General features: G+C 67.4%; 101 protein-coding genes and 1 tRNA gene (2 of these 102 running past the window's edge). 55 read left to right on the plus strand and 47 right to left on the minus strand.

The window, feature by feature from the left end; translation table 11 throughout:
* Positions 1–563: the end of a two-component regulator propeller domain-containing protein gene (locus RZA67_RS04875; RefSeq protein WP_317211495.1), read on the plus strand. 2434 nt of this gene lie to the left of the window's left edge; the window shows 563 of its 2997 coding nt (coding positions 2435–2997); its start codon lies off the left edge, out of view; it ends in the stop codon at positions 561–563.
* A 337-nt stretch (positions 564–900) separates the two neighbouring features.
* Here the strand turns inward: RZA67_RS04875 and rnt are convergent, their stop codons facing one another.
* The 4 genes from rnt to RZA67_RS04895 form a co-directional block, all read right to left on the minus strand.
* A complete protein-coding gene (gene rnt, locus RZA67_RS04880; protein ID WP_317213813.1) occupies positions 901–1485 on the minus strand; it encodes a ribonuclease T in 585 nt (194 codons plus the stop codon).
* 111 nt (positions 1486–1596) lie between these two features.
* On the minus strand, positions 1597–2331 hold the full coding sequence (locus RZA67_RS04885) for a putative DNA-binding domain-containing protein (protein WP_317211496.1): 735 nt from the start codon (positions 2329–2331) through the stop codon (positions 1597–1599).
* Positions 2324–3193, minus strand: a complete 870-nt coding sequence (locus RZA67_RS04890; protein ID WP_317211497.1) for a DUF692 domain-containing protein — start codon at positions 3191–3193, stop codon at positions 2324–2326. Before RZA67_RS04890 ends, RZA67_RS04885 begins: the two co-directional genes overlap by 8 nt.
* Before the next feature lie 787 nt (positions 3194–3980).
* Complete coding sequence (locus RZA67_RS04895; RefSeq protein WP_317211498.1) at positions 3981–6044, minus strand: 3-hydroxyacyl-CoA dehydrogenase NAD-binding domain-containing protein; 2064 nt, start codon at positions 6042–6044, stop codon at positions 3981–3983.
* Between the two features lie 237 nt (positions 6045–6281).
* On the opposite strand from RZA67_RS04895, the gene rpoE reads away from it, so the two are divergent.
* The 9 genes from rpoE (at position 6282) to recO (ending at position 15225) form a co-directional block, all read left to right on the plus strand.
* Positions 6282–6902, plus strand: coding sequence for an RNA polymerase sigma factor RpoE (rpoE, locus tag RZA67_RS04900; RefSeq protein WP_317211499.1), 621 nt, complete (start codon positions 6282–6284; stop codon positions 6900–6902).
* Positions 6899–7756, plus strand: coding sequence for a sigma-E factor negative regulatory protein (locus RZA67_RS04905; protein ID WP_317211500.1), 858 nt, complete (start codon positions 6899–6901; stop codon positions 7754–7756). The genes rpoE and RZA67_RS04905 overlap by 4 nt, the downstream gene beginning before the upstream one ends.
* A gap of 76 nt (positions 7757–7832) precedes the next feature.
* A complete protein-coding gene (locus RZA67_RS04910) occupies positions 7833–9359 on the plus strand; it encodes a Do family serine endopeptidase (protein ID WP_317211501.1) in 1527 nt (508 codons plus the stop codon).
* Between the two features lie 447 nt (positions 9360–9806).
* Positions 9807–11600, plus strand: a complete 1794-nt coding sequence (lepA, locus tag RZA67_RS04915; protein ID WP_317213814.1) for a translation elongation factor 4 — start codon at positions 9807–9809, stop codon at positions 11598–11600.
* A gap of 95 nt (positions 11601–11695) precedes the next feature.
* Positions 11696–12502 carry a signal peptidase I gene (gene lepB, locus RZA67_RS04920; RefSeq protein ID WP_317211502.1) on the plus strand — a complete coding sequence of 269 codons (807 nt, stop codon included), beginning with the start codon at positions 11696–11698 and terminating at the stop codon, positions 12500–12502.
* A 29-nt stretch (positions 12503–12531) separates the two neighbouring features.
* Positions 12532–12918 (plus strand): DUF4845 domain-containing protein, encoded by a 387-nt coding sequence (locus RZA67_RS04925; protein ID WP_317211503.1) that lies wholly within the window; start codon positions 12532–12534, stop codon positions 12916–12918.
* Complete coding sequence (rnc, locus tag RZA67_RS04930; protein ID WP_317211504.1) at positions 12908–13591, plus strand: ribonuclease III; 684 nt, start codon at positions 12908–12910, stop codon at positions 13589–13591. Before RZA67_RS04925 ends, rnc begins: the two co-directional genes overlap by 11 nt.
* Complete coding sequence (gene era, locus RZA67_RS04935) at positions 13588–14484, plus strand: GTPase Era (RefSeq protein ID WP_317211505.1); 897 nt, start codon at positions 13588–13590, stop codon at positions 14482–14484. The genes rnc and era overlap by 4 nt, the downstream gene beginning before the upstream one ends.
* 18 nt (positions 14485–14502) lie before the next feature.
* Positions 14503–15225, plus strand: coding sequence for a DNA repair protein RecO (recO, locus tag RZA67_RS04940; RefSeq protein WP_317211506.1), 723 nt, complete (start codon positions 14503–14505; stop codon positions 15223–15225).
* A 38-nt stretch (positions 15226–15263) separates the two neighbouring features.
* On the opposite strand, the gene RZA67_RS04945 is transcribed toward recO, so the two are convergent.
* A complete protein-coding gene (locus RZA67_RS04945; RefSeq protein ID WP_317211507.1) occupies positions 15264–15974 on the minus strand; it encodes a response regulator in 711 nt (236 codons plus the stop codon).
* A gap of 150 nt (positions 15975–16124) precedes the next feature.
* On the opposite strand from RZA67_RS04945, the gene rlmD reads away from it, so the two are divergent.
* The 8 genes from rlmD (at position 16125) to RZA67_RS04985 (ending at position 22015) form a co-directional block, all read left to right on the plus strand.
* Positions 16125–17456: a 23S rRNA (uracil(1939)-C(5))-methyltransferase RlmD gene (gene rlmD / locus RZA67_RS04950; RefSeq protein WP_317211508.1), complete on the plus strand. Its 1332-nt coding sequence runs from the start codon at positions 16125–16127 to the stop codon at positions 17454–17456.
* A gap of 14 nt (positions 17457–17470) precedes the next feature.
* A complete protein-coding gene (locus RZA67_RS04955) occupies positions 17471–17956 on the plus strand; it encodes a CYTH domain-containing protein (protein WP_317211509.1) in 486 nt (161 codons plus the stop codon).
* Between the two features lie 72 nt (positions 17957–18028).
* On the plus strand, positions 18029–18730 hold the full coding sequence (locus tag RZA67_RS04960; RefSeq protein WP_317211510.1) for a DsbA family oxidoreductase: 702 nt from the start codon (positions 18029–18031) through the stop codon (positions 18728–18730).
* Between the two features lie 99 nt (positions 18731–18829).
* The gene (gene nagZ / locus RZA67_RS04965) at positions 18830–19837 is read left to right on the plus strand and encodes a beta-N-acetylhexosaminidase (protein WP_317211511.1); all 1008 of its coding nucleotides are present in this window, start codon (positions 18830–18832) and stop codon (positions 19835–19837) included.
* The gene (locus RZA67_RS04970; protein WP_317211513.1) at positions 19837–20391 is read left to right on the plus strand and encodes a hypoxanthine-guanine phosphoribosyltransferase; all 555 of its coding nucleotides are present in this window, start codon (positions 19837–19839) and stop codon (positions 20389–20391) included. Before nagZ ends, RZA67_RS04970 begins: the two co-directional genes overlap by 1 nt.
* A gap of 79 nt (positions 20392–20470) precedes the next feature.
* Positions 20471–21217 carry an S-methyl-5'-thioinosine phosphorylase gene (locus RZA67_RS04975; RefSeq protein WP_317211514.1) on the plus strand — a complete coding sequence of 249 codons (747 nt, stop codon included), beginning with the start codon at positions 20471–20473 and terminating at the stop codon, positions 21215–21217.
* Between the two features lie 88 nt (positions 21218–21305).
* A complete protein-coding gene (locus RZA67_RS04980; RefSeq protein WP_311192177.1) occupies positions 21306–21512 on the plus strand; it encodes a cold-shock protein in 207 nt (68 codons plus the stop codon).
* Between the two features lie 230 nt (positions 21513–21742).
* Positions 21743–22015 (plus strand): hypothetical protein, encoded by a 273-nt coding sequence (locus tag RZA67_RS04985; protein WP_317211518.1) that lies wholly within the window; start codon positions 21743–21745, stop codon positions 22013–22015.
* 9 nt (positions 22016–22024) lie between these two features.
* Here RZA67_RS04985 and pdeM read toward each other — a convergent pair whose 3' ends face one another.
* The 7 genes from pdeM to RZA67_RS05020 all read right to left on the minus strand — a co-directional run bounded on the left by pdeM (position 22025) and on the right by RZA67_RS05020 (position 30126).
* On the minus strand, positions 22025–22681 hold the full coding sequence (pdeM, locus tag RZA67_RS04990; RefSeq protein WP_317211520.1) for a ligase-associated DNA damage response endonuclease PdeM: 657 nt from the start codon (positions 22679–22681) through the stop codon (positions 22025–22027).
* The gene (locus RZA67_RS04995; RefSeq protein ID WP_317211522.1) at positions 22671–25124 is read right to left on the minus strand and encodes a ligase-associated DNA damage response DEXH box helicase; all 2454 of its coding nucleotides are present in this window, start codon (positions 25122–25124) and stop codon (positions 22671–22673) included. The genes pdeM and RZA67_RS04995 overlap by 11 nt, the downstream gene beginning before the upstream one ends.
* Positions 25121–26725, minus strand: a complete 1605-nt coding sequence (locus RZA67_RS05000) for an ATP-dependent DNA ligase (protein WP_317211523.1) — start codon at positions 26723–26725, stop codon at positions 25121–25123. Before RZA67_RS05000 ends, RZA67_RS04995 begins: the two co-directional genes overlap by 4 nt.
* Positions 26722–27732 (minus strand): ligase-associated DNA damage response exonuclease, encoded by a 1011-nt coding sequence (locus tag RZA67_RS05005; protein ID WP_317211524.1) that lies wholly within the window; start codon positions 27730–27732, stop codon positions 26722–26724. The genes RZA67_RS05000 and RZA67_RS05005 overlap by 4 nt, the downstream gene beginning before the upstream one ends.
* 180 nt (positions 27733–27912) lie before the next feature.
* Positions 27913–28317, minus strand: a complete 405-nt coding sequence (locus tag RZA67_RS05010; protein ID WP_317211525.1) for a hypothetical protein — start codon at positions 28315–28317, stop codon at positions 27913–27915.
* Between the two features lie 169 nt (positions 28318–28486).
* Complete coding sequence (locus tag RZA67_RS05015; protein ID WP_317211526.1) at positions 28487–28828, minus strand: hypothetical protein; 342 nt, start codon at positions 28826–28828, stop codon at positions 28487–28489.
* A 122-nt stretch (positions 28829–28950) separates the two neighbouring features.
* On the minus strand, positions 28951–30126 hold the full coding sequence (locus RZA67_RS05020; protein ID WP_317211527.1) for an acetyl-CoA C-acyltransferase: 1176 nt from the start codon (positions 30124–30126) through the stop codon (positions 28951–28953).
* 180 nt (positions 30127–30306) lie between these two features.
* Here RZA67_RS05020 and RZA67_RS05025 point away from each other — a divergent pair, with 180 nt between their 5' ends.
* Positions 30307–33147: a S8 family serine peptidase gene (locus RZA67_RS05025; protein WP_317211528.1), complete on the plus strand. Its 2841-nt coding sequence runs from the start codon at positions 30307–30309 to the stop codon at positions 33145–33147.
* Positions 33148–33240: 93 nt separating this feature from the next.
* Here the strand turns inward: RZA67_RS05025 and RZA67_RS05030 are convergent, their stop codons facing one another.
* Complete coding sequence (locus RZA67_RS05030) at positions 33241–34338, minus strand: Glu/Leu/Phe/Val dehydrogenase dimerization domain-containing protein (protein WP_317211530.1); 1098 nt, start codon at positions 34336–34338, stop codon at positions 33241–33243.
* Between the two features lie 287 nt (positions 34339–34625).
* On the opposite strand from RZA67_RS05030, the gene RZA67_RS05035 reads away from it, so the two are divergent.
* A complete protein-coding gene (locus RZA67_RS05035; protein ID WP_317211531.1) occupies positions 34626–35696 on the plus strand; it encodes an HDOD domain-containing protein in 1071 nt (356 codons plus the stop codon).
* Position 35697: 1 nt separating this feature from the next.
* On the opposite strand, the gene RZA67_RS05040 is transcribed toward RZA67_RS05035, so the two are convergent.
* Genes RZA67_RS05040 through RZA67_RS05050 form a run of 3 tightly spaced genes read right to left on the minus strand, consistent with a single transcriptional unit; the run spans position 35698 to position 38589 of the window.
* Positions 35698–37266, minus strand: a complete 1569-nt coding sequence (locus RZA67_RS05040) for a phospholipase D family protein (RefSeq protein ID WP_317211532.1) — start codon at positions 37264–37266, stop codon at positions 35698–35700.
* Between the two features lie 56 nt (positions 37267–37322).
* Entirely contained in the window at positions 37323–38033 is a 711-nt protein-coding gene (locus RZA67_RS05045; RefSeq protein ID WP_317211533.1) for an RNA pseudouridine synthase, read from the minus strand.
* Positions 38034–38085: 52 nt separating this feature from the next.
* The gene (locus RZA67_RS05050) at positions 38086–38589 is read right to left on the minus strand and encodes a M48 family metallopeptidase (RefSeq protein ID WP_317211534.1); all 504 of its coding nucleotides are present in this window, start codon (positions 38587–38589) and stop codon (positions 38086–38088) included.
* A gap of 59 nt (positions 38590–38648) precedes the next feature.
* Between RZA67_RS05050 and RZA67_RS05055 the strand changes: the two genes are divergently transcribed.
* Together RZA67_RS05055 and RZA67_RS05060 are read left to right on the plus strand one after the other, a co-directional pair.
* Complete coding sequence (locus RZA67_RS05055) at positions 38649–39206, plus strand: DUF2058 domain-containing protein (protein ID WP_317211535.1); 558 nt, start codon at positions 38649–38651, stop codon at positions 39204–39206.
* A 215-nt stretch (positions 39207–39421) separates the two neighbouring features.
* The gene (locus RZA67_RS05060; protein WP_317211536.1) at positions 39422–39688 is read left to right on the plus strand and encodes a DksA/TraR family C4-type zinc finger protein; all 267 of its coding nucleotides are present in this window, start codon (positions 39422–39424) and stop codon (positions 39686–39688) included.
* Positions 39689–39760: 72 nt separating this feature from the next.
* Here the strand turns inward: RZA67_RS05060 and RZA67_RS05065 are convergent, their stop codons facing one another.
* On the minus strand, positions 39761–40342 hold the full coding sequence (locus RZA67_RS05065) for a mechanosensitive ion channel family protein (RefSeq protein ID WP_317211537.1): 582 nt from the start codon (positions 40340–40342) through the stop codon (positions 39761–39763).
* Between the two features lie 112 nt (positions 40343–40454).
* Between RZA67_RS05065 and RZA67_RS05070 the strand changes: the two genes are divergently transcribed.
* The 3 genes from RZA67_RS05070 to RZA67_RS05080 are packed head-to-tail and all read left to right on the plus strand — an operon-like array spanning position 40455 to position 42447.
* Complete coding sequence (locus RZA67_RS05070; protein ID WP_317211538.1) at positions 40455–41030, plus strand: RNA polymerase sigma factor; 576 nt, start codon at positions 40455–40457, stop codon at positions 41028–41030.
* The gene (locus RZA67_RS05075; RefSeq protein ID WP_317211539.1) at positions 41027–41557 is read left to right on the plus strand and encodes a hypothetical protein; all 531 of its coding nucleotides are present in this window, start codon (positions 41027–41029) and stop codon (positions 41555–41557) included. Before RZA67_RS05070 ends, RZA67_RS05075 begins: the two co-directional genes overlap by 4 nt.
* A gap of 11 nt (positions 41558–41568) precedes the next feature.
* A complete protein-coding gene (locus RZA67_RS05080) occupies positions 41569–42447 on the plus strand; it encodes a DUF4097 family beta strand repeat-containing protein (RefSeq protein WP_317211540.1) in 879 nt (292 codons plus the stop codon).
* Between the two features lie 51 nt (positions 42448–42498).
* On the opposite strand, the gene RZA67_RS05085 is transcribed toward RZA67_RS05080, so the two are convergent.
* The 3 genes from RZA67_RS05085 to RZA67_RS05095 all read right to left on the minus strand — a co-directional run bounded on the left by RZA67_RS05085 (position 42499) and on the right by RZA67_RS05095 (position 44575).
* Positions 42499–42678, minus strand: a complete 180-nt coding sequence (locus RZA67_RS05085; RefSeq protein WP_317211541.1) for a hypothetical protein — start codon at positions 42676–42678, stop codon at positions 42499–42501.
* An 11-nt stretch (positions 42679–42689) separates the two neighbouring features.
* Positions 42690–42986 (minus strand): YkgJ family cysteine cluster protein, encoded by a 297-nt coding sequence (locus RZA67_RS05090; protein ID WP_317213815.1) that lies wholly within the window; start codon positions 42984–42986, stop codon positions 42690–42692.
* A gap of 227 nt (positions 42987–43213) precedes the next feature.
* Positions 43214–44575 (minus strand): Hsp70 family protein, encoded by a 1362-nt coding sequence (locus RZA67_RS05095; protein WP_317213816.1) that lies wholly within the window; start codon positions 44573–44575, stop codon positions 43214–43216.
* Positions 44576–44917: 342 nt separating this feature from the next.
* On the opposite strand from RZA67_RS05095, the gene RZA67_RS05100 reads away from it, so the two are divergent.
* From RZA67_RS05100 to RZA67_RS05120, 5 genes are all read left to right on the plus strand, one after another.
* Positions 44918–45253: a zinc ribbon domain-containing protein YjdM gene (locus tag RZA67_RS05100; protein ID WP_317211542.1), complete on the plus strand. Its 336-nt coding sequence runs from the start codon at positions 44918–44920 to the stop codon at positions 45251–45253.
* Between the two features lie 166 nt (positions 45254–45419).
* Positions 45420–46022: a hypothetical protein gene (locus RZA67_RS05105; protein ID WP_317211543.1), complete on the plus strand. Its 603-nt coding sequence runs from the start codon at positions 45420–45422 to the stop codon at positions 46020–46022.
* 42 nt (positions 46023–46064) lie between these two features.
* The gene (locus RZA67_RS05110; protein ID WP_317213818.1) at positions 46065–46244 is read left to right on the plus strand and encodes an oxidoreductase-like domain-containing protein; all 180 of its coding nucleotides are present in this window, start codon (positions 46065–46067) and stop codon (positions 46242–46244) included.
* The gene (locus RZA67_RS05115) at positions 46211–46861 is read left to right on the plus strand and encodes a DUF998 domain-containing protein (RefSeq protein WP_317211544.1); all 651 of its coding nucleotides are present in this window, start codon (positions 46211–46213) and stop codon (positions 46859–46861) included. Before RZA67_RS05110 ends, RZA67_RS05115 begins: the two co-directional genes overlap by 34 nt.
* 106 nt (positions 46862–46967) lie before the next feature.
* Entirely contained in the window at positions 46968–48263 is a 1296-nt protein-coding gene (locus RZA67_RS05120) for an AcvB/VirJ family lysyl-phosphatidylglycerol hydrolase (protein ID WP_317213820.1), read from the plus strand.
* 25 nt (positions 48264–48288) lie between these two features.
* Here RZA67_RS05120 and mprF read toward each other — a convergent pair whose 3' ends face one another.
* Positions 48289–50871, minus strand: coding sequence for a bifunctional lysylphosphatidylglycerol flippase/synthetase MprF (gene mprF / locus RZA67_RS05125; protein WP_317211545.1), 2583 nt, complete (start codon positions 50869–50871; stop codon positions 48289–48291).
* A 193-nt stretch (positions 50872–51064) separates the two neighbouring features.
* Here mprF and RZA67_RS05130 point away from each other — a divergent pair, with 193 nt between their 5' ends.
* On the plus strand, positions 51065–51412 hold the full coding sequence (locus RZA67_RS05130; RefSeq protein ID WP_317211546.1) for a RidA family protein: 348 nt from the start codon (positions 51065–51067) through the stop codon (positions 51410–51412).
* Between the two features lie 99 nt (positions 51413–51511).
* On the opposite strand, the gene rnfB is transcribed toward RZA67_RS05130, so the two are convergent.
* The 7 genes from rnfB to RZA67_RS05165 all read right to left on the minus strand — a co-directional run bounded on the left by rnfB (position 51512) and on the right by RZA67_RS05165 (position 58564).
* Complete coding sequence (gene rnfB, locus RZA67_RS05135) at positions 51512–51928, minus strand: Rnf electron transport complex subunit RnfB (protein WP_317211547.1); 417 nt, start codon at positions 51926–51928, stop codon at positions 51512–51514.
* Between the two features lie 22 nt (positions 51929–51950).
* A complete protein-coding gene (locus RZA67_RS05140) occupies positions 51951–52541 on the minus strand; it encodes an HAD family hydrolase (RefSeq protein ID WP_317211548.1) in 591 nt (196 codons plus the stop codon).
* A gap of 53 nt (positions 52542–52594) precedes the next feature.
* Positions 52595–54664: a methionine--tRNA ligase gene (gene metG, locus RZA67_RS05145; RefSeq protein ID WP_317211549.1), complete on the minus strand. Its 2070-nt coding sequence runs from the start codon at positions 54662–54664 to the stop codon at positions 52595–52597.
* Positions 54665–54764: 100 nt separating this feature from the next.
* On the minus strand, positions 54765–55208 hold the full coding sequence (locus tag RZA67_RS05150) for a DUF2147 domain-containing protein (protein ID WP_317211550.1): 444 nt from the start codon (positions 55206–55208) through the stop codon (positions 54765–54767).
* Positions 55209–55435: 227 nt separating this feature from the next.
* Positions 55436–55852: a VOC family protein gene (locus RZA67_RS05155; RefSeq protein WP_317211551.1), complete on the minus strand. Its 417-nt coding sequence runs from the start codon at positions 55850–55852 to the stop codon at positions 55436–55438.
* Positions 55849–57762, minus strand: a complete 1914-nt coding sequence (locus tag RZA67_RS05160) for a DUF885 family protein (protein WP_317211552.1) — start codon at positions 57760–57762, stop codon at positions 55849–55851. Before RZA67_RS05160 ends, RZA67_RS05155 begins: the two co-directional genes overlap by 4 nt.
* A gap of 94 nt (positions 57763–57856) precedes the next feature.
* Positions 57857–58564 carry a DUF502 domain-containing protein gene (locus RZA67_RS05165; protein ID WP_317211553.1) on the minus strand — a complete coding sequence of 236 codons (708 nt, stop codon included), beginning with the start codon at positions 58562–58564 and terminating at the stop codon, positions 57857–57859.
* A 73-nt stretch (positions 58565–58637) separates the two neighbouring features.
* Here RZA67_RS05165 and RZA67_RS05170 point away from each other — a divergent pair, with 73 nt between their 5' ends.
* Complete coding sequence (locus RZA67_RS05170; protein ID WP_317211554.1) at positions 58638–59927, plus strand: hypothetical protein; 1290 nt, start codon at positions 58638–58640, stop codon at positions 59925–59927.
* 5 nt (positions 59928–59932) lie between these two features.
* Here RZA67_RS05170 and RZA67_RS05175 read toward each other — a convergent pair whose 3' ends face one another.
* The 5 genes from RZA67_RS05175 to RZA67_RS05195 all read right to left on the minus strand — a co-directional run bounded on the left by RZA67_RS05175 (position 59933) and on the right by RZA67_RS05195 (position 68150).
* Positions 59933–60385 (minus strand): DUF4442 domain-containing protein, encoded by a 453-nt coding sequence (locus tag RZA67_RS05175; RefSeq protein ID WP_317211555.1) that lies wholly within the window; start codon positions 60383–60385, stop codon positions 59933–59935.
* A gap of 164 nt (positions 60386–60549) precedes the next feature.
* The gene (locus RZA67_RS05180; RefSeq protein ID WP_317211557.1) at positions 60550–60888 is read right to left on the minus strand and encodes a hypothetical protein; all 339 of its coding nucleotides are present in this window, start codon (positions 60886–60888) and stop codon (positions 60550–60552) included.
* Positions 60885–64205 carry an Ig-like domain-containing protein gene (locus RZA67_RS05185; RefSeq protein ID WP_317211559.1) on the minus strand — a complete coding sequence of 1107 codons (3321 nt, stop codon included), beginning with the start codon at positions 64203–64205 and terminating at the stop codon, positions 60885–60887. The genes RZA67_RS05180 and RZA67_RS05185 overlap by 4 nt, the downstream gene beginning before the upstream one ends.
* On the minus strand, positions 64202–67042 hold the full coding sequence (locus tag RZA67_RS05190; RefSeq protein WP_317211561.1) for a hypothetical protein: 2841 nt from the start codon (positions 67040–67042) through the stop codon (positions 64202–64204). Before RZA67_RS05190 ends, RZA67_RS05185 begins: the two co-directional genes overlap by 4 nt.
* A gap of 127 nt (positions 67043–67169) precedes the next feature.
* A complete protein-coding gene (locus RZA67_RS05195; RefSeq protein ID WP_317211564.1) occupies positions 67170–68150 on the minus strand; it encodes a LysR family transcriptional regulator in 981 nt (326 codons plus the stop codon).
* Positions 68151–68319: 169 nt separating this feature from the next.
* On the opposite strand from RZA67_RS05195, the gene RZA67_RS05200 reads away from it, so the two are divergent.
* Complete coding sequence (locus RZA67_RS05200) at positions 68320–69450, plus strand: MFS transporter (protein ID WP_317213822.1); 1131 nt, start codon at positions 68320–68322, stop codon at positions 69448–69450.
* A 3-nt stretch (positions 69451–69453) separates the two neighbouring features.
* Here the strand turns inward: RZA67_RS05200 and RZA67_RS05205 are convergent, their stop codons facing one another.
* Both RZA67_RS05205 and trxA read right to left on the minus strand, forming a co-directional pair.
* Positions 69454–69912: a hypothetical protein gene (locus tag RZA67_RS05205; protein ID WP_317211566.1), complete on the minus strand. Its 459-nt coding sequence runs from the start codon at positions 69910–69912 to the stop codon at positions 69454–69456.
* A gap of 289 nt (positions 69913–70201) precedes the next feature.
* The gene (trxA, locus tag RZA67_RS05210) at positions 70202–71062 is read right to left on the minus strand and encodes a thioredoxin (RefSeq protein ID WP_317211568.1); all 861 of its coding nucleotides are present in this window, start codon (positions 71060–71062) and stop codon (positions 70202–70204) included.
* Between the two features lie 142 nt (positions 71063–71204).
* Between trxA and RZA67_RS05215 the strand changes: the two genes are divergently transcribed.
* From RZA67_RS05215 to nadD, 5 genes are all read left to right on the plus strand, one after another.
* Entirely contained in the window at positions 71205–71801 is a 597-nt protein-coding gene (locus RZA67_RS05215) for a DUF998 domain-containing protein (protein WP_317211569.1), read from the plus strand.
* 115 nt (positions 71802–71916) lie between these two features.
* A complete protein-coding gene (gene leuS / locus RZA67_RS05220; RefSeq protein ID WP_317211570.1) occupies positions 71917–74559 on the plus strand; it encodes a leucine--tRNA ligase in 2643 nt (880 codons plus the stop codon).
* Between the two features lie 133 nt (positions 74560–74692).
* The gene (lptE, locus tag RZA67_RS05225; protein WP_317211571.1) at positions 74693–75268 is read left to right on the plus strand and encodes an LPS assembly lipoprotein LptE; all 576 of its coding nucleotides are present in this window, start codon (positions 74693–74695) and stop codon (positions 75266–75268) included.
* Between the two features lie 10 nt (positions 75269–75278).
* Complete coding sequence (gene holA / locus RZA67_RS05230) at positions 75279–76319, plus strand: DNA polymerase III subunit delta (protein WP_317211572.1); 1041 nt, start codon at positions 75279–75281, stop codon at positions 76317–76319.
* A 3-nt stretch (positions 76320–76322) separates the two neighbouring features.
* Positions 76323–76985 (plus strand): nicotinate-nucleotide adenylyltransferase, encoded by a 663-nt coding sequence (gene nadD / locus RZA67_RS05235; protein ID WP_317211573.1) that lies wholly within the window; start codon positions 76323–76325, stop codon positions 76983–76985.
* A 144-nt stretch (positions 76986–77129) separates the two neighbouring features.
* On the opposite strand, the gene RZA67_RS05240 is transcribed toward nadD, so the two are convergent.
* A complete protein-coding gene (locus RZA67_RS05240; RefSeq protein WP_317211574.1) occupies positions 77130–77450 on the minus strand; it encodes a hypothetical protein in 321 nt (106 codons plus the stop codon).
* A 180-nt stretch (positions 77451–77630) separates the two neighbouring features.
* Here RZA67_RS05240 and rsfS point away from each other — a divergent pair, with 180 nt between their 5' ends.
* The 3 genes from rsfS (at position 77631) to RZA67_RS05255 (ending at position 78683) form a co-directional block, all read left to right on the plus strand.
* Entirely contained in the window at positions 77631–78044 is a 414-nt protein-coding gene (gene rsfS / locus RZA67_RS05245) for a ribosome silencing factor (RefSeq protein WP_317211575.1), read from the plus strand.
* 64 nt (positions 78045–78108) lie between these two features.
* Positions 78109–78579: a 23S rRNA (pseudouridine(1915)-N(3))-methyltransferase RlmH gene (rlmH, locus tag RZA67_RS05250; protein WP_317211576.1), complete on the plus strand. Its 471-nt coding sequence runs from the start codon at positions 78109–78111 to the stop codon at positions 78577–78579.
* Positions 78580–78606: 27 nt separating this feature from the next.
* Positions 78607–78683 (plus strand) — tRNA-Asn (locus RZA67_RS05255).
* Between the two features lie 73 nt (positions 78684–78756).
* On the opposite strand, the gene RZA67_RS05260 is transcribed toward RZA67_RS05255, so the two are convergent.
* Together RZA67_RS05260 and RZA67_RS05265 are read right to left on the minus strand one after the other, a co-directional pair.
* Complete coding sequence (locus RZA67_RS05260; protein ID WP_317211577.1) at positions 78757–81576, minus strand: TonB-dependent receptor; 2820 nt, start codon at positions 81574–81576, stop codon at positions 78757–78759.
* Positions 81577–81772: 196 nt separating this feature from the next.
* A complete protein-coding gene (locus RZA67_RS05265; protein WP_317211578.1) occupies positions 81773–82507 on the minus strand; it encodes an SIMPL domain-containing protein in 735 nt (244 codons plus the stop codon).
* A gap of 130 nt (positions 82508–82637) precedes the next feature.
* Here RZA67_RS05265 and RZA67_RS05270 point away from each other — a divergent pair, with 130 nt between their 5' ends.
* The 4 genes from RZA67_RS05270 to tldD all read left to right on the plus strand — a co-directional run bounded on the left by RZA67_RS05270 (position 82638) and on the right by tldD (position 90139).
* Positions 82638–83246: a Maf family nucleotide pyrophosphatase gene (locus tag RZA67_RS05270; RefSeq protein ID WP_317211579.1), complete on the plus strand. Its 609-nt coding sequence runs from the start codon at positions 82638–82640 to the stop codon at positions 83244–83246.
* On the plus strand, positions 83239–84723 hold the full coding sequence (gene rng / locus RZA67_RS05275; RefSeq protein WP_317211580.1) for a ribonuclease G: 1485 nt from the start codon (positions 83239–83241) through the stop codon (positions 84721–84723). Before RZA67_RS05270 ends, rng begins: the two co-directional genes overlap by 8 nt.
* A gap of 27 nt (positions 84724–84750) precedes the next feature.
* Positions 84751–88611, plus strand: coding sequence for a YhdP family protein (locus tag RZA67_RS05280; RefSeq protein WP_317211581.1), 3861 nt, complete (start codon positions 84751–84753; stop codon positions 88609–88611).
* An 82-nt stretch (positions 88612–88693) separates the two neighbouring features.
* A complete protein-coding gene (gene tldD / locus RZA67_RS05285) occupies positions 88694–90139 on the plus strand; it encodes a metalloprotease TldD (RefSeq protein ID WP_317211582.1) in 1446 nt (481 codons plus the stop codon).
* Between the two features lie 59 nt (positions 90140–90198).
* On the opposite strand, the gene yjgA is transcribed toward tldD, so the two are convergent.
* Complete coding sequence (gene yjgA / locus RZA67_RS05290) at positions 90199–90783, minus strand: ribosome biogenesis factor YjgA (protein WP_317211583.1); 585 nt, start codon at positions 90781–90783, stop codon at positions 90199–90201.
* Between the two features lie 68 nt (positions 90784–90851).
* On the opposite strand from yjgA, the gene pmbA reads away from it, so the two are divergent.
* Positions 90852–92222 (plus strand): metalloprotease PmbA, encoded by a 1371-nt coding sequence (gene pmbA / locus RZA67_RS05295; protein ID WP_317211584.1) that lies wholly within the window; start codon positions 90852–90854, stop codon positions 92220–92222.
* A gap of 89 nt (positions 92223–92311) precedes the next feature.
* Complete coding sequence (locus tag RZA67_RS05300) at positions 92312–92686, plus strand: DUF4870 domain-containing protein (protein WP_317211585.1); 375 nt, start codon at positions 92312–92314, stop codon at positions 92684–92686.
* A 334-nt stretch (positions 92687–93020) separates the two neighbouring features.
* Here RZA67_RS05300 and RZA67_RS05305 read toward each other — a convergent pair whose 3' ends face one another.
* From RZA67_RS05305 to RZA67_RS05320, 4 genes are all read right to left on the minus strand, one after another.
* Positions 93021–93899, minus strand: a complete 879-nt coding sequence (locus RZA67_RS05305) for a farnesyl diphosphate synthase (RefSeq protein ID WP_317211586.1) — start codon at positions 93897–93899, stop codon at positions 93021–93023.
* Entirely contained in the window at positions 93889–94149 is a 261-nt protein-coding gene (locus RZA67_RS05310) for an exodeoxyribonuclease VII small subunit (protein WP_317211587.1), read from the minus strand. Before RZA67_RS05310 ends, RZA67_RS05305 begins: the two co-directional genes overlap by 11 nt.
* A 36-nt stretch (positions 94150–94185) precedes the next feature.
* Entirely contained in the window at positions 94186–95472 is a 1287-nt protein-coding gene (gene tilS, locus RZA67_RS05315) for a tRNA lysidine(34) synthetase TilS (protein WP_317211588.1), read from the minus strand.
* Between the two features lie 103 nt (positions 95473–95575).
* A complete protein-coding gene (locus tag RZA67_RS05320) occupies positions 95576–97276 on the minus strand; it encodes an alkaline phosphatase (RefSeq protein WP_317211589.1) in 1701 nt (566 codons plus the stop codon).
* Between the two features lie 154 nt (positions 97277–97430).
* On the opposite strand from RZA67_RS05320, the gene RZA67_RS05325 reads away from it, so the two are divergent.
* A complete protein-coding gene (locus tag RZA67_RS05325) occupies positions 97431–98756 on the plus strand; it encodes a dicarboxylate/amino acid:cation symporter (RefSeq protein WP_317211590.1) in 1326 nt (441 codons plus the stop codon).
* 123 nt (positions 98757–98879) lie between these two features.
* Here RZA67_RS05325 and RZA67_RS05330 read toward each other — a convergent pair whose 3' ends face one another.
* Positions 98880–99644 carry a C40 family peptidase gene (locus RZA67_RS05330; RefSeq protein ID WP_317213824.1) on the minus strand — a complete coding sequence of 255 codons (765 nt, stop codon included), beginning with the start codon at positions 99642–99644 and terminating at the stop codon, positions 98880–98882.
* 132 nt (positions 99645–99776) lie between these two features.
* Positions 99777–100331 carry a C40 family peptidase gene (locus tag RZA67_RS05335; protein ID WP_317211591.1) on the minus strand — a complete coding sequence of 185 codons (555 nt, stop codon included), beginning with the start codon at positions 100329–100331 and terminating at the stop codon, positions 99777–99779.
* A gap of 111 nt (positions 100332–100442) precedes the next feature.
* Here RZA67_RS05335 and RZA67_RS05340 point away from each other — a divergent pair, with 111 nt between their 5' ends.
* The 7 genes from RZA67_RS05340 (at position 100443) to RZA67_RS05370 (ending at position 109398) form a co-directional block, all read left to right on the plus strand.
* A complete protein-coding gene (locus RZA67_RS05340; RefSeq protein WP_317211592.1) occupies positions 100443–100925 on the plus strand; it encodes a peptidylprolyl isomerase in 483 nt (160 codons plus the stop codon).
* A 294-nt stretch (positions 100926–101219) separates the two neighbouring features.
* Positions 101220–102461: a DUF418 domain-containing protein gene (locus RZA67_RS05345; protein ID WP_317211593.1), complete on the plus strand. Its 1242-nt coding sequence runs from the start codon at positions 101220–101222 to the stop codon at positions 102459–102461.
* 90 nt (positions 102462–102551) lie between these two features.
* Entirely contained in the window at positions 102552–103919 is a 1368-nt protein-coding gene (gorA, locus tag RZA67_RS05350; RefSeq protein WP_317211594.1) for a glutathione-disulfide reductase, read from the plus strand.
* Positions 103920–104000: 81 nt separating this feature from the next.
* Positions 104001–104924, plus strand: coding sequence for a DMT family transporter (locus RZA67_RS05355; protein ID WP_317211595.1), 924 nt, complete (start codon positions 104001–104003; stop codon positions 104922–104924).
* A complete protein-coding gene (locus RZA67_RS05360) occupies positions 104921–105286 on the plus strand; it encodes an MGMT family protein (RefSeq protein ID WP_317213826.1) in 366 nt (121 codons plus the stop codon). The genes RZA67_RS05355 and RZA67_RS05360 overlap by 4 nt, the downstream gene beginning before the upstream one ends.
* 72 nt (positions 105287–105358) lie before the next feature.
* On the plus strand, positions 105359–106030 hold the full coding sequence (locus RZA67_RS05365) for a rhomboid family intramembrane serine protease (RefSeq protein WP_317211596.1): 672 nt from the start codon (positions 105359–105361) through the stop codon (positions 106028–106030).
* Positions 106031–106365: 335 nt separating this feature from the next.
* Positions 106366–109398, plus strand: coding sequence for a TonB-dependent receptor (locus RZA67_RS05370; protein ID WP_317211597.1), 3033 nt, complete (start codon positions 106366–106368; stop codon positions 109396–109398).
* A gap of 117 nt (positions 109399–109515) precedes the next feature.
* Here RZA67_RS05370 and RZA67_RS05375 read toward each other — a convergent pair whose 3' ends face one another.
* Together RZA67_RS05375 and RZA67_RS05380 are read right to left on the minus strand one after the other, a co-directional pair.
* A complete protein-coding gene (locus RZA67_RS05375) occupies positions 109516–111525 on the minus strand; it encodes a M13 family metallopeptidase (protein WP_317211598.1) in 2010 nt (669 codons plus the stop codon).
* A 281-nt stretch (positions 111526–111806) separates the two neighbouring features.
* Positions 111807–113156: the 3' portion of a M13-type metalloendopeptidase gene (locus tag RZA67_RS05380; RefSeq protein ID WP_317211599.1), read on the minus strand. The gene runs 753 nt beyond the window's last position; 1350 of the gene's 2103 nt are visible here — the last part of the coding sequence; its start codon lies off the right edge, out of view; its stop codon occupies positions 111807–111809.

Here is a 113156-nt window from a genome sequence, read left to right on the forward strand (position 1 = left end):
TGCAGGCGCTCAATGCGGAGAAAACCGCGCTGGCCGAACGCCTGGCCGTGCAGGCCGAAGCGTTCGAGCGGCAGGCGCGCGAGGATGCCTTGACCGGCCTTGCCAACCGGCGCGCGTTCGACGAAGCACTGGCGCGTGATTTCGCCCGCTCGCAGCGCAGCGGCCACCCGCTGTGTCTGGTCGTGCTGGACGTGGACCACTTCAAGGACGTCAACGACCGCCATTCGCACAGCATCGGTGACGCCGTGCTGGTCGAGGTCGCGCAGCTGCTGGCGTCGGCGTGTCGTGACTCGGACATGCCGGCGCGCACCGGCGGTGAGGAATTCGCTCTGCTGCTCAACGACACCCGGCTGGCCGAGGCGGCCCAGGTCTGCGCGCGCCTGCGCGGGTTGTTCCATGACCATCAGGACTGGGGTGGCATCGCCGGCCTGACGGTGACCTTCAGCGCAGGGCTGGTGGAGCTGGAGCGGAACGACCGTACGCCCAAGCTGCTGTACCAGCGGGCCGACCGCGCGCTGTACCGCGCCAAGAGTGACGGCCGCGACCGCACGAGCATCGGCTGACGGCGTCACCTACCGACAGCGGAGCCTTCGCGGCGGCGCGCTCAATGCGAACGGCCGCGCTGCGCGCTCGCCGGGCAGAGCCCGGCGCTACGAACACCGCGCCCGGCCCCGGTAGGTGACGACCGTTGGTCGTCACGCTGTTGCCATGCGCACCGCATCACGGCGCGGCCGCGCCCTCATGCGCGACGACCAACGGTCGTCACCTGCCGACAGCGGAGCCTTCGCGGCGGCGCGCTTAATGCGAGCGGCCGCGCTGCGCGCTCGCCGGGCAGAGCCCGGCGCTACGAACACCGCGGCTCACTCGGGTAGGTGACGACCGTTGGTCGTAACGCGTTCCTCAGCGCGGCCAGGCGTTGGCGATGGTGCAGAACAGCTTGGCGGTCTGCTCGGTGTCATAGACCGCGCTGTGGGCTTCGTTGGCATCCCATTCCAGACCGGCGGCGGTGGCAGCACGCGCCAGCACGGTCTGGCCGTAGGCGATACCGGCCAGGGTCACAGTGTCGAACACACTGAACGGGTGGAACGGGTTGCGCTTGTGCTCCACGCGCGCCACGGCGGCATTGACGAAGCCGAGATCGAAGTGGGCGTTATGACCGACCAGGATCGCGCGCTGGCAACCGTACTTTTTCATGGCGGCGCGCACAGGAGTGAACACATGGTCCAGCGCTGCTTTCTCGTCCTTGGCCAGGCGGAACGGGTGGTCCAGCACGATGCCGGTCACCTCCAACGACTTCGGGTCGATCTCAAGACCTTCCGCGGGCACCACATGGGCGCTGGCGGTCTGGCCCGGGTACAGGCGACCCGCGTCGTCCATCTCGATGGGCACTGCGGCGATCTCAAGCAGGGCGTGCCGCCGGCAGTCGAAACCGCCGGTCTCCACATCCACCACCACCGGCAGGAAACCACGGAAACGCTGGGACATCACGCGGTGCGCCGGAGCGGCGGGCGATGGGGGAAGGGGCGCGGCGGTATCGGTCATCACCCGATTCTACCAGAGCGTCCGCGCGCGCCTCGCTGCGGCCCGCGCCGCGACTCAGTGCACCGGTGGCGGCGCGGCGCGGGTGAGGATGCCACGCTCCAGGGCGTCCCGGACAAGTGCCAGTGGCGCCTGGTGCCCGACATCGGAGACCTCGGCCAGACGCTGCAGATACTGGGCCACGCTCTGTCCTGGCTGCGCAACAATGGCCTGGAACAACAACGCCGCGTCGGCACCCAGCAGCAGAACCTGGACGTGCCCTTCGCTGTCGCGGTAAGCAAGCAGGTGGTACATCGTCTGCGGGTCAGCCGGTCCACGCAGCGGGGCGGCGTGGACCGGCCAGTGATAGCGCAGCAGCCAGGCAAGCGGGGAGAAGCGCACGGGCATGGCCTCGCTCTCCAGCAGTGTTACCGGCACGGCGGGGAGGTCCAGATGGGCCAACGCCACCGGCACCCATTCGTGATGGGCGAGCTCGGCAAGCGCCGGATGCGCCAGCCCGGAAGCGCTGCGCAGCCAGTTGACGAACTCGGCAGCCACCTCGGTGAACAAGGGGGTACGGCAACGGTGCTCAGCCAGATAACGCTGGATCAGCTGTGCCCAACGCACCGTGCCGAGCAGCGCAAGGCAGCGCGGAAAGCACTCCCCCAGCGTACCGCCGACATCGTCCAGCAACATCTGCCGCATCATCTGCAGACGCGCAGGGTCCATGCCCGGGGGCGGCGCGTGGCGTGCGTCACGCAGATGATTGGCAAATGCGGCCTGGGTGGCTTTCAGTGAAAGGCGCTCAGTCATGACGCACCCTGGCGGCTTCCGCCTGGAGTCGACGGATCATGAGCACCTCCTCGCGGAGCTCCAGGTAGGGCGGGATGTTGCAGTCGCGCTCGAGCACGGTGGCGCGCACGCCGGCCTGCGCGTAGCTGGACGCCAGCAGGTCCCAGACGGGCGTGGATACCGCGTCGCCATGGTTGTCGATCTTCATGCCCGAGGGGATGTCCTGATGGCCAGCGACATGGATGTAGGCGATCCGCTCTGCGGGCAGCGCATGGATGAACTGCTGGGCGTCATACCCGTGATTGTGCGCGTTGACATGGACGTTGTTGACGTCCAGCAGCAGATCGCAGTCGGCTTCCTCAAGCACGGCGCAGGTGAACTCCAGTTCGGTCATGTCGTTGAGGCCAGTGACATAGTAGGAGACGTTCTCCACCGCAATGCGCTGGCCGAGGATGTCCTGGGTCTGGCCGATCCTCGCTGCGACATGCCGCACGGCCTCCTCGGTGAAAGGCATGGGCAGCAGGTCGTACAACTGACCGTGGTCACTGCAGAAACTCAGGTGCTCGCTGTACAGTACCGCGCCATGGCGGCGCATGAAACGGCCGATATGCTGCAGCAGCACGGCATCGAGCGGGTCGGTGCTGCCCAGCGACAGCGAAAGTCCATGGCAGACCAGCGGGTGGTGCGCGGTCAGCTGACGCAGCCGTTCGCCGTCCAGTCCGCCGACATGGATCCAGTTCTCCGGCGTGCATTCGATGAAGTCGAAATCTCCGCGCGGGGCGGCGAGCAACGCGTTGAGCAACGCGCGCCGCAGGCCCAGGCCAGCCGCCGCTGCAGGCAGCGGCGGCTGGCAAAGCGCAGTAGCGGCGTTACTGCAGCGCACGCGTGCCGGTTCCTGCCGCCTGCACATAGCCGCAGCGGCCTTCGGCGGCCTTGATGTAGCCGCAGCGGCCTTCAGCGGCGTTGATGTAGCCGCAGCGGCCTTCAGCGGCGTTGATGTAGCCGCAGCGGCCTTCAGCGGCGTTGATGTAGCCGCAGCGGCCTTCAGGGTTGGGCTCGCGGGGGACGGCGCAAGTACATCCATGTAGCCTTGTGTCCGCCCATCCAGGGCTCCCACACCCCCGCAAGCCCAACCCGCCCGGCCTTGCATCGTTTCCGTGCGGTCCAGCCGCATGAGAAAAAAAGAAAAATCAAAAGCAGGGCCGACCAGGCCCGGCCCCCAAGCCAGAATCAACAGCGTGACGACCGACGGTCGTCACCTACCAAAGTCAAATTCCAAAACCAGAACCAAAACCAAAAACAAAAAACAAAAAACAAGATTCAAAGCCCAAAGCCCAAAGCCCAATGCTGGTTGCAGAGTCGCGGTTCCATCCGTCCATCGGGGCGTACGGGGGCGGGGCGGGGTGGGTTTGCGGGGGTGTGGGAGCCCTGGATGGGCGGACACAAGGCTCCATGGGTGAGGGCGCTTTGCTTGCGAAGCACTGCTTCGCAAGCGCCCGAACGCCCAGCCGCCCAGCGGCTGGGCTGGACCCCGGAGGGGGATTCACGCCGTCCCCCGCAAACCCACCCCGCCCCGCCAGACGCAGAACAGCGCAGAGCCGCCGCTCCACGCTGTCGCTTTACGCTGTTGCTGTCACGGGGGGGGGCGGGGGCGCAGCCCCCGCATTGCCTCACACCACCGGTTCGCGCAGTACGGCGCTATCCCAGCCCGGGCGTGGTGTGAAACGATCACCGTACCGCTGCTGCAGCACCTTCAGCCGCTCCACCAGCGCGTCGGCCCCCACCGCGCGGATATGCTGGATCGGGCCGCCACGGAACGGGGCGAAGCCGGTGCCGAAGATCACACCGGCATCGAGCAGGTCCGCATCGGCCACCACGCCCTCGTGCAGGCACGCCACCGCCTCGTTGAGCAGCGGCAGGATCAGCCGGTCTTCCAGGTCGGCCGGGGCCTGGTAGTCCTTGGGCACCTCAGACTTCTTCGCGCGGCCGTTTTCCCAGGCGTAGATGCCTTGGCCATCCTTCTTGCCGCGCTTGCCCGCTTCCACCGTCTGCAGCGCAGCCGGAATCTGCAGGCCCAGGAACGGGGCCAGCTCATGGCCCACGCCTGCCGCCACGTCCAGGCCTACCGTGTCGAGCAGCTCGATCGGCCCCATCGGCATGCCGAACTTCACCGCCGCCTTGTCGATCACCGGACCCGGAATGCCTTCGGCATAGGCCGTGGCCGCTTCGAGCATGTACGGGAACAGCACACGGTTGACCAGGAAGCCGGGGCTGCCGGCCACCGGCACCGGGAACTTGCCCAGTGCCTTGCAGAAGGCCGCCAGGCGACGCTCGGTGTCCGGCGCCATGCCATCGTGGTGGATGATCTCCACCAGCGGCATCTGCGCCACGGGGTTGAAGTAATGCAGACCGGCAAACTGGCCCGGGCGCCGGATGTGACCGCGCAGCTCGGTCAGCGGAATCGACGAGGTGTTGGTGGTCAGCAGCGCATCGGCCTTCAGCTGCGGCTCCAGCGTCTGGTACAGGCCGCGCTTGGCCTCGGCATCTTCGATGATCGCCTCGATCACCAGGTCGGCCTCGGCCACGCCCTTGCCCTCCAGGTCGCCGCGCAGCCGCGCGGCAACCGCAGGACGCTTGCTTTCATCACGCACCTTTTTGGCGAACAGCGCCTGCGCGCGTTCCAGTGCCGGGTCGATGAAACGCTGTTCGCGGTCCTGCAGCGTGACCTCGAAGCCCTTGAACGCCGACCAGGCCGCAATGTCGCCGCCCATCACGCCCGCGCCCACCACATGCACGCGCTGGATGCCGTGCTCGCCACTGCCCAGGCCCTTCAGACGCTCGGTGAGGAAGAAAATGCGGATCAGATTGCGCGCGGTCGGCGTGCTGGCCAGCTTGACCACCGCGCGGCGCTCGGCATCCAGCCGCGCCTGCACGGGCTTGCCGCCGCTGCGCTGCCAGGTGGAGATCAGCGCATAGGGCGCCGGATAGTGTTCCTTGCGCGCCTTGCGCGCGACCTGCTTGACCATCTGCGGGGCGAGCAGGGTGCGCGCCAACCAGGTGTTGGTCGCCCAGGCGGTGGCGCGTTGCTTGAACGGGCGGGTGGTGCCGCGCAGGCCGAGCTGCACCGCGTTGTCCAGCAGCAGCGCCGGCTCGACGACCTTGTCCACCAGGCCGATGCTGCGTGCGGCCGAGGCCGAGAGCGTGCGGCCGGTCAGCATCATGTCCATCGCCGCCGGTGCGCCGACCAGCTGAGGCAGGCGCGCGCTGCCGCCCCATCCGGGGAAAATGCCGAGCTGGGTTTCGGGCAGCCCGATGCGGGTACTGCTGTCGTTTGAGGCCACACGGTAGCGGCAGGCCAGCGCCAGCTCGGTGCCACCGCCAAGACAGTGGCCGTGGATGGCCGCCACGGTCGGGCAGGGCAGTTCGGCCAGACGCTGGTAGACACTCTGGCCGCGGGCGATGGCATCGTTGACCGTGCCACGGCGGTCGAATTCCTGGAACTCCTTCAGGTCGGCGCCGGCAATGAAGCCCGCTGCCTTGCCGGACTGCAGCACCACCGCCTTTGGCGGGTCCAGCGCGATCCGCTCGAGCAGGCTGCCCAGTTCCAACAGCACGTCCTGCGACATCGCATTGACAGCGGTGCCGGCGCGGTCAAGGGTCAACACCACTACGCCGTCGTCGCGGATGTCAGGGTGCCAGTGCGAGAAGCGAAGCCCGTCGAAGCCTGAAAGCATGGGACGTACCATCCGGTTGTGTATGGTGAAGGGGGCTATGATCCAGAGGTTGTTTCCTCCACGTCAAATCCCAATAGCGGGGGAAGTGCAGATGCCGGATCCAGCGTCTTGGACCCAACGCTAGCCGAACAATGGTTAAAAGCTGGTGCGGTACCGTTCATCGCGGTACTGAACTTTTCCCGGGATTGGCAGTCTCATTGCCCGACGTCGGTTGGGCTGACAGGAGTGCGGCCCCGCATGGCCGAGGTTGAAACACCACAGGAGCTGGACCTGGAACTGGTCCGGCGCGTGCAGCGCGGCGAAAGCGCGGCATTCGACGTTCTGGTGCGCAGGCACCAGCATCGGATCGTCTCGCTGGTCGGGCGCTACATCGCCGACTGGAGTGAATGTCAGGACATCGCCCAGGAAACCTTCATCCGCGCCTACCGCGCGATGGGCAGTTTCCGTGGTGATGCCCAGTTCTCAACCTGGTTGCACCGGATAGCCGTGAACACTGCCAAAAACCATCTCGCCGCCCACAACCGCCGCCCGCCCACCGACGACATCGAGATCGGCGATGCCGAGCAGTTCGACAGCGGCACGCGTCTGCGCGACACCGACACGCCCGAGCGCGAGCTGATGCGCCAGGAGCTGGAAAGCACGGTCATGCGGGCGGTAGCCAGCCTGCCCGAGGAGCTGCGTTCGGCCATCACCCTGCGCGAGGTGGAAGGCCTGAGTTACGAGGAGATCGCGCAGAAGATGGGGTGCCCGATCGGCACCGTGCGCTCGCGGATCTTCCGTGCCCGCGAAGCGATCGACACTGAACTTCGGCCGCTGCTGGACATCGGCAGCGCTACCCGTGAGAAGAACCGCGTATGAAAGAGATTCCAGATCCGCAGAGCCAGGTCGTCACCACCGACACCCGGCTTGATGCCCACCACCGTCAGCAGCTGTCGGCGTTGTACGACGGCGAGCTCGGCTCGGACCAGGCCCGTTTTCTGCTGCGACGCCTGCAGCACGACCCGGAGCTGGCCGCCTGCCAGGAACGCTGGCAGCTGCTGGGCGATGTGCTGCGTGGCCAGGCCTGTGCACCGGCGCCGGTCGATCTCAGCGCACGGGTTGCTGCCGCGGTGGCCGCCGAGCCGCTGCCTTCGGCCCAGCCTGCGCAGGGCGCCCGCCGCGGCTGGCGCAGCTGGGGCGGCGGCGCCGCGCTGGCCGCCTCGGTGGCGGCGGTGGCGCTGTTCATGGGCCGACAGGGCCTGCAGGAACCTGTGCCGGGCGCCGAAACGCCGGTCCAGGTGATCGCCAGCCAGGCCGAGCTGTCCCTTCCCGCGACGCCGTCGACGCCGGTGACCGAGGCCGGTGACGTGTTGGCCGCTGGCGCACCGGCCCTGGCCGTGGCCGCTGCCACCCGCGCCCAGCAGGCGCAGTCGGTGCGGCGCGCCAGTGCCACGCGGACCCAGCAGGCCGCACGCAGCGCCCAGCGTGACGATGAGCCGCTGCGTGCGCTCGCCGGCCAGGCGCCGTTGACCCCGACCGTGCCGTCTTCCACCCGCCGCGAGTTGCCCTTCGGCGACGTCGGCGCTCTGCAGGCGCGGCCCTGGCCGCGTTCGAGCATCGGCCCTGCAGCCGGCGGCGCGCTCAACGCCAGCGCCCCTGGTGCCGGTGGTGCCTTCTATCCGTTTGAACCGCGTCAGCAGGAGATTCTGCCGGCCCCGCGCCCGCAGGATTGAGGTGCTGTCGCGACAGCATCCCGGCCTGCCGGGGTGTGTCCCCCTTGCCCGATGATCTACCGGAGGTTGTTGTCCGATGATGCCTGTCATCCGCTCGTCCCGCCTGCACGCGCTGGCGCTTGCCATGACCCTGCCGCTGGCCGCCTGCGCGCAGTCGCCGTCGCCCGCGCCGCAGGCCGCCGCCGCCGCGCCGCGTGCACCGGCGCAGCCGCTGGTCAGTGGCCTGCCTGATTTCACCAACCTGGTCGAACAGGTCGGTCCGGGCGTGGTCAACATTGAAACCACCATCGTCCGCAACAATCGTCAGGCCCGCATGCGCGGTCCGGCCGGGCAGGACGACATTCCCGAGATCTTCCGCCGCTTCTTCGGCCCCGGCTTCGGCATGCCGCCGGGCATGGGGCCGGATGACGGGAGCGACTCCAGCCCCACGATAAAAGGCCGGGGCATGGGCTCGGGCTTCATCATTTCCGGCGACGGCTACGTGCTGACCAACCACCACGTGGTGGAGGACGCCAGCGAGGTGAAGGTGAAGCTGGCCGACCGCCGCGAGTTCACTGCCAAGGTCGTCGGCAGTGACCAGCAGTACGACGTGGCCCTGCTGAAGATCGAGGGCAGCAACCTGCCGACGGTGCGCATCGGCGACTCCAATACGCTCAAGCCGGGCCAGTGGGTGGTGGCGATCGGCTCGCCGTTCGGCCTGGACCATTCGGTCACCGCAGGCGTGGTCAGTGCGGTCGGCCGCAGCACCGGCGGCCCGGACCAGCGCTACGTACCGTTCATCCAGACCGATGTGGCGATCAACCAGGGCAACTCGGGCGGTCCGCTGCTCAACACCCGTGGCGAAGTGGTCGGCATCAACTCGCAGATCTTCTCCGCCTCCGGCGGCTTCATGGGCATCAGCTTCGCCATTCCGGTCGACCTGGCGATGAGCGCGGTCGAGCAGATCAAGAAGACCGGCAAGGTGGTCCGCGGCCAGATCGGGGTTGCGTTGGATCCGCGGCCGATCGACGCCGGGATGGCCCGCGGCCTGGGTCTGCCGGATACCAGAGGAGCGCTGGTCAACGAGGTGGTTCCGGGAAGCCCGAGCGCGCGCGCTGGATTGCAGCAGCTTGACGTGATCCGCACGGTGAATGGGAAGCCGATCGGCGATTCGTCGCAGGTGCCGCCGATGATTGGCATGATGGCGCCGGGCTCCAAGGTGACGCTTGGCATTCTCCGTGGCGGCAAGGCGCAGAACATCGATATCTCCGTGGGTTCTGAGACTGTCGCGGCTTCGGCGGGCGATTCAAGCGACAGCAACGCCGATACCGCTACCGGCAACGTCAATCGCCTTGGTCTGAAGGTTGAGAGCCTTGACGCTGCAACGGCCCGCCAGCTGGGGTTGAAGGACGGAGGCGTGCGCATCGTTGAGGCCTCTCCGGCGGCCCAGGACGAAGGTCTGCGTGCGGGCCTGCTCGTCACCCAGGTTGGGCGTACGCCGGTCAGGGACGCTGCTCAGTTCAACCGGCTGGTTGCCGACGCCCGTTCGGGCGATGCGGTCGTTCTGCTCGTGCAGTCCCCGGGCGCAGGCGCTGGCCGTTTCGTGGCCATTTCAGTCAAGTAAGCGCAGCAGGTGGCCCCGGTGGCGAGCGCTGCCGGGGCTACCCCGGCCTCAGCTCAGGAGCGAATTGGGCACGCAGTGCCCATTACCACCGCTGTCGACAAAGCAGCACTCGTGAAGGTCGCACACCTTGAAAATGCGGGCAGTCGCGCCGCCAGTGGCGATGGACGCTGAAAGCGCTGCCAGAACCACAAGTTTCGTGCGCAGGGTCATCGGTTGAATGCCTCAAGTGTGAAGGGAAGGGCGTCGCCGGCAGGGCGACGCCCGCGTAGAGGCTGGGGTTCAGTCGGCGGGGCGGCAAGCCTGCAGATCGCATGACGCGTGCGCCGGGGTCCCGGCGACGGTCTGTGACGGATTGGCATCCGCCGTTCAGGCTCCCGGCATGCGATAATCGTCAGTTAACCCTGACGACGCCGCGCGCCGCCGCCACCTCATATGTCCACTGATCCGATGCGGAACATCCGCAACTTCTCCATCATCGCCCACGTTGACCACGGCAAGTCCACGCTGGCCGACCGCATCATCCAGCTGTGTGGTGGCCTGCAGGCCCGTGAGATGGAGGCCCAGGTGCTGGACTCCAACCCGATCGAGCGCGAGCGTGGCATCACCATCAAGGCCCAGTCGGTGTCGCTGCCGTACCTGGCCAAGGATGGGCAGACCTACCACCTGAACTTCATCGACACTCCCGGCCACGTTGACTTCTCCTATGAAGTCAGCCGTTCGCTGGCCGCCTGCGAAGGCGCGCTGCTGGTGGTCGACGCCGCCCAGGGTGTGGAAGCGCAGTCGGTGGCCAACTGCTACACCGCAGTGGAGCAGGGCCTGGAAGTGGTGCCGGTGATCAACAAGATCGACCTGCCGACGGCGGACATCGACCGGGCCAAGAGCGAGATCGAGGCCGTGATCGGCATCGATGCGTCCGATGCCGTGCCGGTGAGCGCCAAGACCGGCCTGAACGTGCAGGACGTGCTGGAAGCGATCGTCCACCGCATTCCGCCGCCGCAGCCGCGCGACACCGAGAAGCTGCAGGCGCTGATCATCGATTCGTGGTTCGACAACTACCTTGGCGTGGTCTCGCTGGTGCGCGTGATGCAGGGCCAGATCAAGGCCGGCGACAAGCTGCAGGTGATGTCCACCGGCCGCACCCACCAGGTCGACAACGTCGGCGTGTTCACCCCCAAGCGCAAGGTGCTGCCTGCCCTGAAGGCCGGTGAAGTGGGCTGGGTGACCGCCAGCATCAAGGACGTGCATGGCGCGCCGGTGGGCGACACCCTGACCCTGGCCGGCGACCCGGCACCCACGCCGCTGCCGGGCTTCCAGGAAATGCAGCCGCGCGTGTTCGCCGGCCTGTTCCCGGTGGATGCGGAGGACTACCCGGACCTGCGCGAAGCGCTGGACAAGCTGCGCCTGAACGATGCCGCGCTGCGCTTCGAGCCGGAAAGCTCCGAAGCGATGGGCTTTGGTTTCCGCTGCGGCTTCCTGGGCATGCTGCACATGGAAATCGTGCAGGAGCGCCTGGAGCGCGAGTACAACCTGGACCTGATCAGCACCGCGCCGACCGTGGTCTACGAGGTACTCAAGACCGATGGCGCGGTGATCAACATGGACAACCCGGCCAAGCTGCCGCCGGTCAACCATGTCGAAGAGATCCGCGAGCCGATCATCCGTGCCAACGTGCTCACCCCCGAGGAGTACATCGGCAACATCATCAAGCTGTGCGAGGAAAAGCGTGGCAGCCAGCTCGGCATCAACTACATGGGCAGCCAGGTGCAGATCAGCTACGAGCTGCCGATGGCCGAGGTGGTGCTGGACTTCTTCGACAAGCTGAAGTCGGTCAGCCGTGGCTACGCCTCGCTCGATTACCACTTCGTGCGCTTCGATGCCGGCCCGTTCGTGCGCGTGGACGTGCTGATCAACGGTGACAAGGTCGATGCGTTGTCGTTGATCGTTCACCGCAGTCATGCCGATCGCCGGGGACGCGAACTGTGTGAAAAGATGAAGGACCTGATCCCGCGCCAGCAGTTCGATGTGGCCATCCAGGCCGCGGTCGGCTCGCAGATCATCGCCCGCACCACGGTCAAGGCGATGCGCAAGAACGTACTGGCCAAGTGCTATGGTGGCGACGTCTCGCGCAAGAAGAAGCTGCTGGAAAAGCAGAAGGAAGGCAAGAAGCGGATGAAGCAGGTCGGCCGCGTCGAGATTCCGCAGGAAGCCTTCCTGGCCGTGCTGCAGATGGACAACAAGTAAGAGGCATCATGGCGGCCCCGGTTTCGCGCCGGGCTGCCAAGGGCAGGTGGCCGCCCCCGCGGGCCACCGTAGTTCAATGTCGCAAAGGACCCTGAATGAAACTGTTTGAGTTCCTGCTGGTCGCCCTGACCCTGGTCTCCGGCCTGATTCTGCTGGCCGACAAGCTGTTCCTTGCCAAGCGCCGCGCCGCGCGCGCCAGCCTGCTGGACAGCGAGCCGTGGGCGATCGACTACTCGCGTGCCTTCTTCCCGGTGCTGGCGATCGTACTGGTCGTGCGCAGCTTCATCGCCGAGCCGTACAAGATTCCGTCCAGTTCGATGATGCCCAACCTGCTCATCGGCGATTTCATCCTGGTCAACAAGTTCGCCTACGGCCTGCGCCTGCCGCTGACCAATACCAGGATCGTGCCGCTGGGCGAGCCCAAGCGCGGCGACGTGGTGGTGTTCCACTTCCCGGGCCATAGCGAGAACGATCCGAACAAGGGTGAGAACTTCATCAAGCGGGTCATCGGCGTGCCGGGCGACAGCGTGTCCTTCGAGGGCAATGGCGTGGTGCTCAACGGCGAGCCGGTGAAGTACCTGGACAAGGGCATCTATGCCGGTCACCAGGTGGGCTCCACCCTGCAGGGCGCTGGCGCCAACCTGCTTGTGGAGGAACTGCCCGGCCGCACCCACACCGTGCTGGAGACGCCTTTCGCACGTGGCGAAGGGCAGTGGACCGTGCCGGCCGGCCAGTACCTGGTGATGGGCGACAACCGCGACAACAGCGACGATGGCCGCTTCTGGGGTCTTCTGCCCGAGCAGAACCTGCGCGGCAAGGCGTTCGTGATCTGGCTCAACTGCTCCAACTGGTTCTGCAAGGACAGCTTCGAGCCGTCGCGGATCGGTTCGGGCATCAAGTGACCTTTTGACGCGTATCTGGGGAGAACGCAATGAAGACGACGATGAACGCACAGCGTGGCATGACCCTCACCTCCTTCCTGGTGGTGCTGATGGCGGTGGGCTTTGCCCTGTATATCGCCATGAAGCTGTTCCCGATGTACCAGGAGTACTACGCGGTACGCTCGGCGATGAAGAGCCTGGCCAACGAGCCGGGCATCGGCAGCATGCAGCCGGCCAACATCCAGTCGTTGTTTTTCAAGCGTCTGTACATCAACTATTCGGAAAACGTGAAGCCGTCCAACGTGAAGTTTGACCGCAAGGACAATGGCTGGACCCTGCGGGTGAACTACGAGGTCCGTCGTCCCCTGATCGGCAACCTCGACGTCGTCGGCCGTTTCGATTCCACCCAGGACCTGTCGCGCAGCGGTGTCGAATAAGACTGTTCAACGCGGTGACCTGATCGGTCATCACTTCGCCGATCAGGACCTGCTCAAGCAGGCCCTGACGCATCGTTCTGCCGGCACGCCCAACAACGAGCGCCTTGAGTTCCTCGGTGACAGCATCGTCAACCAGATGGTGGCCGAGGCCCTCTATCGGCGCTGGCCGAAGGCCGACGAAGGCGCGCTGACCCGGGCCCGTGCCGAACTGGTGCGGGAAGGGGCGCTGGCGGTGATCGCGCGCGCGCTGCAGCTGGGCGACCGGCTGACCCTGGGGCCCGGCGAGATGAAATCCGGCGGTCATCGCCGCGATTCGATCCTGGCCGACGCGCTGGAGGCCGTGGTGGCGGCGATCTACCTCGACGCCGGCTTCCATGCCTGCCAGGCGGTGGTGATGCCCTGGTTCGCCGCCTCGATGGACGCGCTGCCGGCCACCGGCAAGCCGCAGAAAGACCCCAAGACCCGCCTGCAGGAATGGCTGCAGGCACGACAGAAAGCCCTGCCGCAGTACCTGCTGGTGTCAGAGTCGGGTGACGACCACGCCAAGATCTTCAAGGTACGCTGCAACCTGAACGATCCGGCCGTGGCGACCGAGGGCGAAGGCTCCTCGCGGCGGCTGGCTGAACAACAGGCGGCCGCGGCCGCGCTAGAGAAACTGGTGGAATCCAAGTGAGCGAAGAAACGACCCATCATTGCGGCAGCGTCGCCGTCATCGGCCGGCCCAACGTTGGCAAGTCGACCCTGACCAACGCCCTGGTAGGCGCCAAGGTCAGCATCGTCTCCAATCGGCCACAGACTACCCGGCACCGCCTGCTCGGCATCGCCACCTATCCGGAAGGCCAGCTGGTGCTGGTCGACACGCCCGGCCTGCACAAGGTGCAGAAGCGGGCGATGAACCGGGTGATGAACCGCGCCGCGCGCGGCTCGCTGGAAGGCGTGGATGCCGGCCTGCTGGTGATCGAAGCCGGCCGCTGGGACGAAGAGGACAGCCTGGCATTCAACGTGCTCAGTGACGCCGGCATTCCGGTGGTGCTGGTGGTCAACAAGGTCGACCGGCTCAAGGAAAAGGCCGCGCTGCTGCCGTTCCTGCAGCAGATCACCGAAGGCCGCTCGTTTGCCGCGGTGCATCCGATCTCGGCGCAGAAGCGCAATGGTCTGGATGCACTGGTCAAGGACGTACTGGCCCTGTTGCCGGTTGCGCCGCCGATGTTCGGCGAAGACGAGATCACCGACCGCAGCCAGCGCTTCCTCGCCGGCGAACTGGTGCGTGAGCAGCTGATGCGCCAGCTTGGCGAAGAGCTGCCGTATGCCACCACGGTGGAGATCGAGCGCTTCACCGAGGACGGCAACCTGCTGCGCATCGGCGCGGTCATCTGGGTCGAGCGCGAGGGCCAGAAGGCCATCGTCATCGGCAAGGGCGGCACCCGTCTGAAGGAGATCGGGGCCAAATCGCGCCTGCAGATGGAACGACTGTTCGGCGCCAAGGTGTTTCTGGAAACCTGGGTGCGCGTGCGTGAGGGCTGGTCGGACGACGAGGCCGCACTGAAGGCCTTCGGCTACGAGTAAGCGCCCGGACGGGCTGGCATGCAGATCGAGGCCGAACCGGGATTCGTGCTGCACGCGCGGGCGTACCGCGAGACCAGCCTGCTGGTGGAAGTGCTGAGCCTCAATCACGGACGCATCGGCGTGCTGGCGCGTGGCGTCAGCAGTGCCAAAGGGCAGGTGCTGCGTGCGGCGCTGCAGCCCCTCCAGTGGATCCGGCTGGACGCGCAGCAGCGAGGCGAGCTGGCCCAGCTGCGCGGGGCCGAGGCGCTGGATGCCGCGCCGCGACTGCACGGCCATGCCATGCTGGCCGGCTTCTACCTCAACGAACTGGTGCTGCGGCTGGCCCCGCGGCATGATCCGGTACCCGAACTCTACCGCAGCTACGGCGAGACCCGGGCGCGGATGGCGGTGGGCGCGCCGCTGGCGTGGAGCCTGCGCCGCTTCGAGCGCGACCTGCTGGACGCGCTGGGCGTGGGCTTCGACCTGGAAACCGCCAGCGATGGCCAGCCGATTGATCCGGCGGCACGCTATGAGCTGGACGCCCACGATGGGGTACGCCGGCTGTTGAGCGAACGCGATGGCCGTGGTCGTCGCGGCACCGCCACCGGTGCCGCACTGCTGGCGCTGGCCAACGACCAGGAACCGGCCACTGAGGATCTGGCCAGCCTGCGGCTGGCGATGCGCAGCGTACTGGCCCAGCACCTCGGCGTCCGCGGGCTGAAGAGCTGGGAACTGATGGACGACCTGGCCCGGCGCGGCTGAGCGACGTGGCCATGACGGGCCGGGCCCGTCACCGGGCATCAATGCAGCAGGGCCGCTACCGCGTTGCGGAAATTGACCTGTGCCTGCTGTGATGCGGGTGCCTGGTGCAGGGTGCGCACGGCGCGCGCCAGCCGCGCAGCGCCAACGAAGCCGCAACTGGCCTGAAGCCGGTGTAATTGGCTGCGCAGGGCCGGCTCATCGTGCAGTTCGACGGCCTGCTCAACGGCGTCACGCACCCCCGGCAGTTCGGCCAGGAACAGCTCGCGCAGCGCGATCAGATGGCTGCGCTGCCCATTCAGCGCGGCAAGTGCGGTGATCTCGTCCCAGTCCAAGGCGTCGCCTCCGGCCACATCGACGGCGCCGGAACGGCCACTGCCGGCGCTGCCCACCAGGGCGCGGCGCACGGTTTTAAGCAGAAGCTCCCGCCCCAGCGGCTTGACCAGGGTGTCGCTGAAGCCAGCCTGGCGCAGCTGCACGTGCAGCTCGGCGCTGCCGTCGGCGGTATGGGCGAGGGCAGGGACATCGGCATGCATGCGCCGCAACCGCTGCAGCAGGTCGCTGCCGTGGCCGTCGGGCAGGTTGGCGTCAATCAGCCACAGATCATGGCGGCGCCGCGAGGCGACCACCAGCGCAGAAGATAGTGTCTCTGCGGTATCAACGTCGGCAGGCAACCCTTCCAGCACCGCTTTCAGAAAGCCGGTGGTGATCGGGTCGTCCTCGACAAGCAGAAAGCGCGGGCGCTCGGTCATCCTGTTCCTCCGCAATGGGCGCTGCCTCCGTGTCAGCATGCGCATGGTAAACGCGCGACCGGAGTATTTACAGGGCGAAATGCGCCATTCGGACAGCCCGTGTTCCTATCTGCGACAATACGCACCCTTTTGCCCGCAGCCTGCAGCCACGTGGCCCGTCACCGTTCCCGCATCGACCGTACTCCGTTCCAGACCGATATTTCCGACCTCAGCCATGACGGCCGTGGCGTAGCGCGCCGTGAGGGCGAGGGTGGCAAGGTCACCTTCGTCAGTGGTGCGCTGCCCGGCGAGGTGGTGATGGCCGAGCAGACCGCACGCAGCCGGCATTTCGACGAGGCGCGCACCGTGGAGGTGCTGCAGCCCTCGCCCGACCGCGTCCAGCCGCGGTGCCCCCACTTCGGCGTCTGCGCCGGCTGCGTCCTGCAGCACCTGGCCGAAGACCAGCAGATCGTCGCCAAGCAGCGGGTGCTGATGGACAACCTGCAGCGCATCGGCCATGTACAGCCGCAGACCGTCCTGCCGCCGCTGGTCGGCGACAGCTGGGGCTATCGTCGCAAGGGCCGTTTCTCGGTGCGCCGGGTCGAAAAGAAGGACAAGACCTTGGTCGGTTTCCGCGAACAGGACCCGCGCTTTGTCGCCGACCTCAGCCAATGCCTCACCGTCATCCCGGAGATCGGCGGTCGTGTGGCCGACCTGTCCGCGTTTGTGGAAACGCTGGACGGAAAGCGTGACATTCCGCAGATCGAGTTCATCGCAGGCGACCAGGCCATCGCTCTGACCGTGCGTCACCTGCAGCCGCTCAGTGACGCCGACCGCGCCGCCTGGCAGGCCTTCGGCGAGCAGTACGGCTTTGTCATCTACCTGCAGCCCGGTGGGCTGGACACGGTGCATCCGCTCACCGCGGAGAAGCCGCTGTCTTTCCGGTTGGCGCCCTGGGATGTGGAACTGGCATTCCGCCCGCTGGATTTCATCCAGGTCAATGCCAACCTCAACGAGAAGATGATCGCCCTTGCGCTGGAGCTGTTGCAGCCCGGCCCCGACGAGCGTGTGCTGGACCTGTTCTGCGGCCTGGGCAACTTCACCCTGCCGCTGGCGCGCAGGGTGCGTGAGGTGGTGGGCGTGGAAGGCGATGCCGGACTGGTGGCGCGCGCGCGCGAAAACGCCGAGCGCAACCAGCTTGCCAACGCCAGTTTCCATGCCGCCGATCTCACCCAGGACCAGCGCCAGGCCAGCTGGATGCGCGAGGGCTTCGACAAGCTGCTGCTTGATCCGCCGCGCTCCGGCGCGATCGACGTGCTGCAGCAGCTGCCGCTGAAGAAGTTCAAGCGCATCGTCTATGTCAGCTGCCATCCGGGTTCACTGGCCCGTGATGCCGGCTATCTGGTCAACGAACAGGGCTTCACCCTGGTCAGTGCCGGCGCCATGGACATGTTCCCGCATACCGCGCATGTGGAAAGCATCGCCGTGTTTGAACGCCGCTGACCGGAGACGGACCCATGGCCATCGAAATCGAGCGCAAGTTCCTGGTGACCGGCGATGGCTGGCGAGACGCCGCGCATGCGGTCATTCCGATGGCCCAGGGCTACATCAATGACATGGGCGCACTCGACCGTGGCACGCAGCAGGCCTCGGTGCGTGTGCGCATCGAAGGCGAGGGCGCCGCGCTCAACCTGAAATCGCGCACCCTCGGGCGCAGCCGGCAGGAGTTCGAGTACCCGATTCCCGTGGAAGACGCGCGGGCGTTGCTGGCGCTGTGCGTGGGCGGGCTGATCGACAAACGCCGGCATCTGGTACAGCACGAGGGTCTGCTGTGGGAAGTGGACGAGTTTCTCGGTGACAACGCCGGCCTGGTGGTGGCCGAGGTCGAGCTCGAGCACCCCGACCAGACGGTGGCCCTGCCGCCGTGGGTGGGCGAGGAGGTTACCGACGACGCGCGCTACTACAACGTCGCGCTGGCCAGCAGGCCCTATTCACAGTGGTGACCGACCACCGCCGCAGCGGCGCGCAGGCGCCGCCCGGCTTGTGCCCGGCGCCGCCGCCCCCATGGTGGTGGAATGAACATCGACATCTATTCCGATGTGGTCTGCCCCTGGTGCTGGATCGGCAAGCACCGCTTTGCCCAGGCATTGCAGCTGCTGGGCGCCCAGGCGCCTGCCATGACGGTGCGCTGGCAGCCGTTCCAGCTCGACCCCGACGCCGACAGCACGCCGGTGCCGCTGCGTGAGGCATACGCGCGCAAGTTCGGTGGCGCCGAGCGCACGGCCCAGCTGCTTGCCCAGACCCAGGCCACCGCCACAGCCGAGGGCCTGCCGATGGATTTCGACCGCGGCCAGGTGCGGGTGACGACGCTGCACGCGCACCGCTTGCTGTGGCTGGCCGGACAGCACAACGTGCAGGATGCCGTCGGCGAAGCCTTGTTCCGTGCGCACTTCGAACACGGGCAGAACCTCGCCGATCCGGACGTGCTGATTGCCGCCGGTCAGGCCGGCGGGCTGGACGCGGCACAGGTGCGCGACCTGCTGGCCAGCGATGCCGGCGTGGCCGAGGTCCAGCAGGGCCTCGCTGCGGCGCAGGCACTGGGCATCAGCGCGGTGCCGACCCTCGTCATCGATGGACGCTGGGCGATCCAGGGCGCGCAGTCGCCGGAGGCCATCGCGCAGGTACTGCAGCGCATCGCAGCCGAGCGGGGCGCTGGGTCATCGGCATCGACCGCTGCGGGTGACGCGGGGTGCGATGACGGCCGCTGTGATCGCTGATCGTCCCGACCTTGCCGGCGCGCTCCCCCTGCGCTGGCGGGCCGCTTCTGCGACAATGCGGCGCTGCGCCACCATGGCGCCCCGTCGTGGAGAATCCTGATGCTGCTGATCGGCGTTGCCGGTACCGAACTGACCGCCCAGGAGCGCGCGTGGCTGCAGCACGATGCCGTGGCTGGTGTGGTGCTGTTCAAGCGTAATTTCGCCTCACGCGCGCAGGTCACCGAGCTGAGCGCGGCGATCCGCGCCGCCGCGCCGCGCCCGCAGCTGATCTGTGTGGACCAGGAGGGCGGGCGCGTACAGCGCTTCCGCGAGGGCTACAGCGACCTGCCGCCGCTGCAGCACATCGGCGCACGTCACGCCCAGGACCCGCAGGCGGCTCTCGCGCTGGCCGAGCAGCATGCCTGGCTGATGGCCAGCGAGGTGCTGGCCAGTGGCGTGGATCTGAGTTTTGCGCCGGTGGTCGATCTGGCGCGCGGCAACCGCGCCATCGGCGACCGTGCTTTCAGCGAGGACCCGCAGGTCGTGGCCGCCTTCACCGCCGCCTACGTGTGCGGCATGCACGCCGCTGGCATGGGTGCCACCCTGAAGCATTTCCCGGGCCACGGTACCGTGCTCGAAGACACCCATGTCGATGTGGCCGTGGACCCGCGCCCGCTCGAGGACCTGCGTGGCCAGGACCTGGTGCCGTTCGTGGCGGGCATCCAGGCCGGTGCCGATGCGGTGATGATGGCCCACGTGATCTACCCGCAGGTCGCACCTGAGCCAGCGGGCTACAGCCCGCGCTGGATCAAGGAGATTCTGCGCGGTGAGCTCGGTTTCCGTGGCGTGGTGTTCTCCGACGACATCGGCATGGCAGCCTCGCACAGTGCCGGTGGCGTGGGTGCACGTGTGCACGCCCATCTCGACGCCGGTTGCGATGTGGTGCTTGTGTGTCACCCTGAACTGGTCGACGACGCCCTGCACGCCGTGCAGGGGCGCAGTTTCAATACCGCCGCGCTGCTGGGCCTGATCGGCCGCGGCGGCCTTGGCTGGGACGGCCTGTTGGCCGACGCCCGCCATGGCGATTCCCGTTCCCACCTTATTGCTCCCCTTGGAAGAACCGTCTGATGCCCAACCTCACCATTTCCCAGGCCCTGGCGCAGGCTGACCTGCTGGTCGACCGCCCCACCATCGACAAGGCCATTGGTGCCATCGCCGATGCCATCGCCCGCGATTACAAGGGCGAGGTGCCGCTGTTCCTGTCCATCATGCACGGTGCGCTGCCGTTTGCCGGCCAGCTGGCGCTGGAGTTGGGCGCGCGCGGCCAGGACGTGCAGTTTGATTACCTGCATGCCACCCGCTACCGCGGTGAAACCACCGGCGGCGACCTGGTGTGGAAGCACAAGCCGGCCACCGCGCTGTTCGGCCGCCGTGTGCTGCTGGTCGATGACATCCTCGACGAGGGCTACACCCTGCAGGGCGTGCGTACCTGGTGTCTGGAGCAGGGTGCCACCGATGTGCGCATCGCCGCGCTGACCGTCAAGAAGCACGAGCGCGCACTGCCGGACGTGCAGGCCGACTATGCCGGCATCGAGCTGCCGGACCGCTACGTGTTCGGCTTCGGCATGGATGTGAACGAGACGCTGCGCTGCGTCCCGGCCATCTATGCGATGAAGGAGTAACCCACGCCCGCGTGTCCGAGTTGCCACGGCCAGGTGCGCAGGCGCGTGGCCGTCACCCTGTGTTTTCTGGAGTAGTTGCATGCAGCAGATCGCCCTGGCCGTCATTGGCGGCACCGGTGTCTACAACCTGGCCAAGCTCGATGACGTGCAGACCCACGAGGTCAGCACCCGGTTCGGCAGTCCGTCCGGTCCGGTCCGCGTGGGCACGCTGCTGGGCCAACGCGTAGCCTTCCTGGCGCGCCACGGCGAGGGCCATTCGCTGCCACCGCACAGGATCAACTACCGCGCCAACCTCGCTGCACTGCAGCAGATCGGCGCCCAGCGCGTGCTGGCCCTCAATACCGTAGGCGGCATCACCGACGCGTTCGGTCCGCGCGTCCTGGCGTGCCCGGACCAGATCATCGACTACACCTGGGGCCGGGTGTCGACGATCTGCGAGGAAGACGGCAGCGACGTGGTGCACGTCGATTTTGGACATCCCTACACACCGATGCTGCGCAGCGCCATCCTCGCCGCCGCCAGGGTGACCGGTGTCGCCGTGCATGATGGTGGATGCTACGCGGCCACGCAGGGGCCACGCCTGGAAACGGTTGCAGAAATCGCCCGTCTGCGTCGCGACGGGTGTGATCTGGTCGGCATGACCGGCATGCCGGAAGCCGCGCTGGCGCGGGAGCTGGGGCTGGATTACGCGTGCCTGGCCATCGTGGCCAACTGGGCGGCCGGCTGTGGTGGCGGTGAGGAAATCACGATGGCCGAGGTGCTGGCCAATGTGCAGGCCGCTTCGAACGGATTACCGGAACTGGTCGGCGAATTGGCGCGCGGGTGATTGTCTCACCGCGGCAAACTTTGCATACTCCGGCAGTGCGCTGGTTGAGCGTACACCACCCATTCATTGCATAAGGTCTCGCATCACCATGCCGAACGGTACCGTCAAGTGGTTCAACGACGCCAAGGGATTTGGCTTTATTTCGCCGGAGGACGGCAGCGCCGACGTGTTCGCGCACTTCTCCGCCATCAATTCCAAGGGCTTCCGCAGCCTGCAGGAAGGTCAGCGCGTAAGCTATGAAGTGTCCCAGGGCCCGAAGGGCGCCCAGGCTTCGAACATCACGCCGGTCGAGTAATTCGGCCAGGTGTCGAAAGACCCCGCCCCCCGGCGGGGTTTTTTTTGCGTGCGGGTGTATCGCTGCATGGGCACGATGGGTAGGTGACGACCGTTGGTCGTCACGCTTTCTGCGCTGACTTCACCTTTTGTTGATCGCGCTTGACGGGCGGCTCACCGGCGACATGTCACAACAGGCGTCATCCCCCACGCCTGCCGCGCTGCAGGCAACGATCCTTGCCTGGAGCTGTCATGGTGTTCACCGCTGAAGTACTGGAACTTGAAATCTACAAACTGAAGGGTCTGCTGCAGATGCTGCACGCCGATCAACCGGATGTGATGGACGAGGTCTTCCAGTTCCACGTCGGCAGCCTGCTGAGCCACGCGCCGGCCGACCAGCATGCGCATATCCATGCCTGCGCCGAGCAGATGCGCCAGGCGCTGGTCGGCCTGCCCGATCCGGCCATCACCCCGCGCGGTGCCAACTTCCGCCTGATGCCGCGCTACCTTACGCAGCCGGCCTGAGCGCGCTGCTCACGCCGCGGGCAATGCCACCGCGTGGCCTTCCACGCAGGCCACCACGCGTTCGCCCGGCAGCGGCCGTACGGGCACTCCGGCGGTGAAAGCGGAAAAGGCGGGCAGGATCGTCGCGTGCTCGCGCAGCCAGAACACCGGCCAGCGGCGCTGCAGGCCGGGTAACCGCACCAGCGGATGGATGTGACCGGCGATGACATGGGACGCGCCGGAACCGTCCGCCGTATCCGGCGCTTCATGACGCAGCTCCAGGCTGCCGAGCAGCGCTGACGTCTCGTGCAGCCGCACGTCCAATGCCTCGGCCTGCAGGGCGCGGTCGTGGTTGCCACGCACCACATGGATGTCCACATCTGCGAGCGCTGCCCGCCACTGCTGCCATTGCTGCAGCCATGGCGTGGCGTGAAGTGGCCCATGCAGCATGTCGCCGAGAATCCACAACTGGCAGGCTGCGTGTCGCTTCAGCAACGCCGTCAGCCGCTGCAGGTCCTCGGCAGTGCCACCGCGCGGCAGCGCGATGCCGGCGCGGCGGAATACATCGCCCTTGCCCAGGTGCAGGTCGGCAATGAGCAGGGCACGGTGCTGCGGCAGCCAGACGGCTCGGTCGCCGAGCAGCAAGGCCTCTTCATCGCCCAACCGGTGCCGCACATCAGCGTGCATGCTTTCGCTCCAGCTGCTGCGCCGCGCGCTGCACGCGCGTGCTCCAGTCTTCGTTGCTGAACTGTCCACGCAGGCGCTCGGCCCAGAGCGGAAACGCCAGCGGACCCAGGGTTGACGGGGTGTGCAGGGACAGCGTCCGCTGCGCCTGCCGCTGCAGCGTGGACTGAAGGCCGGCGATATCCAGACCATCGTGCAGTACCTCATGCTCGGCCAGTGCCAGCAGCATGTGCTCAGGATCATGCTCGCGCAGCACGTCGTACAGCAGGCCCGCAGAGGCCTGCAGCTGGCGCAGCGACCGTGGCATGCCGCCGGGCAGGCTCGGCACCAGCAGACCTGCAACCCGCGCGATGCCGCGGAAGCGTCGGCGCGCCAGCTCGCTGATGTTGACCGCCGCGCGCAGATCCTCGAGCAGGTTCTCCGGGGAAAGCAGGGCGCGCCATTGCGCCGCGTCGAGCTCCACCGTCTGGGCAGGCGCCAGCACCAACCCGAGGTCGTTGACGGCGTAGCCAATGCTGTTGCGCTGCAGCCGCGTGCAGCGCAGCGCCAGAAGGGCCGCCAGGGCCTCGTGCACATGCCGGCCCGCAAAGGGGTAGACGAACAGAAACTGCCCTTCGCGCCGGCGTACCTGCTCGATCAGCAGATGATCGGGGGAGGGCCGCGCCGACAGGCGCGCCTGCAGCGTCAGCAGGGGGGCAAGCCAGCGCGTTTCCGGCACCTGTGCCGGCTCGGACAGCACGGCCTCAAGCTCGCGCCCCAGCGCATGCGAGAGCGGCAGCTGGCCGCCCTGCCAGCGGGGGACGACACCGGACGCGCCGCGCGCCATGCGTACATAGGCGGTCATGTCGCGCACCTGCACCAGCTCCAGCAGCCGCCCGGCGAACTGGAAGCGGTCACCGCGACGCAGCCGACTGGCGAACTGCTCCTCCACGGCACCCAGCGAGCCACCGCGCATGAACTGCACGCGCACGCTGCCATCGCTGCTGATGGTGCCGATCGACAGACGGTGGCGCAGTGCCTGTCGACGGTCGTGCATGCGGTAGCGGCCGTCTTCATCGCGCTGCACCTTGTGGAAATCCGGATAGTGCGCCAACGCGGCGCCACCCTGCACGATGAAGTCGAGCACCTGCTGCCACTGGGCATCGGTGAGCTCAGCGAAGGCGTGCGTGCCGCGCACCTCGGCAAACAGCGGGTCCGCATCGAACCCACCAGCAAGCGCGCGGTTGCAGCAATGCTGGGCAAGCACATCCTGCGACAGCCGAGGCGCGAACCGCTGCTCCACCACGCCTTCGGCCAGCGCACGCCGGGCGGCGGCGTACTCGGCCAGTTCCAGCGCGTGGGTGGGCACGCACAGCACTTCGCCGGACGCGCCGGGGCGGTGCCGCGCGCGCCCGGCGCGTTGCCGCAGCCGCGCGATGCCCTTCGGACTGCCCAGCTGCAGCACCTGCTCCACCTCGGGGAAATCGACACCCAGTTCCAGGCTTGAGGTCGCCACCACGCAGCGCAGGCGGCCCTGCCGCAGCCCGTCCTCGACCTGCTGGCGCAGTGCCGGGTCCAGCGAGCCGTGATGCAGGGCCAGGGTGTCGGCCGATTCGGGCCACACCGAGGCCAGTGCCTGGTGCCACAGCTCGGCCTGTGCGCGGGTATTGGTGAACAACAGGCTGCTGCGTGCGGACTGCAGCGCCTCCAGTACGCGCGGCAGCTGCTGCAGGCCGAGGTGGCCTGCCCACGGGAATCGTTCGCCCTGCTCGGGCAGCAGGCTGCGCACGCGCACCGGGCGCTGCCGGGCACCTTCCACGATCGGGGCATCGGGCAGGTGCGGCAGCAGGACATCGCGCGCGTGCGACAGGTTGCCCAGCGTCGCCGACAGCCCCCACAGCTGCATCTGCGGTGCCACCGCGCGCAGCTGTGCCAGCTCCAGCTGCAGCAGCACGCCACGCTTGCTGGCAAGCAGTTCGTGCCATTCGTCGACCACCACGCAGCGCAGCTGGCGCATGCGCTCAAGCGTGTCGGGGTAGCTCATCAGCAGTGACAGCGACTCGGGCGTGGTCACCAGCACGTCCAGCTTGCCCTGCCGCGCCAACCGCTTGTCGCGGCTGCCGGCATCGCCGCTGCGCAGGCCGACGGTCCAGTCCAGCCCCAGCGCCTGCAAGGGTGCCTGCAGGGCGCGCGCGGTGTCGCTGGCCAATGCGCGCAACGGCGTCACCCACAGCACCTGCAACGGCCGCACACTGCCGCGACGGGGCGGCGGCGCATCGGCCTGCAGCGCCTGCAGCAGCGGTCCGCCGTACATCGCCAGCGTCTTGCCGCTGCCGGTGGGCGTATGCAGCAGGCCCGACTCCCCCTCCAGGTAGTGTCGCCACATCGCCCGCTGGAACGGCAGCGGGCGCCATCCCTGTGCGGTGAACCACGCGGTCAGCCGTGCCCGGGCCTGCGCTGGCGTCATCGCGCCAGCGCCTGCAGCTGGGCCAGCGCGTCCGCCTCGGCGGCGGGCTTGTCATGCCGCCAGCGCAGGATGCGAGGGAAGCGCACCGCGACGCCGGATTTGTGCCGCTTGCTCAGGTTCACCCCTTCGAAGGCGAGTTCGAAGACCTGCTCGGCCACCACGCTGCGCACGGGTCCAAAGCGCTCGCGGGTATGCGAACGGATCCACCGGTCAAGCCGGGCGATCTCCTTGTCGTCCAGTCCCGAGTACGCCTTGGCCACCGGCACCAGCGTATCGCCGTCCCAGACGCCGAAGGTGTAGTCGGTATACAGGGTGCTGCGTCGGCCGTGACCGGCCTGTGCGTACAGCAGCACCGCATCGATGGTCAGCGGATCGATCTTCCATTTCCACCAGTCGCCACGGCGGCGGCCGGCCTGGTAGGGCGAGGCCAGCCGCTTGAGCATCAGGCCTTCGACACCGCGCGCCCGCGCCTGTTCGCGCAGCGCGGCTGCGCTGTCCCAGTCATCGGCCTGCACCGCTGGCGAGAGCTGGATGCGTGGGTCATCCAGTGCGTCCAGCACGGCGGCAAGCTGGACGCGGCGCTGTTCCAGCGGCTGTGTGCGAAGGTCATGGCCGTCCCGTTCGAGCAGGTCGTAGGCGAGCATCCGTACCGGAGTCTCGCGCAGTACCGTAGCGCCGGGACGCTTGCGCTGGATGCGCGTCTGCAGCGCGGAGAACGCCCGCGGCCCGTCGCCTGGTGCGTCCCAGGCAAGCAGCTCGCCGTCAAGTACGCAGCCGTCGGGCAGCGCAGCTGCAGCCTGCTCGATCTCGGGGAAGCGGCCATCCAGCCGTTCCTCGCCGCGCGACCACAAAGCGGTTTCGCCGCGCCGGCGCAGCAGCTGCAGGCGGATGCCGTCCCACTTCCATTCCAGCAGCCAGTCCTGCACGGCGCCCAGTTCCTGTGCCGGCGCGGTCAGTGGCGAGGCGAGGTAGAACGGATAGGGCTGGGCACGGTCAGAGGCCTGTTCTTCGTGCGACAACAGACTGGCGAGCAGGCCGGGCGAGGGTACCCAGCTGCCCAGCATGCGCTGGGCGATGCGCGCGATGTCCAGACCGGAGAGTTCGGCCAGCGCCAGCTGGACGATGCGCTGCGACACGCCGACACGCAGTGCGCCGGTCAGCAGTTTGTTGAAGACCAGCCGCTGTTCGGCGGGCAGCTGCAGCCAGCCCTGCAGCACGGCCGCACGACGGATCTCCACGTCCTGGTTGGCCACGGGCAGCAGGTGGTGTTCGATCCAGTCGGCCAGGCCGCGCTCGGCGGCCGGTTGAGCCGGTGCATCGAGCAGCAGGGTCAGTGTCTCGGCGAGGTCGCCCACCTGCTCATAGCTGTCTTCGACCAGCCAGGCCGGCAGCCCGGAGGCCTCGCTGATCCACAGCCGCAGTTCGCCGCTGCTGGCGATACGCTGCCGCGCACCACCGACCTTGCCTCCGCTGAGCAGGTACAGTGCCCACGCGGCGTCGTGCGCAGGTGCCTGCGCGAAATAGCTCACCAGTGCCGAGCGCTTGTCATTGGTGGCGGTACTGCGGTCCAGCCGCTGGAACAGGTCGGCGAAGCGCTTCATTGGCCGCTCCCGTCTTCATCACCGTAGTCGGTGCGGAATGCCTCGGCGGCCACATCGCGTTCGCGCAGGTAGCGGATCAGGGCATCGGTGTTGCCATGGGTGGCAATGATGCGACGCGCACCGGTCTGGGCAATGGTCTGCAGCAGCGCAGGCCAGTCGGCGTGATCGGATACCACAAACCCACGGTCCACATTGCGGCGACGGCGGTTGCCGCGCAGCTGCATCCAGCCGGAGGCGAAGCCCAACTGGTGCCGTCCGAAGCGGCGCATCCACGTGGTGCCCGCTGCCGAAGGGGGCGCCAGGATCAGCTGGCCTGCAGCGTCGGGATGGCGCCCCTGTTCGGCCACCGTGTGCGTTTCCAGCATCGGCACGCCGGCTTCACGGTAGACCGCTACGCCGTTGGCGATGGCGCCGTGCAGCCATGCCGGCTGGTCATCGAGCCGGCCCAGCTCGGCCAGCACGCGCTGGGCTTTGCCCAGCGCGTAGCACAGCAGCACCGCTGCTTCGCCGCGTGCCGCGCACTCGTTGCGCCACTGGATGATGTCGGCCGCCACACTGGCGGTGTCCGGCCATCGGAACACCGGCGAGGCGAAGGTGGCTTCGGTGATGAACGTATCGCAGGGCACTACCTCGAACGGCGCGCAGGTGGGGTCAGGCTGCCGCTTGTAGTCGCCCGAGGCGACCCAGACCTGCCGGCCATCATCGATCCGCACCTGGGCCGAGCCAAGCACATGGCCGGCCGGATGCAGCGACACGCGGACCTTGCCCATCTGCAGGGGCGCGCCGGCATCATGGCTGTGCACGGCGACCTCGCCAAGGCGCCAGCGCAGGATCGGCACGCTCTCATGCAGGCAGTGGTACTCACCCATGCCGTTGCGCATATGGTCGCTGTGGCCGTGGGTGATGACCGCGCGCGGCACCGGTCGCCACGGGTCGATGTGGAAGTCGCCAGCGGGGCAGTAAAGGCCTTCCGGACGAAGTACCACCAGATCATAGCAAGTGCTCATGCCAGCACTCTGGCGCAGCGCTCGTGCAGGACGTGAGAATCACCCTGAACGCGCGCGATACACAGCGGTTGAAGTGATGCAGCGGTGTTGCACGGATGACGAAGGGCGGCGCACACGCGCGTGCATCGCGATGCCGGCCTGCGCCGACACCGCGATGATCGGGCTCAGGCCAGCGTGGGATCAGTGATTGTGCTCATCGGCGTTGCGCTTGGCATCGTCGGCCACTTCGCGCGCCTTGTTGGCGACGTTCTGCGCGGCATCGGCGGTGGCGTCGCTGGCGCCTGCCGCGGCATCACGTGCAGCGGCGCGCGTATCACGGGCGGCCGCTGCGCTGGCATCGGCAGCGCGGTCCAGCGCATGCTGGGTATCAGCAGCGGCCTGTCGGGACGCCACCGCGGCTTCGTCGCGCGCCTCGCGGGTGGCCGCGGCGGCCTGGTCCACGGCTTCGCGGGCCGCAACGCCGGCGCTGTCGGCGGCCTGCGCCGCATCCTGGCGCGCCTGTTGGGCTTCAGGGCCCTTGCAGGCAGCCAGGCCCAGCAGGAGCGAGGTGGCCAGCAAGGATGTAGTGATCGAACGGATAGTCATGGCGCGCTCCCAACAGTGGTGGACAGGGCGCTCAGGCTATTGGCGCCTTCGTCGAAGGCCGGTGAAGCTGCAGCGGGCAGACCGGTGCGATGCAGGGGCGGTATGCAGACAAAGAAAAAGCCGCTGGCGAACCAGCGGCTTTTTCAGAACAGCCTGAAGAAAGAAGTGATTACTTCTTGGCTTCTTCAGCAGCGTCCTTGGCCTGCTCGGCGGTGTTCTCGGCAGCCTTGGCAGCGTCGGCAGCGGCGTCAGCAGCAGCGTCGGTGGCAGCACCGGCAGCCTGGCCAGCAGCTTCAGCCGAAGCGTCAGCGGCGGTGGCGGCGGTGTCAGCAGCCTGCTGAGCGGCGTCAGCGGTCTGGGCGCCAGCAGCGGCAGCCTGGTCGGCAGCAGCCTGGGCTTCGGTGGCGGCTTCGTTGGCCGAAGCAGCGGCGTCCTGGGCAGCTTCCTGCTTCGAGCAGGCAGCCAGGGCCAGGGCCAGGGACATAGCAACCAGCAGCTTGTTGATGCTCATTAGGTGAATCCTCGTCGTTGAATTAGGCAACGCGCCAATGCGCGCCGACAACATGATGACAAGCCAGTTTCGACTGTCAAGCGATCCCGTATTCATTTTTGCGAACACGGTGTTAATCCCAATTAAATCAATTCGATGGCAATCGCCGTCGCTTCGCCGCCGCCAATGCAGAGGGTGGCAATGCCCCGCGTGCCGCCGCGGGTGCGCAGCGCGTTGACCAAGGTGACCACCAGCCGGGCACCGGAAGCACCGATCGGGTGGCCCAGCGCGCAGGCGCCGCCATTCACGTTGAGTTTGTCGTGGCTTATGCCCAGCTCGCGCATCGGGGCCATCGCCACGACAGCGAACGCTTCGTTCACTTCGAACAGATCGACCGAGTCCAGGGTCCAGCCGGTTTTCTCCAGCAGGCTGTGGATCGCACCGATCGGTGCGGTGGTGAACCACTGCGGCTCCTGCGAATGCGTGCTGTGGCCCACGATGCGCGCCAGCGGCGTGATGCCGCGCGCGCGCGCGTCGTCCTCGGCAAGCAGCACCACGGCCGCTGCGCCATCGGAAATGCTCGACGAACTGGCAGCGGTAACGCTGCCGTCCTTCTTGAACGCCGGACGCAGGGTCGGGATCTTGCCGATGTCAGCGCGGGTGGGCTGTTCGTCGGCGCTGAACTCCAGCTCGCCCTTGCGCGTGCTCACCTTGACCGCAACGATCTCATCGGCGAAAGCACCGTTGGCCTGCGCAGCCTGCGCGCGCTTGACCGACTCGATCGCATAGGCGTCCTGTTCTTCGCGGGTGAACTGGTACTTGTCCACCGCGCATTCGGCGAACTCGCCCATGGCCTTGCCGTCGTAGGCATTGGTGAGGCCATCGAAGGCCATGTGGTCCACCGCCTGGAAACTGCCATAGCGGTTGCCGGTGCGCGAGTTCGGCAGCAGGTGCGGCGCGTTGGACATCGACTCCATGCCGCCGGCGACGATGATGCTGGCCGAGCCGGCCTTGATCAGATCATGGCCGAGCATGATGGCTTTCATGCCCGAGCCGCAGACCTTGTTGAGGGTGGTCGCACCGGTCGACAACGGCAGGCCCGCAGCGATGGCGGCCTGGCGGGCCGGTGCCTGGCCCAGATTGGCCGGCAGCACGCAGCCCATGATCACTTCGGTCACGTCGCTGGCGGGCAGGCCCGACTGCTCAACGGCGGCGGCGATGGCGGCCGCGCCCAGCGTCGGCGTGGGGACGCCGTTGAACTGGCCGAGGAAGGAGCCGATGGCGGTGCGCTTGGCGGCAGCGATGACAATGTTGGGCATGGCAATCTCGTTATTGCGTGAGCAAGTTCAAGGAAGGAGACGGCGGTCGTTGGAAGCGGGCGCGTTTCCCGGCAGACTGCGTGGGGGGCTCCAGTATAGAGGTTCGGCCAGGGAGGCCGTGGCCTGCCGCGCGCGCGCGGCACGGCAGCCGCAGGTCACGTTCAATCGACGAGGACGATCATGAACTATCAGTACCGGGCAAGGACCGCGTTGGCGGCCGCGTTGGCAATGGCGCTGAGCGCCTGCGGTGGTGGCGGCGGTGGTGGCCACGTGCGCAGCGACCCTGCGCCGGTGACACCACCGCCGCCGCCACCGGTCACCCCGCCGCCCACCCAGACCCCACCGCCGTTACGGGTCGAGCCGACCCAGCCTGGCTTCGACGGGCATCTGCGCGCGATCAACGCGGTGGGCACCGGAGTGGACGGACAGGGCATACGCATCGGCGTGGTCGACAGCGGGGTCAACCGCAGCGCACCGGCACTGGCCGGACGCGTGGTCGCCAACCATGCCTATATCGACCCGACCCGCAACAATCTGGCCCAGGACGATGTGGTCGGACATGGCACCGCGGTGGCCAGCCTTGCCGCCGGCGCGCCGGTCGGCAGCTGGGCCGGCGGGGTGGCGCCGGGTGCGCGGATCGTCTCGGCGCGCATCATCGCCGACACGCGGCCGGTCGACGACGGGTCGGGCAAAGGCAACGAGGTCAGCGGTGCGTTGGGACTGGCCGGCGTGCATCAGGATCTGATCGCCGCCGGTGCGAAGATCATGAACAACTCATGGGGCGGTCTGTACTGGACCAACACGGCTGCGACCGCGCCGATTGCCGCCGAGTACCGCCCCTTCATCGCAGGCAATGGTGGGCTGGTGGTGTTTGCAACCGGCAATGAAAGCAAGGCCGATCCTTCCAGCATGGCGGCGCTGCCAAGCCAGCCGGGTGCCGGTGGCACGCGGCCGGCCGCCGATCTGGAGCGCGGCTGGCTGGCGGTGACCGCGGTCGATACCGTGCAGTCGACCGTGCTGGCCAGTTATGCCAACGCCTGTGGCGTGGCTGCCAGCTACTGTCTGGCCGCACCGGGCTCGGCGGTCTACCCCGACCCGCAGGGTGGCAGCAGCTACTACTGGAACTCGGGCACCTCGTTTGCTGCCCCGCTGGTGTCCGGCGCCGCTGCGCTGGTCTGGCAGAAGTACCCCTACCTGAGCAACGACCAGGTGCGCCAGACCCTGCTGGGCACCGCAACGGACATCGGCGCTCCGGGTGTCGATGCGGTGTTCGGCCATGGCCTGCTCAACGTGGGCAAAGCAGTGCAGGGGCCCGGACGGTTCGACTGGGGCGACATGGTGGTCACTGTCGGCCAGACCGGCCTGGATTCGGTCTGGGGCAATGCGATCAGCGGTGATGGCGGGCTGGTCAAGCGCGGTGCCGGCGCGCTGGGGCTCTCCGGCGCCAATACCTATGCCGGTGCAACGCGCATCGAGCGCGGCACCCTGGCCCTGCGCGATGGCGGTTCGATCCGTTCCAACGTGAGCATCGGCGCCAACAGCGACCCCAGCCTGGCCGCCCTGCAGTTCATGGGGGGAACGCCGCGGGTGATCGGCAACGTGGACAATGCCGGCAGTGTAGTGCTGCTCAGTGCCGCGACCACCGGCACCATCGAGGGCGACTACGTGCAGCGCGCCGGCGCCCAGCTGATGCTGGCGCTGGGCAGCAACGCGCTGCAGGTGACCGGCACCGCTACGCTTGACGGTGGCGTACACATCAACGGCCGTCTGCCCGGCTACGTGCCCGCCGACGGCCAGCGCCAGGCATTGGTGACGGCCGGCAAGGGAATCGTCGGCACGTTCGCCACGCCGGCCACCGCCGGCAACGGCGTCACCCTGCTGCAGTCGCGCTACGGCTACGACAGCAACGCCGCATGGCTGGAGCTGGAGCGGGTGAGCGTGACCGCCGCCGTGCTGCAGGCCAACGATGGCGCCCGCCTGCTCGGCAGCGCGCAGCGCGTCGAACGCGCCTTTGAAGTGCTGGATGCCGACGCGGATCTGCAGGGATCGGCATTCGGCGCGGCGGCCGGCGCACTGCAGCAGGTGGGCGGGGGCGTGGCGGGCCTGGGCACCAGCCTGGACAGCCTGTCCGGACGGGCACACGCCCTGGCCACCGCGCAGGTGCTCGATACGATCGACATGGCCCAGCGTGGCGTGGCGGCCCGCTTCGGACAGGCCGTGCAGCACGGTGGGGCATGGCAGATGCGCCTGGGTGAAGCAGGGCAGGGCGGCTTCAGTGGCGACCTGACCCGCAGCGACGGATGGCTGGCCGGGCAGGAGCAGCGCCTGGCCGATGGCACGGTGGTGGGCGTGGCCTTCGGCCAGACACGCACGCTGGGCAGTGATGGCAGCGCCGGCGACAACGGGCGCGAGCGCCAGGCCCAGGCGCAGCTGTACGCAGGCTGGCAGGCCGGTGCGCTGTACGGGCTGGTGCAGCTCGGCAGCGGGCAGTTCCAGCGCCAGCTGGACCGGCAGCTGCTGCTGGGCAGCAGCATGCTGGGCACCTCGGCGCGGTACGGCGGGCGGTTCGCCACGGCCAGCATGGAGGGCGGCTGGCGACTGGGCCGTGCGGATGCTGGGCTGACGCCGTATCTGGGGCTCTCGCATACCCGCGTGGATACTGATGCGTTTACTGAAAGCGGGGGGCTGGGCTTTGGTCTTCGCGGCCAGGCCTCCACCGTGAGTCGCAGCGTCGGGACCGCTGGACTGCGCGGGCATTGGCAGGGCGCGCGCTGGGCGCTGCGCGGCCATGCGCAGTGGCAGCAGGAGCTGGCCCAGCAGGGCAGTCAACTGGCCAGCTTCACGGCACTGCAGGACTGGGCCGCGCTGCCGCAGGAGCGACTGTCGGCAGCGGTGTTCGGCATTTCGGTGGAAGCGCTTGTCGGCCGCTACGGCCGGCTGACGCTGGGCCATGACCAGCGCTTGGGCGGCAGCCCGTACCAGACCCGTCAGACCGCCGTGCAGTACACCCACAGCTGGTAGCGGTGCCGGTGGGTGACGGCCAACCGTCCCACCGTTGGCAGGTGACGACCACGGCTCGTCACCTGCCCACAAGGCAGAAACGGACCGCGGCGATCAGGTCGCGCGCAGGTCGCCCAGCCGCGGGGTCGCGCGGCCCAGTGGCAGCTTCAGCTTGCCGATCGCGCAGATCCGCTTCTCGGCAATGCGGTCGGCGGCGCGTTGTGGGGCGATGTTTTCGCTGCGCGAGAGTTCAAAGATGCGCCCGAGGTTGTGGTAGATGCTGCGGATCAGGCGCATGGCGCGCTCACGGTTGTAGCCGTCGATCTCCAGCGAGACGTTCATCACGCCACCGGCGTTGACCGCGTAGTCGGGCGCGTAGAGGATGCCGCGCGCATGCAGTTCGTCACCCACCTCCAGACTTGCCAGCTGGTTGTTGGCGGTACCGCAGATGATGCGTGCCTTCAGCCGCGGCAGCACGTCCATGGTCAGCGCGCACTCCATCGCGCACGGTGCGAACACATCGGCGTTGACCTCGTGGATCTGGTCCGGTTTGACCGCCTCGGCGCCGTACTCGCTGGACGCGCGTTCCACCAGCGCCGGGTCCAGGTCGGTGACGTACAGCTTGGCACCGCGGTCACGCAGCAGCTTCACCAGCTCCATGCCGATATGCCCAAGCCCCTGCACGGCGATGCTGACCTTGCCCACTTCCTCATGGCCGAGCCTGGCCTGCATGGCCGCCATCAAGGCCTGCAGCGCTCCATAGGCGGTGAACGGTGCGGGGTCGCCGGAGCCGCCATGGACCTGGTGGACGCCGGTCACGTACTGGCTCTCCAGGTAGATGTTCTCCATGTCGTTCACATCGGTGCCCACGTCTTCGGCGGTGATGTAACGACCGCCCAGCGCGTCGACGTGGCGGCCGAAAGCGCGCAGCAGCACCTCGGTCTTGTCCACCTTCGGGTCGCCGATGATCACCGCCTTGCCGCCGCCGATGTTCAGACCGGCCAGTGCGTTCTTGTAGGTCATGGTGCGGCTCAGCCGCAGCACGTCATCCAGCGCCTCGTCGGTGCTGGCATAGGGCCGCATGCGCACGCCACCCAGGGCCGGGCCCAGCGTGGTGTTGTGGATGGCGATGATCGCCCTCAGGCCGGCATCCGGGTTGTTGCAGAACACGACCTGCTCGTGACCGGTGGTTGCGAGGGTTTCAAAAAGCATGTGGGCTCCGATGGCGCAAACGCCGCCTGACCGCGGCTGACAGGCCAGCAAATGGAAGGGCGCAGAAACAAAAAAAGCGACTTCGTCAGGGTGGGAGACGGGTCGCGTGGCGCCATTCTAGAGCATTCGCCCGCGTACTGCCCGCCACCGGCCGGCCAGGTGATTAAAGAACCTGAAGATCCGGCCGATGCTGCTCGCTGGGGCCAGCCTTGCGCTGGCGATGGATCTTCAACACACAGGGCGGTCCGGATGGTCACGCAGGCAGCAGCAACCCATGAGGCGCATCGATGACCCGCACGACCGCGCCGCGCGGACGCTGGTGGCACCGGCTGTGGCGGGGCGGGCGTCCGAGGCCGCGCGCGGACCGCGGGGTGGAGACACCGGCTGCCGCAGCGCCCGCCGCGCCGGACGAGGCCAGGCAGCAGGCCGCCTTGAATGCCGAGCAGCATCTGCAGGCCGCGCTCTGCGTGCTGGCCCTGCAGCCGCTGCCCGACCGGGGTGAGCCATGCAATACAGCTCTGGTTGCCGCGACCGCTGAGGCGCTGCAGGCACACCAGTGGGGCGCGCGCAACCTGCCGCGTCGGCCACAGCTGCTGCCGCAGCTGATCCAGGCGGTCAACGATCCGGAGACATCGGCGCGCCTCACCGCCGCCATCATCGGCCAGGACCCGGTGCTGACCGGTAACCTGCTGCGCATTGCCAACAGCCCGGCCTTCCGTGTCCAGGAACGGCCGGTGGACAGCCTGCAGCGCGCAGTGACCCTGGTCGGCCACGACGGCCTGCGCCAGGTCATCAGCGCGGTGCTGGTGCAGCCGGTGATGCAGCTACAGTGCGAGGTGTTCCCGCAGTTCAGCAGCATTGTCTGGGAGCATGCCCTGCTCGCGTCGCGTGCCGCCTCGGACCACGCGCGGCTGACCGGCAGCGGTGATCCGTTTGCGGCGCAATGGTTGGGCCTGACCCAGGGGCTGGGCGCCGTGCTGGTGATGAAAGAGCTGCTGCAGCGTGCCGCCGAGGCCGCGCTGCCGATCCATCACGGCACCGCAGGTACCGCGCTGACGCAGTGGACCCTGCCGGTGGCCCAGCGCGTGGCGCAGGCGTGGGAGCTGCCGCTGCCGGTGCATCAGGCCCTGGACAACAATGCACCGACGTGCGGACTGGCGCTGAGCCTGCGGGTGGCGTGCTGTCTGGCCACCGCCAGCCTGCTGTGCCGCCACGGTGTGACCGGCCAGAGCCAGGCACTGGCCCTGCTCGAGCGCCTGCCCGGCACGCCGCCGGCCGTGTTGTCCACGCTCTGGCGTCGCGTGCACGGCCGCAGCGTGGAAACCCTGGCTGACGAAGCGGCCGCCAGCCAAGGCTGAACTACAGCTGCGATTCCAGTGGCAACCAGCTGATCACCCGGGCTGTGGCGCGCAGGCGCAGGCTGCTGTCGGGCTCGCGCATGATCCACTGCGGAGGCTGGCCGCGGTCGAGCCAGCGCACCTGGCCGTCGGCATCCAACGCCAGCCACCAGCTCTGCTCCGGACTGGCCAGGCGCAGGTATTCGTCGGTCAGTCTCCGTGCCAGTAGTGGGTCGTCGAAGACCACCCCCATTTCCGTATTCAGATAGGCCGAGCGCGGGTCGAGGTTGAACGAGCCGACGAACCCGTGCCGGTCGTCGATCACGAAGGCCTTGGTGTGCAGGCTCGCGCCACTGCTGCCGAACAGGCCGCTGCTGCTGGCGTAGCCGTGTGCCTTGAGCTCGTACAGCTGCACGCCGGCCTGCAGCAGCGGGGCGCGGTAATGCATGTAGCCACCGTGTACGGCCACCACGTCATTGGCAGCCAGTGAATTGGTGACCACCCCGACCTGTACGCCGCGCTCGTGCATGGCCGCCATGGCCTCAACGCCGCGTTCGCCGGGCACGAAGTACGGCGAGATCAGCAGTGCCTTGTGCTGGCTGCCGGTCATCATCCCGGCCAGATGGGTCACCAGCCAGTTGTGCTGGTCATCGCGGCGATGTTTCATCGGGGGATCGGAGAGGATGTGCACGTCCGCGCTCCAGTGCAGCGGGGCGGCACTGGCCACGGCGCGCTTGCGCGCGGTGGCGACTTCGCGCAGGTAGGGCGCAGCGGCGTCAAGCTGGCGGCGGTTATCGGCATGTTCCACCAGCAGGCGCAGCTGTGCGGGCGTGTAGAAGGCCAGCGCCGAGATCGGCACGGCTGCCTGGCTGTTCCAGTAGTCGTCGAAGATCTGGTTGGCCTCGTCCACCGCGCCGCCGACCACCAGCAGATCAAGGTCGCGGAAGTTCACGTCCGGTCGCGCGCTGAAATACTCCTCGCCGATGTTGCGGCCACCGACAATGGCGGCGCGTCCGTCGGCGATCCAGCTCTTGTTGTGCATGCGGTGGTTGACCGAGAAAAACCGCTGCACCATCTCGATGATGCGCCAGATGCCGCTGCGGTTGCGGAAGGGGTTGTACAGGCGGATCTCGATGTTGGGGTGTGCATCGAGCGCCAGCATCAGCGCATCCTTGTCGTGACCGTTCATGTCATCGAGCAGGATGCGCACGCGCACGCCCCGTTCGGCGGCGTCGTACAGGCTGCGCGCCATCAGGTGGCCGATCAGGTCGTCGTGCCAGAGGTAGTACTGCAGGTCCAGGCTGCGCTCGGCGCGCTCGCTCAACACGGTGCGCGCGGCAAAGGCATCCAGCCCTTCGGAGAGGAACGCGACGCCGGAGCGACCGGCGTTGGCCTTCTGCAGCAGGGTCACTTCACGATCGATGCGCGTCTGCGACGGCTGCGGCGGCAGCACGTAGGAGGTTGGGCCCTTGGCGCTGGGTGTCAGGTGGTCGGCGAGCAGCAGGCCGGACAGCACCAGCAGCACCAGTGCCGCCAGCACGATGATCAGGACACGCACCAGACGGCGCCACCAGGGTTTGTTTTCGCTCATGCTGCGATGCTAACCGCAGCGATGTGTTTGCCGCAGCAGGACGCGCCGGAGCGGACTCAGAAGCGCTCGTCGCTGCCCACGTAGCGCCAGTGCCCGGGCGCCAGCGGTCCCAGCGCGACCCGGCCGATGCGCAGCCGCCGCACCGAGACCACGTCCATCGACGCGCCGACGCAGGCAGCGCGCAGGATGCGCGGGGTGAGCCCCTTGCCGGCAAAGCGCAGCCGCACCTCGTTCTGCCAGCTGATACGGCAGCCGGTGATCGGACGCGTGCCATCGACCAGGCCGCGCTGGACGCGGGCCAGGTCCCACAGCGAATGCTCACCGCTCACCTCGACCAGGAACTCCTGTTCGATGCGTGACACCTGCTGCTGCAGGTGAGCCAGGGTGCGTGTGTCCTGACTGACCACGACGATGCCGCTGTCTTCGGCGGGCAGCGAGGCGGCCAGCTGCAGGCCGTGGAAGTGACGCTGCAGCTCCCGCGTGCCGCTGGCATCGAGCGGGCTGCGCGAGGCGGGCGTGACCAGCGCGCACAGCGCGCTGGCAGCGGTGCCGGCGGGCTTGTGCAGCAGCATGCTGACCCGTTCGGCACGGCTGTCGCTGGCCTGTTCGTTGACCTGCAGCACCACGTCGGGCTCAACCTGGTACTGGGGCTGCTCGAGCACCTGCCCGTGCAGGCTGACCCAGCCACCCTCGATCAGGCGCCGCGCTTCGCCGCGCGGGCAGTCCAGCTGTTGGGCAAGGCGTTTGTCCAGTCGAACGGTGGGCATGGGAGAAGGCCGGTCAGGGGGCGCGCAGTGTACTGCGCCCGGCGACGGGCAGCTAACCGGCGCTGCCGCGGTGGGCAAGCTGAGTCAGGTAGAGGCGGGTGTCGAACTCAAGCTGCAGGTAGTCCGGCTCCATATGTCGGCACAGCTGATAGAAGGCCTTGTTGTGGTCCGCTTCCTTCAGATGCGCCAGCTCGTGCACCACGATCATGCGCAGGAACGCGGCCGGCGCCTGGCGGAACACGCTGGCGATCCGGATCTCGCGGCTGGCCTTCAGGCGGCTGCCGTGCACGCGCGAGACCGCGGTATGCGTGCCCAGCGCGTGCTTGACCACCTCCAGCCTGCTGTCATAGCAGACCTTGTTCAGCGGGACCGACTGCCGCAGGTAGCGCTCCTTGAGCTGCTGGGTGTAGTCGTACAGCTGGCGGTCGCTGCGGACGTCATGCGGCTCCGGATAGCGGGTGTCGAGCAGGGCGGCCAGCCGGTCCTCGGCCAGCAGCTGGCGTACCTGGGCAAGCAGGGGTTCGGGGTAGCCAGCAAGGTATTTCAGGGAGGACATGCGCGGTGCAGGGCTCCGGTATCATGGTGGCCCCACGATAAACCACTCCAGGCGCGACCATGGCAAAGCCCAACGCATTGCAGGAACAGTTGCTCAAGGCCGGGCTGGCCAAGAAGTCGCAGGCCAGTGCGGCGGCGCGCGAGCAGGCCAAGGCGCGCCAGGGCAAGGCCGAGTCGACGTCGGCCGAGGTGCAGCGCGAGGCCGAGCGCGCGCGGCAGGAGAAGATCGAGCGTGACCGGGCGTTGTCGGCCGAGCGCAATGCGCAGGCGCGGGCGGCGGAACTGAAGGCGCAGGCGCGGCAGATCATCAAGGCGCATGCGGTGCCGCATTCGGGTGAGAGCGAATACCGCTTCAGCGACGGGGCGGTGATCCGCACGTTGTTGATCAAGGACATGCTGCGCAAGGCATTGTCGGCCGGAGTGCTGGTGGTGGTGGCCGATGGCGAGGGCTATGCGGTGCTGCCGAGGGCGGCGGCGGAAAAGGTGCGTGAGCGCATGCCGGAGGCGATCGTGGTCGATCACGGGCAGGCGGGGCAGAGTGCGATGCCGTCTACGGGCAATGCCGAGGATGATGCGTACTACGCGCAGTTTGAGATTCCGGACGATCTGATCTGGTAAGGGTGCATCGTGCGGGGGCTGCGTCCCCGCGCCTCACGTTGGACGGCGTATGGGCCGCCGCACGGTAGGTGACGACCGTTGGTCGTCACGCTTGTGCTGGTGCGCTGGGCAATCCATCGCGGCCGCATGGCCTGGGTTCTGCCGTGCGGGCGGTGTTCACCGGGGCTGCGCGTGGGCGGCGTAAGCTGGTGGTCCATGCTTTTCGGGAGAACGCCATGGCGACGGGTTGGGCGGGAGATGGGGCGGTCCAGGACCAGATCGATGCGACCGTCGATGATGCCGTTGCGCGGGCGCGGCGCCAGCTGAAACATGGCCCGGGGCTGACGCGCTGTGAAGAGTGCGATGCGCCCATTCCGGAGGCGCGGCGCAGGGCGGTGCCCGGGGTGCGGCTGTGCGTGGCCTGCCAGCAGGCACAGGATGAGCAGGAGCAGGGCCTCAGCAGCATCAACCGCCGCGGCAGCAAGGACAGTCAGCTGCGCTGAGCGTCCTTGACTTGACGGGCATGGCCCGTCACTACCTGCCCGTGGCAGACGGCGACATCGGCCGAAACAGGCTCAGCCGTCCCCCTGGATGCCGCCGGGAGCGTGCGAGGCGTCGCGCCAGCGGCGGACGGTGCGCTGGAAGAACAGATTGTTGGGCAGCTGCAGCACGGTGCCTTCGTGGCCTTCTCCGCTTTCCTGCAGCGTGGTGTAGATCAGATTGACATCGATCACGCGGCCCTTGAGACCGGGCTTTTCACCGTTCTCCAGCACTTCGATGTAGTCGTGAAGCCGGAACGGCCGGGTGGTGAAAATCAGCAGCGTGCAGAAGATGTTCGACAGTACGCTCCATGCAGCGAAGAACGCCACGGCGCCCACGGCGGCGAAACTGGTGAACGCCGTCCACAGCACTGCACCGGACGTGCCCAGGATATGCAGGATGACCAGCAGCGCGCTGAAGTAGATGATGAAGGCACTGACCCGGCGTGCGCCGATGGCCATTTCCGGCGGCAGCGAATAATGTTCACCGAAGCGGCGGATCATGCGGCGCGCAAGCAGCCGCAGCAGCCACGCAGCCAGCAGGGTCAGCAGCACCAGGCCGATGATCTCGGCCTGGTCCAGCCAGTCATAGGTCCACGGCGGCAGGTACTTCTTCATCGGCGCTCATCCACGCGTTGGTGCTGGGGGCTGCCGATGGTACCCGGCTGCGATGCGCGGTACGACCCTGCAGGGCGTTAAACCTTTTCACCCGGCCCTGCATCCAAGGAACATGCTGACCACTTCGCTGCCTGCCTTGGCTCCCGGCCCCGCCCCTGTCGATGAACGTACGCTGGTGCAGGCGGCGGCCGCAGGCGACGTGGCGGCCTACGAGCAGCTTTACCGACGCCATTCGCCGCGTCTGTTCGCGGTGGTGTGGCGGCTGGCTGGCGGCCAGCAGGCACGCGCCGAAGATGCGCTGCAGGAGGCGTTCCTGCAGGCATGGAAGGCCTTGCCGGGGTTCCGTCACGACAGCAGCGTGGGCACCTGGCTGCACCGTCTCGCGGTCAATGCGGTGCTGATGGAGCTGCGTGGACCGCAGGGGCATTGGCATGAGCCTCTGCACGAACTTGATCTTGAACGCAGCGAACTGCAGGTGCTCGACGCGTGTGCCGGGACAGAACGGGACCTGGAACGCGCCTTGACCACGCTGCCGCCGCGCGCCCGCGCGGTGCTGGTGCTGCATGACATCGAAGGGTGGAAACACCATGAAATCGCTGAACAGCTGCAGATTGCGGTGGGCAGCTCCAAGGCCCACCTGCACCGCGCGCGCTGCCTGCTGCGTGCGCGTCTGGGAGAGACACCATGACCTCGCCTGATGACGACCTGCTGGCCCGCCTGCGCGCGCTGCCTGACGAGCGCTGCCCGCCCGCTGACAGCTGGCAGCAACTCGCCGCCCGGCTGCCGCCGCGCCAACCCCAGCAGGCCGCCGTGTTCGCTCCGCAGCCGGTCCGACGGCACCGCCGGTGGCGGCGCTGGTCGTTGCCGCTCGGCGCCGCGCTGGCCGCCAGTGCGACGCTGTACAGCGTGTTGCCCGGGCTGAGGGATGTGCCGGAGCAGGCGCCGATGTCCGCTGCCGCGCCCACCGCGTTGCAGGTGCAGGCGCATGTGCTGGCCGAGCAGTACAAGCAGGCCGTGGAAACGCTGCCGTCGGCGCAGGCGCCGCAGTGGCAGCCCGCACTGAACGAGCTGGACCGCAGTGCCCAACAGATCAACGCCGCACTGGCCGAAAGCCCGGGCTCGCGGTACCTGCTCGACCAGCTGCAGCGCACCTACGCGCTGCGGCTGGAACTCACCCGGCAGGCGGCGCAGGCCGCTTCCCGTCAACCGTCCTGAAGGAGAGTGCGATGCGTCTTGTTCCCCTGTTGGCTTTCAGCCTGTTGCCCACGCTCTGCTGGGCCGCGACCCCGGTCAACGACACCCACACCCTTGCCGCGGGCGGCCGTGTGGAGCTCACCAATGTAGCCGGCGCGATCACCGTGCGCGGCTGGGACCGCAACGAGGTCCAGCTGACCGGCATGCTCGGTGACGGCTTGACCCTCAAGCAGGAGAAGAGCGCCAACCGCGTGCGCTGGGAGGTGCAGTATCCACGCCGCCAGCAGATCAATGGCGACGCGCGGCTGGAACTTCGGGTGCCACGTCGCGCGTTGGAGGTGCAGCTGGGCTCGGTCAGCGCCGATGTCACCGTGTCGGCGGTCGACGTGCGCCGGCTGCAGATCAACACGGTCAGCGGTGCGGTCAGCGCGGCGGGACGCAGTGGAGAGAGTGCGATCATGACGGTCAGCGGCGACATCGATGCACAGCTGCGCACGCCGCGCCTGGAAGCGCGCACGGTCAGTGGCGCGGTACAGGCCAGCGGCGGGGTCGGTGGCGAGCTCACCCTGGCCTCGGTCTCGGGCCGGGTAGGGGTTGATGCCGCACAGGTGCAGCGCCTGGCGGTGGAAACTGTTTCAGGGAACGTCGACCTGGCGGCCAGCGCCCTGGCGCCGGGCGGCAGCATCACCGTGCAGGCGGTCAGCGCACCGGTCAGCCTGCGCTTGCCGAAACAGGTGTCGGCCAAGCTTTCGGTGAACAGCTTCAGCGGTGCGATCAGCAGCGATGCGGGTAGGGCGGTGCGCTCGCCGCATGGCGTCGGCAGCGCGCTGGAAACCCGTCTGGGCAGTGGAGATGGCGACATCCGGCTGGAATCGCACTCAGGCAACGTGCGGGTCCGCCTCGATCACTAAGGGCGCGATGCAGACCGCGGCGACTCCCCATCGCCGCGGTACCTGCCGTACTCAGCTGGCTTTCTTCAGGGCCCAGGTGGTGCCCAGGACTTCGATCTTGCCGCCGGCTTTGCGGAATGCGGCCAGATCGGCCGCCAGGGTGCTGCTGCTGACCGACGTGGTCGCCGCGCCCTTGCGCTCATTGCGGATGCTGTTGCTGGCCTTCGCGGGGGTCTTTGCCTTGCGGGGCATGGTGGCTCCTTTCAAGTGGAAGGTGTGGGGGTCGCCAGGTCCAAAGCCTGGCGCTGGTAGTGCTGCCGTTCACTGCGGCAGTCGTTGCCGCCCATCTCGAACTGGCGGCAGATGGCGGGGCGCTGCGGGTGGATCGTGCAGCGCAGGTGGTACGGGTCGATGGCCACGCACCAGCCTTCGTCGTTCTGGGCCATCCGGCGCCCGCCTGGACCATCCTCGTCGATCATCCATCCGGGCACCTGGTCGTCGCCGTCCATCAGCCAGACCGGTAACCGGCAACACACCGCCTCACAACGGCGGCAGTCGATGGGATCAGCGTCTTTTCGAGGTTGTGCGGCTTCGTGGGCCTTGAGGGTGCCCAATGGCGGTCTCGTTGGCGGCTCGAGGTCGTGCGCGGTCCATGGCAGAGCCAGGAAGCATGGCCGTAAGGCCGGCAGTGCCGGCCAGCCGCGCAGCGCAGCCACCGTTGCGGTGGTGGCGTGACGCGGCAATTTGTCAAGCCGGACGAGTTTAACGCAGAACGCGTCGGGATATGTTAATGGGCGCCTGCCGCGGCCAAGGCCAGACCCTGCACCACGCCGAAGGAGGCATCGCCGTGCACCTGGTGCGCCTGCGGGAAGACCTCGGCGACGGCGCTGCGCAGGTAGCCGGCACGCGACATGCCGCCGGTGAGAAAGACGGCATCGACCCGTCCGACGGTCTCGTCACGGACCTGCTCGAGCAGCGAGCGCAGTTGGTTCAGGTACCCTTCGGCCGCCGTGCCCAGACCGGCAGCGCTGCAGTGGGCCTGCAGCAACCGTTCGATGAAGGGCAGCGCTGCGGTGTGCTCGGCCTGCTCGCTCAACGCGATCTTGGCTGCTTCCACTTCACGGTAGAGCCGGGCGGTGTTGCCGGTGTCCTGCAGGGCCTGCAGACGCGGCCCCCACGGCGCGTCGACATGGTCGTAGTTGTGCTGGCGGAAGTCCCGCTGCCGGGTCATGTCCTGCACCGTGGCCGCTTCCACGTAATGGTGGGTCGGCACGCGGGTGATGCCGCGGCCGAACAGCGGCATGAAGCCGGCCAGGCTGAGCGCCAGGTCGATGTCGGTACCGCCACGGGCGATACCCCATGCACGGTGGATATGTGGAGGTGCATCGCCGCCGACCTGGGCGTGGGCGATATCGGTGGTGCCGCCTCCGATGTCGACGATGATCGCCTGGTGCGGCTGTGCGCTGCCGGCGTGATAGTGCATGGCGGCGGCGGCCGGTTCCTCAAGAAAGGCAATGTCATCGAAGCCGGCGGCCAGTGCCGCCTCGCCAAGGATGGACAGGGCCTGTTCGTTGCCGGCCTCGCCGATGGAACTGCGGAACTGCACCGGGCGGCCCAGCAGGGCCTTGCGCACCGGCTCGCCCAGCTGCGCGCTGGCAGTAAGGCGGATGTGCTCCAGGATATGGGTGGCGATACCGGTGATGGTCTGGCGGGCACGCGGGTGCAGGTTGTAGCCCAGCATCGATTTGGGGCTCTGCACCAGATTGCCTTCGTTCTCCTCGAAGTACGCATCCAGCGCGGCATCACCATAGACCGCGTTCTGCAGCAGCTGGCTGGAGCTGCGCGGTTCGCGCATGCGCTCTTCCATCCACTGCCGACGCAGCACGCGCAGGGCCTCGCGGCGCAGGGCATCGGGCGTGCGCTCACGTCCTGCCGCACGGGCATCGCGGGCGGCACTGTCGATCAGCTGCTGCAGCTGGTGTTCCTGGCCGGGATCGGGACGGAAGTCACCGGGGTCCTGGATGACGCCGGGAAAGTAGACGCTGGTCCGGAACTGCTGGGCCTGGCCGAACAGGATGGGTTCCAGGGTGCCGTTGCGGACGACGGCTGCGGCCGAGTTGCTGGTGCCGAAATCGATGCCAAGGCGCATGGAGAACCCGAGATGGTCGAAGGGCCGGGCACTCTGCGGGGTTTCCGGGCTGGCCGCAAGGGGCACGGCGGCAGTCGGTGACGCCGCGCGCTGCATTTCGGGGTGGATGACGACCGTTGGTCGTCACTTACCGGAACAGACCCTGCTCGTCGTGGCCCACCGCGCGCAGCGCGGCAGGGCCACCGTTGATCTGGCCGGAGGGCAGCGCCGTTGTGACGGTGGTAGGTGACGACCGTTGGTCGTCACGCGCCTGGTCCGGCCGCGGGTATTGATCCTGATCAGAGCTGGCAGCCGGGGCGGCGGTTACAATGGCTGCTGTCGTAGTTGCTTGAGGTCGTGACGATGTCCGCTGTACCCGCGTGCCCGCAGTGCACGCTTGAGAATACCTACGCCGACGGCGCGCTGATGATCTGCGCGGACTGCGGTTTCGAGTGGACCGCTGAAGAGTCGGCGGGTGCGGGGCTTGTCGTGCGTGACAGCAACGGCAATACGCTGCAGGCCGGCGACACGGTGACGGTGATCAAGGACCTGAAGGTCAAGGGCTCGTCGATTCCGCTCAAGCAGGGTACGGTCATCCGCAACATCCGTCTGGTGGAGGATGATGCCGAGCACATCGAAGGCAACTCGGACAAGATCAAGGGCCTGGTGCTCAAGACCTGCTTCCTGAAAAAGGCCTGATCCGCGCGCAGTGCCAACGCCTTGCGCGTCATCCACAGCCGATGTGGACCACGCATGGGCAAAGCTGTGCATAACCGGCCTAAGCCCAATGCCGGCCGGCCTTGCAGCGACATGGTGAAAGTTTGTCCAGCTTGCGCGCAGGCACGGGCGGGGCGATGCTGCGCGCATGCAGTTCGCACCGCTCACGCTTCCACCCGCGCAATGGCAGGCCCTGCAGCAGGCCTACAGCACACCACCGCGCGCCTACCACCACTTCGGCCACGTGCAGGCGGTGCTCCAGCATTGTCAGCAGGTGGCCGAGGGTCCGGGCTGGGAACACCCCCGCGAGATCTACCTGGCTGCGCTCTACCACGACGCGGTGTACGAGGCCGGGCGCAAGGACAACGAGGCGCGCTCGGCGCAGCTGGCCGCGCAGGCCATCGACCAGCATCTGCCGGATGCCGGCATTGACCGTGAGCGGGTCACCCGGCTGATCCTGCTGACCGCGCAGCACGGCGCGCTGGGCAGCGACGAGGTGGACGCGGAGGCGGCGTTGTTCCTGGATGCGGACATGGCCATTCTCGGCGCGCCGGCCGAGGTGTTCGATGCCTACGACCGTGGCGTGGCCGAAGAGTATGCGGGCGTGGCACCGGGCCTGCTCTACCGGGCCGGACGTCGACGCTTTCTGCAGGCCCTGCTGCGGCAGCCACGGATCTTCCTGAGCCCGTTCTTCCACGAGCGGCTCGATGCACCGGCACGCGCCAATCTGCGCCGGCGCCTGTCCCGCTGAGAGTGGCCCGCTACACTGCGCTCTGGTTTTCACCGCTGGTGCCTGTTCGTGTCCGCTGCTGATCCCGATCCACGTCCTGTCCCGCCGGAAGAGCCCGGGCCCAACGAGTGCTGCGGCAGCGGCTGTCCGCTGTGCGTACTGGACCTCTACGCCGAAGAGCTGCAGCGCTACCGGCAGGCGCTGGCGCAATGGCGCACGCGCCACCCGGACGCAGCGCCGTGACCCTGCCGGTACCGCCGCCGCGCTGGGCGGCGCTGGCGGCGCTGGGCGCGCTGCTGCTGTTCTGCGCGACGGCTTTGTGGACGCAGGTGGTGCGGCAGGACCTGGACTGGGTACAGGCAACCTTGAGCATGTACCTGCACGGCCCGTGGGGGCTGGGATTGCGCAGTGCGTACTGCGTGTTAGCGCTGGCCATCGCGATACTGGGCGTTTCGTTGTACCGGCACAGCTCCGGCCCCCGCCGCAGCGCGGCCGCACCGCTGTTGTTCGTGCTGGCCGCGCTGGGCCTGGCGGGGGTGGCGGTGGGTGACAGCTGGCTGCCAACGCTGGCGCCGCTGCTGGCCCCGCTGGTGCATGCTGTTGCGGCATTGACCGCGTTTGTGTGTGCCAGCGTGGCGATGTTGCTGCAGGCCTGGTACCTGATGCGGGAGCCGGGCTGGCAGCGCACCGGCCGGGTGCTGTGGGTCTGGGCGTGGTTGGCCTTCGTCCTGCTGTGGCTGCACGTGCTGTGGCGCGCTCCGCCCCGTGGTGCCGGGCAGAAGCTGGTGATCGCGGTGATCGTCGGCTGGTTGCTGTGGCTGGCAGTGGAGCTGTGGCGGCGGCGCGCGCCAGCGCGCTGAACCCTGCAGCAATCCCGCGCCTGGTGCGTGCACCGGCACCCGCGCGGCGGCGTATCGTGTGCGCATCCATCGGGGGAAAGCGGCAGTGAAAGCGAACGTCAAGGTGATGCGGTCGGTGCTGCTGGCACTGGCGCTGGTGGGAGCCGCACGGGCGATGGCCACCTCCCGGGTGGTCAGCCATGGACGTTTTGACCAGGTGACCGTGCTGCAGCCGGACACGCCGGTGCAACGGGTGGTGGTCTGGTTTGAACGCGGCGCCGGCCACAGTGCGCCGGCGCAGGCGTTGCGTGCTGACGGGGCGCTGGTAGCGCGCGTGGACATCGGTGCGGTGGCGGCTGCGCTGCGCCGCGAACACGCCGGCAGCTGCGCCTTCGGCGCAGGCGATCTGGAGAACTTCTCACGCTGGCTGCAGGCGCGTCTGCAGCTTGACGGCTATCGCCTGCCGCTGGTCGGTGGCGATGCCGAGGGGGCTGCGGTGGCGTATGCGCTGTCAGCGCAGGCTGCGCCGGGTACGGTGGCCGGGCTGCTGACCACGCGCTTCAGCACCACGGCGACGCTGCCGGACTGGCTCTGCGGCCCGGCCCATCCGCAGGGTGTGCTGCAGCCGGTGGCAGTGCCAGTGCCGTGGTTGAATGCAGGCCACCAGGCCGAAGCAAGTACGTGGCTGGCTGCTGCGGGGCAGGGGCGAGGCTTCGCGCTGGCCAACGGCAGCGATCCGGCGCCCGGACTGGTGGCGGCCGCACGCGTGCTGGGCGCCCAGCATGGCATCGCACTTGCACCGCCGCCGGCGGCGCTGCAGGGCCTGCCGGTGGTGGAAGTGCCCGCTGCCGTGCCCGGGCGGCAGCTGGCGGTGTTCTTCTCCGGCGACGGCGGCTGGGCGGGCCTGGACAAGGATGTGGCGGCCGCGCTGGCCAGGCGCGGCGTAGCGGTAGTGGGCGTGGACTCGCTGCGCTATTTCTGGAAGGCGCGTACACCGCAGGGGGTTGCAGCGGACATCGAACGCATCGTGACGCACTATCGTCAGCAGTGGCAGCGCGACCAGATCATGCTGGTGGGGTTTTCGCAGGGCGCCGATGTGTTGCCGGCCAGCATCAACGCGCTCGATCCTGCGCTGCGCGGCCAGTTACAGCGCATCGCGCTGCTGTCGGTGGGTCGCAAGGCCGAGTTCGAGTTCCATGTGACCAACTGGCTGGGCAGCAGCGGGGCGGGCGTACCGATCGCGCCGCAGATCGCGCACCTGCCTGCCGGCAAAGTGCTGTGCATCTATGGCGCTACCGACGCCGACGCACTCTGTCCGGACCTGCCAGGCGATGACCACGTGCAGGTGCTGCGGCTGCCCGGCGACCATCACTTCGGCGGCGACTACCAACGCGTGGCGGGGCTGATCCTGGACACGCCGTAGAGGTGTGTGATGCGCGGCGGCCGGGCTATGCCGGGATGCGCGGGGACCGCTGGCGCGGGTCCAGCGAGATGAGCCGGGTGGCATCGAGCAGGGCCGCCGGCAGATGCACACCACCCGGCGCGGCGAGGTAACGCGGCCGCCACTGCGGTGCGAACTTGGACTTGAAGCGCCGCAGCCCGCTGAAGCCGTAGAAGCGCTCGCCATGCCGGGCGACCAGGCCGGCAAAGCGGTTCCAGCGCCCGGCCAGCCGATGCTGGGCCAGGCCGGAAAGGGGCGCCATGCCCAGCGAAAAGCGCTGGTAACCCTGTTCGCGCCCCCACAGGAACAACTCGATGAACAGAAAGTCCATCGTGCCCTTGGGGGCATCGTCGAGGTGGCGCATCAGATCCACCGACAGCTCGCCTGCGGCAGGGGCCTGCCACAGGTTGGCGAAGGCGACCAGGCGCCCTTCGGCTTCCACCAGTGCCACCGGGAAACGGGCCAGGTAGACCGGGTCGAAGCTGCCCAGCGAGAAGCCCTTCTCGTCCCCCGATTTGTCTTCCAGCCAAGCGTTGGAGATGGCCCGCAGCTGTGGCAGCAGCGAAGGCACCTCGGCCGCCGGGGCAACCCGGAAGGAGAGGCCGCTGCGCTTGCCGCGGTTCCAGGCCTGGCGCAGGTCGGCACGCTCGCGGCCCTCCAGGCCGAAGTCCTGCAGCGCAACGATGGCTTCCTCGCCGAGCTTGACCAGACCCAGCCCCATGTCCAGATAGCTCTGCCAGTACGCTTCGCCCACCTGGTAGAACACCGGGCGCAGACCGAGACGGTCGGCTTCCTCGCGGAACTGCCAGATCAGCGCGCGGGCAACGTCCGGCGGGCCTACCGGATCGCCCATGGCGATGAGCGAGCCGCCGTAGCGCTGCATCATCACGAAGCCGCGCTGCTGGGCATCACGCAGTACGGCTTTGTCGGCAGTGAGGACCAGGCACGCTTGGGTATCCTGCGCGGCGGCAAGCACCGGCTCCAGCCCGTGCAGCGTCGCTTCGTCGGCAGCGGGCAGCGGGCTGCGCGTGCTGTGCAGCAGACGTGCCAGACCAGACACCACCACCACCATGGCCACCACCAGCAGCGCACGCAGCGCACGCGGTGCGTTGCCCGAAAGCGCGAACTGCCACCACAGTTCGTTCTGGTACTCGACGTGGCTGTAGGTGAACAGCAGCAGCCAGGTGGTAGCCACCAGTACCAGGCCGAGGTTGCGCAGCCACGGCCACGACCAGGCTTCATCAAGCAGCGCGCCTTGGCGGTAGAACTCACGCCGGGCGGCCCACAGCGCCGCAGCAGCGAGCAGGGCGGCGGCGCCGATCAGCCACTGGCCACTGCGCAGCCATAGCGCCAACGGCGCGGCCAGGCAGGCCGCCAGTGCCAGCATCCACGCTGCGTGGCTCCTCCGCGCCAGTGCCTGGCCGATCAGCAGCAGCACCACACCGGCCAGGCTTCCGAGCAGGTGCGAGGTTTCCAGCAGCGGCAGCGGTGTGCCATGCAGGTGACGGTGAGCGATCGGCAGGGTGCCGTCGATCACCAGCGCCGCTCCGACCGAGAACACCGCCAGCGCGATGATCTGCGGCAGCCATGGACGCAGGGCGGTCCAGCCGATCCGCGTGGCGCCGGCGCTGGCGCGCAGTGGCCGGCGCAGCGCCGGGGCCAGGGCAAGCAGGGTCGCCAGCAGCAGCGGCAGCACGTAGTACGTGATGCGGTAGATGAGCGCGGCAGCGAGCACCGCGCCGGGGGCGACCTGTGGCAGCAGCTTGAGCAGGCTCCACTCGAACACGCCCAGACCTGCCGGCACCGTGGAGATGAGGCCGGCCACCACCGCCACCAGATACAGCCCGACAAAGCCGGGCAGTCCGGGCGGGGCGCTGTCGGGCAGCAGCACGTAGAAGGCGGCGCTGGCCAGGACCAGTTCGACCACGCTCAGTGTGGTGACACCGAGCATGGTGCGGCGATCGGGCAGCCACAGCGGATGGCCAAGGACACGCAGGCTGCGTCCACGCGAACCCACCAGCACGAGCGTGACCGCGTAGGCGAGCAGCGCGGCAACCCCCAGCAGGCGCAGCGTGCCGGTCTGCAGCGGCAGGGCCAATGCGGCGGCACCCGGCTCCAGGCACAGCGCGGCACCCAGCAGCAGCCAGGCACCGAACACGAAGCCCAGGGTGCTCATCAGCACGACCTGGCCGACCTGGGCCAGATCCAGCCCAGCGCTGCGGTAGCCACGCAGGCGCACCGCGCCGCCGGTCAGTGCGGCGAAGCCCACCGTCTGTCCCAGTGCGTGGGCGAGGAAGGCCGTGATGCCAATGCGGGCCGGATGCACGGTGATGCCGCTGCGTCGCAGACCGATGGCATCGAAGCCGATCAGGCAGGCATAACTGGCCAGACCCAGCACCATGGTCAGTGCGATCTGGCCGCCGCCCAGCCGCTTGAATGCCTCACCGATGGCGCGGTAGCCGTGCACGTCGAATGCGCTGGCCAGCCCGTGCAGGGCCAGTGCCAGCACCAGCAAGGGAAAGGCCACGGCGAGCAGTCGCGTCCACCACGGTGTGCCGGAAGCGGGGGAAGCAGGGTCAGGCTCGGTCATTGGCGCCGGGGGCTCGAAAGGGGAGGGGCGGGGCGGCGTCAACGGGCGTCGTCGGCGCTATCGTGCGGCGCGGCGAGCGCTTTTTCCAGTGGGCAGCGTGCGCTGTTCAGGACGGCGTCGGCGAGCAGCAGCGCACAAGCAGGGTCAGCTGGGCGACAATGCAGGATCAGTCCATCCCACAGGAGCCACGCCCATGCTGGAACGTTTCGATGTTGGTCCGCGCATGTCCGAGATGACCGTGCATAACAAGGTCGCCTACCTCGCCGGGCAGATTCCCGATGACGCCACCCAGGACATCACCGGGCAGACCCGGCAGGTGCTGGCCGAGATCGACAAGCTGTTGGCGCTGGTGGCCAGCGACCGTCAGCACGTGCTGCGCGCGGAGGTGTATCTGGCTGACATCGCCGATTTCGACGGCATGAACAAGGCGTGGGACGAGTGGGTGGTGGAGGGTGCAACGCCACCGCGCGCGACCTTCGAGGCCAGGCTGGCCCATCCGGAGTGGAAGGTCGAGATCGTCGTCACTGCCGCCGTCCCCTGATCGGACGCGGCCAGATCGCGCTTGACCGGCGCTGCCCGGCTGCTCTGCGGACGGCTTGCGGTAAAGCCGCGCTGCGCGCTCGCCGGGCAGAGGCTGGCGCTACAGTGGAACCAGGTCGATGCAGTCCACCGGGCAGGGCGGAATGCACAGCTCGCAGCCGGTGCAGAGATCGGCAATGACCGTATGCATGTACTTGGCGCCGCCGACGATGGCGTCCACCGGACAGGCCTGTATGCACTTGGTGCAGCCGATGCAGTCCTGTTCCACCACGACCGCGCGCTGCGCCGGTTTGTGCTGGCCGCGGCTGCGATCATAGGGTCGCGCTGGCACCTGCAGCACGTGCGCGAGCGCGCGCGCGCCGGCGTCGCCGCCGGGCGGGCAACGCTCGACCCCGGCCTCACGGCGGGCCATCGCTTCGGCATACGGGCGGCAGCCGTCAAAACCGCACTGCCCGCACTGGGTCTGCGGCAGCAGGCGATCAAGTCGTTCAACCAGCGGCGGGGGAATCAGGCTCATACGGGGCGATGGCAACGCGTGCTCAGGATTGATGGACGCCGCGGTACCAGCGGTCGTGGGCCAGCGCCAGCATGCCTCGGTCCTCGCGGCTGTCACCGTAGGCGTGGATGCGGACAAAGCGGGACAGGTCGTAGCGCTGGCGGATCAGCTCCACCTTGCGCGGCCCGCAGTCGCCGCCGTCGTACTGACCGGTCAGGCGACCGTCCCGACTCTCCAGCCGGTTGCAGATCAGCTGCAGGCCCAGCGCATCGCACCAGGGTTTCAGGTACAGGTCCAGCGAGGCCGATACCACCACCACGGTGTGCTGCCTGCTCAGATGCCAGCGGATCTGCTCCAGCATCAGCGGACGCACCAGGGACGGCAGCACATCACGCGCGTAGCCGCCCGCCAGCGTGGCGATGTCCTCGGCATGGCGGTCATGGAAGGTCAGGCGGGTAACGCGCGCACGGATGCGCTTGGCCGGGAGCAGGCGAAGGCGGTACGCCAGCAGCCACGGACCGACCGTCCACCACGCACGGGCCAGCTGCTCGGGCGTGGCCACACGGCGCAGGAAGCGGGCGTAGCTGTCAGAGGCGGTGATCGTGTGGTCAAAATCGAACAGCGCCAGTTCCATCCTGCTCTCCATTGCGCATTGGACGGGGCGCGGCGGGGCCGCGCCCTGCGCCCTCAACGCACCGGCATGCCGGGCTGGGCGCTGCTGTCGGCGTCCAGCAGCGCCAGCGCGCCGCCGTCGAAACCGGCCGAGAGGATCATGCCTTCGCTGAGGCCAAAACGCATCTTGCGCGGCGCCAGGTTGGCGATGAATACCACGCTGCGGCCGACCAGCTTTTCCGGCTCGCCGTAGCTGGCGCGGATGCCGGAGAAGATCTGCCGCTTGCCCAGGTCGCCGGCGTCGAGTTCAAAACGCAGCAGCTTGTCCGAGCCTTCCACGAACTCGCAGACCAGCACCTTGCCGATGCGCAGGTCGACCCTGGCGAAGTCATCGATGCCGATGTACGCCGGCGTCTCGGCCTCCTTGGTCGGCGCGGGCGCGGCGGATGCGGCGGCTTCGACCTTGGCGGCGGGGGCGGCAGTGGTGGCCGGCTGCAGGGTGTCCTTGGAGGCGTCGATCATGGTGTCAATCTTCTTCGGGTCGATACGGGTGAACAGCGGGGTGTAGTCGTGGATGCGATGGCCCAGCAGCGGCTGCGCCAGCGCGGTCCAGTCGGCCACCGGTGCGGCCAGGAACGCTTCGGCCTGCGCCGAGGTGGCCGGCAGCACCGGCTTGAGCGCGGTGACCAGCACGCGGAACAGGTTCAGACCCTGCGTGCACACCGCCTGCAACTGCGCATCGGCGCCTTCCTGCTTGGCGATCACCCACGGCTTGACCTCGTCGATGTAACGGTTGGCCTCGTCGGCCAGCGTCATCGTCAGGCGGATGGCCGCAGCCGGGTCATTGCGCTCGTAAGTTTCGCGCACCGGTGCCAGTGCCTCGACAAAGCGCTGGTACTGCGTTGGGTCGGGCAGCTGGGAGGCCAGCATGCCGTCGAAACGCTTGCTGATGAAGCCGGCGCAACGGCTGGCGAGGTTGACGAACTTGCCGACCAGGTCGGCGTTCACACGGGCCACGAAGTCGCCCATGTTGAGGTCCAGGTCATCCACGCCACCACCGGACTTGGCCGCGTAGTAGTAGCGCAGCGCTTCAGGTTCCAGCCCGGCATCCAGGAAGGTGCGGGCCATCACGAAGGTGCCGCGCGACTTGCTCATCTTGGCGCCGTCCACGGTGAGATAACCATTGACGTGCAGCCGGGTCGGCGCGCGATGGCCGCTGCCGTGCAGCACCGCCGGCCAGAACAGACCATGGAAGTTGACGATGTCCTTGCCGATGAAATGGTGCAGCTCGGTGCTGGTGCCTTCGCGCAGGTGCGCCTCGAAGTCCTCGCCGAGCCTGCCGCACAGGGTCTGGAAGCTGGACAGGTAGCCGATCGGCGCGTCCAGCCAGACATAGAAGTACTTGCCGGGGTGGCCGGGAATCTGGAAGCCGAAATACGGTGCATCGCGCGAGATGTCCCATGCGCGCAGGCCGCCCTCGGCGTCCAGCCACTCCATCAACTTGGCCTTGACGCCCGGCAGGGCCACATCGCCGGCCAGCCACTGACGCAGGAAGGACTCGAAGCGGCCGACCTCGAAGAAGAAGTGCTCTGAATCGCGGATTTCCGGCGTGGCGCCGGAAATGACCGACTTCGGTTCCTTCAGATCGGTGGGGCTGTAGGTGGCACCGCAGACCTCGCAGTTGTCGCCGTACTGGTCGGCGCTGCCGCAGTTCGGGCAGATGCCCTTGATGTAGCGGTCGGGCAGGAACATGCCCTTGGCGGTGTCGTAGAACTGCGCCACCGAGCGCCGGCTGATGTGCCCGGCCGCTTCCAGCGTGAGGTAGAACTGCTCGGTCAGGGCCTTGTTGGCGGCCGAGTTGGTCGAATCGTAATGATCGAAGTCGACACCGAAGGCGGCGAAGTCCCGCTCGTGGCTGGCCTGCACGTTGGCGATGAAGGTCTCCGGGGTGACCCCGGCCTTTTCAGCAGCCAGCATGATCGGCGTGCCGTGCGTGTCATCGGCGCACACGAACCAGGTGGTCCCGCCGCTCATTCGCCGCGCGCGCACCCAGATGTCAGCCTGGATGTAGCCGACCAGATGGCCCAGATGGAGCGGGCCGTTGGCGTAGGGCAGGGCAGTGGTGACGAGCGCGGTACGGGTCATGGTCGCGGGGTGCAGCCGAGGGGACCGGGGATTATCGCACGGCTGAAACGCACTGACCCGGCCGGGGCCGGGTCAGTGGTGGTCGCAGACGCGGAGAGGCTTACTCGCGCTGCCAGGTCTGCGCACGGCAGATGAAGGCGATGCAGCCGGACACGTCCAGGCGGCGACCGCCATCCTTCAGTTCGGCCTTGGAGGTGTAGGTCTTGCCGTTGGCCGGGTCAAGAATGGTGCCGCCCTTCCACTTGTTGGCGCCGTCCGGCTTGAGGTTCCACAGGATGGTCAGGCCCTGCACCGGCTTGTTGCGGTTGGCGCCTTCGCACTTGTCGCATACCGGGTTCGGGCCGCGGTCGGACTGCAGCACCTGAGCAACGTGACCGCGCAGGGTGCCATCGGCAGCCTGGGTGATCTCCACGATCGACTTCACCGCGCCGGTCTTGTCATCGATGGTTTTCCAGCGGCCGGCGGCCGAATCGGCGGCCTGTGCCGAAAGCGCGGCCACGCACAGCGGCAGTGCCAGCAGCAGGGTCTTGAACATCTTGCGCATGGTCCCCTCCCAGGGATGTCTCAAGGACCGGTGGATCCGGTACAGCGCGACTGTATACCCATTCGGGCAGGTATGGGAGAGCGCGACCAACGGTCGTCCCCTACCGGATGCCGGGGCGTCGCGTAGAGCCGGGATCTGCCCGGCTGCGCTTCGGCCAGATCGCGCTGAAGCCGCGCTGCGCGCTCGCCGGGCAGAGCCCGGCGCTACGGGGTGACGACCAACGGTCGTCACTCGCCAGATGCGGGCGGGACCTCGTACAGCTCCAGCGGCAGGCCGTCGGGGTCGGCGAAGAAGGTAAAGCGGCGACCGGTGTACTCGTCGATGCGTACTGGTTCGCAGATCACATCGTGCGCGGCCAGGCGCTGCAGCCACGGCTCCAGTGCCGCCACGCGGAAGGCCAGGTGGCGCAGGCCCTGTGCTTCGGGGCGGCTGGGCCGGGGTGGCGGTGCGGGAAAGGAGAACAGTTCCAGCTGGCCACCGTCGGGCAGGGCCAGGTCGAGCTTCCACGAATCGCGCGCCGGGCGGTGGTTTTCCGCAAGCACGGTCAACCCCAGCACCTGCGTGTAGAACGCCCGCGAACGGGCGTAATCACTGCAGATCAGCGCGACATGGTGGATGCCCAGCAGCGGCGCGGTCCCGGTCATGGTGCTGCAGCTGCAGCGGGCTGCTGCAGCCAGCGGTCGATCTTGTGCGAGAGCACGTCCAAGGGCAGCGAGCCGTCCTTGAGCACCTCGGCGTGGAAACGGCGCAGATCGAAGGCGCTGCCCTGCGCGGCTTTCGCGCGGTCACGCAGTTCGATGATGCGGGTCATGCCCAGTACGTTGGACAGCGCCTGACCCGGCTGGGCCATCATGCGCTCCACTTCGGCGTCGGCATCGGCCGGCGCCAGCGATGCGGTTTTGACCAGATAGTCGGTTGCCTGGCGGCGGCTCCAGCCCTGTGCGTGCAGGCCGGTGTCGGCCACCACGCGCGCGGCGCGGGTCAGGGCAGTCTGCAGGTAACCAATGTGATCGTACGGGTCGGCATACAGGCCCATCGGCTCGCCCAGCGTTTCCGCATACAGGCCCCAGCCTTCAATGAAGGCCATGTCGCCGGCCTGGCGGCGGAAGCGCGGCAGTGTCTCGATTTCCTGCTGCAGGCCGAGCTGCACGTGGTGTCCCGGCACCGCTTCGTGCAGGAACTGCGTGACTGCACTCCAGCGCGGGCGGTGCGGCAGATCGCGGGTGTTGACGTACAGGATGGCCGGCTGGCCCGTGGTCGCCGGCTGGTAGAACACCGCCGCCGCGGCCGCAGCGCGCTCGGGTGGCACCGGCTGGATCTGCAGCGCGGCCTTGGGCTGGGTATCGAGCAGCGAGGGTGCGGCGGCGGCCACGCGTTGCTGCAGCTGCTGGTAATGGGTCAGCAGCGCGGCCTCGCTGGCGAACTGGAACTGGCGGTCGCTGCGCATGCTGCGCAGCAGCTTGGCCTGCGTGCCGCGCAGCCGGTTCTCCTTCATCACCGCGTCGATGCGGCCCTGCAGCTGCTGCACCTGCTGCTCGCCCCAGGCATGCAGCTGGGCCGGGCTCTGGGTGGTGGCCGTGGCCTGGGCGAGCGTCTGCGCGTACCACTGCTGGCCATCGGGCAGCGCACCCATTCCGGCCGTCGTGCGGGCGGCAGGCAGGTACTCGGTGGCAATGAAGCCGCGCAGGGCGCGGTAGGCGGGCATGATGCGGTACTCGATCATCCGCTTGTACTCGGCGCTCAGCTGCGCCTTGTCTGCGGCGGAAATGCTTTCCGGCATCGTGCGGATCGGGGCCCAGAAGATCGATTCCTCAGCGGTGGGCTTGATCACCGCGTCCAGCTGCGGCAGCACTTTCTCCATCAGCTCGCGCGGCTGCACCACGCCGGCAGCGATGCCTTGGCGCATGTTGGCGATGGCCTGCTCGAACAGCGGCGGGATGCCGAGCGAGCGGCGCGACCACGCCTGGTAGTCGGCCACCGTATTGAACGGCTGGGCACCGGTGCCCGAGCCGAGGATGGCCATGATGCTGCCAAGGTTGTAATACGGATTGATGGGCATCATCCACGCCGGATGGCGCTCGGCCTCCAGCGAGGCGCGCGCATCGCGCACGAACAGCTCATAGCTGAGCAGCTCCTGGCCCTGCAGACCCTGGCTGCCGATCTTCTCGACCTTGCCCAGCCATTCCACGGTGAAGTCATGCGACTGCTGGCGCCACGCCGGCGACAGGATGTTGGGCAGCGCGTCGTTGTAGCGCGTATCGCCCTGGAATGTGGCCTGCAACGGATTGAGCCGCATCGACGCGTCCCAGTACTCGGCATACAGACGCTCGAGCTGTGCGGCCTGGTTGCTCGACGGGGCGGCGGCAGGACGGGCAGCCGGCCGCGCTGCGGGGCGCGCTGCAGGACGGCTGGCCGCGCGCGGCGGAGCGGCCTGGCGCGATTGCGAGGCAGTGGCGCGGGTGGTTTTCTTCTTGGCGGCGTGGGCCGGCGGCACAGCGCTGAACACCATCACGGCGGCAATGGCCAGCGCCAGGGCGCGAACGGGTTGGAGCATCGGTCACTTCCGTGGAACACAGACCGTGGAGCTTGCACGATCCGGACGCGTACGGCCAGCACCGTACGCGCAGCCAGCTTTGTCTGCGCTGCCGTCAGTCAGCTGTGGTTTCGTCGCGCGACGCGCTGCGTTCGCCCGCGCGGGTGAACGGCACGGTGTCCGGTGCCACCGCACCGCCGGAGATGATGAAGCTCATCGCCTGGTCCACGGTCCAGTCGGTCGGTGTCAGCAGTTCCACCGGCACGATTTCCAGATAGCCGCTGGTCGGGTTGGGCGTGGTCGGCACGTACACGGCAGCCAGCTCACGGCCGGTGCCGTGTTCGCGGATCACCCGGGTGACCAGACCGACCGATTTCATGTCGCGGTGCGGGAAGTCGATCAGCACCACGCGCTGCGTGCTGCCCGGCTGCGTCTGCAGGATATCGAGCAGCTTCTTGGCGCTGTCGTAGATCACGCTGGCCAGCGGAATGCGCTTGATCACCGCCCCGACCCAGCGCAGCAGGCGTTGGCCCACCACGCGGCGGCTGAGCACGCCCACAGCAAGAATCACCAGCAGCGTGGCGAGCAGCGCGATGGTGGCCTGGATCCACTCGGCCTGGACCCAGCCCAGATAATGTGGGAACGAGGTGGCGATCTGCTTGGACAGCGGCTCCACCAGCGGCGTGGAGATGCCCGACAGCAGCACGAAGACAAACTTCACCACCACCCAGGTCAGCCAGATCGGCAGCAGGGTGAGCAGGCCGGTGATGAACAGACGCTGCAGCGAAGGGCGCGGAACGAGGGTGGGGGTGTGCAGGGACATGCGCGCATTGTAGCGGCGTAGTGCCAGCGTTTACGCTGGCCCGTCATGCCGGAACGGACAGGAGTCCAACGCTGTGTTGAAGAAGCTGATCAAGGGAATGGCGTGGGCGGTGCTGTTGCTGGCGCTGGGGGTCATGGCCGTGTGGGGCGCGGCGCGCCTGTGGCCGGTGCCCCAGGTTGAGCGCGACGCCTTGCGGTGGCTGCAGGTGCGTGAGGCGGGTGGCGGGCATGATGGATTTGCGCAGCTGTGGCTGCTGCGCTTCGATGGGCCGGACGAGCGCGCCCGACAGCAGCGGCTGGCCGACGATGTGCAACGCTGGTCAGCCGGTGTGCCGGTGGTGGCACCCGATGCCGTCGACGCAACGGCGTATCGCGAGGTGAGGTTGTCCGCCCGACGCTGTGGTGAGCGTGGCGAGGGATGTCTGGCCAAGGTGCGCGCTGATCCCCGGACCGTCGCTGCGGCGCACGCCGGCCACGCGGCCCTGCATGCGCGGATCGCGGCGTTGGCAGCCGCTGAGGATTTCAGCTCGCCCTTCGCACCAATGGCCGACAATCCGTTCCCGCCGATGCCGGCACTGGCGGCGCTGACCGACCCGCTCGGCGCCTGGGCACTGGCGCATGTGCACGGCGACAGCGCCCAGGCGATTGCCGGCCTGTGCAGCGGCATCGCCAGTGGCCGCGCGCTGATGACCCGCGGGGACAACCTGGCGATCGGCATGCTCGGCAGCATGCTGGTCGAACTCAATGCACGCGTGCTGGCCGATGTACTGGTCGAGCTGCCGGCGGACCTTGCCATGCCAGCCGCCTGCGACGCGGCGCTGCCGTTGCTGACCGCGCAGGAGGTGAGCCTGTGCCGGCCGATGCAGGGCGAGTTCGCATTGGCCACCGGGGTGATGGCCCAGTCCGCAGCGTCGCCCCCTTGGGCCTGGCTGGTGCTGGATACGGAACGGACCCGCCTGCGCATGGCGCCGTATTACGCGCATGCGTGCGACCCGGCCAACGCTGCATTCCATGTCGATGACATACCCGTGCCGGCGCAGGCCGATGGCAGCGTTGCCTGCCTGGCCAACCGGATCGGCTGCGCCGTTGCGGATATCGCCGCCCCGGCGATGGCCGCACAGGCCGACCGCGGGCAGGACGCGGCAGCCATGCTGCGTCTGTTGGCGGTCCAGCGCTGGCTGCGCCAGCAGCCCGTGTCGGCGGCCCAGGCGTTGGAGCATCTGCCGCCAGGACTTGCGGCACCGGGGCGGCCGGTGACGCTGACTGACGACGGCCGCCATCTACAGGTGCCGCGTCGCCACCGTGTCAGCGTGGACGAAGCGGGACAGTGGCTGCGGGTGCCGGTGCAGGCGCCGTCCCGGTAGCCGTTTCAGCGTGCGGCGGGCTTGAGCCGCACGTAGACCTGCTTGCGCACCTGCGCCACGACGTCGCCCTGCTGGTCAACCACGTCGTTGGTGAACCAGCGCAGCACCTTGGCGCCTTCGGCGGCCTCGCTGCGAAGTTCCTCCAGCAGCACATCGGTGATGTCAAAGCGGGTGCGCACCGTACCGCGGCCGGGCTTGAGAAACTCGATGGCCGCCGCGCGGTCCCACACGTAGTAATCGCGGCCCAGGGTGTGCAGCAGACCCAGCATCCAGAACGGGTCGGTCATCGCGAACAGGCTGCCACCAAAGTGCGTACCGACGTAGTTGCGGTTCCATGGGCGCATGCGCAACTCCACTTCGATCTGGCGGTAATCGGCGCTGATCGAGGTGACGTGGATGCCGGCCAGCAGGAACGGCGGCCACAGGTTGATGCCATGGCGGAACAGGTTGGCCTTCATCGCAGTCCGTGACGAGGGGGTGGGTCTGCAGTGTATCCGTGCGGATGCGTAAGGAAGTGGCGGGGAGTGTGCTATGTCACGGGGCGGTCTGGTTCTGTCCCCCGGAGAGCTCCTGGAATGTCTGGACTGCGCTTGCGGCGAGGCGACAGGGGAGGGCAATCACATCAACGAGACGGAGAGAATACCTCTACTGCCCCCCCGTCTCGTAGCAGGGACAGTGCGCGCAACAGCTCACTATGAATATCACGATCTCCATAGGCCCGCAGGTAAATAGTTTCGGCCTGGCCTTGCTCATCACGAAGCACAGTTGCTTTCGCATATTCCCCAATGAACTCCTGCATTCCAAGGCTCGTGTTGGACTCGACCAAAGCCAGTTCAGTGATTAGATTGTCGACAATCTCTTGCGCAATCCGGTTCCGGGAAAAGAACTCCCATCCCACATCGCCAAGCATCCGTTGTGCTCCCAGTGGAACAACAAATGTGGCGCGATACTTTGTATTCATTTCATTCCCTGATCCCATACCGTCACCGGAATTTTCACAATTCCGGCCTGTTTGGCGGCCGCGGTTCTGTGATGCCCATCTTGAATCTCCAAACGCCCCCTCTCGTTGCGAATCGCATCCACAGGTTTCGACTGATCGTAGCCGTTTCGCCTCATGTCGGATGCCAAGCGTCTTACTTGAGAGCCAGATATCTCAGCCTTAGTCTGAGTAGGGATCAAATTTCGAGGATTGGTTTGGATTGTTACTGATGTAACTGACGCCATTTCCGCCGCCGTCCCTGATTTGGCAGCAAGCACGCCTGCAGATTGGCCAAATCCTCTTGCACCCTGCGCGACGATCAATGCAGAGCCGAATTTGTAGCCGCCTTGTCCAACTTGGCTCGCCGGCGCACCAAAGAACGGCCCATCATTTAGCTGCCGCGTCCGGGACATGTCTACGGTGCCGTACACGCTAGGGCCAGTATTCCGGATAATACTGTAGCCGGTATCGGCAACTGCGCGCCCAATTCCCCCCCAGAACTCGCAGAAAGATGTATCACAGCGGCCATCAGGATCCGTATATCGATAAGGGTTCCCTGATGCGTATCTGTAGCGGTTGAACATACCGATAGGGCTTTCGTAAGCCGTTACTGGATCTACCGACAGGAACACGCCCAGTTGCGGATCCATATAGCGCTGCTGCATGTAGCTGAGCCCGGTCTCCGCATCCATTACGTGGCCGGTATATCCAGGCGCATCGGACACGGAGCTCATCGGATTTCCATAAGGTTCGTAATGCGTGCGCTCGACGACCTGGCCTGCCGCATCAGTGACCGCAACAGGGCTTCCCAGGGCATCCACGTGGATGTAACTGTAAGACATTGCCCCGTTGTGTGCGCTGAACTGTCTGCGCGCGAGCAGGCGGGTGCCGAGGTAGATGTGGTCGGTGCTCGCGCCTTTTCTTTCGTTCACATCGTAAACAATCCGTCCATCCTGTGCGTACTGATACAGGATGTTCCCTTTGGCCGGATCGTGCGATAGGGCCCGTCGCCCAAACGCGTCGTATCGATACATCTGCAGATCACGCACGGTCCGCAGGCGGTTGCCGAAATCAAACTGATAATGCTGGCCGTTCTTCGTCGTCAGGTTGCCCTGTGGATCGTAGGCCATCCCGACCACTGTGCCGCCACCCGCGTCACGAATGTTCGTCAGCTGGTTCCTTGCGTCATACCAGTACTGGTGATCTTTGACGCCGGGCAGCCGCCAGCTGCGCATGTTATCCAGCGCGTCATAGGTGAATCGATGCCAGAAGTCGCCGCCAAAGTAGTTGGCGCCAGCCGATATGAGCCGGTCCCTGCCGTCATAGGTCATGTGACGGTTGTAGTGTGGTCCCTGCTGAAGATCGTAGATGTCCGATACATTGCCATTGGCATCATATCGGGTGTCGTAATCCAGAACACCGGCATCAGTGCTGCGACTGATGAGCTGACGCGTGTTCTTCTGTGCTGTGTAGGTAATGCCGTTGCCATAGGTGAATTGCTTCACTGTCCCGTCTGCGGCGTACAGGACGCCCGAGGCGAAGTTGCCCACCCGGGTTGGTTGTCCAAGTGCATTGGGCGCGTAATCAAGGACAAGACCGCTGGCCGACGTCTCGCTCGCCAGATTTCCCAAGGCATCATAAGCGTATGTGATTGGCCACTCATACCACCCCGGTTGTGATATCCGCTCCGAAGTCAACTGGCGACGTGTGTTGTACTGGAGTTGGGTCAGCACAGGTGCCTGGCCACCCTCGTTGAAGGCGGTGGCCGACCGCAGCAGCCCATCGGGAGTGTAGACGTAGTCCACGTTCCCCTCACCGTTCGGGAACCGGAGGGTCAGTGGCCTGCCACGCAGGTCGTAGCTGCGGGTCACTACGCGACCACTCGCTTCGGCGACGTCACGGTTGCACTGGGTGGTGTCAGGCAGGTTCAGGCCAGCTGCCGTCCAGATAAGATTGCCGGCACCGTCATAGCTCATGACAGTGGCGCCGGTTTCAGGCTCGACGACCTTGCACAATCGCTGATTGGCGTCGTAGACATAGTGGCGGGTCAGCGTTTGGCCTCCGGGACCACCAGTGCCGCCTGTGGAGGCGATCACTGTTACCGTCGCACCTGCGCTTGTGCCGGTAAAACCATGGTTGTCGGTTGCACGAGCCTGGAAGACATAGCTGCCTGCAGCCAGATCGGTTGCCGTGGCAGCAAACGGTGCAGTGTGCGATGTAGCAACGACGTTGCCGTTCGCCAGATAGTCCACCCTTGTCACAACGCCCATGGGCTGGGAAGTCATCGCACTGAGTGCGAAGGTGCCCGGCGCGGCTCGCACACCACCATCCACGGGAGAGGTGAGGGTGACCACGGGCGGGGCAGCCACAGCGAATGGAATGCCAGCAGAACTCGCTTCCGCCCCCCGCGTGTCGACGGCCACCGCTCGTACCGTATGATGGCCAGGACTTGCGGCCCAACCCAGATCCCAAGGCGGAGCGTTACGCTGGCCTACGAGCACTTCATCAACGTAGAACCTCACCTGGGCGACGCCGTCGTCGGCATCGGAGGCGGCAGCCTGCAGAGCGACCACAGTGCCGGCCATCCACGTCGAGTTGGCCGCGGGCGCCGTGATGGACGCGTGTGGCGCGGCGTTCTGGGTCGGTATTCCAGTGACATTGATGTTCGCCAGGACCTGAGGCCCTGCAACAAGCGAGAAGCGCGATCCCGCCGCCGTCACGGCGGCAGTCACACTTCCTGACGCGCCGTGCGCGATCACCGTTCCACCGCTGCCTGCCGCATCTGCCTGTACGAGGTAGGCGCCCGCTGCGTTCGAACTCCACGATAGCGTTGTTGTGCAGGAACTCGCTCCCCATGCAATCGCGCACTGCGGAGGTAGAGCCTGTAGATGTCCGGTCGCCGCGCTGACCACAACACGGATTGTCGCTGAAACCAGTTCGCGGTAACTCTCATTGCCCATCGCGTCATAAGACACGCCGGTACCATTCACGCGGTAATCGTAGACGCCTGCAGGGACGTCAGAGGCAGAAAAGCTTTGCGGGGAGGGCTGATCCCAGTTCGCCTCAAACGCCTGCAGTTCACCGTTGCGATAAACAGCAAGGGAGTTCAGTTCGACGGACTCATGAACGCCGTTGACAATGTCATCCAGCAGTTCGATCTTCAGCGCGACATTCGCTGGGGCGACAAGGTCAGTGCTGGTCACGGATGTCAGCTTGATGGATGCGCCGCGCTGACGTTGCCCGTATACGCTCGAAGACACGGCGAGCAGCGCCAGCAGGGCCATGATCCGCAGAATCATTGGGCTCCTCCTCGGCTGATGCTTACCGGTTTGCCGTACACGTCCCTGTCGATCTCTGTGTGGATGCCTTCGGCCATATCCATGCTGACAGGCAGATCGTAGCGAGGCTCATCGTAGGCGTCGAAGCTGGTCAGGGTGATGATTCCACGCGGATCCACCACGCGCGTCTGTATGCCCGGCAGGTAATCAGTGACGGTGGTCAGCGGACCCAGCTCCGAGTCGCTTCGTTGTATGCGCGCGCGATCCAGTACGTCATAAGTGGTCCAGATGCCGAGTGCGTCCGGTATCAGGTCCTGACTCGGATAGGACTGGAACACCAGCCGACCGGAGGCGTCATAGTCTTTCAACGTGGTGCGAAGCGTTCCCACCATGTTCGCATCGTCGTACTCGTGCGTCAGAACGGGACGCCACATGGCGTCGAAGTACGTGATTTCACGACGTGCCCCCTCTGACGCCATGCGCCGCCACTGCCCTGGCGCGATGCCGGGAGGACGACCATCGGCAGCTGTTAGGGCGCGGAACTCGATGGTCGTCGGCGCCCAGGCAACACTATCTCCGGCCGGATGAATAACCTGATTGACGCGGCCCATTGCATCGTACCCGAACCGGGTCGTGAAACCATTCTCGTCGGTTTTACTGGTGATCCAACCGTTGCCGTCCACTACTGATCGCTGGAGGGTGCCATCCGGATTGACGATTTGCTGTGGATGGCCGAATTTCCAGTCGTTCAGCTGGCTGGCTGTCGAGAAAGACGCCGAGGTGCGGCCGTCTGCGATCCGGGAAATGGTTCCGTCGGCGTGGTGATCGATATACTGGTCTAGCGCGTTGAATCGCCAGGTCCGAGTGGGTAGTGCGCGATCATGTTCGTACTCCACCTCGACCATGATCTGGCCGGCGCAGTCAGCGGGCGCCGTGCATGTGCGCCGCGCCAGCTGCCCCAGCACCCACCTGCTGGTGTTGTCGAAATAGGACACGGCTTCCGAGCGCGTGTATCCGAGTGAGTTGTACCGCTTCTCGAGGATGGGCCTCGCAAATGCATCGAAAGAAACATTCTCCCGGACGAAATCGACTCCCTCCTGCGTAATGGTCCTGGTGCGGAGGGGGCGGTGGTACTCGCTCTGGAAGCCGTCACCATTCAGACGCAGACTACTTCCAAATGCGGCCATGTAACTGCCATCGGTCTGCGTCAGGTCGTACGTGTAGGTAACAGCGCGTGCAATCGACGTGCCGCTGCCGATTTCCTCGCGCAACAGCTTGCCCTCGTTGTAACGATAGGTATTGCCATGGAAGAATCGGCGCCATCTGCCGTCAGGCTCGTTTACGGTAGTGATGCTGCTTCGTGCGCACGCGTCGGAAGTGCATGGCGGGGCCGCGCATTCGGTGAACGAGCCATACGGGCATACAGGGTACTCTTCGGTAGTGCCCGGGTATCTGTAATAGCTGATGTTGGGAGCGTAGCTGTACGTCCAGTTCGCCGATGGCATTCCGGGGCCGCTCAGCGTCTTGCTGCGAAGGGTGAACGTGAACGCGGAGATGGGGAACAGAGGAATATCATCGCTGGGATCGTTGCCGTAGCCCCAATACGGCGGAGTAGAGCCCACGGTCGTTACGTTCTTGCAGGACAGCGGGACGTGACTGCGGCCATGTTCCTGCAGGTCAATTTTAAAGACACCGACCGCCCCAGAGGGATGGATGATGGTTCCGGTCAAGTGATCGACAGGGCTGCTCAGGCTGCCGATCGCCGGGCCGCTGAATGTCTCGGCGCATGAGCGGAAGACGTCGTCCGGCAGGATCACCTGCCCGCTTGGGATGTCATAAGGATGTGGTGGAAGCGAGCTGTACTGGGGAACGGGTGACTCTATGAAGGCCTGAGCGAATTCAGCCAGCTGCAATTCCCATCTGCTTCCGTCAGGGAGTGTGACGCCCCTCAGCGACTTGCTGGCAGGATCGACGGTGTAGGTCCATCTGCGCGAACCTGCGTCGACGGTCGAGATATATTGGCCCGCGTAGGCAATGGTCAGCAGGCGGCCGTCTGTGCCAGCTATGCGTGTGAGTCTAGCCGGCTCGTTCCAGGCATTCGTGTAGGTGTACTCCACACGGTTGCCGAAGCGATCTTCGACGCGTGTTGCGTAGAGTGCGTTGCGCTTTCGATCGAGCGTGGAGACAGTGGGATGTGGATTTGATGTCGTGTATAGCGGCGCTGGTCGTATCTTCTTTTCGTCATTGCGCGCCATCCAATCGAAGTAATAGGTGAGACCATCCGGGGTGCGGGCGAAAAAGCCATCGCCGGTTCCGTTCTTTATGCTGGTCAAGCACCCGATCTGTATCTGGCTGGCAGTATTCCAAGGGTAGACGTTTCCGTCGGTCGGGGCAGGACTGGCCGGGTTGCGGCGAAGAACTTCGCCGCCGTCGGGTATGTTCAACGTAAGCCCTTCCCAGAAATCGTCGTGCTTGTACGGAACGTGCACCACCGGTAGGGTGGCGGCCGTGCAGCGACCGCCGGGATGGCTTCCCGTTCCGACCCAGTCCGGCGCGAAAACTCCACTGATGTTTGGGGCCTCGATCTGCCAGTCGGCCAGCATTCCGTCCATGGCAACACCTTTGCGGTCCTTGATTTCCAAGCGCCGTATCAACTCAACGGGAATCGCGCTGTTACCCGGAAGACTGACGTCAGTCACGACAAATGAAAGTGCCCCGTTGGAAAGACTTATCCGATCTCCCATCAGGTCCGGTCCCAATGCACTCACTTCCTGGCTGGCCTTGAGTCGGGCACCCAGGTCATCCCAAGCAAAGATGGCGCCTTCGTCAGAGAGCGTGTCCGCGTAGGCGGAGGACATCGCAAGCGAGGCACCCGCTGCGACGACTACGATTGCGAAGGGCGAAAGGGCCCGAACTGCGTTGGCAGGTGTCATGACTCACGTCCGTGTGAAGGCGCCTCCAGAACATTTGTCGTTCGGCTCGCCGTTAAGTTTGTGAATCTGACGTTAACACAACCTGATCCCTGAGTGCGGCGTCTCCGAGCCCCCGAACCTGCATGCCATGCACTCCGGGCAACGCCTGCTTCATCGCCTCGATGAACGCGCGCAGGCGCGGTGGCTGGTGGCGGGTGCCGGGGAAGACGACATGCACCGGCAGCGGCGGCGCCTGCCAGGCGGGCAGCAGCTGCACCAGGTCGCCGCTGGCCATGTCTTCGGCAACAATCCAGGCCGACACCACCGCCACGCCGAGCCCGGCGCGTACGGCCTGCTGCACGACGAACAGATTGTCGCTGAGCAGGCGCGGCCGGATGTCGATCTGCCGCGCATGGCCGTGCGGGTCACGCAGCACGATGCTGTCGCGGTAGAACGTGGTCAACGACACCCAGGGCAGGGCCTGCAGTGCTTCGGGCGTGTCCACCTTCCCACCGGCAAGCAGCGAAGGCGCTGCCACGACGATGCGGGGAACCTCGGCCAGCGGCAGGGCGACCACGCGCGGTTCGTCCACCGGTCCCACCCATACGGCGCAGTCGATGCCGCCGGCAATGAAGTCGGTACGCTGGTCGTCGAGTATCCATTCGATGCTCAGCTGCGGGTGGCTGGCCAGAAAGGTCAGCATCGAGGGCAGCAGCTGGGCCTGGCCAAACGCGTGGGGCACCATCACCCGCAACCGGCCGCGCAGAACCTGCGGCTCGCCCTGCAGTGCGGCCTGCAGTTCATCCCACTCGTCCACCACGCGCTGTGCCATCTGCTGGCAACGCCGTCCGTCATCGGTCAGCTGCAGCCCGTGTGTGGAGCGCTGCAGCAGCCGCAGCCCGAACTGGCGTTCCAGCGCCTGCAGACGTCGGCTCACGGTGGGCTGGGTGGTGCCCAGCTGCGCGGCGGCCGCCGACAGACTGCCACTGTCCACGATACGCAGGAAGGTGCGCAGCAGTTCGAGGCGGTCAGCAGATACGGGGCTGTCGGTCATGCGCATGGCGTATGCGAGGTATGCCTTGGAGGCTACTACAGACGAGGGTCGAATGGGCGCAACCTTGGCCACCTCTCCGCTCTGGTCCACGCCGATGTCCGCTTCTTCCACACATGCTGCTTCCCTGACTGACAGCGACGCTTCCCCGTCCTCCGCGCTGGTGCTGGCAATGGCCGCCGGTGCCGGCTTCTCGGTCGCCTCGCTCTATTACAGCCAGCCGATGCTGGGATTGATCGCCAGCGACCTGCACGCCCAAGGGGGCGGCGCCGGGTTGGTACCCACGGTGACCCAGCTTGGCTATGCACTGGGCATCCTGCTGCTGGCGCCGTTAGGTGACCGGTTCGACCGGCGCAGCTTGATCCTGTGCAAGTCCGCGCTGCTGGCGCTCGCGCTGGGTGGTGCGGCGCTGGCCGGGCAGCTGCCGGGCCTGTTGCTGACCAGCCTGTTGATCGGGCTGGCGGCGACGCTGGCGCAGGACATCGTGCCGGCCGCCGCCGCACTGGCGCCGGAGGCCCGGCGCGGGCAGGTGGTGGGCAAGGTGATGACCGGCCTGCTGCTGGGCATCCTGCTCTCGCGCGTGGTCAGTGGCGTAGTCGCGCAGGCATGGGGCTGGCGCACCCTGTACGTGCTGGCGGCCATCGCGGTCGCGCTGATGGGCGTGGTGCTGGCACGGGCGCTGCCGCGCTTCGCGGCCACCACCACATTGCGGTATCCGGCCCTGCTTGGCTCGCTGTGGCGGCTGTGGCGCGAGCAGCCCTCGCTGCGCCGTGCCGTGCTGAGCCAGTCGCTGCTGGCAGTGGGCTTCAGTGCGTTCTGGTCCACCCTGGCACTGATGCTGCAGCAGCAGCTGGGCCTGGGCAGTGCGGTCGCCGGGGCGTTCGGTATCGCCGGTGCGGCCGGTGCGCTTGCCGCGCCGCTGGCCGGGCGCTTCGCCGACCGGCTCGGCAGCACGGTCGTGGCGCGGCTGGCCATCGGCGTGGCGCTGGTCGGCTTTGCGCTGCTGCTGCTCGGGGGCGGGCTGTCAGCCGCTGCGCTGCTCGCGCTGCTGGCCATCAGTGCGCTGCTGTTTGATTTCGGCTTCCAGTCGGCGCTGGTCGCGCACCAGACCCTGGTCTACGGGCTGCTGCCTGCTGCACGCAGCCGGCTCAATGCGCTGCTGTTCACCGGTGTTTTCATCGGCATGGCCAGCGGTGGTGCGCTCGGCACGCTGGCACTGGCACGCTGGGGCTGGCAGGGCGTGGCCGCCCTGGCCACCGGTGCGGCGGCGGCCAGCCTGCTGGTGCGGTTGCGCCGCGCGTAGTTATCACGGCGGCGGGGTGGCTGCCGGCAGCAGGGTGAGAAAACGGCCGTCCTGCCGGTCCAGTGCCTTGCCTTCGTCGGCAATGGCGTCCTGGATGAAGGTGCCGGCGCGCTGGCCGTCATCGATGAAGGTCAGCGTGTGATAGGCGGGGCGCCCGCCCCAGTCCGGCGAGGGGACGGAGATGTAATGCACCGTGTAGGTGGGATCGTCGAAGTTCCCACGCATCACATACAGTCCCAGATGGTCCTCGCCGGCCGAGGTGATGCGGTAGACACCATTGGCGTAGTAGTACAGCGTGGCGCGCGGGAACGGCTTGGCCGGGTACATCGTGCGGTAGTGCAGCTGTTGACGCGCCACCAGCGCGCCACTGTCGATGGCCGGCACCTGCAGCGGTGCGCGCTCGCTGGGGGCAGGCGCGGCGGTGAGCAGGCCGAGCAGGGTGGCCATGGAAACGGCGTGCATGTCCGGTGCGCTCCCTCGACGGCAGCAGGCTGCCACGGAGCTCCACGTTCCCGCTGCACATGCCCTGCGGCAAGAGCTGTTGGCGTCAAGCGGCGCTCAACCCGCGCCCAGCTGGCTGGCCGTCGCCGACCGTGCGTGCGCAGCTTCGATGGACCTGCATCCGGCGCAGCGCGCTGGCCAAGCGCCGGTGACAGGCCGCGCGTGCCACCGGTTCCGGTTTCCATTGCGTCAGTGACGAGGCCGGGATGGCCGCTGCTGCTCCTGCGCGGATCAGCAGCGGGCTCAGCGCCTAGAAGAGCAGGGCGGCCATGCGCCGACGATAGCGGCTGACCAGGTCTTCGTCGCTGATGACGTTGAACGCGTCGATGAGCGCCTTGCGCGGCAGTCCGTTCTCGTAGGTGCGGTCCAGTCGCAGCATTTCCAGGAACTGCTCCAGCGCCGGTTCGTCCTCGCCTGCCAGCAGCAGCTGGACACCGCGCAGATGGCGCGCCTGCAGGTCGCCCCCATCGGCGGCAATGCGCGCCTGCAGCACCTCGGCGGCCGGCGCCTCCTTCAGCGCGGCGGCAAACTCCAGCCGGGCCCGCACGCGCACCGCGCGGTCATCGGTGGAGAGGTTGGCCGGCAGGCCGTCGATCAGGCCGCGTGCCTCATCGACCTGGCCCACCTGCAACAGGGCGACGGCCAGGTCCAGCTTGAGCTCGTCCTTGTCCGGCTCGGCCACGATCTGGGCGCGCAGCACGTCCACCTTTTCCTGTGGGCTCAACGGTGCCGGCTCGACGCCTTCGGCTTCGGTGCTGGCCTCGGCCGGGGTGATGCCGTGCTGGGTCAGGAACTCGCGCAGCTGCCCCTCGGGCAGCGCGCCGGGAAAACCGTCTACCAGCTGGCCGTCCTTGACCAGATAAACGGTCGGCACCGAACGGATCTGGAAGGCGGCAGCAATCTGCTGCTCCTTGTCCACGTCGACCTTGGCCAGCTGGAAGGCACCGTTGTACTCGTTGGCGAGCTTCTCCAGCATCGGCCCCAGGGTTTTGCAGGGGCCGCACCAGGTCGCCCAGAAGTCCACCAGCACCGGCACCTGCAGTGACTTCTGCAGGACCTCGGCTTCGAAGGTCTCGGTGGTGGCGTCAAAAACGTGCGCGGTCTCGCTCATGGAAATCCCGGTCTGCGGCAGTTGTCCGATTTGATGGGGGTGTGCCGTGTCGATATCAACCGTCCGCCGATCCGGCACATGTCGTGCGTCAACTCGCGCCAGGGATCGTCGACAATGGGGGCCTTCTCTGCCGGAGTGGTCCATGCGCGCATCTGCTGTCTTTCGTCTGCCCGGTCCGCTGGCCGCCGTGTTGTTCGTGGTGTCGGTTGTCGGCTTCGGCGCGGCGCTTCCCGGCTACCTGCAGGGCCGCCATCCCGTGGCGCTGCTCGGCGCAGGGGGGATGCCGCACGCGTTGGCGTTCAATCTGCTGGCCTGGATTCTGCCGGGCCTGCTGGCGGCGATGTGGGCCCTGCACCTGCGGGCGCGGCTGCCACGAACGGCCGCCTGGAGCGGGCGGCTAGGGGCGCAGATGCTGGTGGTGGCTGCGCTGGCCTTCGCCGGCATGGGGCTGCTGCCCCTTCAGGTCGAGGACCTCGACGGTCTGGCCAGCCAGCTGCATGCCAGCGCCTGGATGGTCTGGGTGCTGGGTTTTGTGGCCGGCGCGCTGCTGCTGGCTGCCGGTGTACGTCGGCAGGCCGGCGGGCTGGCGCTGCTGTCGGCAGGATGCGCCGTGCTGGCGGCGGTGGCGGGATTCGGCCTGCAGGGGCTGGTCGCCCAGCCGCTGGCCCAACGCGTGGTGTTCGGGGCGTGGCTGCTGTGGCTGGCCGTGGCGCCACAGCTGGTGCGGCGCTGGCCTTGAGCTGGACCGGGCCCGCCCGATGGGGTGGGGGCGGGGCGGGGCGGGGCGGGGCCGATGGAGGCCGGCGACACACTGAGGTACCCTATCCAGCTTTGCCGCCGCATACGCGTGTTCCATGACCAGCGCCGACCCCATCGCCTACGACCCGCAGCAGGTTGAAAATGCCGCCCAGCAGTACTGGGACACCACCGGTGCCTTCGAGGTCAACGAGACCTCGGACAAGCCCAAGTACTACTGCCTGTCGATGCTGCCGTATCCGTCCGGTGCGCTGCACATGGGCCATGTGCGCAACTACACCATTGGCGATGTGATCAGCCGCTACAAGCGGATGACCGGCCACAACGTGCTGCAGCCGATGGGCTGGGATGCCTTCGGCCTGCCGGCCGAGAACGCGGCGATCAAGAACAGGACCGCGCCGGCGGCGTGGACCTACAAGAACATCGACCACATGCGCAGCCAGCTCAAGTCGCTGGGCTACGCCATCGACTGGTCGCGCGAGTTCGCTACCTGCCGCCCGGACTACTACGTTCACGAGCAGCGCATGTTCACCCGGCTGATGCGCAAGGGCCTGGCCTACCGCCGCAACTCGGTGGTGAACTGGGACCCGATCGACCAGACCGTGCTGGCCAACGAGCAGGTCATCGATGGCCGCGGCTGGCGTTCGGGCGCGCTGGTGGAAAAGCGCGAGATTCCGCAGTGGTTCCTGCGCATCACCGACTATGCCCAGGAGCTGCTGGACGGCCTGGACGAGCTGCCGGGCTGGCCGGAGTCGGTCAAGACCATGCAGCGTAACTGGATCGGGCGCTCGGAGGGGCTGGAAATCCAGTTCGACGTGCGCGATGTCGATGGCAGCGCACTCGATCCGCTGCGCGTGTTCACCACCCGCCCGGATACGGTGATGGGGGTGACCTTTGTTTCCATCGCTGGCGAGCACCCGCTGGCCCAGCACGCCGCCACGGGCAACCCGGCGCTGGCCGCGCTGCTGGCCGAGCTGAAGCAGGGCGGTGTCTCCGAGGCTGAACTGGAAACCCAGGAAAAGCGTGGCATGGATACCGGCCTGCGCGCCGTGCACCCGGTGACCGGCGAGCAGGTGCCGGTGTGGGTGGCCAACTTCGTGCTGATGGGCTACGGCACCGGCGCGGTGATGGCGGTGCCGGGTCACGACCAGCGCGACAACGAGTTCGCCAACAAGTATGCGCTGCCGATCCGCCAGGTCATCGCGCTGAAGGACCCGCGCAACGACGACGAGCGCAGCTGGGATGGGACCCGCTGGCAGGACTGGTACAGCGACAAGAGCCGGCAGACCGAGCTGGTGAACTCGGCCGAGTTTGATGGGCTGGATTTCCAGGGGGCGTTTGAAGCCCTGGCCGAGCGCTTCGAGCGCAAGGCGCAGGGCCAGCGCCGGGTCAACTACCGCCTGCGCGACTGGGGCGTGAGCCGCCAGCGCTACTGGGGCTGCCCGATTCCGGTGATCTACTGCGACAAGTGCGGTGCCGTGCCGGTGCCGGAAGAGCAGCTGCCGGTGGTGCTGCCGGAGGACGTGGCGTTCTCCGGCACCGGTTCGCCGATCAAGACCGATCCGGAGTGGCGCAGGACGACGTGCCCCGAGTGCGGCGGCGCGGCCGAGCGCGAGACCGATACCTTCGACACCTTCATGGAGTCGAGCTGGTATTACGCCCGCTACACCTCGCCGGGTGCCCGCGATGCGGTGGACAAGCGCGGCAACTACTGGCTGCCGGTCGACCAGTACATCGGCGGCATCGAGCATGCGATCCTGCACCTGATGTATTTCCGCTTCTACCACAAGCTGCTGCGCGACGCGCGCATGGTGGACAGCAACGAACCGGCGCAGAACCTGCTGTGCCAGGGCATGGTGATCGCCGAAACCTACTACCGTCCCAATCCGGACGGGTCCAAGGACTGGATCAACCCGGCCGACGTGGAAGTGCAGCGCGACGAGCGCGGCCGCATCACCGGCGCCACCCTGATCGCCGACGGCCAGCCGGTGGTGGTCGGTGGCACCGAGAAGATGTCCAAGTCGAAAAACAACGGCGTGGACCCGCAGGCCATGGTGGCCAAGTACGGTGCCGACACCGTGCGTCTGTTCTCGATGTTCGCTGCACCGCCGGAACAGTCGCTGGAATGGAACGAAGCCGGCGTGGACGGCATGGCCCGTTTCCTGCGCCGCCTGTGGACCCAGGTGCACCGGCATGCTGCTGACGGCGCCGCACCGGCGCTGGACGTGGCGGCGCTGGATGCCGGGCAGAAGGCACTGCGCCGCAAAACCCACGAGACCATCGACAAGGTCGGCGACGACTACGGTCGCCGCCACAGCTTCAACACCGCCATCGCCGCGGTGATGGAGCTGATGAACGCGCTGGCCAGGTTCGACGATGCCAGTGCGCAGGGACGTGCGGTCCGTCAGGAAGCCCTGCAGTCGATCGTGCTGCTGCTCAACCCGATCACCCCGCACGCCAGCCATGCTCTGTGGCAGGTGCTGGGCCTGGGCGAGACCCTGCTGGAAGACCAGCGCTTCCCCGAGGCCGACCCGGCCGCGCTGGTGCGTGATGCGGTCACCCTGGCGGTGCAGGTCAACGGCAAACTGCGTGGCACCATCGAGGTGGCCGCCGATGCCGCGCGCGAGCAGATTGAAGCGCTGGCACTGGCCGAACCGAACGCGGCGAAGTTCATGGATGGCCTGACCGTGCGCAAGATCATCATCGTGCCCGGCAAGATCGTGAACATCGTCGTCGGCTGACCGTGCCCGACACCCGGGGCGGGCAGGGCAGACCCTGTCCGCCGTCGGGCGCCGGTCTCAACCCTCGTTCACGCGGCTTCGGGCACGATGCCTGCCTGTTGCCGCTACTGCCCGGCTCCTCCAGACTGTGCCCATGACCCGATACCTGCTTGCCTTCGCCCTCGCCCTCGGTCTGACCGGTTGCGGCTTCCATCTGCGCAACAAGTTGATGTTGCCGGCCGATACATCGGCGGTGCAGGTGGTTTCCACCGCGCCGTACAGCGAACTGGCCAAGCTGCTGCGCCGCAGTCTGGCAGGCTCGGGTGCGGTGATCGCCGATGCCGACGCCACCACACCGGCCGCGCGCCTGCAGGTGGTGTCCGAGCGTTGGGGCGACCTGCCCATCGCCATCGATGCCCAGGGCCGCGCCCAGGAATACAGCCTGCGCTACGCGGTGATCTTCAAGTTCACCCGCGAAGACGGCAGCGAGCTGGTGCCGCAGCAGGTGATCGAACTGGCTCGCGACTACGTGTCGCCGCCGACCGATGCCACCGGTACCACCACCGAGCGTGAAATCCTGGCTGACGAACTGCGCCGCGAGATGTCGGCCTCGATCATCCGCCGCATCGACAGCGTGGTGCGTGCCGAGCTGGCCAAGGGCAACGACCTGACCAAGGGTGTTCCGGCCACGACCACCGACACGCCGGCCCCCGCGCCGGTGCGGGAATGAGCAGGCGCTGATGGAACAACGCCCGGAGCAGTTGGCCAGTGCGTCGGGCAGTCAACCGCTCGCGCCGGTGTACCTGATCGCCGGTCCGGAAACGCTGCGGGTGCTGGAGGCAGCCGATGCGGTGCGCGCCCGCGCGCGCGCCGAAGGGATCGGCGAGCGCGAGGTGTTCGATGCCGATGGCCGTGACTTCGACTGGCGCACGCTGCAGCAGGGCTTCAATGCGCCCAGTCTGTTCAGCGCGCGGCGCCTGATCGAGGTGCGTCTGCCCAGTGGCAAGCCGGGCAAGGAAGGGGCAGAGGTCATCAGCGATTTCTGTGCCAATCCGCCACCGGACGTGGTGCTGCTGATCACCGCCAATGAATGGAGCAAGTCCCATCAGGGCAAGTGGGCCGAGGCGGTCAACCGCGTCGGCGTACTCTCGGTGGCCTGGGCGATCAAGCCGCACGAGCTGCCCGACTGGATCGAGCGGCGGCTGCGCGCCAAGGGCCTGCGGGTCGAGCCGCAGGCAGTGCAGCGCCTTGCCGAGCGCGTGGAAGGCAACCTGCTGGCCGCCGCTCAGGAAATCGACAAGCTCGCCCTGCTGGTCGAGCCTGGCCAGCCGGTGAATGTGGAGCGGTTGGAATCGCTGGTGGCCGATGCCGCCCGCTACGACGTGTTCCGTCTGCTCGAAGCCGCCTTCTCCGGCCAGGCACCGGCGGTGCTGCGCATGCTCGGTGGCCTGCGCGGCGAGGGTGAGGCCGTTGCCGCACTGATGCCGATGGTCATCCGCGAACTGCTGGCCGGCGCCGGGCTTGCCCGCGCGCAGGCGCGTGGAGGCAATCTGGCGGCCGAAATGAAGTCGCGTGGCATCTGGGAATCACGTCAGGCGCCGTACAAGCGCGCGCTGCAACGCCATCCCGAGAGCAAGCGCTGGGAGCGCTTTGTCGCCGAGGCCGGGCTGGTCGACCGTATCGCCAAGGGGCGCGCCGATGGCGACGCCTGGCTGGCGCTGGAGCGGCTGCTGGTCGTGGTGGCCGAGCCGCGGGCCGTGCGTCTGCTGGCGCGCGCCTGAGCCATGACGCTGCGCGTGTATTACGGCGGAACGTTCGATCCCGTGCATGACGGCCATCTGGCCATTGCCCGCGCCGCCCGCGATCAGCTGCAGGTCGCTGTCCGGCTGTTGCCTGCGGCCGATCCGCCGCACCGGCAGGCGCCCGGAGCAAGCGCTGAGCAACGCTGCGCGATGCTGGAGCTGGCCATCGGCAACGAGCCGGGTCTGTTGCTGGACCGGCGCGAACTGGTGCGAGCGGCGGCCACACCGGGCGTGCCGTCCTACACCGTGGATACGCTGGCCGGGCTGCGTGCCGAACTGGGCCCGGCGCGGCCGCTGGCCTGGCTGATCGGCGCCGACAGTCTGTTGGGGCTGCCCCGATGGCACCGCTGGCAGGCGCTGCTGCCGCTGACCCATTTCATCGTGGCCGAGCGTCCTGGCAGCCGCCTGCAGGACGCAGCGGATGGGGAACTGGGCGCGGCGTTGGCCGGCAGGTTCACCGACGATCCGCAGCGGCTGTTCGCCGAGCCTGCCGGCCGTGTCCTCCGGCTGCATCATCCGCTGCGCAGCGAATCGGCCAGCCAGGTACGCGAAGCAATCCGTAGCGACGGCGCCTGGCGCGAGCTGGTGCCGCCGAAGGTGGCGGCATACGTGCAGGCCCACGGGCTGTACGGCGCCGCCTCCTGACCCCGCCGCGCCGACGCGCGGCGCGTGTAGAGCCGGGCTCTGCCCGGCTGGGCCTTCGTGGAGCAGCGGGGCAGAGCCCCGCTCTACGTGGCTGGGCTTTCGCGCGGAGCAGCGGGGCAGAGCCCCGCTCTACGTGCGCGTGGTTCAATGGAGCGTGTCGACTGCCCGGTTGCCGCCATGACTGCCGGTGTAGCGGCAGCGTATCTGCTGGGGAACCTCGCCGGTGCGTTCGATGTGGGCGCGCAGTGCCCGCAGCACCGGCTTCCGCGAACCGGAAGGCACCTCGAGCGGCGTGTGCAGCGTGCTCGAGGGGCTGCGGCTGGCGCACGTGTAGCCGTCGACGCTGTGAGCAGCGCCTGCGGTCATCGTCTGCGGCCGCGGCGGCGTGGGCATGCCGCTGGCCGCGCTGGCCAAAGCCAGGCAACCGGCAATGAGCAGGACCTTGATGAACCCTGAGGCGTTCATGCGTGCTCCCGGTGATGCGGCAGGGATGCCTGCAACGACAGCCTCGCAACCTGTCGCCTACGGCGGAATCGGGTGCGGGTGGGCAGTCAGCCCCGGAAACAACAGATGTGAAGGTAGGGGAATACCGCCGAGGCCTGACCGCCGTATAATTGCCGCCACGTTCATCGAATCGAGCCGCTTTTGAGCAACCAGACCCAACCCCAGACCATCAAGGTCGATCTGCCGAGCCCGCCGCCGTCCGTGCCGGAGCTGCTGGCCAGCGTCCGTCAGGCGACCGAAGACCTCAAGGCCAAGGATCTGGTCGAGATCGACGTGCGCGGCAGGTCCAGCGTGGCCGACTACCTGGTGGTGGTGTCGGGCACCTCGACCCGCCATGTGAAGTCCATCGCCGATGAAGTGGTGCGCTTTGCCAAAAAGATCGACGTCATGCCGCTGGGTGTGGAAGGCGAACGCGAAGCCGAGTGGGTGCTGGTCGACCTGGGCGACATCATCGTCCACGTCATGCTGCCGCGCGTACGCGAGTTCTATGCGCTGGAACGCCTGTGGACGGTGGGCGACCAGCCGCCGGCCGAGGCCGAAGACGAAGCGGTCTGACCGCCGCACACGTGGTCGTGCTGCAACGGCGCCGATGGCGCCGTTGCTGTTTGGAGGAATGCTGATGAAAGCCCGATTGATCGCCACCGGCGAACGTGCCCCGTCCTGGGTGGCGCAGGGATTTGCCGAGTATCAGAAGCGGCTTTCGCACTGGTTGCCGTTCGAGCTGGTGGAGATCGAGCCGGGCCTGCGTGGCAAAGGGCGTGACGCGCGCCGCGCCACCGAGGATGAAGGACGTCGGGTGATCGCGGCACTGCCGAAAAATGCTTACGTGGTGGCGCTGGATGTCCCCGGTCGTCAGCTCAGCTCCGAGCAGCTTGCACAGCGACTGGAGCACTGGCGCGGGCAAGGCCGCGACATGGCCTTCCTCATCGGCGGACCGGAAGGCCATTCGCCGGAGGTCTCCGCGTTGGCGGACGAGAAGTGGTCGATCGGTCCCCTGACCCTGCCACACATGCTGGTGCGGCTGGTGGTGGCCGAACAGCTGTATCGCGCTGCGGCGATGCTGGCCAATCACCCCTACCATCGCGCGTGAAGAGTCGCTATACTTGCGGTCTGCCCCGCCCGAATAGCTCAGCCGGTTAGAGCACTTGACTGTTAATCAGGGGGTCGTTGGTTCGAGTCCAACTTCGGGCGCCATTCAAGTGGCACAGAAAAAAATCCGCATCGGTCGATGCGGATTTTTTTTTTGCTGCGTGTCACCTGGAAGAACTCAGTTGAACGTGTATTTCGCCCCCAGCGTGAAGTAACGGCCGATGGCGCCGCTGAAATGCAGCGGGTTGTAGTTCACGCCGCCATAGGTGGCCGGGTCGAGCGGCGCGATGCGGTCGAACACATTGGCTACCGAGCCGAACACTTCCAGATGCTCGTTGGCCTTCCAGTTGGCCGACAGATCGAACGTGGTGAACGAGGCCACCGAACAGTCGCCGGGGGCAGGGCGGCCATCGGCATAGAAGTTCAGGCAGTCGTCCTCCTTGGTGCCCCCGGTCTCGGCCAGGTTGTCCATGCTGCTGATGTAATTGACGATGCCGCTCAGCGACCAGGCTTCATAGGTCCAGGTCGCACCGAAATTGATGCGGTCCTTCGGCGTGCCGATGCAGTTGGTCACATCGCAGTTGCCATGGGTACCGGCGTATTCGTGGGTGGTGTCACCCTCGGTGCGCTCGAACTTGTTGATGTGGCTCCACTGCAAGTCCAGCCGCAGGTCACCGGCGGTCCCGAGCGGAATGTCCTGGCGGATGTCGGTGTCGATGCCCTCCACCTTGGACGAGTTGGCATTCACGTACCCGGTGTTGACGGCCAGGATCGAGCCGGTGCCGGGAACCCCGTTGAGCAGGTCGGTGTCGCGCAGTACGTTGCCTGCGGCAATGGCATCGGCCGTAGCGCCCTGCGCGATCTCGTTGATCCGCTTGATCCGCCATGCGTCGATGGTGATCGAGGTGGTGCGGGTGGGCTGCAGCACGATGCCCAACGTATAGCTCTTGGACTCTTCAGGTTCCAGAGCCGGGTTGGGTGTGGTGATGATCGCCACCGGTTGCAGGCCACAGTCGTCCTGCGTGCCACCCGGTGCGGGGCTGCCTTCCGGACAACGCACCGGGTCGCGCGCGCTGGAGAACGCGGCCAGGCCGCCATCGCCATTCTCAGCGGGGTTCGGCGCGCGGAAGCCTTCTGCATAGGTGCCGCGCAGGGCGAACCAGGGGGCAGGCGTCCACTTGAAGCCGGCCTTCGGCTTGACCGCATCGTCGCCGCTTTCATATTTGTCATAGCGCACCGCCGCGTTGAGCTCCAGCTGCTCCATCACTGGCGCGCTCAGTTCGGCGAAGGCCGCGTAGACGTTCTGTGTGCCGTCGTAAGCCGAATAGCCCAGCCCGATGATGTCGCCGACGTCGGTATAGGTCTGCGGTGTGAGCGTGTTGCTGGTACGCCGCCATTCGGTGCCCAGCGCCAGGCCGAGCGGCCCGCCGGCCATGTCCATCAGCGAACGGTTCACCTTGAAGTCGAAGATGTCCAGACTGCTCTTGGCGTTGGCCTGGATGATCGGTGAGATGTAGTCATACAGACTCTGCGGATTGGCCGCCGAGCCCTGGCCGATGTTCCAGGTACCTGCCGCGCAGGCTGGATCACCGAGCACGCACTGCACGGCGCTGTAACGCAGGAAGCCGGTGCGCTTGCTGACCAGGTTCGTCGACGAATGCAGATAGGCGGTGTCGTAGTCCCAGTCGCCCCAGGTACCTTTGACGCCGGCCAGGAAGCGGGTGAACTCGTTGCTGTTTCGGGTTACCCGCGGGCCCACGTCCCACGCCGAGTAGCGCACGCGCACCGGCACGCCATAGGGGTTGTCGGGATGGCTGGCATGCAGCACGGTGGCGCCGGGCCCACTGTTGGCGTTGACCGGTCCACCCGGGTAGCCCCAGGTACCGGAGACGCTGGAGGGCGTATTGCTGAAGACCGTATCCTTCTTCGAGTAGCCCATTTCGACGTAGGCCTCGGCGCTGTCGCCGATGGCGAAGGTGGCGCGGCTGAAGACGTTGGCGTACTTCTCTTCCGGGCTGAGGTCGCGGAACTGGCCGACATCCCACAGACAGCCGCCACCCGGGTCCTGCGGGGTCACGTTGGAGAACGCGGCGCAGCCAGGCAGCGAGACCAGCAGGCCGGTGGCCGGGTCGAACAGGCTGCCGGTGGGTGACACGCCGCCGCCGGCACCGCCGCCGGTGATGGCCCCGCCGAGGAACTGGCTGCCGCCAGCGCTGTAGCCCCATGGACGCAGGTCGCCGGTGCCGATCCACTTGCGGTTGCGCCGGTCGCTGACCCGGATGCCGTCGGTCTTGCCCACGTCCAGGCTGAAGAAGGCGTTCCAACCGTCTTCGGCCAGGCTCCCGGTACCGGCGGTCAGCGTGGCCTTGCGGGCATCGCCGTCACTGTCGCCGGACAGACCGTACGATGCGCGCAGGATCGCCCCGGTGAAGTCCTTGCGCAGGATGATGTTGACCACGCCGGCGATGGCGTCGGAGCCGTAGATCGAGGAGGCGCCGTCCTTGAGCACTTCCACCCGTTCCACCGCATCAAGCGGAATGGTGCTCAGGTCGGTGAAGACTTTCTGCCCGTCGTCGGCCAGCCCGTAGGTGGCCATGCGTCGGCCGTTGAGCAGCACCAGGGTGGAGCCTGCGCCCAGCCCGCGCAGCGAGATGCCCGCGCCACCGCCGGCAAAACCATTGCCGAAGGTCTTGGGCACCGAGCCGGAGCCATCGGAAGTGAGGGTCTGCAGATACTCGGCCACGGTGGTCTTGCCCGTGCGGTCCAGCTCCTGGCGACTGATCACCTGGACGGGCGAAGGGGTTTCGGTATCGGTACGCGGGATGTTGGAGCCGGTGACGGTGATGCGGTCGAGGTTGGTAGCCCGCTCCTGGGCCAGCGCTGGGGCGGCCAGACCGCCTGCCAGCAGCAGGGCGCCGCCGGTGAGAGCCTGGTTGATGGAGGCAGCCAGGCGCGAGCCATGGCGGCAACGGATGATGCGCGGACGAACATGGTTCACGGCACTCTCCTGGCAGGGTGGCCTTGCGGCCTGGACGCTGCGGTCCCCCTCCCGCAACGGCGCCAATCTAGGTTTCCAGCGAGTGACGTAACAGTGAAAAATTGCTTAACCGGGGCACGGCAGCCCCCGGGTCGTGCACGATCGTGATGCATCAGGGTGACGACCCAAGGGTCGTCACCTGCCGAAGCATGAGGGATCAGCGGCCCAGTTCGAAGACCACGTCCAGGTTGACCGACACCGTGGTTTCTCCCGCGGCCACCGGCGTGGACATGTCGGCTGCCATCGGCGCGGCGGCCATGCGGGCCATCATCACCGGTCGGATGCCACCACTGCTCTCGGAGATGCTGACGATGCGGCGCACCTTCAGGCCCAGCGAGCGGGCATACGTCTCGGCACGATCCTGGGCCTTCTTCAGTGCGGCCAGACGGGCCTCGTCCTCGACCGGGCCCGGCTCGTCGATCTGGAACGTCGGACCGTTGATCTGGTTCGAGCCCTGCGCTGCCAGCGCGTCAAGCACCTTGCCGAGGTTGGCGATGTCGCGCACCTTGAGGCTGACGGTGTTGCTGGCCTGGTACCCGGTGATCTTCGGCGCCTCGTTGTCCGCGTAGCGGTACTGCGGACTGAGATTGACGCCACTGGTCTGCACATCGCGCTCGGCGATGCCGGCGGCCTTGATGGCGGCCAGCACCTGGCTCATCTGCTGGGCGTTCTGTGCCATGGCGCTCTTGCCGTCGGCGGCCTGGGTGACCACCCCGGCCGAGAGCGAGGCGATGTCGGGAACGCGGCTGGCCTCGGCGCTGGCCGAGACGTTGAGCAGCGTGCCATCGGCAGGCGCGGCAGCGTAGGCGGGCGTGGCGGCATGTGCGGTCATCGAGGTTCCCAGGGCGAGCGACAGGGCAAGCAGCAGAGGCGAAATGGACAGGCGACGCATGGAGATCTCCTTGGTGTGCAGCGAGGGTGCTGGCAGGGGAATGAACGCGTTGTGAGCCGCAGTGGGGTTGCCGGGGCTTCGGCCCCGGTTGCCGACGATTCAGGCCTGCCGCGCAGGTTATGCTTGTCAGATGCTCTATCTTGCCTCCCGCTCCCCCCGTCGTTCACAGCTGCTCGCCCGCCTTGGCCGCCCCTTCCAGACGCTCGCGCTGGAAGTGCCCGAAGTACGCGCGGAGGGCGAGTCGCCACGTGATTACGTGCTGCGCGTTGCCACCGACAAGGCGCGTGCGGGGTTGGCGCAGACCGCCGGTGGCGCACAGGCGGCCTGGGTGCTGGGCTCGGACACCGAGGTGGTGCTGGGCGATCGCGTGTTCGGCAAACCGGCCGACGCGGCTGACGCCTGCGCCATGCTGCACGCACTGTCCGGACGCACCCACGAGGTGCTGACCGCCGTGGTGCTGGCAGGCGAGCATGCGCTGCATCACACGCTGGTGGTGTCGGAGGTAACGTTTGCCACGGTGGATGCGGCGACCATCGCCGCCTACGTTGCCAGCGGCGAGCCGATGGACAAGGCCGGCGCCTACGCGATCCAGGGCGGCGCCGAGCGCTTCATCACCCATCTGGCCGGCAGCCATTCGGCGGTCATGGGCCTGCCCCTGCACCACACCGATGCGCTGCTGGCGCAGGTCGGCCTCCCGTTCTCCACCGTTTCCGCCACCGAGGCCGCTGCTGATGTCTGAGGAAATCCTGGTCAATGTGACGCCCCGCGAAACCCGCGTCGCGGTGATCGAGAACGGCATGCTGCAGGAACTGCACATCGAACGTGGCTGGCGCCGTGGGGTAGTGGGCAACATCTACAAGGGCAAGGTGCAGCGCGTGATGCCCGGCATGCAGGCCGCCTTTGTCGACGTCGGCCTGGAGCGGGCCGCGTTCCTGCACGCCAACGACGTGGTACGCCCGGCTCCGGTCGCCAATGGCGATACCGAGAACACCTCCTTGCCGCTTTCGTCGGTTCCGATCGTCGAACTGCTGCGCGATGGCCAGGACATCGTGGTGCAGGTGGTCAAGGATCCGATCGGCAGCAAGGGCGCCCGCCTGACCACCCAGATCAGCATTCCGTCGCGCTACATGGTGCTGCTGCCGCAGTCCAAGGTGGTCGGGGTGTCGGCGCGCATCGAGGACGAAGCCGAGCGCGCCCGTCTGAAGGCGCTGGTCTCCGAGCTGTCGGCCCAGCATGGCGGCTACGGCTACATCGTGCGCACCAATGCCGAAGGCCAGCCGGCCGAAGCCATCGCCGAAGACGTGGCCTACCTGTCGCGGGTCTGGAACGTGGTCGAGCGCCGGGGGCGCGAAGCTCCCTCGTGCTCGGTGATCTACGAGGACCTGAGCCTGCCGCTGCGTTCGGTGCGCGACCTGATCCGCAAGGACGTGGACAAGGTGAAGGTGGACTCGAAGGAAACCTTCGCCCAGCTGCAGGCGTTCGTGGCCAAGTACATGCCGGTGCTGGCCGAGAAGCTGGAGCTGTACGGCGGTGACCGCCCGATCTTCGACATGTTCGGGGTCGAGGATGAGATCGGGCGCGCGCTGGACAAACAGGTGCCGCTGAAATCCGGCGGCTATCTGGTGATCGACCAGACCGAGGCGATGACCACCATCGACGTCAACACCGGCTCGTTCGTCGGCCAGCGCAACCTCGAAGAAACCGTGTTCCGGACCAATCTGGAGGCGGCCCAGGCAGTGGCGCGGCAGCTGCGCCTGCGCAATCTGGGCGGCATCATCATCATCGACTTCATCGACATGGATGATCCGGAACACCGCCGCCAGGTGCTGCGCACGCTGGAAAAGGCGCTGGCCCGCGACCACGCCAAGACCACCGTGTACGAGTTCTCGCCGCTGGGGCTGGTGGAGATGACCCGCAAGCGCACCGTGGAAAGCCTGGAGCGCCAGCTCTCCGAGCCGTGCCCGGAATGCAGCGGCCGCGGTTCGATCAAGACCGCCGAAACCGTGACCTACGAGATTTTCCGCGAGATCACCCGTGCGGTGCGCCAGTTCGATGCCGCACGCCTGCTGGTGATCGCCTCGCCCAAGGTGGTGGCGCGCATCACCGACGACGAGTCCACCGCGGTCGCTGAACTGGAAGAGTTTCTGGGCAAGAGCATCCGTTTCCAGGCCGACGAGCAGTACCTGCAGGAGCAGTTCGATGTGGTCCTGCTGTAAGCGCGCTGTGGCGCGTCGCGACGGTCGATGAACGCGCCGCCGCGCCTGCGACTGCGAAGGATCCGCCGTCTTGCTGCCTGTACCGTCGCCGTGGCCCTTGTCGTCGTGGCGCTGCTGGTGGGCACCCTCAGCCAGCTGCTGCCGTTGGCCGAGCGCCATCCGCAGCAGGTGGCCGACTGGCTGAGCAGCCGTGCCGGCCAGCCGGTCCGGTTTGAACACCTCACGACCGAGTGGACCCGCCGTGGTCCGCTGCTGCAGCTGGAGGGCCTGCGCATCGGCCCCGGCGACGGGCTCCATATCGGCCAGGCGCAGGTGCAGGTGGCCATGTATGCCGGCCTGCTGCCGGGTCGCTCGTTGACCGAGCTGCGCCTGCGCGGCCTGGATCTGACCCTGCAACGTGATGACGATGGCCGCTGGCGCGTGCGTGGGCTGCCCGATGCGCAGTCCGGCGATCCGCTCGATGCCCTGCGCCGCCTCGGCGAGCTGCAGGTGGAGCGCGGCAAGCTGCATGTACTGGCGCCGGCGCTGGGGCTGGACGCGCGCGTGCCGCGCATCGATCTGCGTCTGCGCGTCAACGGCGACCGCCTGCGGGTCGGTGTGCGGGCCTGGGCCGACGAGGCTGCTCCACCACTGGCCGCGGTGCTCGACGTCGACCGTCGCAAGGGAGATGGGCAGGCCTGGCTGGGTGCGGACCCGGTCGACCTGGCGCCGTGGTCGGCCCTGCTTGCGGCGGGCGGGTTGCGCCTGCAGCAGGGTCAGGGTGAACTCAGTGCCTGGGTGGATCTGCGTGATTTCCGCCCGGTGATGGTGACCACCGATTCGGATCTGCGTGCGCTGCGGCTGACTGGAGCGCCGCTCCCGCATGATGCCTCCCCTGCGGTGGAGCTGCAGCGGGTGCAGGTCCGGGCACGCTGGCGCTACAGTCGCGGGGGCTGGCGCGCCGAAGCGCCGCGTCTGCGCATCGCGATGGACGGCAGGGAGCAGGTGCTCGATGGACTGCTGCTCGGCGGCGGCCAGCATCTGGCCCTGTTGGGGGACAACGTCGAGGCCGGTGCCGCGTTGCGCGTGCTGGCGTTGAGCGACCGTATCGCAGCCGGCACACGCGACTGGTTGTTCCGCGCGCGGCCGCAGCTGCAGGTCAAGCGGTTGGAGCTCTACGGCGAGCGCGATGGGGCACTGCGTGCACGTGGCGAGCTGGCGCAGCTTTCGTTTGCCAGCGTCGACGGCGGCCCCGGACTGCAGGGCGTGGCCGGGCGCTTCGAGGGTGACGCGCAGGGTTTCATCCTGGACATGGACGCCCAGCGTGAGCTGCAGTTCAACTGGCCGGCGGGCTTTGGCGTGCGTCACGACGTGCATCTGGCCGGCCAGGTGGTGGGCTGGCGCGACGAGGCCGGTGGCTGGCGCATCGGCACACCAGCACTGCGCGTGCAGGGCACCGACTACGCCGCTGACGTGCGCGGCGGCATGTGGTTCCAGGGCAATGGCAGCGCCCCGTGGCTGCAGCTGGCGGCCCGGCTTGATGATGTGCCGATGACCGCTGCCAAGCGGTTCTGGATTCATTCAAAGATGAGCCAGGCCGCCACCGACTGGCTGGACATGGCACTGGTGGACGGCCATGTCCGCGGCGGCATCGGGCTGGTCACCGGTGATCTGGAGGATTGGCCGTTCGACAATCACGACGGCATCTTCCAGGCCAGTGGCCATATTGATGGCGGCAGCATCCGCTTCCAGAACGACTGGCCGGTGATGGACCAGGTCGATGCGGACATCGACTTCGTCGGGCCCGGTTTCCAGCTGCGCGGACGCGGCCAGCTGGCCGGCGTGGCGGTGGAAGGGCTGCAGGCCGGCATCGACAACTTCGCCCATGCGCCGCTGTATGTGCGCGCGCGCAGCAACAGTGACGCAGCGACGCTGCTGGCCATGCTCAAACGCAGTCCGTTGCACGAGGAGTACGCTGACACGCTGGACAACCTGGTGGCCAGCGGACCGGCAGCGGTGACCTTCGACCTGCTGCAGCCGCTGCATCACGATCAGCCGGGTCATCTGCAGGGCACAGTGGAACTCTCCGGTGCCAGGCTGGTCGAGAACCGCTACGCACTGGCGTTTGATGAGGTGCGTGGTTCGGCCCGGTATGGCAGTGGCGGCTTTGCGGCCGAGCAGCTGGCCGTGCGCCATCTCGGCCAGCCAGGTCTGCTGGACCTGCGCGCTGGCAGCTACGTGCGCGACCCGCAGCACGCTTTCGAGTCGCAGCTGCAGGCCACCATGGATGCCGGGCTGCTGCTCGACCGCGCGCCGGAGCTGGCATGGCTCAAGCCCTATATCAACGGCAGCTCGCGCTGGAACATCGGCGTCACCCTGCCCAAGGTGCCGGTCGGCACGACAGTGACCGCCGCGGCGACGGCACCGGCCGCGCAACTGCACCTGCATTCGGACCTGGTCGGCACCCGGCTTGACCTGCCCGCGCCGCTGGACAAGCCGGCCGGGGAGGCGCTGGCGACCTCGGTTGATGCGCCTCTGCCGATGGGCGCCGGGCGCATCGATGTGGCCTTCGGCGAGCGGCTGGCGCTCGCCGCGCGCAGTCAGGGCAACCAGACCGGCGTACAGGTCACGCTGGGCCGCTCGCGCGTGGACCGCGAGCCGCCGGCCAGTGGACTGGCCATCAATGGCCGCAGCGGTTCGCTGGATGCACTGGAATGGATCAGCCTGGCGCGGGGCGGCGACAGCGATGGCGATGACATGCCGCTGCGCTCGGTGGACGTGCAGGTGGCCCAGCTGCTGCTGGCCGGTGGCGTGTTCGAGAACACACGCCTGAACCTGCGACCCGGTCCGCAGCAGCTGCAGGTGAACCTGCAGGGGCCGTCGCTGGAAGGGCAGCTGCAGGTACCCAACGCCAGTGGCGGCACCATCAGCGGCAGTTTGAAGCGGGTGTACTGGCGTTCGCTGCCGGCCAAGGTCAAGGTGCCGGCCGACGGCGCCCTGATCCAGCTGCCCGACGCCGCGCCGACCGTTGCACGCGTGGAAGCGACCGCCGAGGATACCGATCCGGCCGCGGTGCCGCCGCTGTCGTTGGACGTGGCGGATCTGCAGTTCGGCAACATCAAGCTCGGCCAGGCGGTGCTGCGTACCCATCCGGTAGCGGGCGGGCTGAGCGTGGACCAGCTGACGTTCCGCTCACCGCACCAGGCCATCGACGTGCATGGGCGCTGGCTGGGGAAGGGCGCGGCCGCACGTACCGAGGTGACCGCGCAGGTACGCAGCGAGGACCTGGGCGCGTTGCTGGCCGATCTGGACCAGCCTGGCCAGCTGCGCGGTGGTCAGGGCCGGATCGACCTGCAGGCGGGCTGGCCGGGCGGTCCCTCCGATTTCCAGCTGGGCGATCTGCAGGGGCAGCTGCAGCTGCAGGCACGCAATGGCCAGCTGCTCGAACTCGAGCCCGGTGCCGGGCGCGTGCTCGGCCTGCTGAGCGTGGCCCAGCTGCCGCGGCGGCTGATGTTCGACTTCCGCGATTTCTTCTCCAAGGGCCTGGCCTTCAACCAGGTCGCTGGCAGTGTGCAGTTTGGACAGGGCTCGGCCACCACCGACGGCATCACCATCGAAGGCCCGGCGGCGGACATCCGCATTCGTGGTCGCACCGACCTGCGCGCGCAGCAGTTCGACCAGATCATCGACGTCAACCCACGCTCAGGCAACCTGCTGACCGTCGTAGGCGCGGTGGCCGGTGGTCCGGTGGGTGCTGCGCTGGGCGCGGCGACCAACGCGGTGCTGGCCAAGCCGCTCGGCGAGATCGGTGCCAAGACCTACCACGTCACCGGCCCCTGGAAAGAGCCCAAGGTCGAGGTGGCCGAGCGCCAGCCATCGGCGCCGCGCAAGTCTGCACCGGCCCGCTAGACGGCCACGGCCGAGGCCGCCCGCTGTTTTCCGTTCATCCGGCGCACCTTGCATGGCCGCGCCTCGCCCCAAGATCAGGACAATGACCGACAACGCACTGACGCTTGCCCACCACCGCCTGCTGCAGCCCGCAGGGCTCGATGCGGGAACCCTGGAACAGACCTTCGGCCATCTGCTTGGCCCGGGCATCGACTTTGGCGACCTGTATTTCCAGCACGCCCGCCGCGAAAGCTGGAGCGTGGAGGACGGCATCGTCAAGGATGGCGCCCACTCGATCGAGCAGGGTGTGGGCGTACGCGCCATGGCCGGAGAGAAGACCGGGTTTGCCTATTCCGATGACATCCAGCGCGACGCGCTTACCGCAGCGGCGCAGTCGGCGCGGGCGATCTCCCGCGAGGGCGGCGCACTGGCCGGAAAGTCGCTGGTGCGGGGTCACGGCCGCGCGCTGTACCCGGCCGTTGATCCGGTCGACAGCCTTGGCAACGAGGCCAAGGTCGAGGTGCTCAAGCGCCTGGACGCCTTCCTGCGCGCGGCAGACCCCCGCGTCAAGCAGGTCATGGTGGGTCTGTCCGGTGGCGTGGATACGGTGCTGATCGCGCGCAGCGACGGTGTGCTGGCAGCCGACATCCGGCCGCTGGTGCGGCTCAACGTGCAGGTCATCGTCGAGCAGGGTGGCCGCCGTGAGTCCGGATACGCCGGCGGCGGCGGCCGTTACGACTACGCCGAGCTGTTCGCCAGCGGGCGCCCCGAAGCCTTCGCCCGCGAAGCCCTGCGCCAGGCGCTGGTGAACCTTGAAGCGGTGTCGGCACCGGCCGGCGTGATGCCGGTGGTACTGGGACCTGGCTGGCCGGGCGTGCTGCTGCACGAAGCGGTGGGCCACGGGCTGGAAGGCGATTTCAACCGGAAGGGCACCAGCGTCTACGCGGGCCGCCTCGGCCAGCGGGTAGCCGCGCCCGGCGTGACCATCGTCGATGACGGCACGCTGGAGGGGCTGCGCGGTTCGCTGAACATCGACGACGAAGGGCAGCCCACCCAGTGCACGACGCTGATCGAGGACGGCATTCTGGTGGGCTACATGCAGGACAGCCTCAACGCGCGGCTGATGGGCATGACGCCGACCGGCAACGGTCGCCGCGAGTCCTTCGCGCACCTGACCATGCCGCGCATGACCAACACCTACATGCGCGCTGGGCAGCACGACCCGGAAGAAATGATCCGCTCGGTGAAAAAGGGGCTCTACGCGGTCAACTTCGGCGGCGGGCAGGTCGACATCACCAGCGGCAAGTACGTGTTCTCGGCGACCGAGGCCTACCTGATCGAAAACGGTCGCATCACCGCGCCGGTGAAGGGCGCCACGCTGATCGGCAACGGGCCGGAAACCATGCAGAAGGTGCGCATGATCGGCAACGACCTCGCACTGGATGCGGGCGTGGGTATCTGCGGCAAGGACGGGCAGAGCGTGCCGGTGGGCGTGGGTCAGCCCTCGCTGCTGATCGACGGACTGACCATCGGCGGCACGCAGGCCTGAACGTGCGGGTGATTGCGCCGCATGCCAGCGGCGGCCCGGCGGCCGCCGCGCACCGGACCTCAGTCCTGTTCGCTTTCCCCGTCGAGGTCGCTGGCCTCGTGGGCAGCGCTGATCAGCCCCAGCGCGGCGGGCAGCATCAGCGTGCGCAGCACCTGGAAGATCTCGCGGTAGGCACGCGGCGGTTTGTTCTTCGCCTTCTCGGCCTGTGCGTTGCGGACCAGCGTACGCAGCTGCTGGCGGTCGGCCTGCGGGTATTCGTCCAGCAGCGCGGCCAGCGCGGTATCACCCTGCTCAAGCAGACGCTCGCGCCAGTCCTCGGCCCGGTGCAGCATCGCCACCTCACGCCGCGAGGTATCGCTGTTGGCATCCAGCGCATCGCGGATCGCCTCCAGCGTAGCTTCGTCTTCCCGGCGCATGTGCTTGGCCAGGAAGGCGAGCTGGCGCTTGTGCGCGATGTGCGCGGTGATGCGCTTGCACTCGGCGATGTGCGGCAGCAGGTCTTCCGGAATCGGCAGGCGCGCCAGCTGTGCCGGGGTCAGCGACACCAGTTTCTCGCCAAGGGCCAGCACTTCCAGGGCTTCGCCGCGCTTCTGCTTGCGGCTCTTGTCAAGGAATTCACCGGTTTCTTCGTCGCGTCCGCGCATCGTCTGTTCCTACTTCAAGATATCGTCGCCCGGCGTCATGCCGGGCCCAACCTGTACAGGATAAAGCATTGAACGTGATCGCCCCTGAAGTGGCCGTTGAGGACAGCCGGGCCCAGCTGGACCGCCTTGAAGGTATTGCCCGCCAGCTGCTGGACACGGCACGCCGGCTTGGCGCCAGCCAGGCCGAGGTGGCCTGCAGCGAAGACCGCGGGCTGGACGTCAACGTGCGCATGGGCCAGGTGGAAACCGTCGAGTCCACGCGTGACCGTGGTATCGCGGTGACGGTCTACTTCGGCAAGCGCAAGGGCAGCGCCAGTACCGCCGACCTGCACCCGGCCAGCCTGGCTGCCACGGTGGAGCAGGCCTGTGCGATTGCCCGCCACACCGAGGACGATGCGGCCGCCGGTCTGGCCGATGCCGAACTGATGGCGACCGCGTTCCCGGACTTTGATGGATGGCACCCGTGGGCGCTGCAGGCCGAGCAGGCCATCGACCTGGCGCTGGCCTGCGAAGCGGCGGGGCGGGACAGCGACAGCCGCATCAGCAACTCCGACGGCGCCTCGGCCTCCACCGCGCAGAGCGTATCGGTGTACGCGAACTCACACGGGTTTGTCGGCCGCGAACGCGGCACCCATCATTCGATTGGCTGTGCATTGATCGCCGGCCAGGGCGATGGCATGCAGCGCGATGGCTGGTACAGCAGCGCACTGGCACGCGACGACCTGCAGGATGTAGCCAGCATCGGCCGGCGCGCGGCCGAGCGCACGGTGGCGCGCCTGCAGCCGCGTTCACTGGCCACGGCCAGCATGCCGGTCCTGTTTGCCCCGGAAGTGGCGCGCAGTCTGATCGGACATCTGTTGTCAGCGGTCTCCGGTGGCGCGCTGTACCGCCAGTCCAGCTTCCTGCTCGACAGCGTCGGCCAGCAGCTGTTCCCGCAGTGGATGCAGATCGACGAGCGCCCGCATCTGCGCCGCGGCCTGCGCTCGGCTGCCTTCGATGGTGATGGCGTGGCCACGCGTGAGTCGGCGCTGATCCGTGATGGCGTGCTGCAACGGTACCTGCTCGGTGCCTATTCGGCGCGCAAGCTCGGCCTGCAGAGCACCGGCAACGCCGGCGGCGTGCACAACCTGCAGGTGGCGGCAAGCGCGCCGGGGCTGGACCTGCACGGCATCGCCCGGCAGATGGGCCAGGGCCTGCTGGTCACCGAACTGATGGGGCAGGGCGTCAACGGCGTGACCGGCGACTACTCGCGCGGGGCCGGTGGGTTCCGGGTGGAGAATGGCGAGATCCAGCATCCGGTCGATGGCATCACCATCGCCGGCAACCTGCGCGAGATGTTCAACGCCATCGAGGCCGTTGGCGCGGACGTCGACCCGCGCTCGCACGTGCAGGTGGGTTCGATCCTGATCGGAAAAATGACGGTCGCTGGCGACGATTGATGACGCTTATGGCGTAATCTAGGCGGGTTGCGATGGTCTGCGGGGAGCAGGCCAGCATCGTCCCCCAGATAACGACAAGGAGCTTCACGATGAGCGAGTTCGACAACGCCACCCCGCCGGTCACCCCGGGCAGCACCGTCCCCAGTGACCAGCGCACCATGGCGCTGGCCGCCCATCTGCTGGGTATCTTCACCTGGGCCATTGGTGCGCTGGTGATCTGGCTGATCAGCAAGGACGACCCGAACAAGTCCTTCGTTACCGACCAGGCCAAGGAAGCGTTGAACTTCCAGATCACCATCGGCATCGCCATGCTGATCTGCGTGGTGCTGTCCGTTGTCATCATCGGTGCCCTGCTGGCTCCGCTGGTGGGCCTGTTCGGCCTGGTGTTCGCCATCGTTGCGGCGGTGAAGTCCAACAACGGCGAAGCCTACCGCTACCCGTTCGCACTGCGCCTGATCAAGTAATCCGGCGCGCTCGCGCGACGCAGAAACGCCCGGCCTGGCCGGGCGTTTTCTATTGCAAGGGAAAAGAGCAACAGCGACAGCGTGACGACCAACGGTCGTCACCTGCCAGCAGCAGTTGCCCCCTTCAAGATCAGTGGTGAAGATGTTCTGCCGTCAGCGCTGGCCCGCCCGTACAGTCTCCGAGGTGGGGCGGGTTGGTCTTGCGGGGGTGTGGGAGCCCTGGATGGGCGGACACAAGCCCCCAGGGATGGGTTCACGGCGTCCCCCGCAAGACCAACCTGCCCAACCGTCGCGCAGACCCCGCGGCGCTGGCCCGCCCGGCCGTCGGCCAGAGCTAGTGATCGCGCTCGACGGCCAGCCGTCCCAGCGCCCGCAGGCTGTCTGCCTCCTCGCCGTAGCCGGCCAGCGCCTGCTCCATCACCTGCACCAGTCCGGACAGTTCCGCCTTGGCGCCGTCCAGACCCAGCAGGGCCGGGAAGGTCGACTTGTCCTGTGCCTGGTCCTTGCCAGCGGTCTTGCCAAGCTGCTCGGAGCTGGCTTCCACGTCGAGGATGTCATCGCGCACCTGGAACGCCAGGCCCAGCGCATCGGCAAACCGGTCCAACCGTTGCAGGTCGTCTTCCTGCGCATGGCCACACAAGGCGCCCATGCGCACCGCCGCGCGGATCAGCGCGCCGGTTTTCAGTGCATGCATGCGCGTGAGCTCGTCCATCGACTGCAGCTTGCCGGTGGCATCGATATCCAGTGCCTGGCCACCGCACATGCCCGCCGCGCCGGCCGCCTGCGCCAGCGCCTGCAGGCAGCCCACGCGCAGCGTCGCGGCCACCGGCGCATCAGCCAACAGGCTGAAGGCACGTGCCTGCAGCGCGTCGCCAGCGAGGATCGCAGTGGCTTCGTCAAACGCCACATGCGTGGTCGGCTTGCCACGGCGCAGCGCATCATCGTCCATCGCCGGAAGATCATCGTGCACCAGCGAGTAGGCGTGAATCAGCTCCACCGCCATCGCCGGGGCATCGAGATCGTCGGCGCTCGCACCGAACACCTCGCCTGCGGCCATCACCAGCAGCGGCCGCATGCGCTTGCCGCCGCCGAGCACTGCATAACGCATGGCCTGATGCAGTCCCTGCGGCGCCTGTGCCGACGACGGCAGCGCCGCGTCCAGCCGCGCCTCGATACGTGCGCGCCAGTCGGCGAAGCGCACCTCAGCCGTCATGGCGGGGCGGATCGAAAGGCTCGGCCGTTTCCGGTTGTGCCGGATCGGTGAGCAGCTTCACCCGCAGCTCGGCCTGCTGCAGCGCCTGCTGGCACTGCCGGTACAGACCGACGCCGCGCTCGTAGGCGCTCAGCGAGGCTTCCAGGCTCAGCTCACCGGTTTCCATCTGCTCGACCAGCTGCTCCAACGATTCGAGGGAGTGCTCGAACTGGGCAACAGGCGAGGCGTTTTCAGGGGTTTTTTTAGCCATGTGGCAAGTGTGGACGGGCAACGCGCAGGGGTCAATTCACCAGCCGCCCGGCCGCCACTGCAGGCGCGCGCCCTGCTGCTCCAGCCAGTCCTGGAGCGGCGCGGCCAGCAGCACGTCGGCAGCGGCAAGCAGGGTCTGCCCGGCAAACAACAACGGCAACTGCGCGCGCCGCCAAGGCGCCAGATGCTCGCGCTGCAGGCAGTCCTTCAGCGCGTGCGAGTGCGCGCGGCCGCGCAGGGTGATCCGCTCACCACCGCGGCGTGCGCGCACCTGCACCGGCTCGGGCAGCGCGTGCGCGCCGATCAGGGCGAGCTGCCCGCCGTCGGGCAGAACCAGCGGCGCGCGGCCGTCCCACGGCGCCTGCCAGTGCGCGGGCAGCTGCGGCAAGGCGGCGGGCAACAGGTAGAGGTGGTCCCGCCACTGGCGCACCGACTGGTCCTCCCAGCGCGCCTGCCAGCCGCGGTCGACCGGGGTGTGCTGCAGATCGTGCTGCAACTGGTCCAGCGCGCGTGCCGGCAGCGCCGCAGCCCCGTGCTGACGTACCCAGCGGCGCAGCACGCGCGCTGCGCGCGAAGGCGGCAGCTGGCGCAGCAGCGCTGCCGACAGCACGCGCGGGGCAACCTCCAGGTGCTCCAGCAGCTCGGCGTCCTCTGCATCCAGCAGTTGTCGGGTCTGCGCGCAGTGCGCGGCGCTGCCGGCCAGCGCCGCGGCTGCGTGCGGCCAACGCTGGCGCAGCAGCGGCAGCACCTGCAGGCGCAGGAAGTTGCGGTCCGCCTCATCGCACGCATTGCTGGGGTCTTCGATCCACTGCAGCTGGTGCTGCACCGCGTAGGCGAGGATCTGCGCGCGGTCCAGCGGCAGCAGGGGCCGCCACAGTGGGCTGGCGCCCAGCAGGGTGTGTTCCTGCATCGCTGCCAGTCCATCGATGCCCGAGCCACGCAAGGCGTGCAGCAGGAAGGTCTCGGCCTGGTCATCGCGGTGCTGGGCCAGCACCAGCTGTTCGCCCGCGCGCAGCTCGGCGGCGAATGCCGCGCGCCGTGCCTGTCGTGCCGCGCCTTCGAGGCCGAGCCCTGCCTGGCGGTCCACCGTCACCCGGTGCACCGCCAGCGTGATGCCACGCTGATGGCACTGCTGCTGGCAGTGCAGGGCCCAGTCGTCTGCCGCCGGCTGCAGGCCATGATGCACATGCACCGCGCGCAGGCGCGTGCCGCTGGCCTGGGCCGCCTGCCACAGCCAGTGCAGCAGGACCGTCGAGTCCAGTCCGCCGCTGTAACCCACCAGCAGCGGCGCATCGGGCAGGACCGGATGAGGGAGTGAGGACACAGTGCGGTTACCACGCGACGAAAAGTGCCCCAGTATCGCTGCAAACAGCCGATACGACAGTGGCCGCGCAGGGCGGCCACTGTCGGTCAACCGGGCGCAGGTGTTACTTCGCGCTGCGCTCGAACGCCTTCGGTGCGGGCAGCTCCACCGGCACGCCCTGCGCGTCGCAGCCGCCGGCCTGGCACAGGCGCTCGCGCAGGCGCGGGGTGGCCTGCACGATCATGTGGTAGATGGTGTTCTGTTCCAGCGTGCCGCGGATGGCGCTGCTGCCCGGGCCACGTGCCCAGATGCCGACATCTTCGCCACCGTGCGATTCGCTCTTGGCCGGCACCAGTGCTTCCTGCATGTAGTCCGGATGCTCGGTGTCCACCTCGCTCAGCTGGGGGCGACCGTGGCGCGGCTCGAAGCTGCTCGGGTTGTGCGGGTAACGCTTGGGACCTTCGGCCTGCTGGTTGCTGGCGCCGGTGTAGCCGGGGCCGTTGGCATAGCTCAGCGTGGTGTAAGGCTGGCCCAGACCGTCCAGCGCCAGGTCCAGCTTGCCGGTCCCGTCTTCGCCGCCCTTGTCCTTGACCTTGCCCAGGATGGGGTTGCCGCGGGCCGGATAGCCGACAAAGTTCAGCGTATGCGAGTGGTCGGCGGTGACGATGATCAGCGTGTCCTCGGCCGAGGTCGCCTCAGCCGCTGCGCGCACGGCATCGGACAGTGCCACCGTATCGCTCAATGCACGGTAGGCGTTGCCGCTGTGGTTGGCGTGATCGATGCGCGCGCCTTCCACCATCAGCACGTAGCCGTTGCCATCGCGGGACAGGTTGGCGATGGCCGCACGGGTCAGCTCGGCCAGGCTGGGCTCACCGCCACGGTCCTGGCTGCGATCGTGCTCGTACTGCATGTGGTCCGGCTCGAACAGACCCAGGATCTGCGGTGCGTTGGCCGCCTGACGCAGCTGTTCGGCGTTCCACACGTAGGCACCCTGCGGATGTGCCTGCTTCCACTCGGTGACCAGGTTGCGCCCGTCCAGGCGCTGGCCGACCTTGTCGTCATACTCGGGATCGCGCTCGTCGACCGGGGTGAACTCGCCCCGGCCGCCGCCCAGCGCCACCTGAGGGCCGCGCCCGAAGCGGGCGGTGCTCAGCAGCTGCTGGGCGATGTCCTTGCAGCCGGCCGCCTTCGCTTCCTCGGGCACATCGGTGTCGTTTTCCCAGTTGCGCTCCGGCGAATGCGCGTACGTAGCCGCCGGCGTGGCATGGGTCAGGCGCGCGGTGGACACGATGCCGGTGGCCATGCCGGCACTGTCAGCCAGCTGCAGCCAGGTCAGCAGCCCCTTGTCCAGGCTGTCGGCGCAGTCGTGGCGACTGCCGGCGCTGACACCGATGGCGCCCATGTGAGTCTTCACGCCGGTCGTGATGGCGGTCATGGTCCCGGCCGAGTCCGGCGTCTGCGAGTCGACGTTGTAGGTCTTGCTGAACGCAGTGGCCGGGAAGCGTTCCCAGGACAGCAGGTTCTCTTCACCCGGGTTGCCATTGCGCTGGCCCTCGAAGATGCGGGCAGCGGCCACGGTGGTCAGGCTCATGCCATCGCCGAGGAACAGGATGACGTTCCTGGCCTTGCCGGACATCGCCCCGTGCGCGGCCGCGGTGGCCGCGCCGCTGCGGTACCACCACTGGGGCGTCTCACCCTCCGGGTGAGTCACCGGGTCGACGTTGACATTAAGCCCGACCGGAGCGGGGGCAGGGGAGGTACTGGCGCAGGCGCCCAGCAGCAGGGTTGCTGCGCAGGCGGACAACAGGGACACGGAACGGCTCATGGACGCGGGCAGCTCACAAAGCAAAACGGGCATTCATTATGCCTGCCCCTGCAATGCACGCCGATGACACGCTGATTTTCCCTGCACATCTCGTCGGCGGCTGCCGCATCGGATATCGTGCGGTCCTCCCCCTGTATCACATGTTGGATCCCCTATGAAGCTGGTCTCTGCCTGGCTGCGCATCCCGTTCTGGCAACGCGTGGTCGGTGGCTTCGTACTTGGTGCCCTGGCCGGCTGGCTGCTGGGCCCTGCCGCGGAAACGTGGTTCGGGCCGCTCGGCGACCTCTACGTCACCCTGATCAAGATGATCGCGGTGCCGCTGGTGTTCTTCGCGGTCATCAATGCCATCTCCTCGCTGCACGGACAGAAGTCGGTGGCCGCCCTCAGTGGCCGCACCTTCCTGTGGTTCGTGGTCACTGCGGCGCTGGCGGTCTGCGTCGGTCTGGGCGTCGGCACGGTGATGCAGCCCGGCAGCGGCGGCCTGCAGCTGAGCATGGCCCACGATTACGTGCCGCGCGAAGTGCCCAGCGTGGTCCAGGTGCTGCTCGATGTCGTGCCGTCGAATGTGTTCTATGCGCTGTCGGGCATCGGCACCCGGGTCAACGAGGCGGGCGAGACCGTGCTGGCGGCGGGCCGTGGTTCGATCCTGCCGGTGATCTTCTTTGCCGGACTGGTCGGCTTTGCCATCGTCAAGCTCGGTGAGAAGGTCACCCAGGCACGGCAGCTGGTGGGCCAGATGAGCGAGATCATGATCCAGGTGACCCGCTTCGTGCTGGAAGTCACCCCGATCGGTACCTTCGGCCTGATTGCCGGACTGGTCGGCAGTTACGGGTTCGAGAAGCTGCTGCCGCTGGGCAATTTCGTACTTGCCCTGTACGTGGCCTGCGCGCTGCACATCGTGGTGGTCTACAGCGCGTTGCTGCTCTCCCACGGCCTCAACCCACTCAAATTCTTCCGCGGTGCCGCCCCGGGCATGCAGGTGGCCTTCGTCAGCTCCTCAAGCTTTGCCGCGATGCCGGTGGCGCTGCGTTCGATCACCCACAACCTGGGCGTCAACAAGGATTACGGCTCGTTCGCCGTGCCGCTCGGCGCGAGCATCAAGATGGACGGCTGCGGCGCCATCTACCCGGCGTTGTGCGCGGTGTTCATTTCGCAGTACAGCGGCGTACCGATGAGCCCCGAGCAGTACGTGGTGGTGCTGATCGCCTCGGTGCTGGGCAGCTTCGGCACCGCTGGCGTGCCGGGCACAGCCGTGATCATGGCCACCGTGGTGCTGAGTGCGGCCAACCTGCCGCTGGAGACCATCGGGTACCTGTACGCGATCGACCGCGTGCTGGACATGATGCGCACGATGACCAACGTCACCGGCCAGATGCTGGTGCCGGTGCTGGTGGCCAAGGAAACCGGCCTGCTGGACCAGCAGGTGTATGACAGCGCGACCGGCAATGTCGGCGTGGACGACCCCGACCCGCAGAGGTAGTGCCGGGCTCTGCCCGGCAATCGGTCATCAGAAGCGTGACGACCAACGGTCGTCACCTACCAGGGCGCCGCCAAAAAAAACCGCTGCAGGGCAGCGGTTTTCTCGTGATCCTGATCGACGCACTTACAGGTCGACGCGGCGGGCCTGCATGAACTTGTTGCCCCAATATCCGGTCAGCAGGGTGTCCACACGGACGTCCTTGCCAGTGCTCGGCGCATGCAGGAAGCGGCCCTCGCCGACATAGATGCCAACGTGATCGACGCGGCCCTTGCGACCGAAGAACACCAGATCACCCGCAGCGAGCGAGTTGCGATCCTGGATCAGCTCGTTGCTGCGGTCGCTGGCCATTTCGCGCGACACGCGCGGCAGTTCAATGCCCAAGGCGGTGCGGAACACATAGCCGACCAGACCACTGCAATCGAACCCGCTGTCCGGCGTGCTGCCGCCCCAGCGATAGGGGGTGCCGAGCAGGGTCATCGCGCGTCGCAGCAGCGACTGGACCTTGCCGTTGTCGGCCTCGGTCAGGGTGACCGTGCCTTGGGTGCTGGCATCGTAATTGGCGAGCAGGCGGCTCAGATCACCGGCCACCATGGCCGAACGGTCCATCAGCGGAATGGTGTCGCTGGCGGCCAGGTGCGGAAGCAGGGCGGCCAAGGTGGCGCTGGCGGCGGCATCGGCGCGGCTGCGCGGTGCGGCGGCGGCAGGCGCTGCAACGGTGGCGGCAGTGCTGGCGACAACGTCACCGGACGCGGTGGCCGGTGCGTTCTGGGCCCAGACCGAGGTGCTGGCAAAGCTTAGTGCAAGAGAGAGCAGAAGCGGTCGCGAAGTACGCTTGCGTCGCTGGGGTGAGGCAGTCTGGCCTTCATGCATCGATTCGTCGGTCGTCACGCGGCGGTCACAGGTCAAAAAGCGATGGGCCATGATGCACGCCAAAAGCGCACGGTTGGTACAAATTCCGTTAAATATTCGTTTATCGCAGCGTGATGCGCGTCACGGTTTTTGATATTTCGCCAATTCAGCTTAGTGGAGGACGCGTTTGGCCCCGGTGTAGTGGTCTTTCCAGTAGGGGCCACCGAGTGAGTCGAGCCTGACGGTACCGCCGGTACTGGGGGCATGAACGAAGCGGCCTTCACCCACGTAGATGCCAACATGGGTGACATTGCCGCGGCTGCCGAAAAACACCAGGTCGCCGGTGGCCAGCCGCTGCGGGTCGATCCTCGGGCCCTGCACCGCAGCAAGCTCGCGCGAGGTCCGTGGCAGGCGCAGGTCGAGCATCTCCTGATACACATAGGTCACCAGGCCGCTGCAGTCGAAGCCCGAGTCCGGCGTATTGCCACCGAATCGATAGGGTGTGCCAACCAGGCTGATGGCCCGCATCAGCACGGAGTTGGCGGCCTGCGGATTGGCCGGACTGACCGCAGGCCAGTGCGTAGCTGCTGCTGCGGGGGGCGCCACCGGCGGCGCTGCCCGGGTGGTCCTGCCACCACCACAGGCGCTGACCACGCAGACCATCAGGACGGCCAGCACAGGGCTGGCCGCACGGGGAAGCATCAGGGAAACTGGCGTGAGGGGCATGATCTCCGGATAATGCGCCACCTTGGGAAGGCCGACATCATGGCTGTGTCCCCGCCGGGCGACAACCCGCCCCAACCCCCTGCACGCGTGCAGACCCAGACAGAGTTGCGCATGAAGATCGAAAAAGACCGCGTTGTCCGTTTCCACTACACCGTCGCCGAAGCCGGCCAGGAGCCGATCGAATCCTCCAAGGACCGTGGCGAGCCGCTGGCCATCCTGATCGGCCACGGCAACATCATCCCCGGCCTTGAGAACGCGATGATGGACAAGGAAGCCGGCGCCACCTTCAGCGTGGACGTGGCTTCGGCCGATGCTTACGGCGAGCGCCGCGACGGCCTGAGCCAGCGCGTGCCGAAGAAGCACTTCGGCAACACCAAGCTGGCACCGGGCCAGCAGGTCGTGCTGCAGACCAATTTCGGCCCGCGTGCGGTGACCGTGCAGAAGGTCGGCATGAGCGTGGTCGACGTCGACCTGAACCACCCGATGGCCGGCAAGGACCTGCACTTCGACGTGGAAATCATCGAAGTGCGCGAAGCCAAGCAGGAAGAGATCGACCACGGTCACGTGCACGGTGACGGCGGTCACCAGCACTGAGTGAATGCAGAAACGGCCCGCTTCGGCGGGCCGTTTTTTTGCCCGCCGTCTCGCCTTTGCTTTTGAACGTCTGTTTTCCTGAAACGCATCCGGCCGTCCATGAAACCGTCGGCGGCCGGGCGGGCAAGGCGTGCGGGGGACGCCGTGAACCCATCCATGGGGGCTTGTGTCCGCCCATCCCGGGCTCCCACACCCCCGCACGCCTTGCCCGCCCGGCAGCCGACGAGTCGTTCGTCCGCCAAAAGCCCGCCGCAAGGACCATGGCCGCTGGCAGCCATCGTCCGCTGGTGGATAATGACCGCCCCTGTCGCTGGAAACCCCGTGACCTTCGCTTCCACCTCCCTGCTGCCGCTGGCAGCCAGCGACCGCATCACCGTGATGGACGTGCTGCGCGGCGCGGCCCTGCTGGGCATCCTGCTGATGAACATCGAGGCCTACACCGGCCCGCTGGACCTGTCCTTCACCGGCATCGACCCGCGCTGGCAGGGTCTGGATTACGCCGCTGACGCGCTGGTGTATGTGTTGGTGCAGGGCAAGTTCTTCCTGCTTTTCTCGCTGCTGTTCGGCGCCGGCTTTGCGGTGATGAGCGAACGCGCCGAGCGCGCCGGGCGCGCCTTCGTGCCCCTGTACCTGCGCCGCAGCCTGGGCCTGCTGGTGATCGGGCTGGCGCACGCGTTGCTGGTGTGGTCCGGCGACATCCTGCTGCCCTATGCGCTGCTCTCGTTTCTGCTGCTGGCCTTCCGCCGGTTTCCGCTCAGCGCGCTGCCGGTGGCGGCGGTACTGGTGTACGGCGTGGCGATCGGCCTGAGCGTGCTGTTTTCGCTGCTGGTGATGCTTGCAGCAGGGCATCCCGGTGTGTTGGACAGCACCGCGAGCATGGCTGCTGCGCAGCAGGCCATCGAAGCACAACGGCAGGCGTTCGGGCACGGCAGCTGGTTGCAGGCATGCGCGCAGCGCTGGGCCGACCTGCAGCGGCTGCCCGGCGGCATGCTGATCACCGGCCCGGAAATTTTCGGCATGTTCCTGCTCGGCAGCTGGTTTGCGCGCAGCGGTGCACTGGCCCAGCCGGAGCGCTTTGCCGGACTGTACCGCGCCCTGCGTTGGGGGGCGCTGCCTGCAGGAGTGGTGATGATGGCCGGTAGTGCGCTGTGGGTCCCGTACATGGCCCCGGGCCAGTTCCTGCCGGCCACCGGAGTGGCCTATGCACTGGGAGCGCTGGCCAGCCTGCTGATGTGCCTGGGGTATCTGGCCTGGATCGTGCGCGCGCGCAGCGCATTGGCGTGGCTCGCTGCGCCCGGGCGCATGGCGCTGAGCAACTATCTGCTGCAGTCGCTGGTATGCACGGGCCTGTTCTACGGCTATGGCCTTGGTTTCTTCGAGCAGATGCCGCGGCTGTGGCAGCTGCCCTTTGCGGTGCTGCTGTTTGCAGGCCAGGTGGTGCTGAGTCATCTGTGGCTGGCCCGCTTCCGCTTCGGCCCGGTCGAGTGGCTCTGGCGGGGACTTACCTACCTGGCGCTGCCGCCACTGCGCCGCTGATCAGGGGCGGCAGCGTCGGCCACCGCGTGCTCACCTGCCGCAGCGCAGCCAGCATGGCATGCTGTGCACTGATGAACGTACGGGTGCACCATGGCAACGGGCAACAATCATGATTACGACCTGATCGTGCTGGGCGGTGGCTCCGGCGGACTGGCCGCGGCCCTGCGCGCAACGCAGTACGGGCGCCGCGTGGCCATGCTCGAGCCGGGCGAACTGGGCGGGACCTGCGTCAATGTCGGTTGTGTGCCGAAGAAGGCGATGTGGCTGGCCTCTGATCTGGCTACACGCGTTGAACTGGCCCATGCAATGGGCTTCGAGGTGGCGGCGCGGGCGAAGGTGTCCTGGCAGGAACTGGTGGTACGCCGCCAGGCCTACGTGGAGAACATCCACCGCATCTACCGCACGCGCCTGGACGAACACGGCGTGGTGCGTGTGCCGCGACGCGGCCGCCTGCTGGACGCGCATACCGTCGAGTGCAGCGACGGCGTGCGGATCAGCGGCGAACACATCCTGCTCGCCACCGGCGCCCACCCGCAGCGGCCGGACATTCCCGGTGCCGAGCTGGGTCTGGTCTCCGATGATTTCTTCGCTCTGCGCCACGCGCCGGAAGAGGTCGCCATCGTTGGCGGCGGCTACATCGCGGTCGAGCTGGCGGGTCTGCTGCAGTCGCTGGGCAGCCGGGTAAGCCTGCTGGTACGCGGTCAGCGTCTGCTGGACCGGTTCGACGGTGAGCTGGCCGATCAGCTCGCGCAGAACCTGATCCAGCAGGGTGTACGTATCCACTTTGGTTACCGCCTGCGCGAGCTGAAGCGTGATGGCGACGGCCAGCGCGTGCGCGCCTATGGCCATGACGGCCCGACCGACAGCGTGTTCGATGCGCTGTTCTTCGCCACCGGCCGTCGCGGCAACTCCGCCGACCTTGGCCTGGAAGCATTGGGCGTGGAGGTCGGCGAGCGCGGCGAGGTCGTGGTGGATGCATGGCAGACCACGTCCGTCCCCAACGTGTACGCGGTGGGCGACGTCGCCGGCAAGGTCGGCCTGACCCCGGTGGCGATCGCAGCGGCGCGTCGCCTGATGGACCGGCTGTTTGGTGGGCAGCCCGCGGCGAAGATGGAGTACGACACGGTCCCCAGCGTGGTGTTCTCGCATCCGCCACTGGGCTATGTCGGCCTGAGCGAAGAACAGGCGCGGCAATGCCACGAGCAGGTAAGCGTCTATCGCAGCAGCTTCCGCCCGATGCTGCAGGTACTGGCCGGCAGCAACCAGCGCAGCCTGTTCAAGCTGGTGTGTGCCGGCCCGGACGAGCGCGTGGTCGGTGTGCATCTGCTGGGCGAGGCCGCCGACGAGATTCTGCAGGGGTTTGCCGTCGCGGTGAAAATGGGCGCCACCAAGGCGCAGTTTGATGCGACCGTGGCCATCCATCCGACCTCGGCCGAGGAAGTGGTGCTGATGCGCTAGGTGCGGCGCCGCACGCGCGTGCGACAATGGCAGCCTGCCCCCTGTTGAAGGCCGCCCTGCGCGGCCTGCCTGTCGTCGCCCATGTCCACGTCTGCATCCCCGCGCCCGGCCACCGCCTCCTCACGGCTTGCACTGGGCGGTGTCGGCCTGGCGGCGGTCGGTGCGGTGGCCGCCTCGGGCAAAGCCATCATCGTCAAGCTCGGGCTGCGCCACGGCGTGGATGCCACCACGTTGCTGGCCCTGCGCATGGCCATGGCGATGCCGCTGTTCCTGCTGCTGGCATGGTGGTCCTCGCGCCGCGCCACCCGCTTGTCCTGGCATGACCGCGCGCGCGTGGCATGGCTGGGCTTCACCGGCTACTACCTGTCCAGCTGGCTGGATTTCCAGGGCCTGCAGTACATCAGCGTGACCCTGGAACGGCTGATTCTCTATCTCAACCCGACCCTGGTGCTGCTGATCAACGTGCTGCTGGCGCGCCAGCGGCCCGGGCGCTGGCAGGTGGCGGCGCTGGGCCTGAGCTACCTTGGCGTGCTGCTGGCCTTCGGCCACGATCTGCAGCGCGAGGGCGGGCGGATCGTGCTGGGCAGTGCGCTGGTGCTCGGCAGTGCGCTCAGTTATGCGCTGTATCTGTATGGCAGCGGGCGAGTGGTCGCGCGGGTGGGAGCGGTGCGCCTGACCGCGCAGGCCAGCTGCGTGGCGTGTGTGCTGGTCCTGCTGCATTTTTCCCTGACCCATCCGTTGCCGCTGCTGTGGCAGGCGCCGGCCCCGGTGCACTGGCTGTCGCTGGTCAATGCGCTGGTGTGCACGGTGCTGCCGGTGCTGGCCATCATGCTGGCAGTCAAGCGCATCGGCTCGTCGCTGGCCGCCCAGGTCGGTATGCTCGGGCCGGTCTCCACCATCGTGATGAGTCTATGGCTGCTGGACGAACCCATGGGACCGGCGCAGGTCGCCGGCACCGTTCTGGTACTGATCGGCGTGCTGCTGGTGACCCGGCTGCGGCGCTGAACAGCGAACAGGCGCGCCAGGCCATCCTGGGGGTGATCCGGGCCATTCCGGCCGGGCAGGTCATGGGCTATGGCGAGGTGGCCCTGCATGCCGGGCTGCCCGGACGCGCCCGCATGACGGCGCAGGTGCTGGGGCGCAACGACGACCCGGACCTGCCTTGGCATCGGGTGCTGCGCGCCGACGGGCGGATTGCCATGCCGGAAGGATCGGCGGGATGGCATGCGCAGTGCCAGCGGCTGCGCAGCGAAGGGGTGGTGGTCGAGAACGGACGGGTACGCCGCGTGCGGGCCGACCCCATGCAGGCATTGGATGCGGCCGTGTGGGGTCCGACATTGCCAGGCGGCGGTCGCAGGCCGGGTTGAACGCACGCGCGCACCGACCCGGTGCTGACGGGCGGACGCTATATGATGGTGGCTGATCCAAAGGATGCGCCCATGTTCCCCCGACTGCCCCCCGTCACCAAAGCGCTGTTGATCATCAACGCCGTGCTGTTCCTGCTGCAGCAGCCGTTCCTGCTCGGCGACCGTTTCTTCGCACCGTTCATGCTGCAGCCGCTGCAGGATGATTTTGGCATGGTCTCCGTCGGCGGCGGGTTCCAGATCTGGCAGCTGCTCACCTACGGCTTCCTGCACGGCAGCTTCGGCCATCTGTTCTTCAACATGCTGGCGGTCTTCATGTTCGGCGCCGCGCTGGAGCAGACCTGGGGTGAGAAGCGTTTTCTCACCTACTACCTGGTCTGCGTGGTCGGCGCCGGCCTGTGCCAGCTGCTGGTCGGTTCGCTGCTGCAGAACCCGGCCACGGTGCTGGGCGCGTCCGGCGGTGTGTTCGGCCTGCTGCTGGCCTACGGCATGCTGTTTCCCAACCAGCGCGTGATGCTGCTGTTCCCGCCCATCCCGATGAAGGCGCGTACCTTCGTGATCCTGTTCGGCGTTGGTGAGCTGGTGCTGGGTGCCACGGGCTGGCAGCCGGGCGTTGCCCACTTCGCCCACCTTGGCGGCATGCTGTTCGGATGGCTGCTGATCCGGTACTGGCGTGGGCAGCCGCCGTTCGGACGCGGCGGCCCACGCGGCCCGCGCAAGCGTCCCAACCACCTGCGCGGGGTCTAGCGGTATCAGTCAAGGCGGCAGCAATGTGTCAGGGAATATTCATTCGTGTCGCACGTGGCGGTGCTCGATGCGCCTGACTGACGGGCGTGTCGCCACGTGCACGAATTACCGCGACGGCGGCGTGCCGGGCCCGTCAGCGTCGGCACGCTTCTGCCCTGGGTTACATGACGTGTTTGGGATGCGTTCAATAAAGGTATTTTGATCAAAGGGTTACCTGTGAGTGTCGGTTTTGTCGCTCGCCGGGAGGGGTGCTTAACCTCCCGGTCGTGACGCACGGTGCTGCCTGGGCAGCAACGGAGCGCCACACCCCCGACCACTCCTGAGAGGTAGTCCCCATGACCCATCGCGTGCAGGCCACGGGCCTGAAGCGTTCCGCTTTGACCGCTGTTCTGGTTTCCATGATCGGTGCCGCCGCCGCGCAGAGCACCACCGGCTCGCTGTACGGCACTGCCCCCGTGGCACCGGGCACCCTGGTGGTCGTGGAAAGCGATACCGGCCTGCGCCGGTCCACGGCGGTGGACGAGAAGGGGCGCTATCTGCTCGGCGCGCTGCCGGTGGGCCGCTACACCATTTCACTGCAGCGCGATGGCGTGGTGACCGAGCGACGCGACAACGTGCAGCTGCGCGTGGGCGCAGGCACCGAGGTTTCGTTCAGCAGCCGCAGCAGTGCCGATGCCACCACGCTCGGCACGGTCACGGTCACCGCCGCCAACGTGCCCAGGATCGATGTGACCAACACGGTATCGCGCTCGGTCATCACCTCTGAACAGCTCGATACGCTGCCGCTGGGTCGTAGTGCCGAGTCCATCGCGCTGCTGGCGCCGGGTGTGGTGGCCGGCAGCGGTGAGTTTGCAAACGGCTCGCGCAGCGTGGTGTCTTTCGGTGGCGCCAGCGTGACCGAGAACGCGTACTACCTCAATGGATTCAACGCCAGCAACCCGCTGAGCAATCTCGGCGGCGTCGGTCTGCCGTACGGGGCGATCGACCAGCAGGAGACCTTCACCGGCGGGTACAGTGCCCGCTATGGGCGCTCCACGGGCGGTGTGATCAACCAGCTCGGCAAGCGCGGCACCAATACCTGGCATTTCGGCGCGCAGGCAACCTGGTCGCCCGCGGCGCTGGCCTGGACGCCACGCAACGTACGCTACCCCGCCGGCACGCTGCCGCCGGGTCATGAGTACACCGATGCCGACCTGCCGGGCACGTTGTACCGCTACCGTGACGACGACAAGGCAACCCGCACCACGCAGAGCGCCTATGTGAGCGGGCCACTGGTCGAAGACCGCCTGTTCGTGCATCTGGCGGCCGAACAGGAGCGGATCGAGGGGGTGTCCACCGCCACAGCGGAAAGCGCGCAGCAGGTGCGCAACCATTATTCGATCACCCTGCCCAAGGTCTACGCCAAGGTCGACTGGAACATCACCGACGACCACACCCTGGAGTACACGCGTCTGCAGAACACCGACCGCCAGGGGGGATACTACCGCGCATTCGACTATGAAACGCTGGCCGAGGGCGGGCGCACCGGCACCTTTGCCGACACCACCAAACTCAAGAACAGCTTCGACATTCTCGGTTACCACGGTTACCTCAGCGATGACCTCAGCCTGAGTGCCGTCTGGGGGCGCAGCCGCGAGCGCAATCTGCGCTACAACCCGCGTGACTCGCTCAATCCCTACCTCAGTGGCGCCGGCAACCAGGACCCGGCGATCACCGGCGGCACGCCCATCCGCAATGATCAGCCGGCCTCGTCAAGCAAGGCGCCCGATGCCGGCAGCATCACCCGCGGCCTGCGTGTGGACCTGCAGTACCGGTTGGGCGACCACGAGCTGACCGCCGGCATCGACAACATGGTCTACCAGGCACACAACGAAGGACAGGCGATGAGCGGTCCCGGCCATGCATGGATCTATTCACGCATCGCCCCGGACCAGTCGCCGAACGCGGCGTTCGGCATCGCGCCGCCGGGCGGGCAGGGCTACTTCGTGCAGAAGTACATCTTCTCCACCACTACCAGCATGTCCGTCAGCCAGAAGGCTTACTACCTCGAGGACCGCTGGCAGGTCAGCCCCGACTGGCTGCTGACCCTGGGTCTGCGCAACGACCGCTTCACCAACTACAACAGCGCTGCGGTGGCCTATGTGGAGAGTGGCAACCAGTGGGCGCCGCGGCTCGGCGCGAGCTGGGATGTGCACGGCGACGCCTCGCTGAAGCTGTTCGCCAACCTGGGCCGCTATTACCTGGCGCTGCCCAACAGCGTGGCCATCCGCGGTGCATCGGCCTCCACGTTCACGCGCGAATACTTCACCTACACCGGCATCGATGCCAATGGGGTGCCCACCGGTCTGGGCGCGCTGGGCCCCGGCCCGGTGTCGAGCAACAACGAGTACGGTCAGACGCCGGACCCGCGCTCGGTGGCCCCCAGCGACCTGGCCTCGCAGTTCCAGGACGAGCTGATCCTCGGCTTCGAGAAGACCCTGGGCACGCAGTGGAACGCGGGCGCCAAGCTGACCCTGCGCCGCCTGCAGAGCGCCATCGACGACACCTGCGATGCCGCGCGGTTTGTCGAGAAGCTGCAGGCCAGCGGTGTTGATCCCTCCGCTGTGGACATCCCCGGATGCGTGATCTTCAATCCCGGGCGCACCAACACGTTCCAGCTCAGGCACAGCGATGGTTCGGGCTATACGCCGGTGCGGATGAGCGCATCCGACTGGGGCTTTGCGGGCAGGAAGGCCAAGCGCGACTATGTGGGTGTGGACCTGTTCGTCGAGCATCCGATGCAGGCGCGGTGGTACGGGCGGCTTGACTACACGTGGTCGCGCAGCTTCGGTAACACCGAAGGCCAGGTGAAGTCGGACATCGGGCAGAGCGATGTTTCCAAGACGCAGGACTGGGACGCGGTGTCGCTGATGGAATACGCCGGTGGCTACCTGGCCAATGACCGGCGGCACCAGCTCAAGGCCTACGGCGCCTGGCAGATCACCCCGGAGTGGATGGCGTCGGCGACGCTGCGGGTGATGTCCGGGATGCCAAGAAGCTGCCTGGGCTACTACGGCAGCGACGAGAGCGACCCGCTGGGCTACGGTTCGTCGTACCACTTCTGCAATGGGCAGCCGTCACGCCCGGGTGATGCGGGGCGGCAGCCATGGACCGCGCGGCTGGATCTGGGCGCGATGTACCGGCCTGCCTTTGCCGCGCACCGGCTGGGGCTGGCGGTGGATGTGTTCAACGTGTTCAACCAGCGGCGTGTACTGCAGTCCGAAGCCGAGTACCAGAGTGGGCCGTACACGGTGTCCAACACCTACGGCATCGGCACCTACTTCAGTGCGCCACGTTCGGTGCGCCTGAGCGCGTCGTACGACTTCTGATCGTCACCGCAGCGGCGTGCCGACTCCGGTCGGCACGCAGCGTTTTCAAAGCCGTGCCGACTCCGGTCGGCACGCCGCGTTTTCAAAGCCGTTGCCGATCAGGGTCGGCATGCCGGCTCAGCGCCAGACGCGGATCTGCTCGGCTTCGGTGCGCTGCATCGGCTGGCCCGGCTTGCAGCTGTAGGCCGCCGAGAACGCCGGCAGGTTGGCCAGCGCACCGTTGGTGCGCCACTTGCCCGGTGCACGCACGTCCGAGGCCGCACGCTGCAGGGCCGCGTTGGGGGCGACCTGCTGCGGCCACAGGCTGGCCCATGCCTTGAAGAAGCCCTGCTGCTCGGCCGGCTTGGCCTCCGGCTCGACAGCGCGGTACGCCTCCCAGGCCAGCTCCAGACCGGCGATGTCGGCCAGGTTTTCTTCCTGGGTCAGCGTGCCGTTGACCTTGGTGTCCTTGGTGGCCGGATAGTCATATGCGCCGTACTGGGCGGCCACGCGGCTGCCCAGCAGGGTCCAGGCGGTCTTGTCGGCCGGGGTCCACCAGCTGCGCAGTTCACCCCGCGCATCGACCAGCGCACCCTTGGCATCGATGGCACGGGTGAGCTCATGACCCACCAGTGCGCCGAAGCTGCCGAACTTGTCGGCGGCATTGGCCTGCGCATTGAAGATGGGACCCTGCAATGCAGCGGCGGTCACGATGAGCCGGTTCTGCGCCAGATCGTAGGCCACCGACGGCTGCTGCGGCAGCACGTCCCAGCGACGGTCGGCGTTGCCCTTGCCGATGCGCTTCATCTCCTCGCGGTGACGCCAGGTCGAGGCGATCAGGATGTTGCTGCCGAAGCTGCCGCGGCCCATCGGCTGCACCGTGTAATCGAGGTCGCGCAGCGGGGCGCCGATCTCGATCTTCAGCGCCGCCAGCTTGGCCTGGGCTTCGGTCCGGGCTTCTTCGCTCAACCACGTGCTGCGCTTGACCGCGTCAATCTGCGTTTCGCGCAGCTTGTCGATGATCCAGGCTGCCTGACGGCGGTCCTCGGCCGAAAGATGGCGTGCCACGTACTCGCGGCCCAGCATCGGGCCGGCCGCCACGTTGATCGCATCGAGCACCTGCTCCCAGCGCGGGGCGGGCAGGGTCTGGCCACGCAGCACGCGGCCGCGGAACTCGAACTCGGCTTCGCGGTAGGCCTTGGACAGGTACGGCGCCATCGAATCGCCCACACGCCAGCGCAGGTATGCCTTCCACTGCTCCGGCTTGACGCGGCCGATCATGCCGTCCAGGGTCTGGAACAGGGCGGGGTCGGACATCGACACCAGATCGTCATTGACACCCTGCGCCTTCAGGAAGGCATCCAGCTGCAGATTGCGGTAGCGGCTGTTGAGTTCGCGGGTGGAGATCGGCGCGTAGTTGTTGAAAGGGTTGTTGATGCCGGCCAGCGAATGCGCGTTGCGGGCCAGCTCGGTTTCCACGGCGATCACCGCCTGCGCATCGGCATCGACGCGGTTGGCCGGCGTGCCGGTCAGGGTCAGGATCTGCTTGACGTAATCGCGGTAGCGGCCCATCAGCGCGACGGTGTCGGCATCGGTGCGGGTGTAGAACGCCGGATCCGGCAGGCCCATGCCACCCTGCATGAAGTAACCGATGTGGCGGTCCAGTGCCTTCAGGTCCACGTCCGGGCCGAAGTTGAAGGCGACCGGAATACCGACCTGATGCAGCGCGGCGATCGAAGCCGGCACATCCTTGGCGCGCTTGATCGCGTCAATGCGCGAAAGCAGCGGAGCAATCGGATTGGAGCCATCGGCGTCGACGGCGGCCTCGTCCAGACCGCTGGCCCAGAAATCACCCAGCAGCTTCTGCACGTTGCCCTGCGGGTTGGCCATGGCGGCGTCGAGCAGCTCGCGCTGCTGCAGGCGACTGCGCTCGACCATCTGCCCCAGCGCGGTGGTGGCGCCGGTCTGCGGCACCGGATTGGCCTTCAGCCAGTCAGCGTTGGCGGCGTCGTAGAAGTCGCTGCACTGTGCACTGACGGCAGGCGCGCGCGCGGCGGCGCGTTTCTTCGCGGCATGGGCGTCGGGGGCGGCGGCCAGGGTGAGCAGGCTGATGCCCAGGGCGATGGCAAGCGGACGGAAAGTGGGCATGGAATACAGATCCAGCAGGGATTGAGGGCTGCGGCACTATAGCAACTTGAGGGTGCTGTTAGCGTCGTATGGCGCAGGTGGTGGGCGGGTGGGTGGGGCCATTGGCTGCTCTCCGTGCAGCTCGCGATGACCCCCGCGCTGCGCGCGAGAGCCGACCGTGGGGTCGGCTCTACCCGGCCAGGTCGCGATGGCTGCGCCGCTGCTCGGCTGCTCTACGTGCCCGGAAAAACAAAGGCCCGGGAAAATCCCGGGCCTCTGCAGGTAACGCGCGCTGTGCAGGCTTACCAGATCACGACCTGTGCATCACCGGTACGCGCCATCGGCGTACCCGGCTTGCACTGGAACGCGGCAGCGAAGGTCGGCAGGTTCGACGGCGCGCCCATGGCGCGGAACTGCGCCGGTGCGTGCGGGTCGGTGGCCAGACGGACCTTGGCGTTTTCCGGGGTGTACTTGGTACGCCACACGGTGGCCCAGTTGAAGAAGAAGCGCTGGTCGCGGGTGAACCCGTCGATCTTTGGATCGTCCTTGCCTTCGCTGGCCTTCTGCAGGGCATCGTAGGCGGTGGCCAGGCCACCCAGGTCGGCGATGTTCTCGCCCAGCGTCAGGTGACCGTTCACATGCTGGCCGTCCACCGTGTACTGGTCGAACTGCTTGACCAGCTTGCCGGTCAGGCCGGCGAAGTTCTTCGAGTCGCTCTCGGTCCACCAGTTCTCGAAGTTGCCGGTCGGTCCGAAGCGGCTGCCCTGGTCATCGTAGCCATGGGTCATTTCATGGCCGATCACCGCACCGATGCCGCCGTAGTTGAGCGCGTCGTCGGCATTGGGATCGAAGAACGGCGGCTGCAGGATGGCGGCCGGGAACACGATCTCGTTCTGCAGCGGGTTGTAGTAGGCGTTGACCGTCTGCGGGGTCATGCCCCACTGCGTCTTGTCCACCGGCTTGCCGATCTGCGACAGGTTGTAGCGGTAGTTGAACTCGTTCGCCGCGCGCACGTTGCCCAGGTAGCTGTCGCGCTGGGTCTGCAGGCCCGACCAGTCACGCCACTTGTCGGGGTAGCCGATCTTCGGGGTGAAGGTCTCCCACTTGGCGATGGCCTTGGCCTTGGTCTCATCGCTCATCCAGGTCAGGTTCTGGATGCGTTCCTTCAGCGCGTCGGCCAGGTTGCGCACCAGCACTTCCATCTTGGCCTTGGCTTCGGGCGAGAAGGCCACCTTCACGTACAGCTGGCCGAAGGCTTCGCCGGCATCGCTTTCAATCGTGCCCAGCACGCGCTTCCAGCGCGGCTTCTGTTCCTTCTGACCGTTGAGGGTCTTGCCGTAGAACTCGTAGCTTTCCTGCGAGAAGGCATCGCTCAGGTACGGCGAGGCACCATCGACGGTGTGGAAGCGCAGGTAGGCGCGCCAGACCGACGGGTCGGTGTCACCCAGTGCCTTGCTCACTTCCTGGTGGAAGCTGGGGATGGCCAGCGAGAACCTGGCCGGGGCGGCCACGTTCTGCGACTTGAAGAACTCGGTCCAGCTGAAGTTCGGGGTCAGTGCATCGGCTTCTGCCAGGGTGACCGGGTGGTAGTACAGCGAGACGTCGCGCGAGAGCTCGACGCTGGACTTGGAGGCCTTGGCCAGACGGGTCTC

Source organism: Stenotrophomonas sp. C3(2023) (genome assembly GCF_032911385.1).
Taxonomy (GTDB): domain Bacteria; phylum Pseudomonadota; class Gammaproteobacteria; order Xanthomonadales; family Xanthomonadaceae; genus Stenotrophomonas.

What these genes read in the sequence shown, in the direction of transcription:
- RZA67_RS04995 (WP_317211522.1), bottom strand. Translation starts at nt 25,124, where the DNA reads ATGACGCCAGCGCAGGCCCGGGCACGGCTGACCGCGTGGTTCACCGCA.
- mprF (WP_317211545.1), bottom strand. Translation starts at nt 50,871, where the DNA reads ATGACCGAGCCTGACCCTGCTTCCCCCGCTTCCGGCACACCGTGGTGG.
- RZA67_RS05115 (WP_317211544.1), top strand. Translation starts at nt 46,211, where the DNA reads ATGGCGCACGCGCCACCCGGACGCAGCGCCGTGACCCTGCCGGTACCG.
- RZA67_RS05265 (WP_317211578.1), bottom strand. Translation starts at nt 82,507, where the DNA reads ATGCGTCGCCTGTCCATTTCGCCTCTGCTGCTTGCCCTGTCGCTCGCC.
- RZA67_RS04970 (WP_317211513.1), top strand. Translation starts at nt 19,837, where the DNA reads ATGCCCAACCTCACCATTTCCCAGGCCCTGGCGCAGGCTGACCTGCTG.
- RZA67_RS05320 (WP_317211589.1), bottom strand. Translation starts at nt 97,276, where the DNA reads ATGAGCCGTTCCGTGTCCCTGTTGTCCGCCTGCGCAGCAACCCTGCTG.
- lptE (WP_317211571.1), top strand. Translation starts at nt 74,693, where the DNA reads ATGACCCGATACCTGCTTGCCTTCGCCCTCGCCCTCGGTCTGACCGGT.
- RZA67_RS04980 (WP_311192177.1), top strand. Translation starts at nt 21,306, where the DNA reads ATGCCGAACGGTACCGTCAAGTGGTTCAACGACGCCAAGGGATTTGGC.
- RZA67_RS05325 (WP_317211590.1), top strand. Translation starts at nt 97,431, where the DNA reads ATGAAGCTGGTCTCTGCCTGGCTGCGCATCCCGTTCTGGCAACGCGTG.
- RZA67_RS05240 (WP_317211574.1), bottom strand. Translation starts at nt 77,450, where the DNA reads ATGAACGCCTCAGGGTTCATCAAGGTCCTGCTCATTGCCGGTTGCCTG.
- RZA67_RS05095 (WP_317213816.1), bottom strand. Translation starts at nt 44,575, where the DNA reads ATGCGCCTTGGCATCGATTTCGGCACCAGCAACTCGGCCGCAGCCGTC.
- RZA67_RS05140 (WP_317211548.1), bottom strand. Translation starts at nt 52,541, where the DNA reads ATGGAACTGGCGCTGTTCGATTTTGACCACACGATCACCGCCTCTGAC.
- RZA67_RS05045 (WP_317211533.1), bottom strand. Translation starts at nt 38,033, where the DNA reads ATGCCCACCGTTCGACTGGACAAACGCCTTGCCCAACAGCTGGACTGC.
- RZA67_RS05300 (WP_317211585.1), top strand. Translation starts at nt 92,312, where the DNA reads ATGAGCGAGTTCGACAACGCCACCCCGCCGGTCACCCCGGGCAGCACC.
- RZA67_RS05185 (WP_317211559.1), bottom strand. Translation starts at nt 64,205, where the DNA reads ATGATTCTGCGGATCATGGCCCTGCTGGCGCTGCTCGCCGTGTCTTCG.
- RZA67_RS04975 (WP_317211514.1), top strand. Translation starts at nt 20,471, where the DNA reads ATGCAGCAGATCGCCCTGGCCGTCATTGGCGGCACCGGTGTCTACAAC.
- RZA67_RS04945 (WP_317211507.1), bottom strand. Translation starts at nt 15,974, where the DNA reads ATGACCGAGCGCCCGCGCTTTCTGCTTGTCGAGGACGACCCGATCACC.
- RZA67_RS04955 (WP_317211509.1), top strand. Translation starts at nt 17,471, where the DNA reads ATGGCCATCGAAATCGAGCGCAAGTTCCTGGTGACCGGCGATGGCTGG.
- RZA67_RS05080 (WP_317211540.1), top strand. Translation starts at nt 41,569, where the DNA reads ATGCGTCTTGTTCCCCTGTTGGCTTTCAGCCTGTTGCCCACGCTCTGC.
- rlmH (WP_317211576.1), top strand. Translation starts at nt 78,109, where the DNA reads ATGAAAGCCCGATTGATCGCCACCGGCGAACGTGCCCCGTCCTGGGTG.
- nadD (WP_317211573.1), top strand. Translation starts at nt 76,323, where the DNA reads ATGACGCTGCGCGTGTATTACGGCGGAACGTTCGATCCCGTGCATGAC.
- RZA67_RS05365 (WP_317211596.1), top strand. Translation starts at nt 105,359, where the DNA reads ATGTTCCCCCGACTGCCCCCCGTCACCAAAGCGCTGTTGATCATCAAC.
- RZA67_RS05370 (WP_317211597.1), top strand. Translation starts at nt 106,366, where the DNA reads ATGACCCATCGCGTGCAGGCCACGGGCCTGAAGCGTTCCGCTTTGACC.
- RZA67_RS05120 (WP_317213820.1), top strand. Translation starts at nt 46,968, where the DNA reads ATGCGGTCGGTGCTGCTGGCACTGGCGCTGGTGGGAGCCGCACGGGCG.
- RZA67_RS04910 (WP_317211501.1), top strand. Translation starts at nt 7,833, where the DNA reads ATGATGCCTGTCATCCGCTCGTCCCGCCTGCACGCGCTGGCGCTTGCC.
- nagZ (WP_317211511.1), top strand. Translation starts at nt 18,830, where the DNA reads ATGCTGCTGATCGGCGTTGCCGGTACCGAACTGACCGCCCAGGAGCGC.
- RZA67_RS05270 (WP_317211579.1), top strand. Translation starts at nt 82,638, where the DNA reads ATGCTCTATCTTGCCTCCCGCTCCCCCCGTCGTTCACAGCTGCTCGCC.
- tldD (WP_317211582.1), top strand. Translation starts at nt 88,694, where the DNA reads ATGACCGACAACGCACTGACGCTTGCCCACCACCGCCTGCTGCAGCCC.
- RZA67_RS05010 (WP_317211525.1), bottom strand. Translation starts at nt 28,317, where the DNA reads ATGACTATCCGTTCGATCACTACATCCTTGCTGGCCACCTCGCTCCTG.
- RZA67_RS05105 (WP_317211543.1), top strand. Translation starts at nt 45,420, where the DNA reads ATGCAGTTCGCACCGCTCACGCTTCCACCCGCGCAATGGCAGGCCCTG.
- RZA67_RS05150 (WP_317211550.1), bottom strand. Translation starts at nt 55,208, where the DNA reads ATGCGCAAGATGTTCAAGACCCTGCTGCTGGCACTGCCGCTGTGCGTG.
- RZA67_RS05050 (WP_317211534.1), bottom strand. Translation starts at nt 38,589, where the DNA reads ATGTCCTCCCTGAAATACCTTGCTGGCTACCCCGAACCCCTGCTTGCC.
- RZA67_RS05340 (WP_317211592.1), top strand. Translation starts at nt 100,443, where the DNA reads ATGAAGATCGAAAAAGACCGCGTTGTCCGTTTCCACTACACCGTCGCC.
- recO (WP_317211506.1), top strand. Translation starts at nt 14,503, where the DNA reads ATGCAGATCGAGGCCGAACCGGGATTCGTGCTGCACGCGCGGGCGTAC.
- RZA67_RS04985 (WP_317211518.1), top strand. Translation starts at nt 21,743, where the DNA reads ATGGTGTTCACCGCTGAAGTACTGGAACTTGAAATCTACAAACTGAAG.
- RZA67_RS04905 (WP_317211500.1), top strand. Translation starts at nt 6,899, where the DNA reads ATGAAAGAGATTCCAGATCCGCAGAGCCAGGTCGTCACCACCGACACC.
- RZA67_RS05335 (WP_317211591.1), bottom strand. Translation starts at nt 100,331, where the DNA reads ATGCCCCTCACGCCAGTTTCCCTGATGCTTCCCCGTGCGGCCAGCCCT.
- RZA67_RS05200 (WP_317213822.1), top strand. Translation starts at nt 68,320, where the DNA reads ATGGCCGCCGGTGCCGGCTTCTCGGTCGCCTCGCTCTATTACAGCCAG.
- leuS (WP_317211570.1), top strand. Translation starts at nt 71,917, where the DNA reads ATGACCAGCGCCGACCCCATCGCCTACGACCCGCAGCAGGTTGAAAAT.
- RZA67_RS05175 (WP_317211555.1), bottom strand. Translation starts at nt 60,385, where the DNA reads ATGAAGGCCAACCTGTTCCGCCATGGCATCAACCTGTGGCCGCCGTTC.
- trxA (WP_317211568.1), bottom strand. Translation starts at nt 71,062, where the DNA reads ATGAGCGAGACCGCGCACGTTTTTGACGCCACCACCGAGACCTTCGAA.
- RZA67_RS04885 (WP_317211496.1), bottom strand. Translation starts at nt 2,331, where the DNA reads ATGACTGAGCGCCTTTCACTGAAAGCCACCCAGGCCGCATTTGCCAAT.
- holA (WP_317211572.1), top strand. Translation starts at nt 75,279, where the DNA reads ATGGAACAACGCCCGGAGCAGTTGGCCAGTGCGTCGGGCAGTCAACCG.
- RZA67_RS05155 (WP_317211551.1), bottom strand. Translation starts at nt 55,852, where the DNA reads ATGACCGGGACCGCGCCGCTGCTGGGCATCCACCATGTCGCGCTGATC.
- RZA67_RS05025 (WP_317211528.1), top strand. Translation starts at nt 30,307, where the DNA reads ATGAACTATCAGTACCGGGCAAGGACCGCGTTGGCGGCCGCGTTGGCA.
- lepB (WP_317211502.1), top strand. Translation starts at nt 11,696, where the DNA reads ATGAAACTGTTTGAGTTCCTGCTGGTCGCCCTGACCCTGGTCTCCGGC.
- metG (WP_317211549.1), bottom strand. Translation starts at nt 54,664, where the DNA reads ATGACCCGTACCGCGCTCGTCACCACTGCCCTGCCCTACGCCAACGGC.
- RZA67_RS05040 (WP_317211532.1), bottom strand. Translation starts at nt 37,266, where the DNA reads ATGAGCGAAAACAAACCCTGGTGGCGCCGTCTGGTGCGTGTCCTGATC.
- RZA67_RS05355 (WP_317211595.1), top strand. Translation starts at nt 104,001, where the DNA reads ATGTCCACGTCTGCATCCCCGCGCCCGGCCACCGCCTCCTCACGGCTT.
- RZA67_RS05060 (WP_317211536.1), top strand. Translation starts at nt 39,422, where the DNA reads ATGGCGACGGGTTGGGCGGGAGATGGGGCGGTCCAGGACCAGATCGAT.
- RZA67_RS05020 (WP_317211527.1), bottom strand. Translation starts at nt 30,126, where the DNA reads ATGCCCAACATTGTCATCGCTGCCGCCAAGCGCACCGCCATCGGCTCC.
- RZA67_RS05195 (WP_317211564.1), bottom strand. Translation starts at nt 68,150, where the DNA reads ATGACCGACAGCCCCGTATCTGCTGACCGCCTCGAACTGCTGCGCACC.
- RZA67_RS05065 (WP_317211537.1), bottom strand. Translation starts at nt 40,342, where the DNA reads ATGAAGAAGTACCTGCCGCCGTGGACCTATGACTGGCTGGACCAGGCC.
- rng (WP_317211580.1), top strand. Translation starts at nt 83,239, where the DNA reads ATGTCTGAGGAAATCCTGGTCAATGTGACGCCCCGCGAAACCCGCGTC.
- RZA67_RS05000 (WP_317211523.1), bottom strand. Translation starts at nt 26,725, where the DNA reads ATGAAGCGCTTCGCCGACCTGTTCCAGCGGCTGGACCGCAGTACCGCC.
- RZA67_RS05055 (WP_317211535.1), top strand. Translation starts at nt 38,649, where the DNA reads ATGGCAAAGCCCAACGCATTGCAGGAACAGTTGCTCAAGGCCGGGCTG.
- RZA67_RS05030 (WP_317211530.1), bottom strand. Translation starts at nt 34,338, where the DNA reads ATGCTTTTTGAAACCCTCGCAACCACCGGTCACGAGCAGGTCGTGTTC.
- RZA67_RS05215 (WP_317211569.1), top strand. Translation starts at nt 71,205, where the DNA reads ATGCGCGCATCTGCTGTCTTTCGTCTGCCCGGTCCGCTGGCCGCCGTG.
- RZA67_RS05015 (WP_317211526.1), bottom strand. Translation starts at nt 28,828, where the DNA reads ATGAGCATCAACAAGCTGCTGGTTGCTATGTCCCTGGCCCTGGCCCTG.
- rpoE (WP_317211499.1), top strand. Translation starts at nt 6,282, where the DNA reads ATGGCCGAGGTTGAAACACCACAGGAGCTGGACCTGGAACTGGTCCGG.
- RZA67_RS05160 (WP_317211552.1), bottom strand. Translation starts at nt 57,762, where the DNA reads ATGCTCCAACCCGTTCGCGCCCTGGCGCTGGCCATTGCCGCCGTGATG.
- RZA67_RS05100 (WP_317211542.1), top strand. Translation starts at nt 44,918, where the DNA reads ATGTCCGCTGTACCCGCGTGCCCGCAGTGCACGCTTGAGAATACCTAC.
- RZA67_RS05190 (WP_317211561.1), bottom strand. Translation starts at nt 67,042, where the DNA reads ATGTCCTCCGCCTACGCGGACACGCTCTCTGACGAAGGCGCCATCTTT.
- RZA67_RS05375 (WP_317211598.1), bottom strand. Translation starts at nt 111,525, where the DNA reads ATGCCCACTTTCCGTCCGCTTGCCATCGCCCTGGGCATCAGCCTGCTC.
- RZA67_RS04925 (WP_317211503.1), top strand. Translation starts at nt 12,532, where the DNA reads ATGAAGACGACGATGAACGCACAGCGTGGCATGACCCTCACCTCCTTC.
- RZA67_RS05345 (WP_317211593.1), top strand. Translation starts at nt 101,220, where the DNA reads ATGACCGCCCCTGTCGCTGGAAACCCCGTGACCTTCGCTTCCACCTCC.
- RZA67_RS05305 (WP_317211586.1), bottom strand. Translation starts at nt 93,899, where the DNA reads ATGACGGCTGAGGTGCGCTTCGCCGACTGGCGCGCACGTATCGAGGCG.
- rnt (WP_317213813.1), bottom strand. Translation starts at nt 1,485, where the DNA reads ATGTCCCAGCGTTTCCGTGGTTTCCTGCCGGTGGTGGTGGATGTGGAG.
- RZA67_RS05165 (WP_317211553.1), bottom strand. Translation starts at nt 58,564, where the DNA reads ATGTCCCTGCACACCCCCACCCTCGTTCCGCGCCCTTCGCTGCAGCGT.
- RZA67_RS05310 (WP_317211587.1), bottom strand. Translation starts at nt 94,149, where the DNA reads ATGGCTAAAAAAACCCCTGAAAACGCCTCGCCTGTTGCCCAGTTCGAG.
- RZA67_RS04895 (WP_317211498.1), bottom strand. Translation starts at nt 6,044, where the DNA reads ATGCTTTCAGGCTTCGACGGGCTTCGCTTCTCGCACTGGCACCCTGAC.
- RZA67_RS05075 (WP_317211539.1), top strand. Translation starts at nt 41,027, where the DNA reads ATGACCTCGCCTGATGACGACCTGCTGGCCCGCCTGCGCGCGCTGCCT.
- RZA67_RS05130 (WP_317211546.1), top strand. Translation starts at nt 51,065, where the DNA reads ATGCTGGAACGTTTCGATGTTGGTCCGCGCATGTCCGAGATGACCGTG.
- RZA67_RS05205 (WP_317211566.1), bottom strand. Translation starts at nt 69,912, where the DNA reads ATGCACGCCGTTTCCATGGCCACCCTGCTCGGCCTGCTCACCGCCGCG.
- RZA67_RS05070 (WP_317211538.1), top strand. Translation starts at nt 40,455, where the DNA reads ATGCTGACCACTTCGCTGCCTGCCTTGGCTCCCGGCCCCGCCCCTGTC.
- rnfB (WP_317211547.1), bottom strand. Translation starts at nt 51,928, where the DNA reads ATGAGCCTGATTCCCCCGCCGCTGGTTGAACGACTTGATCGCCTGCTG.
- RZA67_RS05180 (WP_317211557.1), bottom strand. Translation starts at nt 60,888, where the DNA reads ATGAATACAAAGTATCGCGCCACATTTGTTGTTCCACTGGGAGCACAA.
- RZA67_RS05035 (WP_317211531.1), top strand. Translation starts at nt 34,626, where the DNA reads ATGACCCGCACGACCGCGCCGCGCGGACGCTGGTGGCACCGGCTGTGG.
- RZA67_RS04960 (WP_317211510.1), top strand. Translation starts at nt 18,029, where the DNA reads ATGAACATCGACATCTATTCCGATGTGGTCTGCCCCTGGTGCTGGATC.
- yjgA (WP_317211583.1), bottom strand. Translation starts at nt 90,783, where the DNA reads ATGCGCGGACGCGACGAAGAAACCGGTGAATTCCTTGACAAGAGCCGC.
- RZA67_RS05085 (WP_317211541.1), bottom strand. Translation starts at nt 42,678, where the DNA reads ATGCCCCGCAAGGCAAAGACCCCCGCGAAGGCCAGCAACAGCATCCGC.
- pdeM (WP_317211520.1), bottom strand. Translation starts at nt 22,681, where the DNA reads ATGCACGCTGATGTGCGGCACCGGTTGGGCGATGAAGAGGCCTTGCTG.
- lepA (WP_317213814.1), top strand. Translation starts at nt 9,807, where the DNA reads ATGCGGAACATCCGCAACTTCTCCATCATCGCCCACGTTGACCACGGC.
- RZA67_RS05280 (WP_317211581.1), top strand. Translation starts at nt 84,751, where the DNA reads ATGAACGCGCCGCCGCGCCTGCGACTGCGAAGGATCCGCCGTCTTGCT.
- RZA67_RS05005 (WP_317211524.1), bottom strand. Translation starts at nt 27,732, where the DNA reads ATGAGCACTTGCTATGATCTGGTGGTACTTCGTCCGGAAGGCCTTTAC.
- gorA (WP_317211594.1), top strand. Translation starts at nt 102,552, where the DNA reads ATGGCAACGGGCAACAATCATGATTACGACCTGATCGTGCTGGGCGGT.